Here is a 113,021-nt window from a genome sequence, read left to right on the forward strand (position 1 = left end):
GTCGAGACCGCCGTCCCTGACCGCCAAATCGATGCCGGCCTGGTAATTGCCGGAATCCAGCAGGGCGCCGGCCGCGGCCCGGTAGGGGAAGGCGTCGGCCGGTACCAGGTTGCGGCGGATCACCTCCAGCGGATCGAGATCCAGCTGCACGGCGATATGCTGCAGCAGACGCTCCAGGGCGAAGTACACCTGCGGGCCGCCGAAGCCCCGGTTGAGGCCGGTGGGGGTCTTGTTGGTCAGCACCACGCGGTTGCGCACCAGCAGGTTGCGAATCGCATAGGCGCCCGTGAGGTTGCCGTGCATGCGATAGAAGGTGGCCGGTTCCGGTGCGCGCAGGTAGGCGCCGCAGTCGTCGATCTGGTCATAACGCAGGGCGGTGATGCGACCGTCGGCCTGCACCGCCGCCTCGATCTCGGTGACCCGATTGGTCGCGGAGGACGCGCCCTGCAGATGCTCGAGGCGGTCTTCGACCCATTTCACCGGGGCTCCGACCTTGCGTGCCGCCAGCCCCATCATCACCACGTAGGGGAACACGCCCTGTTTGATCCCGAAGCTGCCGCCGGAGTCTTTCGGCGTGCGCAGACGCAGGCGGTTGCTCGGCACGTTGAGCGCGCGGGCCATCACCGTGTGCAGCGCATAGGGGCCCTGGAAGTTGGCCAGCACATCGTAGATGCCGGTGGCGCGTTCGTACTGGGCAAGCACCACGTAGCATTCGATGGGGGTGCAGGAGCTGCGCGGAAAGCGCACCTTCAACGATACTCGGTGCGGCGCCTGCGCGAAGGCCTGTTCCGGTTCGCCGTAGCGGAAATGCCGCTCGTTGACCACGTTGCTGCCGACTGCCTCATGCAGCACCGGCGCCTGTTCGGTGGTGGCGGCTTCCGGGTCGATGATCGGCGGCAGCGGCTCATAGTCGACACGTACGCCTTCCAGGGCGTCTTCGGCCAGGTAACGGCTCTCGGCGATCACGACCGCCACTGGCTCGCCGACGTAGCGCACCTTGTCCACGGCGATGCACCAATGCTCCATCGGCTGACGCACGCCGACCGGGAATGGCAGGGCCCACCGCTTGACGTCCTCACCGATGAGTACGCCGTGCACGCCTTTCATCAGCAGCGCTTTGGAGAAGTCCACGGCGGTGATGCGGGCATGGGGATGGGGGGAACGGACGATGGCCGCGTGCAGGGTACCGGGCGCGGTGGCTGCATCGTCGGCATAGCAGCCCAGGCCACGCAGCAATGCAGCATCCTCGACACGGGTCTGACGAGCGCCGATATGGCCGCTGTGCTGGGTAACGGGGTCAGGCTGATATAGGTTCATCACTACTTCTCGCGTTTATCGCTGTGCGCGATTGACTCGTAGTGAAGAGTAGGGATCCCGGGCTGCCGGCCGCCTTGCCCGGGCCGATGAATATCTGCCCGGCCGTCCGCTGGCTTGCCTTTCAGTCTGACGGAGTGAGGATGGCGGCGTTCTTCCGGACGCGCTTTGGGATGGGCAATGCTGCTTGGGCCGCCTCGGTGGGTCGTCGAGCGTTCACCTGGATCACCTTGGTGTCCACCGGGATGGCGGACGGATCCACAAGGGCGGTTCTGGTTGCAGCAGGCGCTGGACAGCTGCTCGTGGGCCGGTGCCGCTGCGAGCGGTCATCTTCGCGGTGACCACTTCGCACCAGGGCTGGCGGGTACGCCGATGGCAATCGGCATGGCGACATTCAGCGGCAAGCCGCAGCGATACGGGGTGGCTGCGGTGTTTCCTCTTGGGCCCGCTGACGGCCAGGCCGTCAGCGTTCGCCCCAGTGTGTCAGACGATGGTCAAGGTGACGTCGATGTTGCNGCCTTCGTTGACTCTGCGCAAAAAGGCCACCTTCGGGTGGCCTTTTTGTTTGGGCCTGTTCCTGGCGCCTGTCGATGTTGCGAAAGAGCGGATTTATCCGCGAAGCTCGTCGCGAAATCGCGAAATCGCGAAATCGCGAAATCGCGAAATCGCGAATACAGCGGAACGCCGCCCGTTCGCTCCTACAGGAAGGCAGGCGGGGCAGGGCAGGGCAGTTGTCGCCGGAGCCGTGCAACTGTCGGGCATGCGACAGGGAGTTACGCCAGTTCGACAGCTCGTCCGGCAACTGTGCTGCTAACGAGCAAGTTTCGTTAGTATCGCAACTATCCGGTGTCCATGGCGCCACAAGCGCCTGGCGATGCCTGCAGTGGTTCGAGCCAAACGCTCGGGCGACGTTTCCCCGATCCCTGAAGGAAACCTCCGCAACTCTTCGATTTCCTGCTTGTGGTATTCCCCTTTATGACTCGTTTGCAAGGCTCGGACCTCCTGGCCCTCGGCTTCATGACATTCGCGCTGTTCCTCGGCGCCGGCAACATCATCTTTCCGCCCAGCGCCGGTCTGGCGGCGGGGGAGAACCTGCTGCCGGCGGCGCTGGGCTTTCTACTCACCGGCGTCGGCCTGCCGCTGCTTACCGTGGTCGCCCTGGCCCGCGTCGGCGGCGGCATGGAGCGCCTGACCGCGCCCATCGGCAAGCTCGCCGGCGCCATTCTGGCGGTGGCGGTGTACCTGGCCATCGGCCCGCTGTTCGCCACCCCGCGTACCGCCGTGGTGTCCTTCGAGATGGGCGTGGCGCCCTTCACCGGTAACGACGGCCTGTCGCTGCTGCTCTATACCCTGGCCTATTTCGCCGCGGTGCTGTTCCTCTCGCTGAACCCCGGGCAGCTGGTCGACCGCATCGGCAAGTACATCACCCCAGTGCTGCTGGCGGCATTGCTGGTGCTGGGCGGCGCGGCGCTGCTGGCGCCGGCCGGCGAGATCGGCACGGTAGCCGACAGCTACCGCGAGGCGCCGCTGGTGCAGGGCTTCCTGCAGGGCTACCTGACCATGGATACCCTCGGCGCGCTGGTGTTCGGCATCGTCATCGCCAGCGCCATCCGCGACCGCGGCGTCAGCGACGCCGGCCTGATCACCCGTTACTCGGTGATTGCCGGAGTGATCGCCGCCATCGGCCTGTCGCTGGTCTATCTGGCGCTGTTCTACCTCGGCGCCACCAGCCAGGGCATCGCCGGCGACGCGCAGAACGGCGTGCAGGTGCTGACCACCTACGTGCAGCACACCTTTGGCACCCCCGGCAGCCTGCTGTTGGCGGTGGTCATCACCCTGGCCTGCCTGACCACCGCGGTGGGCCTGTTGACCGCCTGCGGCGAGTTCTTCAGCAACCTGCTGCCGGTGTCCTACCGCAGCGTGGTGATCGTCTTCGGCCTGTTCAGCCTGGGGGTGGCCAACCAGGGCCTGACCCAGCTGATCAGCGTCTCGGTGCCGGTGCTGGTGGGCCTGTATCCGCTGGCCATCGTGCTGGTGGCGCTGAGTCTGGCCAATCGCCTGTGGGTCTCCCAGTCCCTGGTGTTCGTGCCGGTGATGGCGGTGACCCTGGTGTTCGGCCTGGCCGACGGCATCGCCGCGGCGGGCTGGGGCGAGCAGGTGCCGGCCTGGTTCGGCCAACTGCCGCTGGCCGATCAGAGCCTGGGCTGGCTGCTGCCGGTGCTGGTGACCCTGGTGCTGGTCGCGGCGCTCGACCGGCTGCTGGCCCTGCGCCAGCCGGCTGTGGCCTGAGTCGCCAACGCCATGAGAGGCCGCCCATGAGGCGGCCTTTTTCTTGGGCAACCCCAGGGGGGGCCTGGCTATAATCGCCGCCAGTCCTACAAGGAGTTGGCATGCCCATCAGCGATTATTACTTGCCCCATCTACTGGCTGCGCTCTGGTTCGTCGTCTGCTGGGCCGGCTACACCCGCTATGCGCTGTGGAAGGGCCGCGCCACGCCTTGCCTGGCCAGCGTGTTGCACCTGTACCGGGAAGACTGGATGCGCCGCATGCTGTTGCGCGACAACCGCATCGCCGACGCCAACGTGATCGGCAACCTGGAGCGCAACGCCTCCTTCTTCGCCTCCAGCACCCTGATCATCCTCGCCGGCATCCTCACCGTGCTCGGCGCCTCCGACCGCGCGCTGTCGCTGCTGGCCGACCTGCCGTTCGTGCAACCGGCCAGCCGCGAGCTGTCGGAGGTCAAGCTGCTGTGCCTGGGGGTGGTGTTCGTCTACGCCTTCTTCACCTTCAGCTGGTGCATGCGCCAGTACAACTTCGCCGCGGTGCTGGTCGGTTCGGCGCCCATGGTCGGCGAACGGCACGTCACCGAGCAGGAGCGCAAGGCCTTCGCCGAGCGCACCGCGCGGGTCATCTCGATGGCCGCCAACCAGTTCAACCAGGGGCTGCGCGCCTACTACTTCGGCATGGCGACCCTGGCCTGGTTCATCAACCCCTGGTTCTTCATGCTGGTCAGCGCCGGCGTGGTGCTGGTGCTGTATCGCCGCGAATTCCACTCGGATGTGCTGGAAGTGATGGTCTACACCCCAACGCCGGCCGCCGAAGTGGCCAAGGAGAAGAGCGAATGAGTCTGCCGTTCTGGTGCGTCTTCATCAGCGCCCTGCTGATTTTCATCGCCAAGGCCCCGGTGGCCAAGGCGATGGCCGAGGAGGGTGACGGGCGCTACGACAACCGTCATCCGCGTACCCAGCAGAACCGCCTGACGGGCTTCGGCGCGCGCGCCCTGGCTGCCCACCAGAACAGTTTCGAGGCCTTCCCGCTGTTCGCCGTCGGCGTGTTGATGGCCCACGTCACCCAGACCTACGGGGTGCTGGTGGATGTGCTGGCGGTGACCTTCGTGGTCAGTCGGGTGCTGTACCTACTGTGCTATTGGTACGACCTGCACTGGCAGCGCAGCCTGATCTGGGTGGTCGGCTTGCTGTGCAGTCTGTTGCTGATGCTCAGCCCGGCGCTGTAAAAGAAAAAGGCCCGCATTGGCGGGCCTTTTTCGTTGCTCGGGCCTTACTGGCCTTCGACGGCGTCCTTGGCTTCGTCGCCGGCCTCTTCGATGGCATCGGCGGCGTCTTCGGCGGCGTCCTGAATTTTTTCGCCAGTGGTCGGCTCGGTGCCCATCACTTCGTCGGCTTTCTGTTCGATGGCGTCACCGGTTTCCTTGGCGGCGTCGCCCAGGTTTTCCATGGCTTCAGAGGCTGACTCCTTGGCCGACTCCATCTTGTCTTCCGGGGTCTTCTCGCAGGCGGCGAGACCCAGGGTAGCGGCAAGCAGCAGGGCATAAGTCAGGGGTTTGTTCACGGTCGGCACTCCATGTGTGGAAGTTGTAGGCGGCTGGGGTGATCCCATGCGCACCCCGTTGGAGCGAGCGGACGCGCTTAAGTTCCCGGTGCGTCTCGCCGGCCTTGGCCGGGTGGGGCCGCGAGGCGTTATCATGCGCGGCCTTTTCCCGTGAAGCAGTAGGGTCGTAGTGATGAGCGAGCAGTCGATTCAGGCGCGGGCGCAGCGGTTTCTCGCCGCCTTGCGTCATTGTCAGGTGCTGGGCATGCGCGTGGAGGCGGCCGACAGCCAGGGACTGACCCTGCGTCTGCCGTACAGCGCGCATATCGTCGGCAACCCGGACAGCGGCGTGATCCACGGCGGCGCCATTACCACGCTGATGGACACCACCTGCGGCATCTCCACCGTCTGCGTGCTGCCGGAGTTCGAGATCTGCCCGACTCTGGACCTGCGCATCGACTACATGCACCCGGCCGAGCCCGGCAAGGACGTGTTCGGTTTCGCCGAGTGCTACCGGGTTACCCCCAACGTCATCTTCACTCGCGGTTACGCCTACCAGGACGATCCCGAGCAGCCCATCGCCCACGTGGTCGGCGCCTTCATGCGTATGGGCAAGGCCGTACAGGGTGGCGGCGAGCTGAAGCAGAACATCCAGCAGGGCGGTGCGGCATGAGCGAACTGAACCTGGAGCAACTGGTGGCCCGCGCCCACCAGCAGAACGACTACGACCCGCTGATCAACCTGATCCCCTACGCCAAGCTGCTCGGCATCGAGTGCCTGCGCCTGGGCGAGGACATGGTGTTTCGCCTGCCGGCCAACCGCGACTGCATCGGCAACCCGGTGCTGCCGGCGCTGCACGGCGGGGTGATCGCCGGCTTCATGGAACATGCCGCCATGCTCCATCTGCTGATGTTCATGGGCATTCCACATTTGCCGAAAATCATCGACTTCTCGATAGATTACCTGCGCGCCGGTCATTATCGTGACACCTACGCGCAGTGCCAGGTCTGGCGCCAGGGCCGGCGGGTCGCCAACGTGGCGATCACCGCCTGGCAGACCACCCAGACCGAGCCGATCGCCACCGCCCGCGCCCATTTCAAGGTCGACGAGCCTTAACGCAGCGCGCCGCAATAACGACAAGGAACCTGTGGATGGATGCGTTGCTGATAATCGGTGGCCTGCTGTTGATGCTGGCCGGTCTGGTCTGGCTGGTGATGCGGGCATTCGCCACCAGCCTGCTGTGGGGCTGGGGCAGCCTGATCCCGCCGCTGACCCTGATCTACCTGCTGCGCCATTGGTCGCGGGCGCGCAGCGCCGTGGCGCTGATCGGCCTGGGGGTGATTCCCCTGGTGGTCGGCCTGACCCTGCTGGCGGCCAAGGATGCCGAGCGCCTGGCGGCGATCATGCGCCTGGACTGGCTCAAGCCCGAGGTACAGGTGCCGGCCGAGCTGGCCATCGAGCTGCGCGGCGAGCTCAACGGCCAGCCGTTCCGCCCGCAGCAGGGCGAGCTGATCGACGGCATGCTCAGCCTGCGCGAGGGCCTGGATTTCTTCGCCCAGCGTGAGCTGAACATCCGCCTGCCCCAGCCGGTCAGCGGCGCGCTGCGCCTCGACGTACTGCCGCAGGACGGCGGCAACCTGCCGGAGGTGGAGCTGAGTTGGCTGCTGCCGGAGCAGGACCTGCCCGAGGCGCGGCGCCTGAGCCGCGGCTATACCCTGCACCTGGACCTGCAGCCGCAGGCGCCGAACCGCCTGGTCGGCGATTTCCACCTGGTGCTGCCGCCGCGCTTCAAGACCAGCCTGAGCGGCCGCGTGGAGCTGTACAGCGACCGCCTGCGTTATGAGGACGGCGAAGTCGACCGCCGTTTCGACTCGCGCGACACCATAGTCCATGTGCTGCATGACTACCTGCAGCGGCGTTTCGCCAGCCGCGACGTGCGCGAGCTGAAACTGCCGCCCTTTACCTTTGACGGTGACGAGCTGGAGTTGCCGGTCGAAGCCTTGATCGACGGGCGCGCCGAGCGTCTGCCGATCCGCCTGAGCAAGCGCGACCAGCAGGGCTGGGCAGTGCTCGGCGATCGCTTTCCACCGCTACCGACCGTGGCTGCGGCGCCGCCGGCCGCGCAGCCCGAGGCGCAGCCGGTGGAGGAGCGCCTCAGCCGGCCGCTCGACCGCCGCCAGCGCTTCAGCCTGGCGCGCCTGCAGCGCAACCCCGAGCAGTACCGCAACCTCAGCATGCGCCTGAGCAAGGCCAGCGGCGGCACGGTGGAGGGGCGCTTCGTCGGCATCGACGCCGACGGCAGCATCCGCCTCAACCAGCAGCTGGGCAGCGGCGCCGGCCAGGCCAGCTTCAGCTTCAAGCCGCAGGAAATCGGCCGCCTCGAATTGCTCGAGCCCTGATTCCGCCAAGCCCTTGAAATCCATCGCACTGCCCCCACCTGTAGGACATCCGCCGCGTTAGTGGCTTAGTCCTGCATGTGGAGTTAGACGACCATGAGTGTGGAAACTCAAAAAGAAACCCTGGGCTTCCAGACCGAGGTGAAGCAGCTGCTACACCTGATGATCCATTCGCTGTACTCGAACAAGGAAATCTTCCTGCGCGAGCTGATTTCCAACGCCTCCGATGCCGCCGACAAGCTGCGCTTCGAGGCGCTGGCCAAGCCCGAGCTGCTCGAAGGCGGCGCCGAGCTGAAAATTCGCCTGAGCTTCGACAAGGACGCCAAGACCGTCACCCTCGAAGACAACGGCATCGGCATGAGCCGCGAGGAAGTCATCGCGCATCTGGGCACCATCGCCAAGTCCGGTACCGCCGACTTCCTCAAGAACCTCTCCGGCGATCAGAAGAAGGATTCGCACCTGATCGGTCAGTTCGGTGTGGGCTTCTATTCGGCCTTTATCGTCGCCGACAAGGTGGACGTCTTCACCCGTCGTGCCGGCCTGTCGGCCGCCGAGGGCGTGCACTGGTCGAGCAAGGGCGAGGGCGAGTTCGAGGTCGCCACCATCGACAAGGCCGAGCGCGGTACCCGCATCGTCCTGCACCTCAAAAGCGGCGAGGAAGAGTTCGCCGACGGCTGGCGCCTGCGCAATATCGTCAAGAAGTACTCCGACCATATCGCCCTGCCCATCGAGCTGCCGAAAGAGCATTACGGCGAAGACAAGGACAAGCCGGCCGAGCCGGAGTGGGAAACCGTCAACCGCGCCAGCGCGCTGTGGACCCGCCCGCGCACCGAGGTCAAGGACGAGGAATACCAGGAGTTCTACAAGCACGTCGCCCACGACTTCGAGAACCCGCTGAGCTGGAGCCACAACAAGGTCGAGGGCAAGCTGGAATACAGCTCGCTGCTCTACGTGCCGGGCCGCGCGCCGTTCGACCTGTACCACCGCGAAGCGCCCAAGGGCCTCAAGCTCTACGTGCAGCGCGTGTTCATCATGGACCAGGCCGACGAGTTCCTGCCGCTGTACCTGCGTTTCATCAAGGGCGTGGTGGATTCCAACGACCTGTCGCTGAACGTGTCGCGCGAGATCCTGCAGAAGGATCCGGTGATCGACTCGATGAAGTCGGCGCTGACCAAGCGCGTGCTGGACATGCTGGAGAAGCTGGCCAAGGACAAGCCGGAGGACTACAAGACCTTCTGGAAGGCCTTCGGCCAGGTGCTCAAGGAAGGCCCGGCGGAAGACTTCGCCAACAAGGAGAAGATCGCCGGCCTGTTGCGCTTCGCCTCCACCGCAGGCGAGGGCGACGAGCAGTCGGTGTCGCTGGCCGACTACCTGGGTCGGGTCAAGGAAGGTCAGGACAAGATCTACTACCTGACCGGTGAATCCTACGCGCAGATCAAGAACAGCCCGCACCTGGAGGTGTTCCGCAAGAAGGGCATCGAGGTGCTGCTGCTCACCGACCGCATCGACGAGTGGCTGATGAGCTACCTGACCGAGTTCGACGGCAAGCAGTTCGTCGACGTGGCCCGTGGCGACCTGGACCTGGGCAAGCTGGACTCGGAAGAGGACAAGAAGGCCCAGGAAGAAGTGGCCAAGGCCAAGGAAGGGCTGATCGAGCGTCTGAAAGGCGCGCTGGGCGAGCAGGTCAAGGAAGTGCGCGTGTCGCATCGCCTGACCGACTCGCCGGCGATCCTCGCCATCGGCGAGCAGGACCTGGGTCTGCAGATGCGCCAGATCCTCGAGGCCAGCGGGCAGAAGGTGCCGGAATCCAAGCCGATCTTCGAGTTCAACCCCGGCCATCCGCTGATCGAGCGTCTGGATGCCGAGGCCGACGAGGACCGCTTCGTCGACCTGTCGCACATCCTCTTCGACCAGGCCGCGCTGGCCGCCGGCGACAGCCTGAAGGATCCGGCCGCCTACGTGCAGCGCTTGAACAAGCTGCTGGTGGAGCTGTCCGCCTGACTGGCCAAGCAGTAGAAAAGCCCGCTTCGGCGGGCTTTTTTTATGGTTCTGCGCATTTTTGCGCAAAGGGTAAGCGTGACAAACGAGCCAGTGCTGCGATGGCGCAAGCTCGCGCTCCGCTCCCGCCAGGCGCTAGCTCCAGCTCCTGCGGATCAAGGCACGCTGGACCGAGTTGCACGCACTCTGACACGTCCTGTGTAAAACCCGTGCGCCAGCGGCTTGGTCATCGCCGGTTGCAGGACTATGTTTAGGGGCCAACCCTTGCGAAGGAAGGCCTCGCCATGCAGAAGAAGACACTGGTTCCCCTGTTGTGCGCCGCATTCGCCGGTCTTGCCGACGCGGCTGTCGTGACCAAGACGATTGCCTACGAGATCGAAGGCGAAGCCTTCGAAGGCGTGCTGGTATACGACGACTCGGTGACCACGCCGCGTCCGGGGCTGCTCGCCGTGCCCAACTGGATGGGGGTGAACGAGGACACCGTGGCCAAGGCCGCCCGTGCTGCAGGCGACAAGTACGTGGTGTTCGTCGCCGACATGTACGGCAAGTCGATTCGTCCGAGCAACGCCGAAGAAGCGGGTGCCGCGGCCACTGCCGTGCGCGCCGATCGCCCGCTGATGCGCAAGCGCGCCCAGGCGGCGGTCGAGGTGCTCAAGGCGCAGAGCGGTGAGGTGGCGCTGGATCTCGACAAGCTCGGCGCCATCGGCTTCTGCTTCGGTGGCGGCACGGTGCTGGAGCTCGCGCGTTCGGGCGCGCCGCTCAAGGGCTTCGTGTCCTTCCACGGCAACCTGGACACGCCCAACCCGAGTGATGCGAAGAACATCCAGGCGCCGGTGCTGGTGCTGCACGGTGCCGATGATCCGGCCGTGCCGCAGGCTCAGGTCGACGGCTTCATCGCCGAAATGAAGGCGGCCAAGACCGACTGGCAACTGGTCAGCTACGGTGGCGCGGTGCACTCGTTCACCAATCCCAAGGCCAACGTGCCGGGACGCAACGAATATCATCCGGTGGTGGCTGCGCGGGCCTTCAAGGCGATGAATGATCTGTTCGACGAGGTCTTCGCCGAGCAGTGACCGCGGGTTTACCACGCGTTGAACGAAAGGCTGCGCCCAGTGGGCGCAGCCTTTTTTCATCTTACTTCGCGGGCAGTACGGCGATATCGATGATGCCGTCCGGCAGGTCGGCGATGTCGCCCAGGGTGGTCGGCTTGCCGCTGGCCAGATCGAGCTGATGCAGGGTCTTGCCGGTCAGCACGAAGGCCGTGTTGCCACCCTTGCCATCGCTGGCGATGTCCATGGCGGCCGCCGCGAGGCCATCGGCGACCTTGCCGACCAGTTGCTGCACGCCGTCGTTCGGCGGGTTCTGCAGCATCAGGCTGGCGCTGGCCAGGTCGATGTTGTATAGCGCGGTGCTCTGCGTGCCCGCATAGGCGTTGGTGTAGGCACCGGCGACCACCTTGGGCTGCTGGCCGGCGTAGGGGCCGTCGGTGGCATAGGCGAGCTTGCCGTCCACGGCCACTTCACCAGTATCGACATTCACCCGCAGGCTGGTGCCGTCCGGGCCGAGCAGGCGCAGGCGGTCGGCCACCGGGTTGAAGTCGACCACGGCCTGGCCGCTGCCAGCCAGCGCGGTTTGCAGTTTGCTGCCCGCAGTCGCCTGACCGCTGGCGGCGTCGAGGGTGTAGAGCTGATCGGCGCCGCTCAAGGCATAGAGCTGGCCGCTGGCCGGGCGCACATCCAGGCCGCGCAGGTCGCTGGCGCCGCTGACCGCCATGCTGCCGGTGACCTTGAGGCTGGCGACATCGACCTTGTACAGCGTGCCATCGGCGCCCAGTGCGAGCAGTTCGGTAGCGCTGGCGGCACCTGTGCCCAGGGTCAGCAGGCCGGCGGTGCAGAGGGTAGTGATGCGTTTCATGTGGGTTCCTCGTGAAGGTTTCAGCATCGAGACGAAACCGGCTGGCCGGTTTCGCAGGTGCCTCGACGAAACACCTGTGAGCTATACCCGCGAGGAATGCAGCTGGATGTCGGCGGCGGAAATTTTTTCAAGCGGCTTGCCGACCGAGCGGCCGGCAAGCCCTGTCAGTTGGCGCTGGCCAGCACGGCTCGACCGATATAGAGCACCGGGCCGCTAGGGCGGTCGTAGGGCGAGCCACCGGCCGGTTCCAGCGTCAGCTCGAACAGCTGGCCGGCCTGCACGGCGCCGATCTGTTCGGCGGGCAGGCGCAGCGGCTTGCCGGCCTCGACCAGGCCCAGCGAGCGCGGGCCTTCGGCCGGATCGATCAGCGTCCAGAACTGCAGGGCGCGGCCTTCCGGCACCTGGTCGGCGACCAGCGGATCGAGCAGCAGCGTGCCATCGCTGCCGACCTGGATGACCCAACCCGGCTTGGCCGCTTCGCCCGGTTGCTGCAGCACCACGGTGTAGCGTTCGCCGGCGATGTCCGGACTGCGCAGGATCGGCAGCAGCACGGCGACCAGCAGGGCAACGGCCAGTGTGGCGGCGGTCAGGCGCCAGGTCAGCAGGCTGTTCCACCAGTTGGCCAGGGCGCTCGGGCGTGGCTCATCATGCAGGCCCAGGCTTCGGCGGATACGCACCCAGAGTGCCGGGGAGGGCGCCTGGCTGGGCAGCCGGTCGCTCAGTTCGAGAAAGTGGCGCTCCCAGTCCAGGGCCATGCGCGCAGCGTCTTCGTCGTGCTCCAGCAGTTGGCGCACCTCGTCGGCCTCGGCGCCGTCGAGCAGGCCGAGCAGGTACTCGCCGATCAGGGCGCGACGTTCTTCGGGGTCGTGCGGAATCATGCTTGCAGACACTCCTGCAGCGCGCGCAGGCCGGCGCGGATACGGCCCTTGATGGTGCCCAGCGGGGTGCTCAGGCGGCTGGCGATCTGCTCGTGGGTCAGGCCACGGTAGAAGGCCAGCAGAATCGGATGGCGGCGTGGCCTTTCCAGGCGTTGCAGGCAACTACGCAGCAGGCGCCGCTCGGATTGCTGCAGCGCCTGCGCCTCGGCCTGCGGGCTGTCGTCCAGCACGCGCTCGATGAAGTCATCGTCTACCTCGACCTGTCGCCCGCCGCTGCGCAGGGCGTTGAGCACGCGGTAGCGCAGGATGCTGTGCACCCAGGCGCGACCGCTGCCCAGTTCGCGTCGATAACGCGCGGCGTGTTGCCAGATGCGCACGAAGGCATCGTGCAGGCAATCCTCGGCTATATCGCGGCGGCCCAGCATGCTGATGGCCAGGCCGAGCAGTTGCCCGGCCTCCTGTCGGTAGAGCGCCTGGAAGGCGCGCTCGTCGCCGCGCGCGCAGGCTTCCAGGGTGCTGTCGTAGTCGAAGTCGCGATCCGCCATGGGGCATCCGTTGGCCTGGTTCAGTCCGCCCGCAGCTTATACCCGCCGGCGGCGTCAGCGGATCACGCGAGTGCAACAAAAAGCTGCTCAGCGCGGCAGTTCGATGCGCCGGGTCTCGCCAGGCACCTGCGGCCAGTCGCCCGCGGCCCAGCGCTGGCGGGCCTGGTCGATCAGCTCGGGGGTGCTGGAGACGAAGTTCCAGTTCATTCGCCGCGGCCCCAGCGGTTCGCCGCCGATCAGCGCCAGGTGACATTCGCTGCAGGCGCTGAGGGTCGGGCTGGCGCCTTCCTCCAGCACGGCCAGGCTATGAAGGGGCAGGGCCGTGCCGTCCAGGTCGGCTTCGCCGTCGATCAGGTACAGCGCCCGCTCGCGGTGCTCGGCCGTTATCGTCAGGCTGGCGCCGGCGGCCAGCTTGAGTTCGGCGTAGAGGGTCGGCGAACGCACCGGCACCGGCGACTCGAGGCAGAAGCCGTTGCCGGCGATCAGGGTGATCTGCACGCCCAGGCTGTCGCTGCGCGGCAGCGTGCTGGCCGGGTGGTGGCTGTAGGCCGGCTCGCCGTTCTCCTCGGCTGTCGGCAGCGCCAGCCACACCTGCAGGCCGTGCAGGCGCTTGGCCTGCCCGAGCAGCTGCGGCGGGGTGCGTTCGACGTGGGCGACGCCGCGGCCGGCGGTCATCCAGCTGACGTCGCCGGGGCCGACCAGCTGATCGGAACCGAGGCTGTCCTTGTGCTGCAACTGGCCCTCGAACAGGTAGGTGAGGGTGGATAGGCCGATATGCGGGTGCTGGGCGATGTCCATGCCGCTGCCGGCCGGGTAGGGCTGCGCCAGTATATGGTCGAAGAACACGAAGGGGCCGACGCTGCGGCACTGCGCCGAGGGCAGCGGGCGCAGGATCGGCTGGCCGGAGATATCCTCGGCGCGCGGGCGGATCAGCAGCAGGTCGCTCATGGCCGTGCTCCGCTCAGGCGGGTGTCGACCTGGATTTCGGCGCTGGTCATCAGCTTGTGCACCGGGCACTTGTCGGCGATGCGCAGCAGTTGCTGGCGCTGGCTTTCATCCAGCGCACCGCGCAATTCCAGTTCCACCGCCAGGCGGTAACGTCCCTGGCGCTCCTCGCTGTCGTCGCGCTCCACCTTCACGTCCAGCCCCTCCAGCGGCAAGCCGCGCTGGCGGGCGTAGAGCATCAGGGTCAGGGCCTTGCAAGCGCCGAGGGCGGCGTCGAACAGGTCGTGCGGCTCCGGCCCGGCACCGTCGCCGCCCAGCTCCGCTGGTACGTCGCTGTCGAGTCGATGCGGGCCGATGTCGATGTGATGCAACAGGCCTTTGGCGGTGCTTACGCGAATCATGGCGGGTGTCCCGGCGAGTGATGGTGCTGCCAGCCTAGCGCAGGCCGGGGCGGTCAGACCAGCGCCGACAGCCGCACGTCGGCGCCCAGCACGCGCAGCAGACGGCCCTGGGCGTCGAGGATGGGCACCGAGACGGTGAAGCAGAAAGCGTCGGTGGCCGAGGAGCGGTAGACCTGGGTGATATGGCTGCGCAGGCCGTCGGCGACGGCGCGGAACCAGGGCCGCTGGCTCCAGTCGCGGCCGCGGCAGCTGGCGCTGTCGTGGTGCGGCACGTCGGCGGCGAAGACGTTCTCCGACAGCTGCACGCCGCGGCTGTCGACCAGATAGAACAGCTCGAAGCGGCTGTCGCGGGCCAGGGTTTCGCGCAGCAGGCGCTCGGCGGCGAGCGGCTCGCCAGCCAGCGCCGGTTCGCCGGCCAGGCGCTCGACGCCGGCGCGCACCGCGCTGTGGATCTCCAGGCGGAAATCGCCGAGCCCGGCCAGCAGGCGGTCGCCGTCCTCGCGCACCGCCTGGCTGTGGTGCAGCACCTGGCCGGCCTTGCCGAGCAGCTCGCCGGCGACCTGGGCGATGGCCTGCACGTCGCCGTTGATCGAGCGCAGCGCCTGGCCGATCTGCTCGGTGCCGGCGGCGATCTGGCCGACCTGGGCGTCCAGGCGGTCCATGGCCTGGCGCGTGCTGTCCAGGCCGGCGCCGACTTCGCGCATGCCGTCGCGGCCGTCGGCCACCGCCTGGTGCATATGGCCGCCGGCGTCGCCGAGCTGGCGCATGCCGTCGCGAAAGCGCTCGATGATGCCGCTGACCTGGTCGGTGGCCGCGGTGGTATGCCCGGCCAGGCGTCGCACCTCTTCGGCCACCACGGCGAAGCCGCGGCCGTGCTCGCCGGCGCGGGCAGCCTCGATGGCGGCGTTGAGCGCCAGCAGATTGGTCTGCTGGGAGATGCTGGCGATCACCCCGATGACCTTGCTCACTTCGTCCAGCTGGCCGGCCAGTTGCTCGATCACCTGACCCAGCTGCGCCTCGCTGGCGCCGATCGCCTCGACCTGGCGCAGCACCGTCTGGCCACTCTGCTGGCACTGGCGCAGGGTCGCCGAGACCTCGGCCGACAGCCGCGCCACCTCGCCGGCGCCCGGCACCAGTTCGGCGTCGAGGGTGGTGGTGACCTGTTCGCTGGCGCTGGCGATCAGCTTCGAGGACTGCGCCAGGGCCTGGCCGCTCTGCTCGTTGGCGGCGGCGATGCGCGCCAGCTGCGGGGCATGGGCGGCGATGCCGACGGCGGCGCCGAGGCTGGCGCGGATGCGCTGCTGCAGGCCGGCGCTGAAGCCGTTGAGGCGCGCCATCCACTGCCGATGCTCGGGCAGGCGGGTGGTCAGGTCGTGGTGCTGGAACAGGGCGTCGAGGGCGGCTTCGTCCTGAGCCTGGCGGTTCGGTTTGCGCAGCAACTGCAGCATGGTGAGTCCCCTTGATGGTCTGCAGGAGGCGCTGCAAGCCAAGTGCCAGCATTGGCGCGGCGCCGCGCCCTGGCGGCGAGCGCCAGGCGCCCGGGGCGAGGCTGGCGCGCTGCCGGCCGCTGCTGCACCAGCGCGGTGCGGCGAACTCGCCGGGTAGGCCCGGGGTCTATGCTGCTCGAACCTGTCAGGAGGACGCGTCTTGCCCATTTTCCGTGTTATCGCGCTGGCGCTCGCCGGCCTGCTCGCCTGCAACGCCCAGGCGCGCGACTACCGCTACAGCGATGCCCATCTGCACTACGTGGATTTCTTCCAGGAAAGCGCCGGGATGGACGAGCTGCTGGAACAGATGTCCGCCAGCGGCATCGACCACGTGATGCTGTCCGGCATCCCGGTGGCGAAGAAATGGGACGAGGACGAGCCCAAGCGGCCGCGCTACTACGCCGGTGACGACGCCAATGCCTACTGGTACAGCGCCACCGACGTGTTCGTCGCCGCCGCCTACAAGCGCCTGCCGGCCGAGCAGCGCCAGCGCTTCCACCCCTTCCTGTCCGGCTTCAACCCCAACGACAAGAACGCCGACGCCCATATCCGCCGCATGCTCGAGCTGGACCCCGGGCTGTGGCAGGGTATCGGCGAGATCTTCACCCGCCACGACGACCTCACCGCGCTGATCCACGGCAGCGCCCCGCGGGCCAACAACGAGGCGCTGACGCGGGTCTTCCACCTGGCTGCCGAGTACGATCTGCCGGTGATGCTGCACTCCAACATCACCTCCAAGCGCGAGCGCAACCCGCTCTACCTGCAGGAGATCGAAGACCCGCTGCGCAACCACCCGCACGTGCGCTTCATCTGGGCGCATGCCGGCACCAGCATGGAAATTCACCGGCATCAGGACAAGCTGGATTTCCTCCTGCCTACCCTCGAGCGCATGCTCGGCGAGTACCCCAATCTGTATATCGACCTGTCCTGGACCATGCTGCGCCCCTACTTGCTGGACGAGAACGGCAAGGCGGATGCGGACTGGGTGCACCTGGTCAGCAGCTATCCGCAGCGTTTCATGCTCGGCTCCGACGTGGTCGGCCGCTTCGGCAGCCTGGGCGAGTACATGAGGGGGTTCGTCCCCTTCCTCGATGCGTTGCCGCCGGACGTGGCGCAGCAGGTGGCGCGCGACAACTTCCTCGCCGTGCTGCCGCGCAAGGTGCAGGCCGAGCTGAACCGCTAGCGCGGCCGTCATCAGGCTGTCATCTGGGCGTCATAGGCTCGCGCCGATCTCAACAAGGAGCGCGACATGCACCCAATTCAAGTGGCCGCCGTGGCCGGTCTGTTCGCTTGCGCCGCCGCCGTTCAGGCCGAGGTGCGGGTGGAGGGGCCGGTGGAATACGGCATCTTCACCAGCCAGTATCAGGACTTCGAGGCCGGCGAGCGGGTGCTGACCCGCAGCAACCAGGACATCCAGCGCACCGAGCAGGTGCCCGCCAAGCTCGGCACCAAGTTCGGCCTGCGCTACCGCCTGGTGGGCAAGCGCGAGGGCGACGAGCCGCTGACCCTGCTGTATTTCACCCCCGGCGTAGTCACCCCGGACGGCCAGCGCCACGACAAGTTCGAGGTGCGGCAGCAGCTGGTGGCCGGTGCGCCGCAGGACGTGATGGCCTTCGAGTTCAGCGAACATCACGAGGTGGTGCCCGGCGAATGGCACTTCATGGTGTTCCAGGGCGACCGCAAGCTGGCCGAACAGCGCTTTCAGGTACGTTGATCCGCCGTCCCGGCCTATGCTGTGAAAGGAGCGGCGCAGGGCAGGGCGATGGCGGACGGGCAGCGGGTACTGGTGGTGGACGACGACGGCGAGGTGCGGCAGCTGCTGCAGGACTACCTCGGCGGTCACGGCTATGCGGTGCACGGCTGCGCCGACAGCGCGGCGCTGCGCCAGGCGCTGCAGGACGGCCTGCCGGACCTGGTCCTGCTCGACGTCGGCCTGCCCGGCGAGGACGGCCTGAGCCTGGCGCGCTTTCTGCGCGAACGCCACGACCTGCCGGTGATCATGATTTCCGGCGCCGGCAGCCCGGTCGACCGCATCATCGGCCTGGAAGTGGGCGCCGACGACTACCTGGCCAAGCCCTTCGACCCACGCGAGCTGCTGGCGCGGGTCAAGAGCGTGCTGCGCCGCTACCGACACGCCGGCGAGGAGGCGCCAACCTCGGACGGCGGCGTGTGCCTCGGCCGCTTCCGTCTCGACCTGCAGCGCCGCCAGCTGCTCGACGAGCAGGGCGGCGAGATCGAGCTGACCGCCATGGAGTTCGACCTGCTGCAGGCCTTCGCCCAGCGCCCCAACCGGCCGCTGTCGCGCGACCAGTTGCTCAACCTGACGCAGAACCGCGACTGGAATCCCTTCGACCGCTCCATCGACATCCGCATCGCCCGCCTGCGGCGCAAGCTCGAGGACGACCCGGAGAAGCCGCAGATCATCCGTACCCTGCGCGGTGTCGGCTATATGCTGGTGACCCGCTGAACCGACGCTGCCCTAGTGGCTGTTCGCGGCTAAGGCCGCTGCGCAATGTTTCAATTGTTTCACTGTGCCTGCCGGCGGCCAGGGACGTCGCGCGCCTTCCTATACTGGCGCCATAGCCCCTGTGCGGAGGTCCGCCATGCACCCGCTCCCGGCCCTGGTGACCAGCGATCTCGACCACCCGCTGCGGCAGATCGTCGACAACAGCAGTGCGGTCATCTACATCAAGGACCTCGACGGCCGCTACCGCTTGGTCAACCCGGCCTTCGAGCGCTTCTTCCAGCTCAGCGCCGCGCAGGTGCTCGGGCGCAGCGACCACGAGCTGTTCCCGGTGCAGGTGGCCGACGCCCTGCGTAGCAACGACCTCAGCGTGGCCAGCCTCGGCCACTCCATCGAATTCGAGGAGCAGCTGCTGCTGCGCGAGCGCAGCTGGGTCTACCTGTCGAGCAAGTTCCCGCTGTTCGACGAGCGCCACCGGGTCATCGCGGTGTGCGGCATCTCCACCGACATCAGCGAGCGCAAGCGGGTCGAGGAGGCCCTGCGTCACGTCGCCCTCGGCGTCTCGGCGGCCACCGGCGAGGCGGTGTTCGAGGCCATCGCCCGCTACCTGGCGCGCTCGCTGCAGGCCGATTTCGCCTTCGTCAGCCGCGTCTGCGATCCCGATGCCCGGCGCCTGAGCACCCTGGCGCTGTACTTCGACGGCCAGCTGCTGCCCAACCTGACCTACAGCATCGCCGGCACGCCCTGCGAGGAGGTCTTTGGTCAGGCCTTCCACCTGGTCGAGTGCAACCTGGCGCACTGCTACCCGGGCGACGACAGTCTGAGCCACCTGGGCCTCGACAGCTACGCCGGCTACCCGCTGTTCGCCAGCGACGGCCGGCCGCTGGGGCTGATCGCCGTCGGCCATCGCCACGCGCTGCCCGAGCGCAGCCGGGTCGAGTCGGTGCTGCGGATCTTCTCGGTGCGCGCCGCCGCCGAGCTGCAGCGGCTGGACGCCGAGGCCAGCTACCGGGCGATCTTCGAGGCCTCGGAGGACGCCATTTTCGTCCACGAACTGGACAGCGGCGCGCTGCTCGACATCAACCCGCGCGCCTGCGCCCTGTATGGCTACAGCCACGCGCAGATGCTCAGCCTGCCGCTCGACGCCTTCTGCGCCGGCTATCCACCCTACACCGGGGTCGAGGCCCAGGGCTGGCTGGCGCGGGCCCGCGATGAGGGCCCGCAGCGCTTCGAGTGGCACCGGCGCAACCGCGACGGCAGCCTGCACTGGGACGAGGTGTGCCTGAAGCGGGCCAATATCGGCGGTGTCGAGCGTATCCTCGCCTTCACCCGCGAGATCAGCCAGCGCAAGGAGGCCGAATGCGCGCTGCGCGCCAGCGAGCAGCAGTACCGCACCATAGTCGCCAGCGCCCTGGACTGCATCATCGGCATGGACGCCGAGGGCCGCGTGACCACCTTCAACCCGGCCGCCGAGCAGTGTTTCGGCTATCGCCGCGAGCAGGCGCTGGGCCGCGAGCTGGCCGAGCTGATCATCCCGCTGCCGCATCGCGCAGCCCACAACCAGGGCTTCCGCCGCTATCTGGCGACCGGCGAGGGCGCCTTCCTGGGGCGTCGGGTCGAGGTCCAGGCGATGCGCGCCGACGGTCAGGAGTTTCCCGCCGAACTGGCCATCACGGTGGTGCAGGGCGCCCAGGGCAGCCAGTTCATCGGCTTTCTGCGCGACATCACCGAGCGCCGTCAGGCCGAGCAGCAGCGCGCCGATCTGGAGCAGCAGCTGCGCCAGGCCCAGCGCATGGAGGCCATCGGCCATTTGACCGGCGGCATCGCCCATGACTTCAACAACCTGCTGACCAGCATGCTCGGCTACACGGTGATGGCCGAGGAACTGGCCGAGCGTCAGGGCGACGAACGCCTGAGCCACTACCTGACGCGGGTGCAGCACTCGGCGGAGAAGGCCCGCGACCTGATCCAGCAGATGCTCACCTTCAGCCGCGGCGGGCGCGGCCAGGCGCAGGCGGTGGCGCTCGACCAGCTGATCGGCGAGTTCCGCCAGCTGTTGCAGTCGACCCTGCCGAGCAGCATCGAGATCGACCTGCAACTGGCCCAGGCGCTGCCGCTGGCGCGGGTCGATCCGCTGCAGCTGGAGCAGGTGCTGATGAACCTGTGCATCAATGCCCGCGACGCCATGGCCGGCAGCGGCCGCCTGCGCATCGAACTGCAGCGCGGCCTGCAGCCGCACGGCATCTGTGCCTCCTGTCAGCAGGCGTTTGCCGGCGACTACCTGGTGCTGCGGGTCAGCGACTCCGGGCCGGGTATCGCCGAGGCGGTGCAGCTGCACATGTTCGAGCCGTTCTTCAGCACCAAGGCGCCGGGGCAGGGCAGCGGCATGGGCCTGTCGATGGCCCACGGCATCGTTCACGAGTACGGCGGGCATATCCGCGTGCACAGCCGCCCGGGCCAGGGCAGCAGCTTCGAGATCTGTCTGCCGCCGCAGGCCGAGGCCGGTGCGCCGGCGCGCGCGGTGACGGCGCAGGTGGCCGCCGCGCATGCCTGGCCGGCGCTGTGTGGGCGGGTGGCGGTGATCGACGACGAGCGCCTGGTCGGCGAGTTCGTCTGCGAGCGTCTGGCCGGCTGGGGGCTGCACACGCGCCTGTGGTGCGACGCCGAGCAGGCCAGCGCGGAGCTGCTGGCCGATCCCTACGCCTGGGACCTGGCGATCATCGACCAGTGCATGCCGCGCCTGACCGGTCTGCAACTGGCGCGGCGCCTGCTGGCCGCCCGCGCCGATCTGCCGATCGCCCTCTATACCGGCTTCAGCGAGCGTCTCGAGGAGGCCGAGGTGCTGGCCCAGGGCGTGCGCGCGCTGCTGCACAAGCCGCTGGACCAGGGCCGCCTGTACGCCTGGCTGAGCGCCCAACTGGCGGCTGATACCCGCTGATACTCAAGGCATACAAAGGCGCAGCACGGCGCCATCGTGGCGATACAGGGGCTCGGCAAGCTGGCCTCAGGGCTCGGCAACAGCCTGCAGCCCCCAACCACCACGAGGCAACATCCCATGAAACTCCCATTCTTCACCCCCGGGCGCATGAGCCCGAGCCAGGCCGCCGGCGAGACGGCGCCGCGCCAGCACGGCGCCGCGCGCCGCCGCAAGGCGTGCGCCGCCGGCGACCGCATGCTGTGCATCTACCTGGCGCAGAACCCCGAACTGACGCGCCGCTACATGGAACTGAACTGATTGCCTAGACGAACATCAGGCGCGCGCCCGCGCATCGAGGACTCCTCATGAAACGCCTTGCCATTTTTATCTACGGCCTTGCCTGCTACGCCCTGTTCCTGGCCACCTTTCTCTACGCCATGGCCTTCGTCGGCAATCTGCCGGCGGCGCCGCGTACCATAGACGGTGAACCGCTGTTGCCCCTGGCCGACGCCTTGGCGATCGACCTGTTGCTGCTGACCCTGTTCGCCGTGCAGCACAGTGTGATGGCGCGCCCGGCCTTCAAGGCCCTGTGGACGCGAATCATCCCGGCCGAAGCGGAGCGCAGCACCTACGTGCTGTTTTCCAGCCTGGCGCTGATCGCCCTGTTCTACTTCTGGCAGCCGCTGGGCGGGATGATCTGGGAGATCGACAACCGCAGCGGGCGCCTGCTGCTCAACGCCGGCTTCGGCTTCGGTTGGGCGCTGGTGCTGTACAGCACCTTCCTGATCAACCATTTCGACCTGTTCGGCCTGCGCCAGGTGTGGCTGCAACTGCTCGGCCGGCCCTACACCGCGCTGCCGTTCCAGACCCCGGGGGTTTACAAGCTGGTGCGCCACCCGCTGTACCTGGGCTGGTTCTTCGCCTTCTGGTGCACGCCGCAGATGAGCGCCACCCACCTGCTGTTTGCCCTGGCCACCAGCGCCTACATCCTGCTGGCCATCGTCTTCGAGGAGCGCGACCTGCTGCGGGCGTATCCGCAGTACCGCAGCTATCGTCAACGGGTGCCGATGCTGCTGCCGCGCCTGCGCGGCAAGCGCAAGGTAGAGGAGCTGGAGGAGGCGGCCTGAAGCATCCGCTCGCCAAACGAAGGCGCCCCGCGGGGCGCCTTCGGCATGTGTGCAGAAAATTTTCGTGCGCCCCATCAAGCGTCCAAGGCACGAGCCGATACAAGGGAAATTAAGTAGTTAGCTGAATCTCTTCAGACCTGCAGTCAGGAATGGCGGTGGGTTGCCGACAACAGGAGCACCATCAATGTCGCTGCGTAATCTTGCCATCGCCCCGCGGGCGGCCCTGGGTTTTGGACTGGTGGCACTGCTGGTGCTGCTGCTCGGCGCCTTCTCTCTGTTGCAGATGGCGGAGATGCGCAAGCAGTCCACCGAGGTCGACGAAAACTGGCTGCCCAGCGTGCTGGCGCTGGCCGAGGTGAGTCAGGACGCGCTGCGCCTGCGCGCCATCACCCTGCGCCTGATGCTCAACCGCGAACCGGAGCAGGTGCAGAACAACCTGCGCCTGGCCGAGGAGCTGCGTGCCATGCTCGCCAAGGCGCAAACGGCTTACGAGCAGCGCATCACCACCAGCGAGGAACGTCGTCTCTACGACGACTTCAAACGGGCCGAGACGGCCTACCTGCAGGAGCAGGGGCGGATAGTCGAGGCGGTGCGCCGCGGCGATTTCGATGCCGCGATCGCGGTCGCCGGCGGCGTGCTCAACCAGCACGCCGATGCCATGGCCCGTGGCCTGCGCGAGCTCTCGGAACTCAACCGCAACGCCGCTTCGGCCGCGGCGCAGCGCGCCGGCGCGGTATTCGAGTCGGCGCGCGCCTGGGTCATCGGCATGCTGCTGCTGGCGGCCCTGGCCACCGTGGCGCTGGCGCTGCTGCTGACCCGCAGCATCGTCGCGCCGCTGACCGAAGCGGTGCGGGTAGCCGAGGTGGTGGCTTCGGGCGATCTGACCCAGTCGATCCAGGTGCTCGGCAACGACGAGCCGGCGCGCCTGCTGGCGGCGCTGAAAAGCATGCAGCAGAGCCTGCGCAGCACCATCCAGAGCATCGCCGACTCCTCCAACCAGCTGGCCTCGGCGTCCGAGGAGCTGCACGCGGTGACCGAGGACTCGAGCCGCGGCCTGCACCAGCAGAACACCGAGATCGAACAGGCCGCCACTGCGGTCAACCAGATGACCGCGGCGGTGGAGGAGGTGGCGCGCAACGCGGTGAGCACTTCGGAGGCCTCGCGCGAGTCCAACCAGGTCGCCCAGCAGGGCCGCGAGCAGGTGCGCCAGACCGTCAGCTCGATCAGTCAGCTGGCCGAGGACGTGAACAGCACCTCCGGGCAGGTCGAGCAGCTGGCCGAGCGGGTGCGCGAGATCAGCAAGGTGCTCGACGTGATCCGCTCCATCGCCGAGCAGACCAACCTGCTGGCGCTCAACGCCGCCATCGAGGCCGCGCGGGCCGGCGACGCTGGCCGCGGCTTCGCCGTGGTCGCCGACGAGGTGCGGGCGCTGGCCCATCGCACCCAGCAGTCGACCCAGGAAATCGAGCAGATGATCGGCGGCATCCAGAGCGGCACCGACCAGGCCGTGGGGGCGATGCACAGCAGCAACGGCCGCGCCCGTTCCACCCTGGAGGTGGCGCAGGCCGCCGGCACGGCGCTGGAGCAGATCGCCCAGGCGATCGCCTCGATCAACGAGCGCAATCTGGTGATCGCCAGCGCCTCGGAAGAGCAGGCGCAGGTGGCGCGCGAGGTGGACCGCAACCTGGTCAACATCCGCGACCTGTCGCTGCAGAGCTCGGCCGGTGCCAACCAGACCAGCGCCGCCAGCCAGGAGCTGTCGCGCCTGGCGGTGGACCTGAACAGCCTGGTGGCGCGCTTCAAGGTCTGAGGCCGACAGGGGGGCTGCCGGCGAGCCAGGCTGATCGTCGGTAAGCCGGCTCCCACAAGGGTTTCTGATGCCGCAACGAAAACGGCGCCCACAGGCGCCGTTGTCTTTACTGCCGGGCAGCTGTCACTTGCCGGCCCAGCGCTTGAGCACCAGGGTGGCGTTGGTGCCGCCGAAGCCGAAGCTGTTGCTCATCACGGTGTCGAGCTTGGCGTTCTCCACGGTCTTGAGCTGGATCGGCAGGTCGGCCAGTTCCGGATCGACTTCCTCGATGTTGGCCGAGGCAGCGATGAAGTTGCCTTCCATCATCAGCATGCAGTAGATCGCTTCCTGCACGCCGGCGGCGCCCAGGCTGTGGCCGGACAGGCTCTTGGTCGAGCTGATGGCCGGCGCCTTGTCGCCGAACACCTCGCGCACCGCGCGGCTTTCGGCGACGTCGCCGACCGGGGTGGAGGTGCCGTGGGTGTTGAGGTAGTCGATCGGCGTGTCGACGGTGGCCAGGGCCTGCTGCATGCAGCGCACCGCGCCTTCGCCGCTCGGTGCGACCATGTCGTAGCCGTCGCTGGTGGCGCCGTAACCGACGATTTCGGCGTAGATCTTCGCGCCGCGGGCCAGGGCGTGTTCCAGCTCCTCGACCACCACCATGCCGCCGCCGCCGGCGATGACGAAACCGTCACGCTTGGCGTCGTAGGCGCGCGAGGCCTTGTCCGGGGTTTCGTTGTACTGGGTGGAGAGGGCGCCCATGGCGTCGAACAGGAAGCTCTGGCTCCAGTGTTCTTCTTCGCCGCCACCGGCGAACACCACGTCCTGCTTGCCCATCTGGATCTGTTCCATGGCGTGGCCGATGCAGTGAGCACTGGTGGCGCAGGCCGAGGAGATCGAGTAGTTCACGCCCTTGATCTTGAACGGCGTGGCCAGGCAGGCGGAGACGGTGCTGCCCATGGTGCGCGGCACGCGGTACGGGCCGACGCGCTTGACGCCTTTCTCGCGCAGGATGTCGAGGGCTTCCATCTGGTTGAAGGTGGAGGCGCCGCCGGAACCGGCGATCAGGCCGGTGCGCGGGTTGGAGACCTGTTCCTCGCTGAGGCCGGCGTCCTTGATCGCCTGCTCCATGGACAGGTAGGCGAAGGCGGCGGCGTCGCCCATGAAACGGTAGACCTTGCGGTCGATCAGCTCTTCCAGGTTCAGTTCGACCGAACCGGAGACCTGGCTGCGCAGGCCCATCTCGGCATAGGACGGGTTGAAACGGATGCCCGACTTGCCGGCACGCAGGCTGGCGGCTACGGCTTCTTTGTCAGTGCCCAGGCAGGAAACGATGCCCAGACCGGTGATCACTACACGACGCATGTGCAAGTCCTTCAGAAACTGTCGGTGGAGGTGAACAGGCCGACGCGCAGGCCTTCGGCGCTGTAGATCTCGCGTCCGTCGACGCTGACGCTACCGTCGGCAATGCCGAGGATCAGCGAGCGGCTGATGGTGCGCTTGATATGGATGTTGTAGGTGACCTTCTTCGCCGTCGGCAGCACCTGGCCGAAGAACTTCACTTCGCCCGAACCCAGGGCGCGGCCGCGGCCGGGGTTGCCCTGCCAGCCGAGGTAGAAGCCGACCAGCTGCCACATGGCGTCGAGACCGAGGCAACCGGGCATGACCGGGTCGCCCTCGAAGTGGCAGCCGAAGAACCACAGGTCCGGATTGATGTCGAGCTCAGCGACGATTTCGCCCTTGCCGTGCTTGCCGCCGGTTTCGCTGATGTGAACGATGCGGTCGATCATCAGCATGTTCGGGGCGGGCAGTTGCGCGTTCCCCGGACCGAACAGTTCGCCGCGGCTGCAGGCGAGCAGGTCTTCCCGGGTATAGGCGTTTTGTCTTGTCATGCGAGCTCCTCAATTGTCCCCACGCTTCTAAGGCTGGGCGAATCGTCCTGGCCGGCCACGCCTGGTAGGCGTCTGCCGGCAGCCTAGTCATAGACTGTTGCGTTGTGGTGAAAGTCACAGCGCGGTGAGTACAGTTGTACTCCGCTGCCGCGGCCTTGTCACAGCCGCCGGCATTTCTCCTTGTAACCCCGCCACCGCGCCGCTGCCACTCGCCTATGGTCGGGGTGGCAGCCAGCGCTGCAGGATGTGTTGCAGATCCGCGCGCTTGAAGGGCTTGGCCAGGTAGTCGTTCATCCCCGCGGCCAGGCAGGCCTCGCGGTCGCCCTGCAGGGCGTTGGCGGTCAGGGCGATGATCGGTATCTGCTGGCCTCTGGCCTGCTGGCGGATCTGCCGGGTGGCTTCGTAACCGTCCATCAGCGGCAGCCGACAATCCATCAGGATCGCTGCGTAATCGTGCTGGGCGAAGCTGTGCAGCGCCTGCTGGCCGTCGCCGACCAGGCTGACCCGGTAACCCAGGCTGCGCAGCATGGCTTCGATCACCGTCTGGTTGACCGGGTTGTCCTCCACCAGCAGCACCGGTTGGCCGTCGCCGCCCGGCTTGAGGCTCTCGCTGGCCTGTTCCTGTTCGCTGCGCTGGCGGAACGGCAGGGGAATCTCCAGGGTGAACACCGAACCGGCGCCGACCTCGCTCTCGGCGCGCAGGGTGCCGCCCATGCGTTCGGCCAGGGTGCGCGCGATGGGCAGGCCGAGGCCGGTGCCGCCGTAGCGGCGGGAGATCGAGGTATCGGCCTGCTGGAAGGCGTCGAACATGTGCTCGAGGCGCTCGGCGTCGATGCCGATGCCGCTGTCGTGCACCGCGCAGGTGAACCACAGCACCTGCTCGTCCAGCGGTTGCCAGCGGGTTTCCACGCGGATGCCGCCATCTTCGGTGAACTTCAGCGCATTGCCGATCAGATTGACCAGGATCTGCCGGATGCGCGTGGGGTCGCCACGCATCTCCAGCTGCTCCAGCCCCGGCTGGCTGTCCAGTTGCAGCTGCAGGCCGCGCTGCTGGGCACTGTGCTGGAACACCTGGATCGAGCCCTGCAGCAGCTCCGGCAGGTTGAAGGGGATGGCCTCGAGCTCCAGCGCGCCGCGCTCGATACGGGAGAAGTCGAGGATGTCGTTGATCACCTTGAGCAGGTGCTCGGTGGATTCGGTGGCCAGCGCCGCGTACTCGGCCTGCTCGTCGTTGAGACTGGTGGTCTCCAGCAGCTGCAGCATGCCCAGTACGCCGTTCATCGGCGTGCGCAGCTCGTGGCTCATCATCGCCAGGAAGTCGGACTTGGCGCGGTTGGCCTGCTCGGATTCCTCGCGCGCCTGGATCAGTTCGGCGATTGCCTGCTGCTGCTCGCGGCCGCTGCGATCTAGGGCGCTGGCGAGGTCGTTGATGTGCCGCGCCAGGTCGGTCAGCTCGTCGTTGCCGCGCTCAGCCAGCGCCGGACGGTAGTCGCCGGCCTGGATGCGTTCCAGGGCCTGGCCCATGGCGCTCAGCGGCTGCGCCAGGCGGCGGGCCAGGCGGCGGGCGAGGAGGAAGGTCAGCAGCAGGGCCAGTAGCGACAGCACCCCGGCCTTGAACAGGATTTCCTGCTGGCGGGCGTTGAAGGTGTCGTTGGACATGCCCACCACCACCCGTCCCAGGTAGCCGTCGGCGAGCGCCTTGCCGTGCGGCACCGCGCTTTGCGCGCCGGCTGGCGGGCGCTGCAGGCGGATCGGCGCCTGGAACACCTCCACCTGTGGCGTGCTGTGGCCCTGTTCCTTGGGCCGCTCGACGTAGACCAGGATGTTGTCGTCGCGGTCGCGCACCTCGGCGAAGCGCACGTCCGGCGTGCTCAGGGTGGCGCGCAGCAGGTTTTCCAGGGTGCCCAGGTTGCCGTTGAGCACGCCGTACTCGCTGGCCGGCGCCAGCTGGTTGGCGATCAGCTGGCCGGTGTGGCCCTGCTCCTGGCGCAGGTCCTGCAGGCGGGTGAAGGTGAGAAAGCCGGTCAGCAGCAGGGTCAGCAGCAGGGCCGGGCCGACGCTGATCAGCTGGGTGCGCGTGTGGATGTTCCAGCCGCGGCGCTGGCTCATGGTCGTACTGTCCCTGTCGGAGTGCGGCGCTGCCGGCGGCTGTAGCGGGCAGGGCGGGGCAAGGGGCTGCCTGTGGGCACGGGTCGTCCTTGGCAAATTACGTCGAGCCGGCATGTTAACCGACCCGGCGCGCTTTGCCAGCGCCAGGCGCGCGCACTCTGCGCCATTTCGCGTTTGCCCGCCGGGGCCGATGCGGCCGGCGAACTTTTGCCCTGGCCGGTCACTCGCGGCTCCGTATAATGCCTGCAGACCGCCATCGCGCATGGCCCCATTCGGAAGTGTTATGACAGAGCTTCAACCCATTGCCGTACTCGGCGGCGGCAGCTTCGGCACCGCCCTGGCCAATCTGCTGGCGGAGAACGGCCAGCGCGTCCTGCAGTGGATGCGCGACCCCGAGCAGGCCGAGCAGATGCGCCGCAGCGGCGAGAATCCGCGCTACCTCAAGGGCGTCAAGCTGCACTCGGGCATCGAACCGACCAGCGACCTGACCGGCGCCCTGCAGCAGGCCGAGCTGGTGCTGGTCGCGCTGCCCTCCAGCGCCCTGCGCGAGGCGCTGCAGCCGGTGGCCGGATTGCTCGCCGGCAAGCTGCTGATCAGCACCACCAAGGGCATCGAGGCCAAGACCTTCAAGCTGATGAGCCAGATTCTCGAGGAAATCGCCCCCGACGCGCGTATCGGCGTGCTGTCCGGGCCGAACCTGGCCAAGGAAGTGGCCGAGCACGCGCTGACCGCCACGGTGATCGCCAGCGAGGACGAAGCACTTTGCCTGCGCGTGCAGCAGGCCCTGCACGGTCGCACCTTTCGCGTCTACGCCAGCGCCGACCGCTTCGGCGTCGAGCTGGGCGGCGCGCTGAAGAACGTCTACGCCATCATGTCCGGCATGGCCGCGGCCCTCGGCATGGGCGAGAACACCAAGAGCATGCTGATCACCCGTGCCCTGGCCGAGATGACCCGCTTTGCCGTCAAGCTGGGGGCCAACCCCATGACCTTCCTCGGCCTGGCCGGGGTGGGCGACCTGATCGTCACCTGTTCGTCACCGAAAAGCCGCAACTATCAGGTCGGTTTCGCCCTCGGCGAAGGCCTCAGCCTGGACGAGGCGGTGCAGCGCCTGGGCGAAGTCGCCGAAGGGGTCAATACTCTCAAGGTGCTCAAGGCGCGCGCCGAGGAGCTGGAGGTGTACATGCCGCTGGTCGCCGGGCTGCACGCCATCCTGTTCGAGGGGCGCACGCTGGCGCAGGTGATCGAGTTGCTGATGCGCGGCGAACCCAAGACCGACGTCGATTTCATTCCCACCGCGGGTTTCTAAGGAGCAAGTGATGAACGATGAGAAGCAGGAGCTGGAACGCGAGTCGATCCTGTTGCGCATTCTGTGGATGGTGATCTTCGTCATCGTCTGGCAACTGGCCGAGCTGCTGCTCGGCGCCGTGGTGCTGCTGCAACTCGGCTATCGCCTGTTCTACGGTGCGCCGAACGCCAGCCTGCTGGGTTTCGGCGACAGCCTCAGCCAGTACCTGATGCAGATCGGCCGTTTCGGCACCTTCAACAGCGACGAGAAGCCCTGGCCGTTCGCCGACTGGCCGACCCCGCGCGCGCCGCAAGGCGAGGCCGCCCATAGCATCCCGCCGGCGCCGCACCCGGTGCGCGACGAGGAGCCGAAGCTGTGAGGCTGTGGCTGTTGCGTCACGGTCAGGCCGAGCCGCAGGCCGCCAGCGATGCCGTGCGCGAGCTGACCGCCCACGGCCGCAAGGAGGTGCTGCAGGCCGCCGCGCAACTGGCCGGACGGCCGCTCACGGCGATTCTCGCCAGCCCCTACGTGCGCGCCCAGCAGACCGCGGAACTGGTGCGCGGCGCGCTGGGTTTCGCCGGCGCGGTGGGCACCGTGCCCTGGCTGACACCGGACAGCGACCCGCGCGAGGTGCTCAAGTACCTCGACGAGCGCGAAGGCGCGGAAATGCTGCTGGTCAGCCACCAGCCGCTGATCGGCGCCCTCGGCGGCCTGCTGGTGCATGGCAATCGCCAGGAGCCGCTGCCGATGCGCACCGCCAGCCTGGCCGAACTCGACGGCGATCTGCCGGCGGCCGGGCTGATGGAGCTGCTGGCGCTGATCCATCCGCATTGATCCCGCGACACGCGGTTGTAGCCGGCTAGCCGGGCGACCGGGGAAACATTTCTTAACTTGCGCCGTCCTTGTCTGCGTGGAATAGTCGACCAAGCAAGTGCTTGGTTGACCCCCATAAAAACAACAAGGAGGAAGCCCTGTGGCCGATGCGATCCGTCTGCCGCTCGAGCTGTTCTACGAGCGTGAAGCAAAGCACCCGAACAAACGCTACATGGTCCAGCCCCTCGGCGGCGGCCAGCTGCTGGAGCTGAGCTGGGCCGAGGTGGGCGAACAGGCGCGGCGCGCCGCCCACTGGTTGCGCAGCCGCGAACTGGCGCCGGGCAGCCGCATCGCCATCGTGTCGAAGAACTGCGCGCACTGGATAGTCGCCGACCTGGCGATCTGGATGGCCGGGCACGTCTCGGTGCCGCTGTACCCCAACCTCACCGCCGAGTCGATGCGCCAGGTGCTGGAGCATTCCGAAGCGGCGCTGGCCCTGATCGGCAAGCTCGACGACTGGCCGGCCATGGCGCCGGGGCTGCCCGCCGGGCTGCCGACCGTCAGCCTGCCGCTGCACCCGCCGGGCGAGTTCGACTACAGCTGGGACGACCTGCAGCGCTGCGCACCGATCCAGGACGACCCCAAGCCCGCGGCCAACCAGCTGGCCACCATCATCTACACCTCCGGCACCACCGGCACGCCCAAGGGGGTGATGCACCAGTTCGGCAATTTCGGCTTCGCCGCCAGCAATGCCATCGAGCTGTTCGGCGTCGGCGAGGGCGACCGCCTGCTGTCCTACCTGCCGCTGTGCCACGTGGCCGAGCGCATGTTCGTCGAGCTGGCATCGGTCTACGCCGGACAGACGATCTTCTTCGCCGAGAGCCTGGACACCTTCCTCGACGACCTCAAGCGCGCACGGCCGACGGTGATGTTCGGCGTGCCGCGCATCTGGACCAAGTTCCAGATGGGCGTGTACGCCAAGATGCCGGCGCACAAGCTCGACCGCCTGCTGAAACTGCCGCTGATCGGCCGCCTGGTGGGCAGGAAAGTGCTCGCCGGGCTCGGTCTGGACGCCGTGCGCTACGCGCTGTCCGGCGCCGCGCCGGTGCCCGAGGCGCTGCTCAACTGGTATCGCCGCCTGGGCCTGGAAATCCAGGAGGTCTACGGCATGACCGAGAACTGCGGCTACTCCCACGTGTGCCGGCCGGGCAAGTTCAAGCAGGGCTGGATCGGCCAGAACAGCCCCGGCGTGGAGGTGCGCATCGCCGAGGACGGCGAGGTGCAGGTGCGCAGCGGCGCCACCATGCAGGGCTACTACAAGGACCCGGTCAAGACCGCCGAGACCCTCACCGAAGACGGTTTCCTGCGCACTGGCGACAAGGGCGAGCAGGACGCCGAGGGCAACCTGCGCCTGACCGGGCGGATCAAGGAGATCTTCAAGACCAGCAAGGGCAAGTACGTGGCGCCGGCGCCCATCGAGAACCGTCTCGGCGAGCATTCGCGCATCGAGCAGGTCTGCGTGGTCGGCGACGGCCTGCCACAACCCCTGGCGCTCTGCGTACTGTCCGAGGCGGGCCGCCAGGAGGCCGCCAACGACAGCCGCGGCGCGCTGGAAAGCAGCCTCAAGGCGCTGCTCGAGGAGGTCAACCGGCGTCTCGACCAGCATGAGCGGCTGCAGGGGTTGGTGCTGGTGAAGGAGGTCTGGGCGGTGGAGAACGGCTTCCTCACGCCGACCCTGAAGATCAAGCGCAACGTGGTCGAGGGCGCCTACGGCGCGCGCTTCGCCGAGTGGCAGCAGCGCAGCGAAGCAGTGCTCTGGCACGAGTGAATGCGAGCGGGCCGGCGGCGTCGGCCCGGTTTCCCGACAGCACAAGGAATGCCCCATGAGCCTGTGGCGACAAGCCCCCGATCTCGATGCGCTCAACGCCTTGCAGAAGAACACCATCGGCGAGTTGCTGGGCATCCGCTTCGAGTCCTTCGACGACGATTCGCTCAGCGCCAGCATGGCGGTCGATGCGCGTACCCACCAACCCTACGGCCTGCTGCACGGCGGTGCCTCGGTGGTGCTGGCCGAGACCCTCGGCTCCATGGCCAGCTACCTGTGCATCGACAGCAGTCGCTTCTACTGCGTCGGCCTGGAGGTCAACGCCAACCATCTGCGCGGCCTGCGCACAGGGCGCGTGCATGCCGTGGCGCGGCCGGTACATCTGGGGCGCACCACCCACGTCTGGGACATCCGCCTGAATGGCGACGACGGCAAGCCCAGCTGCATCTCACGCCTGACCATGGCCATAGTGCCCTTGGGCGAGCAACCGCCCAAGGCATGAGCGGGCGCCGCCGATAGTTCTGGCCATAGCGCCGCCATCAATGGCGGTTACGGTCATTGCCGCGGCGGCGGGGCTGCCGGAAAATCGCCCGGTGTTCATTTTGCGAGCGCCGCGCATGCCGCAGCCGATCTTCTTCGCCCACGCCAACGGTTTTCCCTCGGCCACCTACGCCAAGCTGTTCGCCGCCCTGGCGCCGGACTACCGGGTGCGCCACCTGCAGCAGCACGGCCACGATCCGCGCTTTCCGGTGGACGACAACTGGGCCAACCTGGTCGCCGAGCTGATCCATCACCTGGAAGGCGGCGACGAGCCGGTCTGGGGCGTCGGCCATTCCCTCGGCGGCGTGCTGCATTATCACGCCGCGTTGCTCAGGCCGGAGCTGTACCGCGGCGTGGTGATGCTCGACTCGCCGCTGCTGACCCTGGCCGACCGCATGGTGATCCGCGCCGCCAAGCGCTTCGGCTTCATCGACCGCATCACCCCGGCCGGGCGTACCCTGGGCCGGCGCGAGGCCTTCGCCGACCCGGCCGAGGCGCGCGACTACTTCGCCGCGAAGAGCCTGTTCCGCCGCTTCGATCCCGAATGCCTGGACGCCTACGTGCGCCATGGCCTGCAGCCGGCGGGGCAGGGGCTGCGCCTGAAGTTCGATCCGGCCACCGAGATCAGCATCTACCGCAGCGTGCCGCACACCGCACCGGGTCGCCCGCAGCAGCTGGCGGTGCCGCTGGCCATGGTCCGCGGCCGCCACAGCAGGGTGGTGCTGCCGCATCACGCCCGCCTGCTGCGGCGCATGCCGCGCGGCGAATACTTGAGCCTGCCGGGCGGCCATATGTTCCCCCTGGAGCGCCCGCAGGCCACCGCCGAGCTGCTGCGCCAGCTGTTCGCCCGTTGGGCCGGCTCGCTTGAGGAGTCCGCATGAGCGCCTGTTTCGAAGAAGTCCGCCTGAGCCTGCCGCATATTGAGCTGGCCGCCCATCTCTACGGCCCCGAGGACGGCCTGCCGGTGCTGGCCCTGCACGGCTGGCTGGACAACGCCGCCAGCTTCGCCCGCCTGGCGCCGAAGCTGGACGGACTGCGCATCGTCGCCCTGGATTTCGCCGGCCACGGCCATTCCGAACACCGCCCGGCGGGCGCCGGCTACGCCCTGTGGGATTACGCCTACGACGTGCTGCAGGTGGCCGAGCAGTTCGGCTGGCAGCGCTTTTCCATCCTCGGTCACTCCATGGGCGCGATCACCGCGGTGCTGCTGGCCGCCGCCATGCCCGAGCGCATCGCCCGCCTAGCCCTGATCGACGGCCTGGTGCCCTATACCGGCGAGGCCGACACCGCACCGGCGAAACTCGGCGAGGCGCTGCGCGCCAAGCTCGCCCTGGATGGCAAGCGCAAGCCGGTGTACGCCGAGGTGGCGCGAGCCGTCGAGGCGCGCATGAAGGGCGTCGGCGCGGTCAGCCGCGAGGCCGCCGAACTGCTCGCCCAGCGCGGCCTGATGCCGGTGCCCGGCGGCTACACCTGGCGCACCGACGCCCGCCTGACCCTGGCTTCGCCCTTGCGCCTGAGCTGGGCCCATGCCCAGGCCTTCGTCCGCGCCCTGCAATGCCCGGTCAGCCTGGTGCTGGCCGAGCAGGGCATGATGCAGGCGCAGCCGGCGGTGCAGCAGCTGCTGCAGGGGCTGCCGTTCGAGGTGCGCCGCCTGCCGGGCGGCCACCACCTGCACCTGGACGACGAGGCCGGCGCGCAACGTGTCGCGGATTGTTTCAATCCATTTTTGCGCTTGCCTTGACTTGCCGACGGCTCATGGGGAAAGGTGTGGCGGTCTGCCATGGAGGATCGCATGATCGACCTGTATACCGCCGCCACCCCCAATGGGCACAAGGCATCCATCGCCCTGGAGGAACTCGGCCTGCCTTATCAGGTGCACGCCCTCAGTTTCGAGCGCAAGGAGCAGAAGGCCGCGGCCTTTCTGCGTATCAACCCCAACGGCCGCATTCCGGCCATCGTCGATCGCGACAATGACGACTTCGCCGTGTTCGAGTCCGGCGCCATCCTCATCTACCTCGCCGAAAAGACCGGCCAACTGCTGCCCAGCGATGCCAAGGGCCGCTCGCGGGTGCTGCAGTGGCTGATGTTCCAGATGGGCGGGGTCGGCCCGATGCAGGGCCAGGCCAATGTGTTCTTCCGCTATTTCCCGCAAAAGCTGCAGGGCGCCATCGACCGCTACCAACACGAGACCCGCCGCCTCTACGAGGTGCTCGATACGCGCCTGGGCGAGGTCGAATACCTGGCCGGCGACTACAGCATCGCCGATATCGCCACCTTCCCCTGGGTGCGCGTGCACGACTGGGCCGGCGTCTCGCTCGACGGGCTGACGCATCTGCAGCGCTGGCTGGACGCCATCGCGGCGCGCCCGGCGGTGCAGCGCGGCCTGCAGGTGCCGCAGCGCGAGGTCGACGAGGCGCGCCTGGTAAAAGCCGCGCAAGCGATGCTGATCCAATGAGGGCGCGTATGAAAGGTTTCGCCCTAGTGGTCGCGCTGCTGGGCAGCGGCGGCGTGCTGGCTGCCGATCTGCCCGGCAGCCGCGACCTCGACAGCCTGCCGCGTTTTCCGGCGAGCACGATCGTCGCCTACAAGGAAAGCCCGAGCCTGGAACGCATCTACCCGCAGGGCTCGATCCGCCGCATCAGCGGGCGCCTGCGCTACGAGCGGGAGATCCTGGCGCAGGGCCGGCACGCCGCGGTGACCTACGAGCTGCCGCGCACCCACAGCGCCGACCAGGTATTTACCAGCGCGCGCGAGTCCCTGCTGGAGCAGGGCGCCGAGCTGCTCTACTGGTGCCAGGGGCGCGAATGCGGCGCCAGCAGCCTGTGGGCCAATTCGGTGTTCGGCAACGCCACCCTGTACGGTTCCGACGACCAGCAGGCCTATGCGCTGCTGCGCCTGGCCGAGCCCAACCACGACAGCCTGCTGGCGCTGTACAGCATCACCCGCGGCAACCGCCGCGCCTACCTGCACGCCGAGCAGCTGGATGCCGAGGCGCCGCTGGGCGAGCTGCTGCCGACCCCGGCGACCCTGCTGCGCCAGCTGCGTAGCGACGGCCTGCTGCAATTGCCGGATGCAGCCCGGGCGGATAGCGCCTGGGCCGAGGTGCTGGCGCGCAGCCTCAACCTCGACAGCACGCTGCGCGTCAGCCTCTCCGGCAGCCAGGCGCAGGCCTGGCGCGAGGCACTGATCGCCCAGCGCGTGCGCGAGGCGCGTCTGGAACTCGGCGAGGGTGCCGGCGAAGCCCTGGCGGTGCGTCTATTGCGCTAAGCTGCGCGGCACAACCAGGCACATCCAGAGCGCCCTCCAGGGGCGCTCTGTCGTTGCAACGAAGGGAGTTTCGGGTCATGGCCACTAACGATCGTCTGCTGGTGCAGATTCTGCTGCTCGGCCTGCTGGCCGCCAGCCTCTGGGTATTGGCGCCGTTCTGGTCGGCGCTGTTCTGGGCCGCGGTGCTGGCCTTCGCCAGCTGGCCGCTGATGCGTCTGCTGACCCAGGCGCTGCAGGGGCGGCTGTCGCTGGCCGCGGGCATTCTCACCTGCGGCTGGGTGATCCTGGTGGCGGTGCCGCTGATCTGGCTGGGTTTCAACCTGGCCGATCACATCAAGGACGCGAACGCGTTGATCAAGGACCTGCAGGTCGAGGGCCTGCCGCCGCCGCCGAGCTGGCTGGTCGGCCTGCCGCTGGTGGGCGAGCGCCTGGCCACTCTGTGGTTGACCATCGACCAGCAGGGCGCGGCCTTCTTCTCCACCCTGCGGCCCTACCTCGGCCAGGTCGGCAACTGGCTGCTGGCGCGCAGCGCCCAGCTCGGCGGCGGCATGCTGGAGCTGGGCCTGAGCCTGGTGCTGGTGTTCTTCTTCTACCGCGACGGCCCGCGCCTGGCGGTGTTCGTGCACAGCCTGCTGGAACGGCTGATCGGCGAGCGTGCCGACCACTACCTGGAGCTGGTGGCCGGCACCGTGCAGCGGGTGGTCAACGGCGTGATCGGCACCGCCGCGGCCCAGGGCCTGCTGGCGCTGATCGGCTTCTGGATCGCCGGGGTGCCGGGAGCGCTGGTGCTGGGTATTCTCACCTTCGTCCTCAGCCTGGTGCCGATGGGCCCGCCGCTGGTGTGGATACCCGCCACCGCCTGGCTGGTGTGGCAGGGCGAGTACGGCTTCGCCCTGTTCCTCGGCGTCTGGGGCATGTTCGTCATCAGCGGCGTGGACAATATCCTCAAGCCCTATCTGATCAGTCGCGGCGGCAACCTGCCGCTGGTGGTGGTGCTGCTCGGGGTGTTCGGCGGCATCCTCGCCTTCGGCTTTATGGGCCTGTTCCTTGGCCCGACCCTGCTGGCGGTGGCTTACAGCCTGCTCAGCGACTGGGTGGCGGAGAAGGCGCCGGACAACCAGGCAGCCCTCGACCAGCTGCCGCCGGATAAACAGGCATGAGACGTATCAACCGTTGAAACTAAGAACTTCTATCAAGAGACCAATGGCGGGCGTACCGCGTTGTTGACGGGGGGAGGCTGACCTAGGCTGAAGCTGGGGTGTCAAGAAAGAGGCACTTATGCGCGGCCTGTCGATTTCCCTCATTGTTTTCGCCGGTTTATTGGCGGTTGTATGGTGGTGGCAGCGGCCCCAACCGATGCCCGTGCAACTGATCGCGGTGGAGCGTGGCCCGGTGGAAACCCTGGTCGCCAATACCCGCGCCGGTACCCTGAAATCCTGTCGCCGCTCGCGGCTGTCGTTCAACGTAGGCGGCCAGGTCAGCGAGCTACTGGTCGACGAGGGCCAGCACGTCGAGCTCGGCCAGGTGCTCATGCGCCTGCGCCAGGACGACCGCCAGGCGCGGGTCGAGGAGGCCGGCGCACGTCTCGAGGTACGCCGCAGCGAGCGCGAACAGCTGTGCCGCAAAGCCGAGCTGTACCAGCGCGATCACCGCCGCCTGCAGCACCTGGGTGAACGCAAGCTGACCTCGCTCGAGCGCCTCGACCAGGCCGAGACCAAGGCGCGCCTGGCGCAACTGGCCTGCACCGCGCAGCAGGTGCAGATTCGCGAGGCCGAGGCCAACCTGACGCTGCAGCGCTCGCTGCTCGACCAGACCGTGCTGCGCGCGCCCTTCGCCGGGGTGGTGGCGCAGATCAACGGCGAGCTGGGCGAATTCGTTACCCCGTCGCCGCCGGGCATTCCGACCCCGCCGGCGGTGGACCTGATCGACGACAGCTGCCTCTACGTCGATGCGCCGATCGACGAGGTGGACGCCGGCCGGGTGCGTATCGGCATGCCGGTGCGGATCAGCCTGGACGCCTTTCGCGGCCGCCATTTCCATGGCCAGGTCAGCCGCATCGCGCCCTTCGTGCGCGAGCTGGAGAAGCAGGCGCGCACCGTCGACGTCGAGGTGCGCTTCGCCCAGTTGCCGGTGGACGTGACCCTGCTGGCCGGCTACAGCGCCGACGTGGAAATCCTCCTGGAGCAGAGCGCCGGCAGCCTGCGCATCCCCACCGAGACCCTGCTGGAGGGGCGCCGGGTGCTGCGCTACGACCCGGCCACCGGCGTGTTGCGCGAGGTCGAGCTGAACACGGGGCTGGCCAACTGGCGCTGGACCGAAGTGCTCGACGGCCTGCACGAGGGCGAGCGGATTCTCGCCAGCCTTGACCGCGAGGGACTCAAGGACGGCATCGCGGTGGTCTCGCGCAGCGCGGAAGCGCAGTGATGATCCGCCTGCAGGGGGTGACGCGCGGCTTCGCCAGCGGCGAGCAGCGGGTCGTCGGCCTGGCGGCGCTGGATCTGCAGATCGCCGCCGGCGACTACCTGGCGGTGGTCGGCCCGTCCGGCTCGGGCAAGTCGACCCTGCTCAATATCCTCGGCCTGCTCGACGTGCCGGATGCCGGCGAGTACTGGCTCAACAATGAGGCCACCGCGGCGCTCGACGAGCGTCGCCGCGCCGAGCTGCGCAGCCGCCATATCGGTTTCGTGTTCCAGGCCTACCACCTGATCCCGCGCCTGAACGTGCTGGAAAACATCGAGCTGCCGATGCTCCTGGCCGGCATCGACCCCGCCGAGCGGCGCCGTCGCAGCCGCGAGCTGGCCGAACGCCTCGGCCTCGGTCAGCGCCTGCGCCATCGCCCGGCCGAGCTGTCCGGCGGTCAGCGTCAGCGGGTGGCCATCGCCCGCGCCATGGTCATGCGCCCGGCACTGCTGCTGGCCGACGAGCCCACCGGCAATCTCGACAGCCAGGCCGGCAGCGAGGTGTTCGCCCTGCTCGAAGCGCTCAATGCCGAAGGCCAGACCCTGGTGGTGGTGACCCACGACCTGCAGCATGCGGCGCGCGCACGGCGCCAGCTGTGGCTGCACGACGGCCAGGCGCGGCCACCGCAACTGCGGGTGGCCTGATGCGCGCCGCCGACCTCTGCGCCCTGTGGCTCGGCGGGCTGCGCGGGCACCGTTCGCGCAGCGCCATGCTGCTGCTGGCGATCGCCATCGGCGTGTTCGCCGTGGTGCTGCTCAGCGGCCTGGGCGAGGGCGCCCGGCGCTTCGTCATCGGCGAGTTCGACCAGCTCGGCCGCCATCTGCTGATCGTGGTGCCAGGGCGCAACCAGACCACCGGCGGCATGCCGCCGGTCACCGGCCTGGCGCCACGCGAGCTGACCCTCGGCGATGCCCTGGCCATCGCCCGCTTGCCGCAGGTGCGCCGGGTGGCGCCACAGCAGTCGGGGCGCGCCGAGGTGCGCGCCGGCAATCGCCACCGCGAGACGCTGATCGTCGGTACCGACCACCACTTCTTCGCCATGCGCGGCCTGCAACTGGCCCAGGGCCAGGCGCTGCCGGCACTGGCCGCGGGCCAGGGCGAGGCGGTCGGCGTGCTCGGCGCACGGCTGCGCCGCGAACTGTTCGGCGACGGGCCGGCGCTGGGCCAGTGGCTGCGCGCCGGCGACCGGCGGCTGCGGGTGATCGGCGTGCTGGCCGAGCGTGGCGAGTCGCTGGGCATGGATTTCTCCGACAGCCTGTTGATACCCCTGGCCAACGCCCAGGCGCTGTTCGACCGCGAGGGCCTGCTGCGCATCTTCGTCGAGTTGCGCGGCGCCAGTTATCTGGACAGCGCGCAGCGGGAGATTCGCGTCAGCCTGAGCCGGCGTCACCAGGGCAAGGAGGATTTCACCCTGGTCGGTCAGGACGCCCTGCGCGGTACCTTCGAGCAGATTCTCGTGCGCCTGACCCAGGCGCTCGGCGGCATCGCCGCGATCAGCCTGCTGGTGGCCGGCATCCTGGTGATGAACGTGACCTGGATTTCGGTCAACCAGCGCACCGCCGAGATCGGCCTGCTCAAGGCCCTCGGCGCCAGCGCCGGACAGGTGCGCCTGGTGTTTCTCGGTGAGGCGCTGCTGCTGGCGCTGGTCGGTGCGCTGGCTGGCCTGCTGCTGGCCGAGCTGCTGCTGTGGGGCGGGCGCCTGGCCACCGCGCTGCCATTGCATGCGCCCTGGTGGGCGCGGCTGGTCAGCCTCGGCCTGGCGCTGGCCTGCGCCGCGCTGTTCGCCTGGCTGCCGGCCAATCGCGCCGCGGCCATGGCGCCGGTGCAGGCGTTGCACGGCGCGGCGGGGGGCGGTTGATGCAAATGCGCGACGGTCTGCGCCTGAGCGGCTCGGCGCTGCTCAGCCGGCCCCTGCGCAGCCTGCTGACCCTGCTCGGGGTGGCCATCGGCATCGCCGCCATGGCCCTGCTCACCGCCATCGGCGACGGCCTGCGTGGCTACGTGCAGGACAACTTCGCCCAGTTCGGCACGCGCAACCTGACCATCCGTCCGGGCATGACCCGCACCGGCGGCCTCGGCGGCGTGCTCAGCAACGTGCGCCCGCTGACCATCGCCGACGCCGATGCGTTGCGCCGCCTGCCCCACGTCGAGGCGGCGGTGCCGATCATCCAGGGCAACGGCGACGTCCAGTTCGCCGGCCTGACCCGTTACACCGGGGTGCTCGGCTGCGGCCACCAGATGGCCACGGCCTGGCGCCTGCCGCTGGCCCTCGGCCAGTTTCTTCCCGAGCCGCGCGACGGCCGCTCGCCGCCCTACGTGGTGCTCGGCCACACCCTGCGCCAGGAGCTGTTCGGCGCGGCCAACCCGCTGGGGCAGACGGTGCGGGTCGGCGGCACGCGCTTTCGGGTGATCGGGGTGATGGCGCGCCAGGGCCAGTTGCTCGGCTTCGATATCGACGACATCGCCTACGTGCCGGTGGACTGGGCCGAAAGCCTGTTCAACCGCGACGGCCTGGCCAAGATCAACCTAGTGTTCAACGCCGGTATCGCTGCGCCGCAGATGAGCGAGCGGGTGCGCCGACTGCTGATCGAGCGCCACCGCGAGGAGGATTTCAACCTGACCACTCAGGACGACATGTTGCGCAGCCTGGATCGTATCCTCGCCATGTTCAGCGTCGCGGTGGCGGCGCTGGGCGGTATCTCGCTGCTGGTGGGGGCGGTGGGCATCCTCACCATCATGACCACCGCGGTGGCCGAGCGCGCGGCGGAAATCGGCCTGTTGCGCGCGGTCGGCGCCACCTCGCGGCAGGTGCTGGCGCTGTTTCTCGGTGAGGCGTTGCTGCTGTCGCTGCTCGGCGGGCTGGCCGGGCTGCTGCTGATGGGCGCGCTGCTCGGCGCTCTGCAGCTGGCGCTACCGGGGCTGCCGCTTGCCGTGCAGCCGGGGGTTCTGTTGCTGGCGCTGCTGCTGGCGGCGTTGGTCGGGGTGCTCTCCGGCATCGCCCCGGCGCGGCGGGCGGCGCGCCTGCAGCCGGTCGAGGCGCTGCACAGCGAGTGATCAACGCTCGCGCTCGTAGCGCTCGAGGGTGTCGCGGGCGATCTGGCGGCCGAGCATGATCAGCTCCGGCGCCTTGTAGAACTCGAAGAAACGGCACACGCGCTTGGGCACGTTGATCAGGATGTCCGGCGGGTAGCCGGCGATCTTGTATTGCGCCAGCGAGGTCTGCATCACCTCGAAGCTCTGGTTGACCAGCTCCAGCAGCGAGGCCGGGCCGCTGAACTCGGCGACCCGCGAGCCGCTGGCGGATTTCGGCACGGCGCCGGCGGCGTTGCGGTTCGGCGCCGCGGCCGGGCCGATGGCGTCGGCCTGTTGCTGCTCGGCGGCCAGCAGCAGGACGTCGTCCTCGCTCTTGCGGCGGAAGCTCGGCAGGCGCGAGCCGAGCGTGGTCATCAACTGGTCGATGCGCCCCTTGAGCGCCGCCGGCCGCTCGATCACCGGCAGCTGGTAGTGGCTCTGGTTGGTGGCGTTGAGGTTGACCGCGATGATCAGGTCGCAGTGGCTGGACACCACCGGCACGATCGGCAACGGGTTGAGCAGGCCGCCGTCGACCAGCATGCGCTTGCCCTGGATCACCGGGGTGAACAGGCTGGGAATCGCCGCCGAGGCGCGCATCGCCTGGTGCAGGCAGCCTTCCTGGAACCAGATTTCCTGCTGGTTGGTGAGGTCGGTGGCGACCGCGGTGAAGGGGATCGCCAGCTCCTCGATATTGATCTCGCCGACTATGTCGTGGATGCGCCCGAACACCCGCTCGCCGCGGATGGCGCCGAGGCGGAAGCTGACATCGATCAGGCGCAGCACGTCCAGGTAGTCCAGGCTCTCGGTCCACTCGCGGTACTCGCGCAGCTTGCCGGCGGCGAAGATGCCGCCGACCACCGCGCCCATCGAGCAGCCGGCGATGCAGCCGATCTCGTAGCCGCGCGCCTGCAGCTCCTCGATCACGCCGATATGGGCGTAGCCGCGCGCGCCCCCCGAGCCCAGTACCAGCGCCACTTTCTTGTTCATAGGAAAAATCCCCCGTCGATGTTTCGACCTTACTCGCGCAAAGGCGCTGCGCCAAGGCGGTCTTTGCTAGAATCCGCCGCCAGTCGTCGATGCAAGAGAGAGACATGAGCGAGCCGATTCGTTTGACCCAGTACAGCCACGGCGCCGGTTGCGGCTGCAAGATTTCCCCCAAGGTGCTGGAGGTGATCCTCGCCGGCAGCGGCGCGCAGAACCTCGACCCGCGCCTGTGGGTCGGCAACGCCTCGCGCGACGATGCCGCGGTCTATGCCATCGACGAAGAACGCGGGGTAGTTTCCACCACCGACTTCTTCATGCCCATCGTCGACGACCCCTACGACTTCGGCCGCATCGCCGCGACCAACGCCATCAGCGACATCTACGCCATGGGCGGCGACCCGCTGATGGCCATCGCCATTCTCGGCTGGCCGGTCAACCTGCTGGCCCCGGAGGTCGCCCGCGAGGTGATCCGCGGCGGCCGCGCGGTGTGCGACGAGGCCGGCATTCCGCTGGCCGGCGGCCACTCGATCGACGCCCCCGAGCCGATCTTCGGCCTGGCGGTGACCGGCCTGGTGGAGAAACACCATATGAAGCGCAACGACACCGCCACCGTCGGCTGCCAGCTGTACCTGACCAAGCCGCTGGGCATCGGCATCCTCACCACCGCGGAGAAGAAGGCCAAGCTGCGCAGCGAGGACGTCGGCCTGGCGCGCGACTGGATGTGCACCCTGAACAAGCCCGGCAGCCGCTTCGGCAAGCTCGCCGGGGTCAAGGCGATGACCGACGTCACCGGCTTCGGCCTGCTCGGCCATCTGGTGGAGATGGCCGATGGTAGCGGCCTCAGCGCGCGCGTCGAGTTCGCCAGGGTGCCGCGTCTGGACAGCGTCGAGCATTACCTGGAGCAGGGCTGCGTGCCCGGCGGCACGCTGCGCAACTTCGACAGCTACGGCGACAAGATCGCGCCGCTACCGGAGCTGGCCAAGCTGCTGCTGTGCGACCCGCAGACCAGCGGCGGCCTGCTGATCGCCGTAGCGCCGGAAGGCGAGGCCGAGTTCCTTGCCGTCGCCGCCGAGCTGGGCCTGCAGCTGGCGCCCATCGGCGAGATGGTCGAGCGACAGCGCCACGCGGTCGAGGTGCTGTGATGCGGGACAACAGCGCCGACTACCGCGATATCTTTCTGGGCGACCGGCCGATGATGGACGCCCGCGCGCCGGTGGAATTTCTCAAGGGCGCCTTCCCCGGGGTGGTCAACCTGCCGCTGATGGACGACCTCGAGCGGCAGAAGGTCGGCACCTGTTACAAGCAGCACGGCCAGCAGGCGGCCATCGAGCTGGGCCACCAACTGGTCAGCGGTGCGCTGAAGGACGAGCGCATAGCGGCCTGGGCGGCCTTCGCCAAGGCCCATCCGGACGGCTACCTGTACTGCTTTCGCGGCGGCCTGCGCTCGCAGATCGTCCAGCAGTGGCTGAAAAGCGAGGCGGGCATCGACTACCCGCGGGTGATCGGCGGCTACAAGGCGATGCGCGGCTTTCTCCTGGAAACCAGCGAGCAGGCGGTGGCCGAGTGCGATTTCGTCCTGGTCGGCGGCATGACCGGCACCGGCAAGACCGAGGTGATCGGCCAGCTGGACAACGCCCCGGACCTGGAAGGCCACGCCAACCATCGTGGCTCCAGCTTCGGCAAGCGCGCCAGCGCCCAGCCGGCGCAGATCGATTTCGAGAACGCCCTGGCCATCGACCTGCTCAAGCGTCGCGCGCGCGGCCAGCGCCAGTTCGTGCTGGAGGACGAGGCGCGGCTGATCGGCCGCTGCTCGCTGCCGCTGCCGCTGTACCAGGCCATGCAGGACTACCCGCTGGTGTGGCTGGAGGACAGCCTGGAGCATCGCGTCGAGCGCATCCTCAAGGCCTATGTGGTCGAGCTGTGCGCCGAGTTCGTCGCCGTCCACGGCGAGGAGGGCGGATTCGCCGCCTTCGCCGCGCGCCTGCGCGAGAGCCTGGCCAACATCACCCGGCGCCTAGGCGGCGAGCGCTATCAGCGCCTGGCGGCGATCATGGACCAGGCCCTGGGCGAGCAGGCCGCCGCCGGCCAGGTCGATACCCACCGCGGCTGGATCGAGGCGCTGCTGGTGGAGTACTACGATCCGATGTACGTGTTCCAGCGCGAGAGCAAGGCCGGGCGCATCGAGTTCGTCGGCGAGCAGCAGGCGGTGGTGGACTATCTGCGTCAACGCGTCGGGCGCTGAAGCGGGCACTTTCCCCGGGCGCCGGCGTCCTACACTGGGTCAATCCGTAGTCATGTCCTTGTAAGGAGTGTGGTCGATGAAACATTGGATCTGTTTGCCGGTACTGGCCCTGGTGCTGAGCGGTTGCGCCGGCAAGACGGTGTACCGCGACACCTGCGCCAATCAGCTGGACGCGGCCTGGAAGGAGCTGAGCATCGCCGAGGCCGAAGGCTTCGCCGGCACGGTCAGCTACTCCAAGGCGCTGTCGCTGCTCACCGCGGCCAAGACCCAGCAGCAGTTCGAGGCCTACGAGGGCTGCACCAGCAAGGCCGAGCGGGCGCGCTTCTACATCCGCGAATCGCGAGCGGGGCGCTGATGCAGCTCGACTTCGCGACGCTGAGCCCGCTGGAGGCCTACCGCTGGCTCGCCGCCAGCGTCACCCCGCGGCCCATCGCCTGGGTTTCCACCCGCTCCCCGCTGGGGGTGGCCAATCTGGCGCCGTTCAGCTTCTTCCAGGTGATCAGCGACAACCCGCCGACCCTGCTGGTCAACGTCAACACCCGCGACGACGGCAGCCTCAAGGACAGCCTGCGTAACGCCCAGGCCAGCGGCGAACTGGCGATCCAGCTGGTCAGCTTCGCCCAGGCCGAGGCGATGAACGCCAGCGCGGCGATACTGCCGCACGAGGTCAGCGAGTTCGCCCATTGCGCTATCGCCAGCCTGCCGTGCGAGCGCATCGACGTGCCGCGGGTGGCCGGCGCGCCGGTGACCTTCGAGTGCCGGGTGGCGCAGATTCAGCCCTATCCGGCGGCGAATCCCAACTGCCACCTGATCTTCGCCGAGGTGCTGCTGGCGCATATCGACGACGCCGTGCTCAGCGAGCAGGGCCGCCTCGACCCGCTCAAGCTCGACCTGATCGGCCGTCTCGGCGGTAGCGCCTACTGCCGCACCACCGAGCTGTTCCAGATGCAGCGGCCATGAATCCGCTCTGGAAACGACCTCCAGTTAGCTGATCCAGCCATTTCAGGCCCTGCTGGCTTGTCGCCAGCAGGGCGGCGCTCCTATGTTCGGCCATTCGCGGCGAGCAGTAGGCGGGGGTGGTCATGGGGAGCGCGTGGAGCAATCGGCTGGCCAGTCTGAGCACGGCCAGCAAACTGATGCTGGGTTTCGCCCTGGTGCTGGGGCTCACCGCGCTGGTGGCCGGCACCGGACTGCTGGCGCTGCGCGAGGTGAACGCCGGGGCGGCGCTGCAGCAGCGCATGAGTGCGCTCGGCGAGCAGGTGCTGCACATGCGCCACAGCGAGCAGGCCTTCGCCCTGGCCGGCGACCCGCAGCAGGCCGCGCGCCTGGCCGAGCAGGCCGAGGCGATCCTGCAGGCGAGCGCCGCTCTGCAGGGCGAACTGGACGAAGGCACCGCCGCGATCCTGGCGCCGCTGGCGCCGGCGCTGGCCGACTACCGCGCCGCCTTCGCCCGTTACGTGGAACTCACCGACAACATGCAGCTGGCGCTGCAGGCCGCCGACTGGCTGGTGGTCAGCGCCGCCAACAGCCTCGACCTGCTGCAGGAGGGCCTGGCCGAGGACGGCGTCGACCTGCTCAAACGCAGCCAGGGCGAGCAGGGCGGCGAGGTGGTGCTGCAGGCCGGGCAGGTCGGCAAGATTCACCAGTTGCTGTTACAGGCGCTGGATCAGGCTCGCCAGCGTCTGGAGGCGAGCCGCCGCAGCGAAGTGCTCGAGCGGGTCGAGATCGCCCAGGCCGGCGAGGCCCAGGCGCTGGCCGCCGAACTGCGCGATGCGCTGAGCGATCCCGGCTACGCTGCGGTGCTCGGCGAGGTGGTGGTCAATGTCGACTCCTTCAACGAGCGGCTCAAGGAATACGCCGAGCAGCTGCAGCAGCAGAAGCAGGTTTACCTGCAGCTGGTGGCGCAGATCGAACAACTGCTCGGCCAGGTCGAGCAGGCCCTCGGCGCCCAGCGCCAGGCCATGCAGGCCGCGCAGCAGGCGAGCAGCACCCTGATCCTGCTGGCGGCGGCCCTGGCCCTGCTGGTCGGCCTGGGGGCCGCGCTGGTCATCAGCCTGGCCATAGTGCGGCCGCTGAAACGGGTGATCGGCCTGGCCGAGCGCATCGCCGCCGGCGACCTGAGTGCGCGCATCGAAATCGACCGGCGCGACGAGATCGGCCAGCTGCTCGGCGCCATGCAGGCCATGGCCGGCAACCTGCGCGAGATGGTCGGCCGTCTGCAGGGCGGGGTGACCCAGCTGTCCAGCTCGGCGCAGTCGCTGTCGACGGTGACCGAGCAGACCCGCCAGGGGGTCAACGGGCAGAAGCTGGAGACCGATCAGGTGGCCACCGCCATGAGCCAGATGACCGCCACGGTGCACGAGGTGGCGCGCAACGCCGAGGCCGCCGCGGCTTCCACCGAGCAGGCCGATCGGCGCGTCGACAGTGGCAGCCAGGTGGTGCGCCAGACCCTGCAGCGCATCGACCAGCTGGCCGGCGCGATGGACGCCACCACCGCCAGCATCCAGCGCCTGAGCCAGGACACCCAGCGCATCGACGCGGTGCTGGAGGTGATCAAGAACGTCGCCGAGCAGACCAATCTGCTGGCGCTCAACGCCGCCATCGAGGCGGCGCGTGCCGGCGAGCAGGGCCGCGGCTTCGCCGTGGTCGCCGACGAGGTGCGCGCCCTGGCCAAGCGCACCCAGCAGTCTATCGCCGAGATCGAGGCGCTGATCGCCGCGCTGCGCGAGGGCAGCCGCCGCGCGGTGGCCGACATGGCGCAGAGCGCCAGCCTGGTGAGCCAGACGGTGGAGGGCGCCAACCAGACCGAGGGCGCGCTGACGGCCATCGCCGAGGCGGTGGCGCGGATCTTCGAGATGAACCAGCAGATCGCCGCGGCGGCCGAACAGCAGACGGCGGTGGCCGAGGAGATCAACCGCAGCGTCACCTCGATCCGCGATATCGCCGATCAGTCGGCCAGCGCCATGGAACAGACCGCCGCCTCGAGCATCCAGCTGGCCGAGCTGGGCCGCGAGCTGCAGGGCATGGCCGGGCATTTTCGTTTGTAAGGGCGGGCGCGCTCACAGTTTCGTCAGCAAAGATTGCATAGCACTTTGCCGCACTTGAGTGGCCCAGTAGCATCGGCGGTCTGCATAAGGAGCCAACGATGCGAAACAAACTGGACGCCTGCCTGGACTCGGTCAATCAGGTGCTGCTGGGCAAGGAGGCGCAGGTGCGCCTGGCGCTGACTTGCCTGCTGGCGCGCGGTCACCTGCTGATCGAAGACCTGCCCGGCATGGGCAAGACCACCTTGAGCCATGCCCTGGCGCGGGTGCTGGGGCTGAGCTTCCAGCGTATCCAGTTCACCTCCGACCTGTTGCCCGGCGACATCCTCGGCACCTCGGTGTTCGACAAGGACAGTGGCCAGTTCGTCTTCCACCCCGGGCCGATCTTCGCCGAGCTGGTGCTGGCCGACGAGATCAACCGCGCCACGCCGAAGAGCCAGAGCGCGCTGCTCGAGGCCATGGAGGAGGGCCAGGTGACCATCGAGGGCGCCACCCGACCGCTGCCCGAGCCGTTCTTCGTCATCGCCACGCAGAACCCGGTGAGCAGCGGCGGCACCTTCGCCCTGCCGGAATCGCAGCTGGACCGCTTCCTCATGCGCCTGTCGCTGGGTTATCCGGCTCAGGCGGCGGAGAAGGCGCTGCTGCTGGGTGACGCGCGGCGCGAGCTGCTGCCGCGGCTGCAAGCGATTCTCGACCATACCGAGCTGGCCCGGCTGCAGGCCGAGGTGCCCAAGGTACGCGCCAGCGATGCGCTGATTGATTACGTGCTGCGCCTGGTCGAGGCCACCCGCAGCCAGCCGCAGTTCGCCTGGGGCCTGTCGCCGCGCGCCAGCCTGGCGCTGCTGGCCGCGGCGCGGGCCTGGGCGCTGCTGGCCGAGCGCGACTACGTGATCCCCGAGGACGTGCAGGCGGTGCTGCCCTCGGTGGTCGGCCACCGCCTGCGCGAGCGCGCCGACCCCACCGGCCATGGCGGCGGCAGCCTGGTGCAGTGGCTGCTGCGCGAAGTGCCGGCGCTCTGATGCGCGCCGCGCTGAAACCGCTGTGGAGCCGCTGGCTGGCGCGGCGCATTCCGCCGGCGGCCAGCGTGCGCCTCAATCAGCGGCGCATCTTCATCCTGCCCAGCCGGGTCGGCGCCGCCTATGGCCTGGCCCTGCTGCTGATGCTGCTGGTCGGCATCAACTACCAGAACAGCCTGGCCTACGGTCTGACCTTCCTGCTGATGGCGGTGTTCGTGGTCGCCATCCTGCACACCTATCGCAACCTGGCCGGGCTGGTGCTCAAGGCCGGCGGTGGCGGGGCGGTGTTCGTCGGCGAGCAGGCGCGCTTTCGCGTGCGTCTGGAAAGCCGCGAGCGCGAGCACCAGGCCGTGGCCCTGGGTTGGCCGCCGGCCGAGCTGCTGGCGCGCGACGTGCCGCGCCAGGGCCAGGCCGAGCTGGAACTGAGCCTGCCGGCGCAGCGCCGCGGCTGGCTGCGCCCGGGCCGGCTGCGGGTGGAGAGCCGCTTTCCCCTCGGCCTGCTGGTGGCCTGGAGCTGGGTCGATCTGGATCAGGCGGTGCTGGTCTATCCGCGGCCGCTGGAGGGCGAGCTGCCGCTGGCCGCCGGCCTGGGCGCCGAGGACGAGGAGGGCATGCGCGCCCGCGGCCAGGGCGCCGACGATTTCCAGGGCCTGCGCGACTACCAGCCGGGCGACTCCAAGCGGCGCCTGGACTGGAAGGCCTATTCGCGCGGCCAGGGCCTGCTGGTCAAGGAGTTCGCCATGCTCGGCGGGCGCGACCTGTGGCTGGACTTCGAGCAGTTGGGCGGCGATGCGGAGCTGCGCCTGTCGCTGCTCTGCCACTGGGTGCTGCAACTGGCCGAGCGGCAGCAGGCGTTCGGCCTGCAGCTGCCGGGGCAGGTGATCGCCCCGGACTCCGGCGAAGGCCATCGCGACGCCTGCCTGCGCGCCCTGGCGCTGTTCGGTGAGCCGGCATGAGCACACCGCCGGGCATTCCGCGCATCGCCCTGACCTGGCTGCTGGTGGCCCAGGTGCTGGTGATCCTGCCGCACCTGGTGCACCTGCCGCTGTGGATGATCGCCCTGTGGCTGGGCGCCGCCGCCTGGCGCGTGCAGATCTTCCGCATGCGCGCGCGCTACCCCAACGGCTGGGCCAAGGGCGGCCTGATGCTGCTGGTGCTGGCCGGCATCCTGCTGTCGCGCGGCACCCTGGTGGGGCTGGACGCGGCGGTGGTGCTGCTGATCGCCACCTTCGTCCTCAAGCTGGTGGAGATGCGCAGCCGGCGCGACGCCCTGGTGCTGATCTTCCTCGGCTTCTTCTGCGTGGTGACCGCTTACCTGTTCGACGACGGCATCCTCGCCGCGCTGTACAGCCTGCTGCCGGTCACCGCGCTGCTCGCCGCGCTGGTGGGGCTGCAGCACAGCGGTTTCGCCGAGCGGCCCTGGCCGACCCTGCGCCTGGCCGGCGGCCTGCTGCTGCAGGCGCTGCCGCTGATGGTCCTGCTGTTTCTGTTCTTCCCGCGCATGGGCCCGCTGTGGTCGCTGCCGCTGCCCAGCGACAAGGGCGTCACCGGCCTGTCCGACAGCATGGCGCCGGCCGATATCGCCGAGCTCAGCCGCTCCTCGGCGCTGGCCTTTCGCGCCAGCTTCGACGGCCCGGTGCCGCCGCGCGATCAGCTGTACTGGCGCGCCCTGACCCTGGAGCGCTTCGATGGCCGGCGCTGGTCGCAATCCAGCTACGCCGAGTTGCCCGTGGCGCCGCAATGGCGCCAGACGGGCGAGCCGCTGGACTACAGCATCGTCATGCAGCCCAGCGGCAAGCCCTGGCTGTTCGCCCTCGACGTCGGCGAGCTGGCGCAGGACGAAGGCCGCATGATGAGCGACTTCCGCTGGCAGCGGCGGCGCCCGGTGGATCGCCCCTTGCTCTACCAGGTGCGCTCCTGGCCGCAGGCACTGCGCGAGGCGGACGCCGAACCGCCGGCGTTGCGCCGCGCGCTGCAACTGCCCGAGCAGGGCGATCCGCGCAGTCGCGCCTGGGCCGCCGAGCTGCAGCGTCAGCATCCGCAGGCTGATGCGCTGGTCGCCGCGCTGCTGCAGCATTTCAACCGCGAGCCCTACGTCTACACCCTGCGCCCGCAGCCGCTGGGCGCGGACAGCATCGACGACTTCCTGTTCAACACCCGCCGCGGCTTCTGCGCCCACTACGCCGGTGCCATGACCTTCGTCCTGCGCGCCGCCGGCATTCCCGCGCGGGTGGTGGCCGGCTACCAGGGCGGCGAGCTCAACCCCGGCGGCAACTACATCCAGGTGCGCCAGTTCGATGCCCACGCCTGGGTCGAGTACTGGCAGCCGGGCCGCGGCTGGCGCAGCGTCGATCCCACCTTCCAGGTGGCGCCGGAGCGCATCGAGCAGGGCCTGGAGGAAGCGCTGGCCGAGGAGGACGGTTTTCTCGATGACCAACCCTTCTCGCCGCTGCGCTACCGCGAACTGGCCTGGCTCAACCAGTTGCGCCTGAACTGGGAAAACCTCAACTACGGCTGGCAGCGCTGGGTGCTGGGCTACCAGGGCGAGCAGCAGTTGCAGCTGCTGCAGCGCTGGTTCGGCAGCCTCGACTGGCAGCGCCTGGCGCTGGCCCTGGTCGGCAGCGGCACGCTGCTGCTCGGCCTGCTGGCGCTGTGGTTGCTGAGGCCCTGGCAGCAGCGTCGCGACCCGCAGCGCCAGGCCTTCCGCCGCTTCGAGCAGCTGCTGGCGCGGCACGGCGTGCGGCGCCAGGCGGGCGAGGGGCCGCGTGCCTTCGCCGAGCGCGCCGGTCGCGAACTCCCGGCCCAGGCCGCAGCGATCCAGGCCTTTGCCCGTTGTTTCGAGGCCCAGCGCTACGCCGGCCAGCCCCCCTCGCGGGCGGCCTTGCGCCAGGCTCTGGGTGAGTTGCGCAGGGCCTTGCCCTGGCGCCTGTTGCGTTAGGGCGCGGTCTCGCAATAATCACCTGGGGGTGCGCCGTGCGCACCGCGAGCGACGGGATGCCCGGTGCGCATGGCCTGGGCGGCCCCGAGATATGCTACGCGCCGGCATCACCTAGGGTGGATGACGCGCTTTTCATCCACCCTAGGACCGGCAGTGGTGAATGACCGATCCGAGTAAGGGGATGTGCGCATGAAGGGTTTCGTCGAGCGGATTCTGGCCCGGGTGCTGGCGTTGCAGGTGCGTCTGTACGCCTGCCAGGCGCGTCTGGCAGGTGCCACCGACGCGGAAGCCCTGCACGATCTGCGTATCGCCCTGCGCCAGCTGCGCAGCCTGCTGCGACCCTTGCGCGGCCTGCCGGCGGTGGACGCGCTGGAGCAGGGCGCCGCCGTGCTGGGGCGCCTCAGCGGGCCGTTGCGCGACCGCGAGGTGCTGACGGTCGAGTTGCGTCGCCTGGGGCTGAGCGAGTTGGCCCAGGCCGGCGAGGCGCGGCGGGTCGCCGGACATGCCGTCGTCGCCGCCAGTCGCGAGCTGGCCGACTTGCAGCTGCTGCTCGATGCCTGGCCGGGCAACTGGCGCCAGGCCGCAGCCGAGGGCCAGCTGCGCGGCGTGGGCAAGCGCATCCGCCGCCGTTTGCGCCGTCAGCGGCGCCAGCTGGCGCGTGCCCTGCGCGACCCGGCGCACGACCGCCACCGCCTGCGCCTGCTGATCAAGCGGGTGCGTTACGCCGCCGAGGCCTATCCGCTGCACAGCGGCCTGGACGCCGCGGCGCAGGGCCGGTTGAAGCGCGCGCAGAGCGAGCTGGGCGACTGGCACGATCACCTGCAATGGCTGGCGCAGAGCGATTCCAGCGAGGCCCTGCAGTCCTGCCGCGCGGCCTGGTTGCAGGCCCAGGCGGCAGCCGAACGGCGCGCGGACGAGGCGTTGCTGGCGCTGCATGGCGACTTCTTGCTGGATAAATAAGGCGACATTTTCGCCGTAACTATGGCCGGATAGCCATTCTTTCGGCCTATCGTTCGGCCTCCACCATCCCCTAAGATCGACGCCATCTATCGTTTGCGAGGTGGCTATGACCTTTTCCGAATTGCTGCAGGCCGTGCGCTCCAACCCCGAGGCGCTGGTGATTCCGTCGCTCTGGGGCCAGGGGCGCGCCAGTTTCGGCGGCCTGGTGGCGGCGCTGGCCTTCGAGGCCATGCGCGCCAAGGTGCCGGTGGGGCGCCCGGTGCGCTCGCTGGCCATCACCTTCGTCGGCCCGGTGGCGGCGGACGTGCCGGTGAGCTTCCAGGCCGAGGTGCTGCGCGAGGGCAAGGCGGTCAGCCAGCTGTGCCTGCGCGCGGTGCAGGACGGCCAGGTGGTGACCATGGTGCAGGGCAGTTTCGGCGCCGCGCGCGCCTCGGCCATCGACGTGGCGCCGCTGCCGGCGCCGCAGATCGAGCCGGCCGAGCGTTGCCAGGAGCTGCCGTACCTGCGCGGCGTCACCCCCGAGTTCACCCGCTTCCTGGCCATGCGCTGGGGCATCGGTGGCATGCCCTTCACCAACAACCCTTCGCGGCAGATGGGCGGCTGGGTACGCCTGCGCGGCGAGGCCGAGCCGCAGGCGCTGAGCGAGGCGCATCTGCTGGCGCTGGTCGATGCCTGGCCGCCGGCGGTGCTGCCGCATCTGAAGAGCCCGGCGCCGGGCAGTTCGCTGACCTGGACCATCGAGTTCGTCCAGCCGCTGCGGGAGCTGAGCACCGAGCACTGGTGCCTGTACCGCGCCGAGATCGAGCACGCCCGCGACGGCTACGGCCATATCGCCGCGGCGTTGTGGAGCCCGGCGGGCGAGCTGATCGCCATCAGCCGGCAGACGGTGACGGTATTCGGCTGAGTCAGTGCCGCTTGCGCCGGCGCCAGGCGCGCCACCAGGCGCCGTTGAAGAGAAAGCGCGGGAAGGTCACGCACTGTTCCAGCAGCAGGCGTTTGACCGCATCGCGCTTGCCGGCGAAGGGCTCCGGCGCCTGCTGCTCGAAGCGGTGACCCTGGCGCTGCAGGGCGAGAGCGGCCAGCAGGCCGATGGCGCCCAGTGCCAGGGGTACGAAGCCCAGGCGCCACAGGCCGATCAGTAACAGCGCGGCCGACAGCAGAAACAGCGGCACGGCCAGCAGGTGCAGCAGCAGGTTGGTCGGGTGCCGGTGCTGCTCGGCGTAGTGGCGCCATTGCCAGGCCAGCAGGTTGGGGCGGCGTTTGCTCATGCTGCATTCCTCTGGGTCATGCAGCGAGTCTAGGCCGGCCGCCTGGGCTCCGGCGAATTGCCCCTGGCTATGGTGCAGATAGGCTCAAACCTAAAGGCCTGCTACAGGCGCAGCTGGCGGATCGCCTGGCTCAGCTCGCCGGCCAGCTCGGCCAGTTGCTGGCTGGTGGCGGCGGAGTCGAGGGTCTGGCCGACGGTCTGCTCGGTGACGTCGCGGATGCCCACCACCGAACGGCTCATCTCCTCGGCCACCTGACTCTGCTGGGCGGCGGCCACGGCGATCTGGGTATTGCTGTCGCGCATCAGCGCCACCGCGGCGGTGATCGCCGCCAGCGCCTCGCCGGCTTCCTGCGCCAGCTGCACGCAATGATTGGCGCTGTCGGAACTCTCGCGCATGAACTCCACGGCGTCGCGGGTGCCGGCCTGCAGGTGGCCGATCATCTGGGTGATTTCGTCGGTGGAGTCCTGCACCCGTTTGGCCAGGTTGCGCACCTCGTCGGCCACCACGGCGAAACCGCGGCCCATCCCGCCGGCACGCGCCGCTTCGATGGCGGCGTTGAGCGCCAGCAGGTTGGTCTGCTCGGCGATGCCGTGGATCACCCCGACCACCCGGTTGATGTGCTGGCTGTCCTCGGCCAGGCGCTCGATGGTACCGGCGCTCTGCTGCACGCCGCGCGACAGCCCGGCGATGGACTGCTCGACGCGACCGACCGCGGCCTGGCCTGCGCGGGCCAGCTGGTCGGCGTTGTGCGACTGGTCGCGGGTGCTGCCGGCGTGCTCGGCGATGTGCTGCACGGTGGCCGACATCTGGTTGATCGCGGTGGCCGCCTGGTCGGTCTCGCTCTGCTGGTCGAGCATGCCCTGGCGCACCGCGCCCATGCGCTCGGCCATGCTGCGGGTGCCGCTGTCCAGTTCGGCGGCGACCTGGCCGACGGTGCCGACCACACGCTGGTAGCCGGCCTGCATGGCGTTGAAGGCGGCGGCCATCTGGCCGACCTCGTCGCGGCCCTCCAGCGGCGCGCGCAGGGCCAGGTCGCCGCTGCGCTCGACCTGCAGCATCACGTCCTTGAGGGTGTTGAGGTGGCTGAGCAAAAAGCGGATCAGCAGCTGCGAGGCGGCCAGAAGCAGCAGCATCAGTCCGGCCACGGCGCCGGCGTAGGCCAGTGCGTGCTCGGCGAACAGCTGGCGCAGGCCGGGCGCGCGGGTCAGCAGGGCCACGCGGCGACCGTCGCTCAGGGTCGCCAGCTGCGCGCCGATCAGCGGGGATTCGCTCAGCCAGGGATCGTGCGCCAGCGCCTGCCAGCCGCTGGCGTCGGCCTGACCCAGGGCGCCGGGCAGGCGTTCGCCATCTTGCAGCGTGCGCAACTGCGCGAGGGCCGGTAGCGCCGCCTGCGTCGGCCAGTGCGCCAGCAGGCGCGCCTGCTCCACCGCGGCCTGGCGGGCATCGACGGCGCGTGCGCGCTGTTCGGTATGCAGGGCGAACAGCACCAGCAGCAGGCTGGTGGCGAAGGCCACGGCGTTGACCGCCCAGAACTTGTACTTGAGGGAAATATCGCTGATCCAGGCGCCCATGCTTTGTAGTGTCCGCGTAAGACAGCCGTTATTGGCCAAATGCCAGCAGTGTCGTCGAGACCCGGGGCGCAAGTGTTGACCGGGATCAAGACTCCGCTGCGGCGCGCTCCGGCAGTGGCGGCAGGGCGAAGAAGGCGCGGGCGCAGGCGGTGGTTTCGGCGGCCAGCTGCGCCTGGCTCTGGCCGCGGTGCAGCGCCACCTCGCGCAGCACTTCGCCAAGGAAGGCCGGCTCGTTGCGACCGTTTTTCGGCTTGGGTCGCAGGCTGCGCGGCAGCAGGAAGGGCGCGTCGGTCTCCAGCATCAGACGGCCGCTGGGGATGTCCTTGAGCAGCGGATGCAGGTGGGTGCCGCGGCGCTCGTCGCAGACCCAGCCGGTGATGCCTATATGCAGGTCGAGATCCAGATAGGCGTAGAGCGCCTGGCGCTCGCCGGTGAAGCAGTGCACCACCGCCGCCGGCAGCCGGTCGCGAAAATCGCGGAGAATCTCCAGCAGGCGCTGGCTGGCCTCGCGCTCATGCAGGAACACCGGCATATTCAGCTCGGCGGCCAGCGCGAGTTGCTGCTCCAGGGCCTTCTCCTGCAGCGGTCTGGGGGAGAAATCGCGGTCGAAGTCCAGTCCGCATTCGCCCACCGCGCGCACCTCGGCTTCGCCCAGCAGGGCCTTGAGCCTGTCGGCGCTGGCGCCGTTCCAGCTGCTGGCGTCGTGCGGATGCACCCCGGCGGTGCTGAACAGCCGCTCGCCGCTGCCGTCCAGCCGTCGACACAGCGCCAGGCTGGCTTCGCTTTCGGCCAGACTGGTGCCGGTCAGCAGCATCTGGCAGACGCCGGCGGCGTAGGCGCGCTCGAGCAGGGCTTCGGCCTGCGCGGCGAGGCTGGGGTGGGTCAGATTGACGGCGATATCGATGAGTTGCATGGTGCCACCTGGTCTGGGCGAAGGGGGAGCATAGCAGAAGCATTCCGTTCGTCAGAAAGGCAATTAGAAACAATAGGTTGGCGACGCTTTTTAAGATTGATGCAAGGTTGCGGGCTGGCGCCGCCGGCGCCAGCTGTGCGACCCTCCGCGCCCCGCGCGAAGCTTGGGAACTTGTTTCGCGGGTTGTGCTCTGAGTCCGGCGGCCTGCCGCCCATCCCTGGAGAATCGATGTCGCGATTGCTGTTGATCCTGTGCCTGCTGGCCCTGCTGCCGCTACCGGCCAGCGCGCGCCTGATCGGCCCGCCGGAAGTCGGCAGTCAGGCCCGCAGCGCCCGCGACCTGCCGGCGATCCGCAGCAGCGGCGAGCTGCGCGTGCTGGTCAACCAGAGCCGCAACAGCTCGGGCTCGGTCAAGGGCCAGAGCATCGGCGTCGAGTACCACCGCCTGCGCGCCTTCGAGCAGTACCTCAACCGCAACGCCCGCGACGGCCGCAGCCTGCGCCTGAAGATCATCCCCACGGCCAAGGACCAGCTGCTCGGCGCCCTGCAGCGCGGCGAGGGCGATCTGGTGGCGCCGGGCGAGCTGCTCAACGTGCGTGCCGGGCGCGACGTCAGCGCCAGCGCGGCGATCCGCCGCGAGGTGCCGCTGGTGTTGGTGGCGAAGCAGGGCAACCGGCATTACCGCAGCCTCGAACAACTGGCCGGGCGCAGCCTGTCGCTGCCGGCCGGCAGCGCGGTGGGCGAGGCGCTGCGCAAGGTCAACCAGCAACTGGCGGCGCGCAAGCTGCCGCCGATCGTGGTGGAGTGGGTCGACCCCAGTCTGGCGGTGGAGGACGTGCTGGAAATGGTCCAGGCCGGCATCTTCGAGCGCACCGCGGTGGAACTGCCGATCGCCGAGCGCTGGGCCAAGGTGATGCCCAAGCTCAGGGTGGACAGGCACCTGGTGCTGGCGCGTGACGGCGACATGAGCTGGTTCGTGCGTCCGGATGCGCCGATGCTGCGCGCCAGCATCGACCGCTTCTTCAGCGGCTACCAGAGCCCGGCCGACCAGGACGCCGCCTTCCAGCGCGTCTACCGGCGTCTGTACAAGGTCCATTCGCCGCTCGACCGCACCGAGCGCCAGCGCCTGGAGCGGGTGCGCCCGGTGCTGCAGCAGCATGCCGAGCGCCAGGGCTTCGACTGGCTGCTGCTGGCGGCGCTGGCGTTCAAGGAGTCGACCCTCAACCCCTCGGCGCGTGGCGCCAGCGGTGCCACCGGGCTGATGCAGATCACCCCGGCGGCGGCGCGCGCCGTCGGCGTGAGCAATATCGCCAGCCTGGACGGCAATGTGCTGGCCAGCAGCAAGTACCTGGCGATGATCCGCCGCACCTTCTTCAACAGCCCGCAGCTCAACGAGCGCGAGCGCATGGCCTTCGTCCTCGCCGGCTACAACCTCGGCCCGCAGCGGGTGCAGAGCCTGCGCGCCGAGGCACGCAGGCGCGGCCTCAATCCCAATCAGTGGTTCTTCCAGGTCGAGCGTGTGGCCATGGAGCAGATGGGCATGGGCGTGGTGAGTTATGTGAATGCGGTGAATAAGTACTACCTTGCTTATGACCGTGAGCGCTATCTGCTCGAACCGCAAAAACAGCGGCTGACGGCCAACTAGCTATCTATCAATTCGATATTAATTAGTGGTTTTTTGCTGTTTTTAAATCGAATTAATTGGTTATTCTGTGCGCCATCAACTCTCACACACGAAGGAAGCGCTGTAATGAACAACCTGATCAAGAGCATCACCGCCACCCAGGCCGGCTTCGGCATCACCATCCTGCGCATTGTCGCCGGTATCACCTTCGCCGCTCATGGCGCGCAGAAGCTGTTCGGCTGGTTCGGCGGCTATGGTCTGGCCGGCGTGGCGCAGTGGATGGAAAGCATCGGCCTGACGCCGGGCTACCTGATGGCGCTGGGGGCCGGTAGCGCCGAGTTCTTCGGCGGTCTCGCCCTGATCGTCGGCCTGCTGGCTCGCCCGGCGGCCGCGGTGCTGGCGGTGACCATGCTGGTGGCCATCGTCACCGTGCACCTGCAGCACGGCTTCTTCATGAGCAACAACGGCTACGAGTTCGCCCTGGCGCTGATGGCGATGAGCCTGGCGGTGCTGGTCGAAGGCGCCGGCAAGCTGTCGCTGGATGGCCAGCTCGCCCGCTGATTCTCCCCGCCCGAAACGAGAAGGCCCGCATCTGCGGGCCTTCTTGCGTTTACCACCTTTCACTCAGGCGGCGGGGGCCTGTTCGGCCTTCTTCTCCTGCGCGGTGACCTGCTGGGCCAGCTCGATCATCTGCTCGCGCATCCAGCGGTTGGCCGGGTCCTGATCGGTGCTTTCGTGCCAGTACAGATGGGTTTCCAGCGCCGGCACGTCGCCGACCGGCAGCGTCACGTGGTGCAGGTGATGACGGCGGGCGAAGCGCTCCGGCACGGTGATCACCATATCGGTCTGCAGCATTACGCTGCTGGCCATCAGGTAGTGCTGCGAGCGCAGGGCGATCTTGCGCTGGATGCCCATCTTGCCCAGGGCCAGATCCACGTAGCCCAGACCGCTGCGGCGGCTGGAGATGTGGATGTGGGTCAGCGACAGGTACTCGTCGAGGCTGATCTTGTCCTTGGCCAGCGGGTGGCCCGGGCGCATGGCGCAGACGTAGCGGTCATCGAGCAGCTTGACGTGGCGCACCTGCGGGTCGGTGTTGAGCGGCGCGTCGACGGCGAAGTCCAGGCGCCCGGCGGCCAGCTCCTTGGTGGTTTCGCGGCGCTTGGCCAGAAAGCTCTCGATGCACACGTTCGGCGCCAGGCGGCGCAGGCGCTGGAACAGCGGCGGCAGGAGAATCTGCTCGGAGAGGTCGGTCATGCTGATGCGGTAGGTCTTGTTCGCCTGCTGCGGGTTGAAGGTGCGGCTCTCCTGCACCGATACGCGCAGCAGCTGCAGGGCATTGCGCACCGGGCCGATGATGTTCTGCGCCATCGGCGTCGGCACCATGCCCTGGGCGGTGCGCACGAACAGCGGGTCGTTGAAGGTCTCGCGCAGGCGGGCCAGGGCGTTGGACACCGCCGGCTGGGTGATGCCGACGATCTGCCCGGCACGGGTCAGGTTGGCCTCGGTGTAGATGGCGTCGAAGACGATGAAGAGGTTCAGATCCACCTTGGTCAGGTTCATGCCGGATGCGCTCCAGGGCTGTCGATATCAATCGATCATATATCGGTTATGAATGTTCATACACGCTAAAAATAGGTTCGATAAATCTTAGGCGCTGTTCTAGCATCTTTTCCACAACCGCACAGCCAAGAAGGTAGCCCCCATGGATTTCGCCTACTCCCCCAAGGTTCAACAGCTGCGTGAGCGCGTCACGGCGTTCATGGAAGCGCACGTCTACCCGGCCGAAGCGGTGTTCGAACGGCAGGTGGCCGAGGGCGACCGCTGGCAGCCCACCGCGATCATGGAAGAGCTGAAGAACAAGGCCAAGGCCGAGGGCCTGTGGAACCTGTTCCTGCCCGAGTCGGACTACGGCGCCGGCCTGAGCAACACCGAGTACGCGCCGCTGGCCGAGATCATGGGCCGCTCGCTGATCGGCCCGGAGCCGTTCAACTGCGCCGCGCCGGACACCGGCAACATGGAGGTGTTGGTGCGCTACGGCAACGAGGCGCAGAAGCGTCAGTGGCTGGAGCCGCTGCTGTCCGGCGAGATCCGCTCGGCCTTCGCCATGACCGAGCCGGGTGTGGCCTCGTCCGACGCCACCAATATGCAGGCCAACGCCCGCCGCGAAGGCGACGAGTGGGTGATCAACGGTCGCAAGTGGTGGACCTCCGGCGCCTGCGATCCGCGCTGCAAGGTGATGATCTTCATGGGCCTGACCAACCCGGACGCGCCGCGCCACCAGCAGCATTCGATGATCCTGGTGCCGATGGACGCCCCCGGCGTCACCGTGCTGCGTCCGCTGCCGGTGTTCGGCTACGACGACGCGCCGCACGGCCACGCCGAGGTGCTGTTCGAGAACGTGCGGGTGCCCTACGAGAACGTGCTGCTCGGCGAGGGGCGCGGCTTCGAGATCGCCCAGGGTCGCCTCGGCCCGGGCCGCATCCACCACTGCATGCGTTCGATCGGCATGGCCGAGCGGGCCCTGGAGCTGATGTGCAAGCGCGCCGTTTCGCGCACCGCCTTCGGCAAGCCGCTGGCACGCCTGGGCGGCAATATCGACCATATCGCCGACTCGCGCATGGAGATCAACCAGGCGCGCCTGCTGACCCTCAACGCCGCCTACATGATGGACACCGTCGGCAACAAGATCGCCGCCAGCGAAATCGCCCAGATCAAGGTGGTGGCGCCCAACGTGGCGCTCAGGGTGATCGACCGGGCGATCCAGATGCACGGCGGCGCCGGGGTCTCCAACGACTTCCCGCTGGCCTACTGGTACGCCATGCAGCGCACCCTACGTCTGGCCGACGGCCCGGACGAGGTGCATCGCGCCGCCATTGGCAAGTACGAGATCGGCAAGTACGTGCCGCGCGACGTGATGAAAGCCAGCCGCTGAACCAGGCGCTGAAAAGGACGAGGCCCGCATTTTTGCGGGCCTCGTCGTTTATGTCGGTTGCGACTCCTTGTCGTCGGAGTTCCGTGCCTGATCCAGCCAGCCGAGGCGCATGTGCAACTGCGCGGCAAAGGCGCGCGCGGCCAGCTCCTCGTGAAAGGTCAGCGCGCGGCGGCCGACGCGCACCTGCCACAGGCGCTGGCCGCCACGCTCCAGCTCATCTATGCGTACATCCGCCATGCTTCAACTCTGTTGTCGATCGAGACCGGCCCGGTTGCGGGTTCTCAGCAGGGAGAGGATCACGCCGCCGGCCAGCAGGCCCAAGGTTACGCCAAGCGAGAGCAGGGCGGGAACCTTGACCAGGTCGTGGAGGAAGATCTTGCCGCCGATGTACATCAGCACCAGCGCCAGGGCGTACTTCAGGTAGATGAAGCGGTGCATCAGCGCGGCCAGGGCGAAATACAGCGAACGCAGGCCGAGGATGGCGAAGATGTTCGAGGTGTAGACGATGAAGGGGTCCTGGGAAATGGCCAGCACCGCCGGCACGCTGTCGACGGCGAACACCAGGTCGGCCAGCTCGATCAGCACCAGCGCCAGCAGCAGCGGCGTGGCATGCAGCAGTGGCTTGCCGCTGACCTGGTCCTTCAGACGCACCAGGAAGTGGCCCTCGTGCAGCTCGTCGGTGACCCGGATATGCCGGCGCAGGAAGCGCAGCAGCGGGTTCTGCGCCAGATCCGGGTGATGTTCCTGCTCGTGCTCGCTGCGCAGCATCTTGAAGCCGCTGAACAGTAGGAAGGCGCCGAACAGGTAGAGGATCCAGTCGAACTGCTGCACCAGCGCCGTGCCCAGGCCGATCATGATGGCGCGCAGCACTATCACCCCGAGGATGCCCCAGAACAGCACGCGGTGCTGGTAGCGGCGGGGGATGTTGAAGTAGCCGAGGATCATCGCCATGACGAAGACGTTGTCCATCGACAGCGACTGCTCGACGAGAAAACCGGTGTAGTACTCCAGCGCCTTGGTCGCGCCGAGCTGCCACCAGATCCAGCCGCCAAAGGCGACGCCGACGCTGAAGTAGCCCGAATACAGCAGCAGGCTCTCGCGCATCTCGATTTCGTGCTGGTCACGGTGCAGCACGCCGAGGTCGAGCACCAGCAGGGTGACGATCAGCACTAGAAAGGCCAGCCAGAACCAGCCGGGGGTACCGAACAGCGGGGTGGTGAAAAAGGCGAGTAGAGCGTCCATGAGCCCTCCCTAAATGTCTGCCTGAGTTGAATATCGACTCAGTGACTCCGACATCACGGTGAGAGCTCACCGCCAGAGGGGCCCGGCGTCACGCTCAGACAGGCTAGCGCTTAACCCGGCAAGCCTCAAGCCAGGCCGCGGTTTTGCTCCACCTGCCGCTTGCAACTCTAGTAGACCCAGACCTCGACCCGGCGATTGCGGATGCGCCCGTGGTCTTCGCTGTTGGCCGCCACCGGCAGCTCGTCGCCGAGACCGGTGATCTCGCGAAACAGCACCCCCTGCCTGGCCAGCTCGCGGCGCACGGCCATGGCCCGTAGCTTGGACAGCAGCTCGGCGCGGGCCGGGTCGCTCTTGGCGTCGCCGAAGCCCACCAGCACCACCTGGTTATGCAGCTTGTCGTGGCGCTTGAGGTAGTCCAGCACCCGTGCCAGGTCGCGCTGGGCCTTGGTGTCCAGGCTGGCGCTGCCTTCCTGGAAGCGGAAGTTCACCGACAGGCGCTGCGCCCGTTCGGCCAGCTGGCGATAGCCGGCCGGCATCTGTGCGCTGGGTTCGACGCGGATCGCTTGCACCGTCTGGGCGATAAAGCCGCTGGCGTCGACTATGGCCTGGCCGCGCGGGCTGTGGGCGAAGTCGATCAGCGCCTGGGCCCAGGGGTTGTCCGGTTGCGGCTGGTTGTAGAGGAACAGCCGGCGCGACAGCGGGTAGTCCTCGGTGGCGATCAGCGTGGTGCTTGGCGGCATCGGCTGCGAGTCGCCGGCGGCGATGGCCACCGCCTTGGCCTGGCGGATATAGGGCAGGCCGATAAAGCCGATGCCCTGCGGATCGCCGCTGACCGCATCGGACAACTGGGTGCTCGACTCGAAGCGCTGGGCGCCGGCGGCGAGGCTGCGCCCGCCCGGTGCCAGCACCAGCTCCTTGAAGGTGTCGTAGGTGCCGGAGTTGTCGTCGCGGGCGTACAAACGCACCGCCCCGGGGTTGCCGCCCAGCTCGCGCCAGTCGCCGATCTCGCCGGCGAACAGCTGCGCCACCTGTTCGACGCCGAGCGCCGCGATGGGGTTGCTCGGGTGCAGGATGATGGCCAGGCCGTCGATGGCGATCACCTGTTCGGCCTGCGCGCTGCGCAGATCGCCGAGACCGGCCAGGGCGGTGGCTTCGCCGTCCTTGATCGGCCGCGACGAGGCGGCCAGGTCCGCCGTGCCGTCCTTGAGCGCGGCGAAGCCGGTGCCCGAGCCATGGGCGGCGACCTCGACTATCACCGCGCGGCCGTCGGCGTGGCGCGCCAGCAGGCGCTGTTCGTTCTCCGCCGCGCCGGCCTCGCTGCGGATATCGCGCAGGCCCTGGGCCTCGAACAGGCCCTTGACCAGTTCCGGGCCGAGCTTGGCGCCGATGGTGTTGGAGCCCTGCAGGCGCAGCACCGGCTGCCCGCCCTGCGAGGCGGGCAGGGCGGCGAACACCGACAGCGGCAGGGCGTAGCAGATGAAGCCGAGGACCAGCAGGGACAGGGTGCGACTCCAGAGGTCGCGGTCGACGGCGGACGGGGCGCGCGGCATGCGGCAGACACCTTCTAGTGGGTGATGGAGAGTGCCGCGCAGATTAAGTCAGTCAGGTTTCAGTGATATGACGGCGCTGGGGCGCGCCGTAGAGCCTCTCAGCCCAGTTCCAGCCAAATCGGCGCATGATCCGAGGGCTTGTCCATGCCGCGCAGTTCGTAATCGATGCCGGCGTCCTTGAGCCGGCCCTGCAGTGCCTGGCTGGCGAGGATCACGTCGATGCGCAGGCCGCGCTTGGGCTCGTCCTCGAAGCCGCGGCTGCGGTAGTCGAACCAGCTGAAGCGGTCATTCACCCCGGGGTTGAGCTGGCGGAAGCTGTCGACCAGGCCCCAGTTCTTCAGGGTCGCCAGCCACTCGCGCTCCTCCGGCAGGAAGCTGCACTTGCCGGTCTTCAGCCAGCGCAGGCGGTTGGGTTCGCCGATGCCGATGTCGCAGTCCTCGGGACTGATGTTGATGTCGCCCATCACCACCAGCGCCTGCTGCGGATCGAAGCGCTCGACCAGCAACTGCTGCAGGTCGGCGTAGAAGCGCTGCTTGGCGGGGAACTTCACCGGATGCTCGCGGCTTTCGCCTTGCGGGAAGTAGCCGTTCATCACGGTCACCGGCTGGCCCTGGGCGTCGGTGAAGGTGGCGTAGATAAAGCGCCGCTGGGCGTCCTCGGCGTCGCCGGGAAAGCCCTTGTGCAGGTTCAGCGGTTCTTGGCGCGAGAGCAGGGCGACGCCGTAATGACCCTTCTGCCCGTGATAGTGCACGTGGTAGCCGAGCTGGCGGATCTCGGCCTCGGGGAATTGCTCGTCGGCCACCTTGGTTTCCTGCAGGCCGATCACGTCCGGCTGGTGCTTGTCGATCAGGGCCTGCAGCTGATGGGGGCGGGCGCGCAGGCCATTGATATTGAAGGAGACGATTTTCATGGGCGGCGAGTCCTGGGCAAAAGGCGATGCTAGCCGATCCGCCGCGCTCGCGGCCAGCGCCTGGCAGGGCCCTGGCGGCGGTGCTAAGTTGGCTGTGACGCGTCCGACCGCACAACGCATAACAACAGAGGTCCGCCATGCCCCATAACGCTCCTGCCGAAGTCCGCATGCTCGACGGCGGCTACGCCCGCGAAGTGCGTTCGCTGCTCTACCACGCCTACCGCCACGAGCCGACCTTCGCCTACCTGTTCGAGGCCGAGCGGCCGGGCTTCGACCAGCGGGTGCGGGCCACGGTGCGCGAACTGGTGCAGCAGCACTTCGCCGAGGAGCTGCCGGCCATCGGCCTGCTGCTCGATGACCGGCTGATCGGCACCGCGCTGATCGCCCCGCCGCAGCGGCGCCTGGATATCACCGAGAGCTGGGGCTGGCGTCTGCGCATGCTGCTGAGCACCGGTTTCCGCTGCACCAAGCGCTACCTCGAATACCACGACGCGGTGCTCGCCTGCCTGCCGCCGGGGCCCTATCACGTGCTGCCGCTGCTCGGCATCCATCCCGAGTTCCAGGGCCAGCACCGCGGCGAGCAACTGCTCGAAGCGCTGCACGATTGGTGCGCCGAGGATGCCGGCTCGCAGGGCGTGGTGCTGGACACCGGCAATGCGCGCTACCTGGATTTCTACAAGCGCCAGGGTTACGAGGAAATCGGCGAACTGGCCATTGGCCCGGTGGTAGAGCACGTGTTCTTCCACCCCAATCCGCAACCGGTGGCGCGGGCCCGCGCCTGAACCCTGGCTGTCACCGCCGTTCTCCACCGCTCTAGCTCGCCGTCCGCTCCGTGATAGCATCCCCGGCCATGAGCGTATATGGACATATCCGGCGCAGCCTGGCGCTGCTGCTGATCAGCACCGGCGCCCTCGCCGCCGGTGAGCTGGACGTGCGCATCAGCCCGGCCAATGCGGCCCTCAAGGCCAATATCGAAGGCTACGTGGGCAGCCTCGAGGGTCGCGACGGCCAGGCGCTGCGGCGCTTGCGCCGGGTCGCCGAGGCCGAGGCGGACAAGGCCGCGCAGGCGCTGGGCTACTACCAGGCGCGCATCCGCAGCCGCATTGAGGAGGGCGAGACGCCGCGCCTGGTATTGGAGGTGGAGCCCGGCGAACGGGTGCGCCTGCGCAACGTCGACATCCGCATCGAAGGCCCGGCCAGCGAGCTGGCCGCCTTTCGCCTGCCCAGCGCCAGCCGCCTGCAGCCCGGCGCGGTGCTGCACCACGGCCGCTACGAGGACGCCAAGCGGCTGATCCAGAACCAGGCCTCGCGCTACGGCTTCTTCGACGGCCGCTTCTCCCGCCAGCGCCTGGATATCGACCCCGTCGCCGGGGTCGCCGATATCGAGCTGGTGTACGTCAGCGGGCCGCGCTACCGCCTCGGCGACCTCGCCTTCAGCGGCGACTTTCCCTTCGACGAGGCGCTGCTGCGGCGCATGGTGCCGTTCCAGGCGGACACCCCCTACGATTCCGAGCTGATCGCCGAGCTGTACCAGGCGCTGCAGTCCAGCGGCTACTTCGAGTCGGTGCGCATCGACGCCATTCCCACCCAGGCCGAGCAGCTGCGCATTCCCGTGGCGGTCGCGCTGGTGACCCGCGAGCCGCGCACCCTGGGCCTGGGTGTGGGGTTCTCCACCGACGTCGGGCCGCGCCTGCGCGGCTCCTGGACGCGCCATTGGCGCAACCCGCAGGGTCATAGCTACGGGGTGGAGACCGAGCTGTCGGCGCCAAGGCAGAACCTCGGTCTGTGGTACGACATGCCCGGCGACCCGCCGTTGACCGACAAGCTGCGCCTGGCCGGCGGCTACCAGTACGAGGAACTGGCCAGCAAGGACAGCCTCAGCCGTCTGCTCACCCTTGGTCCGGAGTGGCACAGCCAGCGCGCCGGCGGCTGGCAGCGGGTGCTGTCGCTCAAGTGGCAGCGCGAGGAGTACCGTCTGGGCGACGACTCCGGCCTGAGCACCCTGCTGATGCCGGGCGTCAGCTATTCGCTGCTACGCAGCGACAACCGCCTCGATCCGCGGCGCGGCTATCGCCTGCAGTTCGATGTCTCCGGCGCGGTGGACGGGGTGCTCTCCGACGCCAACGTGGTGCACGGCAACGTCATGCTCAAGGGCCTGACCACGGTGCTGGACAACCATCGCCTGCTCGGCCGCGTGCAACTGGGCGGCACCGAGACCAACGGCTTCTCCGGCGTGCCGCCGTCGCTGCGCTTCTTCGCCGGCGGCGACCAGAGCGTGCGCGGCTACGACTACCAGAGCCTGTCGCCGGAGAACGACCGCGGCGACAAGATCGGCGGCCGCTACCTGTTCGCCGCCAGCGCCGAGTACCAGTACAGCCTGACGGACAAGTGGCGCCTGGCCACCTTCGTCGACCAGGGTAACGCGTTCAACTCGCTGGACTTTCCCACCCTCAAGACCGGCGTCGGCTTTGGCCTGCGCTGGGTCTCGCCGGTCGGCCCGCTGCGCCTGGACCTGGCCCATGCGCTGGACGACGAGGGCGGCGTGCGCCTGCACTTCTCCATGGGGCCGGAACTATGAGGCGCGCACTCAAGTGGCTGGCGGCGGGGCTGCTGAGCCTGGCGCTGCTGCTCGGCGCGGCAGTGCTGGGCCTGCTGGGGACCCAGGGCGGCAGCCGCTGGCTGCTGGCGCAGGTGCCGGGGCTGACGGTGGAGAACTTCAGCGGCCGGCTCGCTGCGACCTGGCAGGCCGATGTGCTGCGCTGGCAGCAGGACGGGCTGCGCGCCGAGCTGCACCAGGTGGATTTCGCCTGGTCGCCGGCCTGCCTGCTGCGCCTGAGCCTGTGCCTGGATCGCCTGCACCTGCGACAGGCCGCGCTGAACCTGCCCGCGAGCGGGGAGGCGAGTGGCGAGCCGCTGCGCCTACCGCAGTTGAAGCTGCCGCTGCGCCTGCAACTGGGCGATATCCAGCTCGGCGAGTTGCGCCTCGACGGCCAGGCCCAGTTCAGCGAACTGAGCCTGATCGCCGCCTGGAACGAGCAGGGCGTGACGTTGCAGCGCCTGAGCCTGCGCCGCGACGAGCTCAGCCTGGAACTCAGCGGCGAGCTGACCCCGCAGGGCGACTGGCCGCTGGCCGTCAGCGGGCGCCTGCAGTTGCCGGAGGTGGACGGCAAACCCTGGCAGCTGGCGCTGCAGGTCGGCGGCGAGCTGCAGCGCAGCCTGACCCTGCAGGCCGACAGCACGGGCTATCTGGAGGCGCGCCTGGTCGGCGAGGTGCAGGCCCTGGCCGAGCACCTGCCGGCCGAGCTGCGCCTGAGCAGCGGCGACTTCGCGCCCAACAGCGCCTTGCCACCGACCCTGCGCCTGCAGCAGCTGGAGCTGCGCGCCACGGGCGATCTGGCCAGCGGCTACCGCATCGACGGCGAGGCCAGCCTGCCGGCCGAGCAGGCGCCGATCGCCGTGCGCCTGCGCGGGCGCGTCGAGGCCCAGGGCGCGGATATCGAGCTGCTGCGCCTGCAGGGCGACGCCGAGCAGCACCTGCAGCTGCAGGGCCGCCTCGACTGGCGCGAGGCCTTCGCCGCCGACGCCAAGCTGGACTGGCAGGCCTTCCCCTGGCAGCGCCTGTACCCGCTGGAGCAGGCGCCGCCGGTGAGCCTGCAGCAGTTGCAGGCCGAATTCAGCTACAGCGGCGGCAACTACCTGGGCAACTTCGCCGGACAGCTGCAGGGGCCGGCCGGCGCCTTCAGCCTGAGCAGCCCGGTCAGCGGCGATCTCGAGCAGATCAGCCTGCCGCAACTGCAGCTGCGGGCCGGCCAGGGCAAGCTCGACGGCGTGCTCAAGCTGGGCTTCGCCGCGGGCATCGACTGGCAGGCCATGCTCCAGCTCAGCGAACTGGATCCCGGTTACTGGCTGGCCGAGATGCCCGGCCGGCTCGGCGGGCCGCTGAACAGCCGCGGCAGTTTCAGCGAGGGCCGCCTGCAGGCGCAGGCCGATATCGACCTGGCCGGGCGCCTGCGCGGCCAGCCCGCGCAGCTGCAGGTACAAGGCGCCGGCGCCGGCGAGCAATGGCAGGTGCAGCGCTTGCTGGTGCGTCTGGGCGACAACCGCCTGAGCGGACAGGGTGCGCTGGATCAGCGCCTGCGCGGCCAGCTGCAACTGGCGTTGCCGCGCCTCGGTCAGCTCTGGCCGGGCCTGCAGGGTCAGGTGCAGGGCAGCCTGGAACTGGCCGGTACGCTGCAGGCGCCGCAGGGCCGGTTGCAGCTCGGCGGCGAGCGCCTGGCCTTCGGCGAGCCCAGCCTGCGCCGTCTGCAGCTGGACGCCAGCCTGGATGCCCGTCAGCAGGGCAGGCTGGCGCTGCAGGCGCGCGGCATTCGCCTCGGCGACACCTACCTCGGCCGCCTGCAGGCCGATGGCCAGGGCGATGCGCGGCGCCAGGCACTGCAGCTGGATCTGCAGGGCCCGCTGCTGCAAACGGCCCTGGCGCTGGACGGCAACCTGAGCGAGCAGGGCGACTGGCGCGGGCGCATCGCCAGCGGGCGCATCCAGAGCGGCGGCCAGGACTGGCAGCTGCAACAGCCGGCGGCGCTGCAGCGCCTGGCCAGCGGCCAGCTGAGCCTGGGCGCGCATTGCTGGCGGGCCGGCGATGCCAGCCTGTGCGGCGGTCAGCAGCGCCTGGCGCCGCAGCCGAGCCTGGATCTGCGCCTGGAGAATTTCCCCCTGGCCAGCCTGCAACCCTGGCTGCCAGCGGATTTCGCCTGGCAGGGGCGGCTCGACGGCCGGCTCGAGCTGGAGCTGCCGGCCAGCGGCCCCAACGGGCGCATCCTGCTGGATGCCGGCGGCGGCAGCCTGCGCATTCGCCAGCCGGAGCAGGACGAGTGGCTGGATTTCCCCTACACCAGCCTGCGCCTGGACAGCACGCTGCGCCCGCAGCGGGTGGACAGCGAGCTGCGCCTGCTCAGCGAACGTCTCGGCGAACTGAGCCTGCAGGCGCAGCTCGATCCGCGTCCGGCGCACAAGCCGCTCAGCGGCCAGTTCCGCCTGACCGGTTTCGACCTGGCCGTGCTGCGGCCCTTCGTGCCCATGGCCGAGCGCCTGGAGGGGCGCCTGCAGGGCAGCGGCACGCTGTCCGGGCCGCTGTTGGCGCCGCAGGTCGATGGCCAGCTGCGCCTGGACGACGGCGAACTGGCCGGCAGCGAACTGCCGCTCAGCCTGCAGGCGCTGCAGCTGCAGGCGCTGATCGCCGGCGAGCGGCTGCAGCTGGCCGGCGACTGGCGCAGCGGCGAGCAGGGGCGCGGCAACCTGCGCGGCGAGCTGAGCTGGGCCGAGGGGCTGAGCGGCGATCTGTCCGTGCAGGGCCAGCGCCTGCCGCTGAAGGTCGAGCCCTATGCCGAGCTGGAAGTGGAACCGGACCTGCAGTTGCAGCTGCGCGCCCAGCAACTGGCGGTGCGCGGCAAGGTCGGCATCCCGCGCGGGCAGATCAGCGTGCGCGAGCTGCCGGCCTCCACCGTCAAGCTGTCCGGCGATGCGCGGGTGGCCGGGCGCGAGGCGCCGCTGGAGGAGGAGGCGCTGGGCATCGCCATGGATGTCGATGTCGAGGTCGGCCAGGACAAGCTGGCCTTCCGCGGCTTCGGCCTGAGCGCCGACCTGCGCGGGCGCGTGCATATCGGCGACGACCTCGACACCCGCGGCGAGCTGGACCTGGTGAACGGCCGCTATCGCGCCTACGGCCAGCGCCTGACCATCCGTCGGGCGCGTCTGCTGTTCACCGGGCCCATCGATCAGCCGTTCCTCGACGTCGAGGCGATTCGCCGGGTGGACAATGTGGTCGCCGGCATCCGTCTGTCCGGCAGCGCCGAGCAACCCAGCACCACGGTGTTCGCCGAGCCGGCGATGAGCCAGGAGCAGGCGCTGTCCTACCTGGTGCTGGGCCGGCCGCTGGGGCAGGGCAGCGGCGACAACAACATGCTCGGCCAGGCCGCGCTGGCCCTGGGCCTGGCCGGCAGCAGTTCGCTGACCAGCAGCCTGGCCAGCAGCCTGGGCATCCAGGATTTCCAGCTCGACACCGAGGGCAGCGGCATCACCACCAGCGTGGTGGCCAGCGGCAACCTCACCGAGCGCCTCAGCCTGCGCTACGGCGTCGGCGTGTTCGAACCGGCCAATACCATCGCGCTGCGCTACCAGCTCGGCCGCAGGCTCTATCTCGAGGCCGCCAGTGGCTTGGCCAGTTCCCTGGACCTGTTCTATCGGCGCGATTTCTAGCCGGCGTGGAACTGCTCTGGCTTTTCCGGGGCCGAGCCGACTTATCCAGGTGTTTCGTGCGGCTTTTCCCCAACCGTTTGGAGAATGGTCGCGTTAATTTTTTTCTAAATAGTGAAAAGAACTTATTTCGTCTTCGTATACTTAGCCGCCCCCTCGATCCGGCAACCCTGGTGCAGCGCGGGGCGGTGACGAAAAAACGGCACTGTCTATCCGGCAGTCGATCATGCGACGGGTACCCAACCGCGCAACTACAAGAATAAGGACCCTTCAATGGAAGCCATAACCAACTTGGTGAACCAACTCAACGGCCTGGTCTGGGGCCCACCCATGCTGGTGCTGATCCTCGGTACCGGGCTGTTCCTCATGCTGCGCCTGAAGTTCATGCCGCTGGCCAAGATCGGCCCCGGCTTCAAACTGATGTGGCAGGGGCGCAAGAAAGACGACGAAGAAAGCGGCGAGATCAGCCCGTTCCAGGCGCTGATGACCTGCCTGGCCGCCACCGTCGGCACCGGCAACATCGCCGGCGTGGCCACCGCCATCTTCCTCGGCGGCCCCGGCGCGCTGTTCTGGATGTGGTGCACCGCGCTGGTGGGCATGGCCACCAAGTACTGCGAAGTGGTACTGGCCGTGCACTACCGCGAGAAGGACGACCGCGGCGAGCACGTCGGCGGCCCGATGTACGCGATCAAGAACGGCCTGGGCGCCAAGTGGGCCTGGCTCGGCGGCGCCTTCGCCATCTTCGGCGGCCTGGCCGGCTTCGGCATCGGCAACATGGTGCAGGTCAACTCCATGGCCCACGCCCTGGAAACCACCTTCAGCGTGCCGCTGTGGGTCACCGGCCTGGTGACCATGGTGTTCGTCGGCCTGGTCATCCTCGGTGGCATCAAGCGCATCGGCAAGGTCGCCGCCTCGCTGGTGCCGGCCATGTGCGTGGCCTATATCGTCGCCTCCATCGTCGTGCTGGTGGTCAACGCCAGCCAGATTCCGGCGGCCTTCGAGATGATCTTCACCTATGCCTTCACCCCGGTCGCCGCCACCGGTGGCTTCGCCGGTGCGGCGGTGATGGCGGCGATCCGCTTCGGCGTGGCCCGCGGCATCTTCTCCAACGAGGCGGGCCTGGGCACCGCCGGTATCGCCCAGGCGGCCGGCACCACCAGCAGCCCGGTGCGCTCGGGGATGATCGGCATGCTCGGGACCTTCATCGACACCATCATCATCTGCTCGATGACTGGTCTGGCGATCATCTGCTCCGGCGTGTGGACCAGCGGCGCCAGCGGCGCGGCACTGTCGGCGGCGGCCTTCGAGTCGGCCATGCCGGGCATCGGCGGGGCGATCCTGACCGTCGCCCTGGTGGTGTTCGCCTTCACCACCATCCTCGGCTGGAGCTACTTCGGCGAGAAATGCTGGGAATACCTGGTCGGCACCAAGGCGATCCTGCCGTTCCGCCTGGTCTGGGTCGTCGCGGTGCCGTTCGGCGCCATCGCCCAGCTGGACTTCGCCTGGCTGCTGGCCGATACCCTCAACGGCCTGATGGCCATCCCCAACCTGCTCTCGCTGCTGTTGCTGAGCCCGGTGGTGGTGGCGCTGACCCGCGAGTACTTCGCCAAGCAAGCGAATGTGTCGCCAGTGTCGGCAAAGTAGTCTGACCTCCGGGTCAGCTTGATCCGCAGCCTGACGAGGGCGCGTTCTAGGCTTGCCAAAAGCCCGGATCGCGCCCTTACTCTTCTACCCTCACTTCGCAGAAAAGGATTCTCCCCATGGCGCAAGTCACCCTCAAAGGCAACCCGGTTCCGGTCGACGGTCAACTGCCGCAGGTCGGTCAGCAAGCACCGGCCTTCAGCCTGGTCGGCAAGGACCTCGGCGACGTCAGCCTGGCCAGCCTGGCCGGCAAGCGCAAGGTGCTGAACATCTTCCCCAGCATCGACACCCCGACCTGCGCCACCTCGGTGCGCAAGTTCAACGCCGAGGCCGCGCAACTGGCCAACACCGTGGTGCTGTGCATCTCCGCCGACCTGCCGTTCGCCCAGGCGCGCTTCTGCGGCGCCGAAGGCCTGGACAACGTGATCAACCTGTCGACCATGCGCGGCGCCGATTTCCTCAAGAACTACGGCGTGGCCATCGCCGGCGGCCCGCTGGCCGGCGTCGCCGCCCGTGCGGTGGTGGTGCTGGACGAGAACGACAAGGTGCTGCACAGCGAGCTGGTCGGCGAGATCGCCGACGAGCCGAACTACGCGGCGGCCCTGGCGGTGCTCAAGTAACCACCCGTGCTGGAACGACGGCCTGCTCTGCAGGCCGTTTTTATTTGTGCCGGCCATCGCCCATGGCCGGGATGCAAACCGGGAAAGAGCGGCGCCCCGCCAGCCCGCTCGCGGATGGCATCCGGGCTACGCACCACGGGCCGTTTTGCAAACAGTTGGTAACGTAAGGGGAGCGTAAAAAGCGGGTAAATGGGCTTTGCTTGCCGGGTGTCAGTGCTTATCGTTCCGACTCCCTCAAGAAGTGACCCGTCCCCGCCATGTCCGTTACCGCCTCGACCGCCTCGAAAACCTCCCGCCAGTGGCTGATCGGCCTGAGTCTGCTCGCCGTGCTGCTGCTGTTGCTCTGGTGGTTCTGGCCGAGCGAGGCGCAGGCGCCGATGGGCGCTGGCCGCTTCGGCGACCTGGGGCCAGTGCCGGTGCGGGTGGCCGAGGTGCGCCGCGACGACTTCGCCGTCGAGCTCAAGGCCCTCGGCACGGTCACCGCCTACAACACGGTCAACGTGCGTTCGCGGGTGGACGGCGAGCTGGTCAAGGTGCTGTTCGAGGAGGGCCAGCAGGTCGAGGCCGGCGATCTGCTCGCGGTGATCGACCCGCGTCCTTATCAGGCGGCGCTGCAGCAGGCCCAGGGCGCGCTGCAGGAGCAGCAGGCGCAGCTGAAGAACGCCGAGCTGGACCTGGCCCGCTACCAGGGCCTGTACGCCGAAGACAGCATCGCCAAGCAGACCCTCGACACCCAGCAGGCGCTGGTGGGCCAGTACCGCGGCAGCCTGCAAAGCTACCAGGCGGATGTCGCCACGGCCAGGCTCAACCTCGACTTCACCCAGATCCGCGCGCCGATCTCCGGCCGTCTCGGGCTACGCCAGCTGGACGTCGGCAACCTGGTCAGCGCCGGCGACACCACGCCACTGGTGGTGATCACCCAGACCCTGCCGATCGCGGTGACCTTCACCATCCCCGAGGGCGACCTGCCGGCGGTGCTGCAGCGCACCCGCGGCGGCGCGACCCTGGCGGTGGAGGCCTGGGACCGCGGCGAGCGGCTGAAACTGGCCGACGGCGTGCTGGAGAGCCTGGACAACCAGATCGATACCGCCACCGGCACGGTCAAGCTCAAGGCGCGCTTCGCCAATGCCGAGCAGATGCTGTTCCCCAACCAGTTCGTCAACGTGCGCCTGCGCGTGGAAACCCGCGAAGCGGCCACCATCATCCCCTCGGCGGCCGTGCAGTTCGGCGCCCAGGGCACCTTCGTCTACGTGGTCGACGAGGGTGGCAAGGTCAGCCTGCGGCCGGTGACCATCGCCGCCAGCGACGCCGAGCGCAGCCTGGTGGCCGGCGGCGTGCAGCCCGGCGAACGGCTGGTGCTGGAGGGCACCGACCGCCTGCGCGACGGCAGCCAGGTCGAGGTGATCGACCCGGCCGTGGTGCACAGCCCGGACGGTGCGGCGCGTCAACCGCTGAGCGAGGGCGGCAAGCTGGGCCGGGGCGAGCGTTCTGCCCAGCCGCGGAACGACGCATGAACATCTCCCGCCCCTTCATCCTGCGGCCGGTCGCTACCACGCTGCTGATGGTGGCGATCTTCCTCAGCGGCCTGATCGCCTACCGCCTGCTGCCGGTGTCGGCGCTGCCGGAAGTCGATTACCCGACCATCCGTGTGCTGACCCTCTATCCGGGCGCCAGCCCGGAGGTGATGACCAGCGCGGTGACCGCGCCGCTGGAGCGCCAGTTCGGCCAGATGGCCGGCCTCAAGCAGATGTCCTCGACCAGCTCCGGCGGCGCCTCGGTGATCACCCTGCGCTTCAACCTGGAGGTATCCCTGGCGGTGGCCGAGCAGGAGGTGCAGGCGGCGATCAACGCGGCGAGCAACCTGTTGCCCGGCGACCTGCCGGCGCCGCCGGTGTACAACAAGGTCAACCCGGCCGACACCCCGGTGCTGACCCTGGCGGTCAGCTCGGCGAGCCTGCCGCTGCCGCGGGTTTTCGACCTGGTGGACACCCGCCTGGCGCAGAAACTGGCGCAGACCAGCGGCGTCGGCCTGGTCACCCTGGCCGGCGGCCAGCGTCCGGCGGTGCGCATCCGGGTCAATCCCGAGGCGCTGGCGTCCTACGGCCTGAGCCTGGCCGACGTGCGCAATCTGATCACCGCCAGCAACGTCAACCAGCCCAAGGGCAACTTCGACGGGCCGACGCGGGTTTCCCAGCTCGACGCCAACGACCAGCTCAAATCCGTCGACGAGTACCGCGAGCTGATCCTGAGCTACCAGAACGGCGCGTCGCTGCGTCTGAAGGACGTCGCCGAGATCATCGATGGCGCCGAGAACGAGCGTCTGGCGGCCTGGGCCAATCGCAACGCCGCGGTACTGGTCAACGTGCAGCGTCAGCCCGGCGCCAACGTGATCGAGGTGGTCGACCGCATCCAGGCGCTGCTGCCGCACCTGACCGAGGGCCTGCCGGCCAGCGTCGAGGTCAAGGTGCTCACCGACCGCACCCAGACCATTCGTGCTGCGGTGCGCGATGTGCAGCACGAATTGCTGCTGGCCATCGCCCTGGTGGTGATGGTGACCTTCCTGTTCCTGCGCAAGCTGTCGGCGACCATCATCCCGTCCATCGTCGTGCCGCTGTCGCTGATCGGCACCTTTGGTGTGATGTACCTGGCCGGCTTCACCATCAACAACCTGACGCTGATGGCGCTGACCATCGCCACCGGTTTCGTGGTCGACGATGCCATCGTCATGCTGGAGAACATCGCCCGCCATCTGGAGCAGGGCGAGACGCCACTCAACGCCGCGCTCAAGGGCGCGCGGCAGATCGGCTTCACCCTGGTCTCGCTGACCCTGTCGCTGATCGCCGTGCTGATCCCGCTGCTGTTCATGGCCGACGTGGTCGGGCGGCTGTTCCGCGAATTCGCCATCACCCTGGCGGTGGCCATCCTGATTTCCCTGGTGGTGTCGCTGACCCTCACGCCGATGATGTGCGCGCGCCTGCTCAAGGCCGAGAAGCCCGAGGACGAAGGGCGCTTCTACCGCGCCGCCGGCGCCGTCATCGACGCCATGATCGCGCGCTACGGCGTCTGGCTGACCTGGGTGCTCAGGCACCAGCCGCTGACCCTGCTGGTGGCGGTGGCCACCCTGGGTCTGACCGTGCTGCTCTACCTGGCGGTGCCCAAGGGCTTCTTCCCGGTGCAGGACACCGGGGTGATCCAGGGCATTTCCGAGGCGCCGCAGTCGATTTCCTTCGCCGCCATGAGCGAGCGCCAGCAGCGCCTGGCCGATGTCATCCTGCGCGACCCGGCGGTGGCCAGCCTGTCTTCGTCCATCGGCGTCGACGGCGACAACCCGACGCTCAACAGCGGCCGCCTGCTGATCAACCTCAAGCCGCATGCCGCGCGCGACGTCACCGCCAGCGCGGTGATCGAGCGCCTGCGCCCCGAGCTGGCGCGGATTCCCGGCATCGAGCTGTACATGCAGCCGGTGCAGGATCTGACCATCGAGGATCGCATCAGCCGCACCCAGTTCCAGTTCACCCTGGAGTCGCCGGACGGCGCGCTGCTGGAGCAGTGGACGCCGCGCCTGGTCGAGGCGTTGCGCCAGCAGCCGGCGCTCACCGACGTGGCCAGCGACCTGCAGAACCGCGGCCTGCAGGTGTACCTGCAGATCGACCGCGACGCCGCCGCGCGTCTGGGCATCAGCGTCGGCGACATCGACGACGCACTGTACGACGCCTTTGGCCAGCGCCAGATCAGCACCATCTATACCCAGGCCAGCCAGTACCGCGTGGTGCTGGAGAGCCGCGACGGCGGGCGCATCGGTCTGGCGGCGCTGGAGCAGATCCATGTCGCCACCGGCGACGGCCAGCAGGTGCCGCTGGCCTCGCTGGCGCGCATCGAGGAGCGTCCGGCCAGTCTGCTGGTCAACCATATCGGCCAGTTCCCGGCGGTGACCCTGTCGTTCAACCTGGCCCCGGGGGTGTCGCTGGGCGAGGCGGTGGCGGTGATCGAGCGGGTGGAGCAGGAGATCGGCCTGCCCGGCGCCATCGACACCCAGTTCCAGGGCGCCGCCGAGGCCTTCCGCGCCTCGCTGAGTTCGACCCTGCTGCTGATCCTGGCGGCCATCGTCACCATGTACATCGTGCTCGGGGTGCTCTACGAGAGCTATATCCACCCGATCACCATTCTCTCCACGCTGCCCTCGGCCGGGGTCGGCGCCTTGCTGGCGCTGCTCTTGACCGGCAACGACCTGGGCCTGATCGCCATCATCGGCATCATCCTGTTGATCGGCATCGTCAAGAAGAACGCGATCATGATGATCGACTTCGCCCTGGAGGCCGAGCGCAACCAGGGCATGGCGCCCGAGGCGGCGATCTACCAGGCGGCGCTGCTGCGCTTTAGGCCGATCCTGATGACCACCCTGGCCGCGCTGTTCGGCGCCATCCCGCTGATGCTGGCCTCGGGCTCCGGCGCCGAGCTGCGCCAGCCGCTGGGCCTGGTGATGGTCGGCGGGCTGCTGCTCAGCCAGGTGCTGACGCTGTTCACCACGCCGGTGATCTACCTGTACTTCGATCGTCTGTCGCGCCGCGTCAGCGGGCGCAGCGCGGCGGGGCTGGCGGTCTAGATGAACCTCTCCGCCCCCTTTATCCGTCGCCCGGTGGCGACCCTGTTGCTGAGCCTGGCGATCATGCTGCTCGGCGGCGTCAGCTTCGGCCTGCTGCCGGTGGCGCCGCTGCCGCAGATGGATTTCCCCACCATCACCGTGCAGGCCAGCCTGCCCGGCGCCAGCCCGCAGATCATGGCCTCGACCGTGGCCACGCCGCTGGAGCGCTCGCTCGGCACCATCGCCGGGGTCAGCCAGATGAACAGCCGCAGCAGCCAGGGCAACACGCGGATCATGATCCAGTTCGACCTGGACAAGGACATCAACACCGCCGCGCGCGAGGTGCAGGCGGCGATCAATGCCGCGCGCGAGCTGCTGCCCAGCGGCATGCGGACCATGCCCAGCTACCGCAAGATCAATCCGTCGCAGGCGCCGATCATGGTCATCTCGCTGACCAGCGCGACGCTGAACAAGGGCCAGCTGTACGACGTCGCCTCGACCATCCTGGCGCAGAAACTGGCCCAGGTCGGCGGCGTCGGCGAGGTGCAGGTCGGCGGCAGTTCGCTGCCGGCGGTGCGGGTGGCGCTGGAGCCGCGCCTGCTCGATCAGTACGGCATCGCCCTCGACGAGGTGCGCCAGAGCATCGCCGCGAGCAATGCCCTGCGGCCCAAGGGCGCGGTGGAGGACGCGCAGCGCCGCTGGCAGGTGCAGGCCAGCGACCAGCTGGCCAAGGCCGCCGACTACCTGCCGATGATCATCCGTTACCAGGACGGCGCCGCGGTGCGCCTGGGCGATGTGGCCACGGTCAGCGACGGCGTCGAGGACCGCTACAACAGCGGCTTCTTCAACGACCAGGAAGCCGTGCTGCTGGTGGTCAACCGGCAGAGCGGGGCGAATATCCTGCAGACCATCGCCGATATCCGCGCCGAACTGCCGGCGCTGCGCGAGGTGATTCCGGCCAGCGTGCAACTGGAAGTGGCCATGGATCGCTCGCCGGTGATCCGCGCCACCCTGCACGAGGCCGAGCAGACCCTGCTGATCGCCGTGGCCCTGGTGATTCTGGTGGTGCTGGCCTTCCTCGGTCGCTGGCGGGCGGCGCTGATTCCGGCGCTGGCGGTGCCGGTGTCGCTGATCGGCAGCTTCGCCGCCATGTACCTGCTGGGATTCTCGCTGAACAACCTGTCGCTGATGGCGCTGATCATCGCCACCGGCCTGGTGGTGGACGACGCCATCGTGGTGCTGGAGAACATCTCGCGGCACATCCATAACGGCGAGAAACCGATGGCCGCGGCGTTCAAGGGCGCCCGCGAAGTCGGCTTCACCCTGCTGTCGATGAACCTGTCGCTGGTCGCGGTGTTCGTCTCCATCCTGTTCATGGGCGGCATAGTCGAGCGGCTGTTCCGCGAGTTCTCCATCACCCTGGCGGTGGCCGTGGTGATCTCCCTGGTGGTGTCGCTGACGTTGACGCCGATGCTCTGCGCACGTTGGCTCAAGGCCGAGGCCGAGCAGCCGCAGGGCCGCCTGCAGCAGTGGGGCGAGCGCCTGCAGAACCGCGTACTGGCCTTCTACGGGCGCAGCCTGGACTGGGCGTTGCGTCACTCGCTGCTGATGCTGCTGAGCCTGCTGGCGACCATCGCGCTGAACGTCTACCTGTTCGTCAGCATTCCCAAGACCTTCATGCCGCAGCAGGACACTGGCCAGCTGATCGGCTTTATCCGCGGCGACGACGGTCTGTCGTTCCAGGTCATGCAGCCGAAGATGGAGATCTTCCGCAAGGCGGTGCTGGCCGACCCGGCGGTGCACAGCGTGGCCGGCTTCATCGGCGGCAGCGGCGGGATCAACAACGCCTTTATGATCGTGCGCTTGAAGCCCGTGGGGGAGCGTGAGGCGTCCGCGCAGCAGGTGATCAACCGCCTGCGCGCCAGCGTGCCCAAGGTGCCGGGCGGGCGCATGTTCCTCATGCCGGACCAGGACCTGCAGATCGGCGGGCGCGAGGGGCGCAGCTCGGAGAACGAGTACATGCTGCTGTCGGGCGACCTCGACGTGCTGCGCCAGTGGCTGCCCAAGGTGCGCGAGGCGCTGCGCGCGCTGCCCGAGCTGACCGATATCGACGCCAAGGAAAACGAGGGCGCCCAGCAGATTCGCCTGGTGGTGGACCGCGAAGCGGCGCAGCGCCTGGGCGTGGAGATGAGCATGATCACCGCGGTGCTCAACAACGCCTTCAGCCAGCGCCAGGTGTCGACCATCTACGAGGCGCTCAACCAGTACAGCGTGGTGATGGAGATCAACCCGCTGTACGCCCAGCATCCCGAGGCGCTCGACCAGATCCAGCTGATCACCGCCGATGGTGCGCGTGTGCCGCTGTCCACCTTTGCCCGCTGGGAGCGCAGCCTGGAGGAGGACCGGGTCAACCACCAGGGCCAGTTCGCCGCCGAGAACATCGGCTTCTCCCTGGCCGAAGGGGTCAGCCTGGATCAGGCCAGCCGCGCCATCGACAATGCCGTAGCGCGTGTCGGCCTGCCCACCGAAGTGCAGGGCATGCTGGGCGGCACCGGTGCGGCCTTCCAGCAGACCCAGGGCAATCAGCCGCTGATGATCCTGCTGGCGCTGGTGGTGGTGTACATCGTCCTCGGCGTGCTCTACGAGAGCTACATCCATCCGCTGACCATCCTCTCCACCTTGCCCTCGGCCGGCGTCGGCGCCTTGCTCGCGCTGCAGCTGGTGGGCATGGAGTTCAGCCTGATCTCGCTGCTGGGGCTGTTCCTGCTGATCGGCATCGTCAAGAAGAACGCCATCCTGATGGTTGACCTGGCCCTGCAACTGGAACGCGGCGAGCGCCTCAGCCCGCAGGAATCCATTCGCCGCGCCTGCCTGCTGCGCTTCCGGCCGATCCTGATGACCACCCTGGCCGCGATTCTCGGCGCGCTGCCGCTGGTGCTGGGCAGTGCCGAGGGGTCGGAGATGCGCCAGCCGCTGGGCATCACCATAGTCGGCGGCCTGGTGCTCAGCCAGCTGCTGACCCTCTACACCACGCCGGTGATCTACCTCTACTTCGACCGCCTGCGCCACCGCGTCAACCGCTGGCGTGGCGTGCGCACCGATGCTTCGTTGGAAAATCCGCTATGACCCAGGCTTCTGTCGGCAAAACCCTCCTGTCCCTGCTGCTGGCCGGCGTGCTGAGTGGCTGCATGCTCGGCCCCGACTACCTGCGCCCCGAGCTGGCGGCGCCCATGCAGTTCAAGCAGATCGAAGGCTGGAAGGCGGCCAGCCCCGGCGACACCCTGGAGCGCGGCGCCTGGTGGGAGCTGTACGGTGACGCCGAACTCAACGCGCTGGTCGAGCGCCTGCAGCTGTCCAACCAGAACCTGGCCGCCGCCGAGGCCCAGTACCGCCAGGCCCGCGCCCTGGTGCGCGGCGCGCGCGCCAGCTTCTACCCGAGCCTGTCCGCCAGCGCCGGGGTGACCCGCGCGGGGCAGGGCGGCGGCGACAGCACCATCAGCACCGGCGACGGGGTGAGCGTCAGCGGCTCCAACGCCGCGCGCATCTCCAAGACCTACGAACTGGGCCTCAATGCGGCCTGGGAGCTGGATATCTGGGGCAAGCTGCGCCGCGGCCTGGAGTCCAGCCGCGCCGAATATGACGCCAGCGCCGCCGACCTGGCCGCCGCGCGCCTGAGCCTGCAGAGCGAGCTGGTGCAGAACTACCTGCAGTTGCGCGTGCTGGATGAGCAGAAGCGCCTGCTCGATGCCACCGTGGCCGCCTACGCCCGTTCGCTGCGCCTGACCGAGAACCAGTACCGGGCCGGCATCGTGCCCAAGTCCGACGTGACCCAGGCCATCACCCAGCTCAAGAGCACCCAGGCCCAGGCCATCGATCTCGAGTGGCAGCGCGCCCAGCTGGAGCACGCCATCGCCGTGCTGGTCGGCGCCAGCCCGGCCGAACTGGCCATCGCCGCGCGCGACGGCGTGCCGGGGCTGCCGCAGATCCCCGTGGCGCTGCCCTCGCAGCTGCTCGAACGGCGCCCCGACGTGGCTGCCGCCGAGCGCCGGGTGATGGCCGCCAATGCGCAGATCGGCGTGGCCGAGGCCGCCTGGTTCCCCGATCTGACGATCTCCGCCAGTGGCGGCTACCGCGGCAGCAGTTTCGCCGACTGGATCGAGGTGCCCAACCGTTTCTGGTCGCTCGGCCCGCAACTGGCGTTGAGCCTGTTCGACGGCGGCGCCCGCCGCGCCGAGCTGGAGCGCACCGAGGCGGTCTACGACCAGACCGTGGCGCAATACCGCCAGGCCGTGCTCGACAGCTTCCGCGAGGTCGAGGATCAGCTGGTGCAGCTGCGCGTGCTGGAGCAGGAGAGCGAGGTGCAGCAGCAGGCGCTGGACGCCGCGCGCGAGTCGCTGCGCCTGATCGAAAACCAGTACCGCGCCGGCACCCTGGACTTCAACAGCGTGGTCAACGTGCAGGCCACCGCGCTGAGCAACGAGCGTTCCAGCCTGACCCTGCTCGGCAGCCGGCTGACCGCCAGCGTGCAGCTGATCGCCGCCCTCGGCGGCGGCTGGCAGCTCGAGCAATTGCATGAAAGCGACGAGCGGGCGACGAACAGCAGCTCGACTCGTTAGTCAGGTGTTTTTTGCCCTGACCCGGAAACGGGCTTTCCGCTAAGATTCGCGCTCTTGTCGTCAATGCTTGCAACTGGCCATCAGGGATTCGGAGCGTGCGCCGCTCCGCGGTCGGCGCAACGCCTGTAGAGAGTTTCGATGCTGATCGGTAGTTACGATTTATCCCTGGTTGTGCTGTCGCTGTGCGTGGCCATCCTGGCGTCCTACACGGCGCTCGATCTGGCCGGACGCATCGCCAGCGCCAAGGGCATCGCCCAGTCGCTATGGATCGCCGGCGGCGCGGTGGCCATGGGCATCGGCATCTGGTCCATGCACTTCGTCGGCATGCTCGCCTTCAGCCTGCCGATCCCCTTGGGTTACGACCTCGCCATCACCCTGCTGTCGCTGGCCATCGCCATGCTCGCCTCGGGCTTCGCCCTGTGGCTGGTCAGCCAGCCCGAGCTGCCGGCCTGGCACCTGGGCCTGGGCGCACTGGCCATGGGCGCGGGGATCGGCGCCATGCACTACATCGGCATGGCGGCGCTGCGCATGCAGCCGGGAATCGACTACGACCCGCTGCTCTTCGCCCTGTCGCTGCTGATCGCCGTGCTCGCCTCGGGCGCGGCCTTGTCGATCGCCTTCCGCCTGCGCCGCGACACGCCCTACGTGCGCCTGGCCCGCGGCGGCGCGGCGGTGATCATGGGCATCGCCATCGTCGGCATGCACTTCACCGGCATGGCCGCGGCGAACTTCCCCGTCGGCAGCTACTGCGCCGCCGCCGGCAGCGGCCTGGACAGCGGCTGGTTGGCCAGCCTGGTGGTGGTCGTGACCCTGGCGGTGCTGGCCATCGCGCTGCTCACCTCGATCCTCGACGCCCGCCTGGAGGCGCGTACCGCGCTGCTCAGCAGCTCGCTGGCCAAGGCCAACGCCGAGCTGACCCAGCTGGCCCTGCACGATGGCCTGACCAAGCTGCCCAACCGCCTGCTGCTGGAAGACCGCATCGGCCAGGGCATGCTCAAGGTCGGGCGCAACGGCGGCCATTTCGCCCTGCTGTTTATGGACCTGGACGGCTTCAAGCCGGTCAACGACGCCTTCGGCCATCATGTCGGCGACCAGCTGCTGGTGGCCGTGGCTCAGCGCCTGCGCGCCCATCTGCGCGCCCAGGACAGCCTGGCGCGGATCGGCGGCGACGAGTTCGTCCTGCTCGCCGAGCTGCGTCAGGCGCAGGACGCGGCCAACCTCGCGGGGCAGGTGGTCAGCCTGCTGAGCCAGCCGTTCCTGGTCGAGGGGCACGAGTTGCGGGTCTCCACCAGCGTCGGCATCGCCCTCTACCCGGGCGACGGCAGCGACCAGCAGGAGCTGCTGATCAACGCCGACGCGGCGATGTACCACGCCAAGGGCCTGGGCAAGAACGGCTACAGCTTCTTCGAGCGCTCGATGAACACCAACGCGCGCCAGCAGCTGCAGCTGCTGCACGACCTGCGTGCAGCGCTGGAGCGCGGCGAGTTCCGTCTCTACTACCAGCCCAAGTTCGCCACCGGCAGCGAGCGCATGATCGGCGCCGAGGCGCTGCTGCGCTGGCAGCATCCGCAACAGGGGCTGCTGGCGCCGGATCGCTTCATCGGCCTGGCGGAGAAGACCGGGCTGATCATCGCCATCGGTGACTGGGTGCTGGACGAGGCCTGTCGGCAGATGCGCCTGTGGTACCAGCAGGGGCGCAGCGACTGGCGGGTGGCGGTGAACCTGTCGGCGCTGCAGTTCTGCCACGGCGAGCTGGTCGACAGCGTGCGCCAGGCCCTGGCGCGGCATGAGCTGCCGGCCAACTGCCTGACCCTGGAGATCACCGAGAGCACGGCGATGCACGATGTGAACGCCAGTCTGGCGATTCTCCAGCAGCTATCGGCCATGGGCGTGGACATCGCCATCGACGACTTCGGCACCGGCTATTCCAGCCTGCTCTACCTCAAGCGCCTGCCGGCCAACGAGCTGAAGATCGACCGCGGCTTCGTCCGCGATCTGCAGCATGACGGCGACGATGCCGCGATCGTCTCGGCCATTGTCGCCCTGGGCCAGGCGCTGAACCTGCGCATCGTCGCCGAGGGCGTGGAGACCCGCCAGCAGCAGGCCTTCCTCACCGAGCTGGGCTGCGACTCGCTGCAGGGCTACCTGCTCGGTCATCCGCTGCCGCCGGAGCAGTTGCCGGCGGCCTGAAGCGCCTTGGCGGGATTCCGCCAGGCTAGTCGCGGTGCTTGCGGTTGACCGTCTGCGCGGCCTTGATCACATCGCTGCCGATCGCCGTTTCGAACTGCTGCCACACCGGGCGCATGGCGTCGCGCCAGGCCTGGCGCTGCTCGGCGCTGAGTTCGAGCACCTGGCTGCGTCCGGAGTCGAGGATGCGCTGGCGATCGGCCTGGTTGGCGGCCTCGGCCTGGCGATTCACCGCGTAGGTGACTTCGTCGATGATGCCTTCCAGTTCCATGCGGATCTGGTGCGGAATGCCGTACCAGAAGCGCGAGTTGCTCACCAGCATGTAGTCCAGCACGCCGTGGTTGGTCTCGCTGATGAAGGGCTGCACCTCGTGCAGCTTCTGGCTATGGATGTTCGACCAGGGGTTTTCCGCGCCCTGCACCTGGCCGCTCTGCAGCGCCTTGAACACTTCGGCGAACGGCAGCTTCTGCGCGCCTGCACCGAGCTGGCGGAACTGCGCCTCGAGCACCGCCGAGGGCTGGATGCGGAAGCTCAGGCCATTGGCGTCGCCGGGCATCTGCAGCGCGCGGGTGGCGGACAGCTGCTTCATGCCGTTGTGCCAATAGGCCAGGCCGACGATGTTGTGATCCTCCATCGAGCGCAGCAGCTGGCGGCCCTTGGCGCGCTTCTGGAAGCGGTTGACCGCGTCGAGGTCGTCGAACAGGAAGGGCAGGTCGAACACCTGCAGCTGCTTGGTGTACTGCTCGAACTTGGCCAGCGAGGGCGCCAGCAGCTGCACCTCGTTGTTGCGCAGGGCCTCCAGCTCGTTGGCGTCGCCGTACAGGCTGGAGTTGGGGTAGACCTCGACCCTGACCTTGCCGGCCAGGCGCTCCTCCACCAGTTGCTTGAACAGCAACGCGCCCTGGCCCTTGGGGGTGCCGTCGGCGACCACGTGGGAGAACTTGATCAGGATGGCTTCGTCGGCCTGGGCGCTGAGCGCCGCAAGCGAGCTGAGCGCCAGGGCGCAGACGGCCAGGGCGCGGATCGTGTTGAGCATCTTGCTACCTTTTTCTTCTTATCTGTGGTGAGGCGCGGGGCGCCCGGTGTTGGTGGCGTTGGCCGCGGGCGGCGGAGCTCGGCAGCGCCGGTTCGCGGTCAAGGCTGGTAGCTTGCATGGCAAGGGCTGTGCCAGGGTGGCGATTTTCCGCCAGCGCCGTGACCACGGGAAAAGCCCCGTGACGCAGCGCACAGCGGGTGGCGGAAACCCGCCATTGGCCCGCTCGGGCCTAGCGGAATCTTGCCGGTGTCAGCCGAGCGCGACGCCCTGCAGCATGGCCAGCAGGGGCTGCGGATAGACGCCGATGGCGAACGCCAGCAGCGCCACCAGCAACAGCATCATGCCGCCGGCGCGCTGACCCCAGTCGAAGGGCGCGTCGTGGCGATGCAGATTGGGCTCGCGCAGGTAGAGGGTGACCATCACCCGCAGGTAGTAGAACAGGCCGATGGCGCTGCCCAGCACCAGGGCGCCGAGCAGCCACCACAGGCGCGCCTCGACGCCCACGGCGATCAGGTAGAACTTGCCGATGAAGCCGGCGGTGAGCGGAATCCCGGCCAGCGACAGCATCATCACGGTGAGCACCGCGGTCAGGTACGGGCGGCGCCAGAACAGCCCGCGGTACTCGTACAGGGCGTCGGCGTCGCGACCGCTGTAGGGGGTGGACATCAGGCTGATCACGCCGAAGGCGCCGAGGGTGGTCAGCACGTAGGTCACCAGGTACACCGCGGCGGCTTCCAGGGCCAGGCCGCGGCTGGCCACCAGGGCCACCAGCAGGTAGCCGAAGTGGGCGATGGAGCTATAGCCGAGCAGGCGCTTGAGGTTGTTCTGCAGCAGCGCCAGCAGGTTGCCCACCAGGATCGAGGCCACCGCCAGGGCGGCGAGCAGCTCGTGCAGGGCCGGCGCGGCGGCCACCGGCGCCAGCTGGAACAGGCGCAGCAGGGCGGCGAACACCGCCACCTTGCTGGCGGTGGCGAGGAAGGCGGCGACCGGCGCCGGCGCGCCTTCGTAGACGTCCGGCGTCCACAGGTGGAAGGGCACCAGCGACAGCTTGAAGGCCAGGCCCACCAGCATCAGGCCCAGCGCCGACTGCGCCAGCAGGCCGGGGGTGCCGAGGCTGGCGCCGATGGCGGCGAAGGCCAGGCTGCCGGATTCGGCGTAGAGCAGGGCCATGCCCATCAGCAGGAAGGCGCTGCCGGCGGCGGAGAGGATCATGTACTTGATCCCGGCCTCCAGCGAGCGGCGGTTGAAGAAGGCGTAGGCGACCAGGGCGTAGGTCGGCACCGAGAGCAGCTCCAGCCCGATGAACAGCCCGGCCAGGTGCTGCGCGCTGACCAGTACCAGGCCGCCGCAGGCGCTGAGCAGCATCAGCAGGTAGAGCTCCTCGCGGTTGCCCGGGTAGCCCTTGCCGCGGCCCTCGCCGAGGTAGGCGTGGGCCAGGGTCACGCAGGCCAGGGTGGCCACCAGGATCAGCGCCATGTAGAAGGCGGCGAAGCTGTCGATGCGCAGCAGCGGGGTGACCTCCAGCGGCATCACCTGCAGCGCCGGCAGCAGGGCCAGCAGCGCCAGGTTGAGGCCGATCACGCTGAGCAGAAAGCTCTGCCGATGGCTGCGGCGCCAGGCGATGCCGAGCATCACCGCGATGGCGGTGGCGGCGCAGACCAGCAGCGGCAGCAGGGCGATGAAGTGCTCGAGGCGTAGATCCATGGCCGGCTACCTCGCGACCGTCAGTTGGGCGAAGGCCGCGCTCAGCCACTGCTGCACGCCCTGCATGCTGGCCGCCGAGGTGTCCAGCACCGCCTGGGGGAACAGCCCGAGCCACAGCAGCAGCGCCACCAGGCCGAGCAGCATGGCCAGCTCGCGGCCGTCCAGCGCCTGCAGCGCCGCCTCGCTCTTAGCCGGCCCGTAGAAGGCGCGCTGCATCATGATCAGGGCATAGACCGAGGCCAGCACCAGGCCGCTGGCGGCGACGACGGTGAACCAGGGCCAGTCCTTGAACGCGCCGAGCAGGATCAGGAATTCGCCGACGAAGTTGCCGGTGCCGGGCATGCCCAGGCTGGCGGCGGCGAAGAACAGGGTGATCCCCGGCAGGTAGTGCATGCGACTCCACAGCCCGCCCATCTGCCCCAGCTCGCGGGTGTGCAGGCGCTCGTAGAGCTGGCCGCAGAGGATGAACAGCGCCGCCGCCGACAGACCGTGGGCGAGCATCTGCACCACCACGCCCTGCAGCGCCAGGGGGTGGCCGCTGTAGATGCCGATCAGGATAAAGCCCATGTGCGAGACGCTGGTGTAGGCGATCAGCCGCTTGATGTCGCTCTGGGCGAAGGCCAGCAGCGCGCCGTAGACGATGCCGAGCAGGCCGAGGCCCATGGCGATGGGGGCGAATTCGGCCGAGGCGTTGGGAAACAGCGGCACGGCGAAGCGCAGCAGGCCGTAGGCGGCGGTCTTCAGCAGGATGCCGGCCAGGTCCACTGAACCGGCGGTCGGCGCCTGGGCATGGGCGTCGGGCAGCCAGGAGTGCAGCGGCACCACCGGCAGCTTGACCGCGAAGGCGACGAAGAAACCCAGCATCAGCAGGTATTCCAGGCCGGGCGCGAGCTCGGCGCGCAGCAGCAGGGCGTAGTCGAAGGTGAGCACGCCGCTGGCATTGAAGTGGCTGAGCACCAGGCCGAGGATGGCCACCAGCATGATCAGGCCGCTGGCCTGGGTGTAGATGAAGAACTTGGTCGCCGCATTGATCCGCGAGCTGCTGCCGTCCGCCGCGCTGTGCCCCCACAGGGCGATGAGGAAGTACATCGGCACCAGCATCATTTCCCAGAAGAAGAAGAACAGGAACAGGTCGAGGGCGAGGAACACGCCGATCACCCCGCCGAGAATCCACATCAGGTTGAGGTGGAAGAAACCCACCCGCGCCTGGATCTCGCGCCAGGAGCAGAGTACCGAGAGCACCCCGAGCAGGCCGGTGAGCAGGATCATCAGCAGCGACAGGCCGTCCAGCGCCAGGTGGATGTTGATGCCCAGGCGGGGAATCCACGGCTGCTTGAATTCCAGCTCCCAGACCGGATCGCGGCCCGGCATCGGCGCCAGCTGGAAGTCGCCTTGGGCCCAGAGCAGCAGGCCCAGCGCCAGCACCAGGAGCATGGTCAGCAGCGCCAGCCAGCGCGGCAGGGTCTGGCTGCGCTGCTCGCCCAGCCAGCACAGCAGGCCGCCGATAAAGGGGATAAGGATCAGCCAGGGCAGGATCATGCCGCCTCCATGCTAGGGTCGGTTGCCGTTTCGTTCGTGGCCGCGCCGGAGCCGGTTTTTCCGCGGGGCTAGGCACGAGACGCGAAGTTTGGTCGTCCAAATGAGCCGTCGAGTAACAACGCACCGCGGAAAAACCGGCCCGGCCCGTAGGGTTGCGCGGCAAATGGCGCCAGCTGTTGTTGCAGGACTTGGCAAGGGAATGGCCATTACCGGCGTCCTGCGCCTAACCTGGCGCCATTTGGCGCAGCAACGCGGCTCACGAACGAAACGGCAACCGACCCTTAAGTCCATGCCAGGGCTCCCAGCAGTAGCACCGCGCCGCCCGCCAGCGAGGCGGCGTACCAGCGCAGCCGGCCGGTCTGGCTCAGGCTCAGCAGCAGGTGCGCCAGCCGCGCCAGGCGCGGCAGCAGGCCGAGGCCGCGGTCGCAGGGGTCGCGGGCCAGCAGCCGGCACAGCCACAGGTAGGGCAGCACGAACAGCCGCTGGTAGAGCCAGTCGAAGCCCCAGGCCGCGCCCCACCAGGCCACCAGCAGGCGTCCCGGGGCGCTGGCGGCCAGTGCCGCGACGTGCCGGCGCTGGCCGAGGAACAGCCCGGCGGCCAGCGCCACGCCGATGATCGCCACCGCCGAGGACAGCAGCTCCAGGCCCAGCCTGCCGTCGCCGTGGGCCGCCCCGGGGCCGGCCGGCAGCACATCGGCCAGCGGCGGGACGATCAGGCCACCGACGAAGGTCGACAGCACCAGCAGCAGGCCCAGCGGCAGCCAGTGGGCGAGGCCCTGGCCGGGGTGGGCGTCGATCTGCGCCTGGCCGTGGAAGGCGATGAAGATCAGGCGGAAGGTGTACAGCGAGGTGAGCAGGGCGCCGACCAGGCCGGCCGTCAGCAGCAGGCGCTCGCCGCCGGCCAGGGCCTGCCAGAGGATCTCGTCCTTGGAATAGAAGCCGGCGGTCACCAGCGGCAGCGCGGCCAGGGCGCCGCCGCCGACCAGGAAGCAGGCGTAGACCAGCGGCAGACGCCGGCGCAGGCCGCCCATCCTGAAGATGTCCTGCTCGTGGTGGCAGGCGTTGATCACCGCGCCGGCGCTGAGGAACAGCAGGGCCTTGAAGAAGGCGTGGGTCATCAGGTGGAAGATCGCCGCCTGCCAGGCGCCGACGCCCAGGGCGAGGAACATGTAGCCGATCTGGCTCATGGTCGAGTAGGCCAGGATGCGCTTGATGTCGCGCTGCACCAGCGCCGCGCAGCCGGCCAGCAGCAGGGTGATGGCGCCCACCGTGCCGACCAGGGCGAGGCTCAGCGGCGCCAGGCTGAACAGGCCGTGGCAGCGGGCGATCAGGTAGACCCCGGCGGTGACCATGGTGGCGGCATGGATCAGCGCCGACACCGGGGTCGGGCCGGCCATGGCGTCGGCCAGCCAGGTCTGCAGCGGCAGCTGCGCCGACTTGCCCACAGCGCCGCCGAGCAGCAGCAGGGTGGCCAGGGTCAGCAGCGCGTCGCCGCTGGCGAAGCGTTGCGGCGCCAGCTCCAGCAGCTCGCGGATGTTCAGCGTGCCGAGGGCGTGGTAGAGCAGGAACAGGCCGAGGGCGAGGAACACGTCGCCGATGCGGGTGACGATGAAGGCCTTCAGCGCCGCCGCGCCGTTGGCCGGGTTGCGGTAGTAGAAACCGATCAGCAGGTAGCTGCACAGGCCCACGCCTTCCCAGCCGAAGTACAGTGCCAGCAGGTTGTCGCCGAGCACCAGCAGCAACATGCTGGCGACGAACAGGTTCATGTAGGCGAAGAAGCGCGCGTAGCCTTCCTCGCCGCGCATGTACCAGCTGGCGAACAGGTGGATGAGAAAGCCGACGCCGCTGACCACGCCGAGCAGGGTCAGCGACAGGCCGTCCAGGTGCAGGGCGATGGCCGGGGCGAAACCGTCCACCTCCAGCCACTGCCACAGCGGCTGGACGTGGACGCCGCCGGCCGGCGGCGCGCTGAGGAACTGCCAGCCGACCCACAGCGCGGTCAGCGCGGCGAGGCCGACCGAGCCGACGCCGATGGTCGCCGCCTGGTTCTCGCTCAGGCGCCCGCGGGAGAACGCCAGGGCGAGGAAGCCGAGCAGCGGCAGGAGCAGGGTCAGGGGCAACAGGTTCATCCGCGCATCTCGCTGGCCGAGTCGATGTCGAGGCTGTCGTGGCGGCGGTACAGCTGCAGCAGGATGGCCAGGCCGATGGCCGCCTCGGCGGCGGCCAGGGTGATCACCAGGATGAACATCACCTGGCCGTCGGCCTGCGCCCAGCGGCTGCCGGCGACGACGAAGGCCAGGGCGGCGGCGTTCATCATCACCTCCAGGCTCATCAGCATGAACAGGATGTTGCGCCGCACCAGCAGGCCCAGCAGGCCCAGGCAGAACAGCAGTACGGCCAGGGCCAGGCCGTGTTCCAGCGGTACCGTGTCGATCATGGCTGGTTGGCCTCCGCGCGGCCGAGGTGGAAGGCGGCGACCAGCGCCGCCAGCAGCAGCATCGAGGCCAGTTCCACCGCCAGCAGGTAGGGGCCGAACAGGCTGATGCCCACCGCCTTGGGCGCCACCGTGGTGTGCCCCAGCGGCTGGCCGCCGTCGAGCCGCCACAGGGCATGCAGCAGCAAGGCCAGCAGCAGCGCGGCGAGGATGCCGGGGCCGATCCAGATGCCCGGGGTCAGCCACTTGCGCTCCTGGGCGATCACCGCCGGGCCGAGGTTGAGCATCATCACCACGAAGACGAACAGCACCATGATCGCCCCGGCGTAGACGATGATCTCCAGCGCCCCGGCGAAGGGCGCGCCGAGGGCGAAGAAGCACATGGCCACGGCCAGCAGCGAAATGATCAGGTAGAGCAGGGCGTGGATCGGGTTGTGGTGGCCGATCACCCGCAGCGTGGCGAGCAGGGCGATGGCGCCGGAGAGGTAGAAGGCGATGGCCATGGTCAGTGGCCTCCCTCAGGTCTATGTTTTTGGAGCACTTCAGGTGCAAAGGCAGCCGCCGCTTTTGCGTGTGCCGGTAGCTCTGGTTGCGCCCCCTCGGGCGCCTTACTTTTCTTTGCTCGTGCAAAGAAAAGTAAGCAAAAGAAACACGCCCCTGCATCCGGGTCTCGCTGCGCTCGACTCCCCTTTCTCCGGTATCGCTCCGGGGGCCGGCGTACATGGGCCATCCCTGGCCCATTACGCCTCTCGCCGCGTCCCTGCGGCTCGTCCCCCTGCGCAATACCTCCGTTCGGCCTCCTGACGGGGGACTTCGCGCGGCTGATGAATTGAATGTTGGCAGGATCCTGCGTGGTAACCCCTCCGGGGAGCCGCCTGGAGCCTATCGACGCGAATGTTCTCGTCATGGCAACAACCCCTTCACATTGACCGGCTCGGCCTCGTTCAGCGCCGCGCCCTTGGGTTTGCCGGCGATGGCCAGGCCGGCCACCCGGTAGAAGTTGTAGTCCGGGTACTTGCCGGTGCCGGCGATCAGCAGGTCGTCCTTCTCGTACACCAGCTGCTGGCGGTCGAACTCGCACATCTCGAAGTCCGGGGTGAGCTGGATCGCGGTGGTCGGGCAGGCCTCCTCGCACAGGCCGCAGAAAATGCAGCGCGAGAAGTTGATGCGGAAGAACTCCGGGTACCAGCGGCCGTCGGCGCTCTCGGCCTTCTGCAGTGAGATGCAGGCCACCGGGCAGGCCACCGCACAGAGGTTGCAGGCCACGCAGCGTTCCTCGCCGTCGGGGTCGCGGGTCAGCACGATGCGCCCGCGGTAGCGCGGCGGCAGGTACACCGGCTCCTCCGGGTACTGCAGGGTGTCGCGCTTGCGAAAGGCGTGGGCGAAGATCATCGCCAGGCTGCGTAGCTGGGTGTAGGTGCCGTGCAGGATGTGGCCGATGGCGCGGAACATAGCAACCTCCCTAGGCCGCCGCGACCAGCACCAGGGCGCCGGTCACCAGCAGGTTGAGCAGGGTCAGCGGCAGGCATACCAGCCAGCTGAAGTTCATCACCTGGTCGTAGCGCGGCCGCGGTATGGACGCGCGCAGGAGGATGAACAGCATGATGAAGAACGCCGTCTTCAGCGCGAACCAGACGAAGGGCGGCAGCAGCGGGCCGTGCCAGCCGCCGAAGAACAGCGTTACCAGCAGCGCCGAGACCAGCACGATGCCGATGTACTCGCCGACGAAGAACATCCCCCATTTCATCCCGGCGTACTCGATGTGGTAGCCGTCGGCCAGTTCCTGTTCGGCCTCCGGCTGGTCGAACGGATGACGGTGGGTGACCGCCACGCCGGCAATGAAGAAGGTGCAGAAGCCGAGGAACTGCGGAACGATGAACCACAGGTGCTGGTGCTGGTAGTCGACTATCTCGCGCAGGTTGAAGGTGCCGGCCTGGGCCACCACACCCATCAGCGCCAGGCCCATGAACACCTCGTAGGACACCGTCTGCGCTGAGGCGCGCAGGCTACCGAGCAGGGCGAACTTGTTGGCGCTGGACCAGCCGGCGAACAGCACGGCATAGACCGCAAGGCCGGCCATGGCGAAGAAGAACAGCAGGCCGATATTCAGGTCGGCGATGCCCCAGGTGGGGGTGATGGGCACCACGGCGAAGGCGATCAGCAGCGCGCTGAGGGCGACTATGGGCGCCAGGGTGAAGATCAGGCGGTCGGCGAACGGCGGCGTCCAGTCCTCCTTGAAGAACATCTTGATCATGTCCGCGCCGAGCTGGAAGGCGCCGAACGGGCCGACCCGGTTGGGTCCGTAGCGATCCTGCCAGAGCCCCAGCAGGCGCCGCTCCACCCAGCTGAGCAGGGCGCCGCAGAGCACCACGGCGACCAGGATGACCAGTGCCTTGAGCACGGCGGTGAGGATCGCCAGCAGCTCGGGCCTGAGCCAGCTCATGGCCGCACCTCTTCGATGCGCTCGGCCAGCAGGCCGTCGAACACTGCCGGCAGCCCGGCGATGCCATGGGGCAGGGCGAGCAGGCCGGGGGCCAGCCGATCGCTCAGCTGCAGCGGCAGCTCGAACGACTCGCCGGCGATCTGCAGGCGCACCCGCGCGCCCTCGCTCAGGCCCAGGCGCTGGCCGTCGGCTCGCGCCAGGGTGGCGCAGGGCGGCGCCATGCGCGCCTGGATCGGCGCGGCCAGGGCGCTGGTTTCTTCGCTGCCGAACAGCTGCTGGCGCGCCACCAGCTGCCAGCAGCCGGGTTCGGCGACGAAGGCCGGCGGAATGTCGTGGCACCAGTCCAGGCGCGCGCCGGAAGGTTCCAGCAGGCGCACGCCGGGGTCGCCGGCGCGCAGGTGGCCGCCCACTTCGTCCTGGAACTTGTTCCAGGCCTGCGGCGAGTTCCACCCCGGCGCCCAGGCGAAGGCCACCTGCTGGCGCGGCTCGGCGCTGCCGGCGTAGCCCTCCATGGAGAAGGCGAAGGCGCTGTCGATGTCCTGCGGCGCGCGCGGCTCGTGCACGCTCTGGTTGGCGCGCATGGCGGTGCGGCCGCTGTAGCGGTGCGGCTCGCGCGCCAGCTTGAGGCCCTTGATGCGAAATGCCGCCGACGGCGCCGCCTCGACTATGCCGGCCAGCGCCGGAATCGCCTCGGCGCAGGCGGCGGTGACCTGATCCAGCTGGGTCCAGTCCACCGCGCGGCCGTCGCGGGTGCAGTGCAGGGCGTGCAGCCAGCGCCAGCCCTCGCGGATCAGGCAGTCGGGGTCGTAGTAGCTCGGCTCGAACACCTGGAAGAAGCGCTGGGCGCGGCCCTCCTGATTGACCAGGGTGCCGTCGCCCTCGGCGAAGCTGGCGGCCGGCAGCAGCAGGTCGGCGCAGGCGGCGGTGGCGCCGTGCTGGTAATCGAGCACCAGCAGGCTGTCGACCGCCTGCAGCGCGGCCTCGACCACGGCATGGTTGGCGCGGCGGTACAGGTCGTTCTCCAGCACCACGGCGGCCTCGGCCTTGCCGTCGATCAGCGCGTGCAGGGCGGCGTCGGCCGAGTCGCCGCCGAGCAGGGCCAGGCCCAGGCTGTTGGCCTCGCCCAGCACCAGGCCGATGCGCGCGTGCTTGCCGTGTTCGTGCAGGGCCTTGGCGATGCTGGCGGCGGCCTGCAGCAGCGCCGGCTGGCCCAGCGAGGTGCCGGCGATCAGCAGCGGCCGTTCGGCGGCCAGCAGGTCGGCGGCGATGCGCTCGGCATGGCGGCGAGTGGCTTCGTCCAGTTCGGGCACCGCCGGCGCCTCGGCATCCAGGGCGTGGGCCACGGCGAAGCCGAGGCGGGCGATGTCGGCCGGCGCGCCGTGCCAGGGCAGGGCCACGTCGTCGAGGCGGGTGGCGTCCGGCGTGGCGCTGTGCAGCGGATAGCGCTCCTGCTGGCCGATGGTCTTGACCGCGGCGTCGAGCCAGGGCTGCACCTGCAGCGACGCGGCCAGCTGCACGGCCTTGCCCTTGACCATCTGGCGCAGCGCCAGGGCCATGCGCGCGGCGCTCTGGGTCAGGTCCTCGCCGAGCACCAGGGCGGCGTCGCAGCTCTCCATCTCGCGCAGGCTGGCGCTGGGCAGCGGGCCGTGCTGCAGCAGCTGCACGGCCAGGTGCAGGCAGTGCAGCTCGCCGGCGGCGATGCCGCTGTAGAAGTGATCCGCACCGACCAGCTGGCGCAGGGCGAAGTTGCTCTCCAGGCTGGCGCGCGGCGAGCCGATGCCGATCACCCGTTTGCCGGCCAGCAGCGCCGCGGCGCGGTCCAGTCCGGCGTCCAGGTCGAGCTGCGTGCCGTCGGCCAGCTGCGGCCGCCGTGGGCGGTCGGCGCGGTTGACGTGGCCGTAGCCGAAGCGGCCGCGGTCGCAGAGGAAGTAGTGGTTGATCGCGCCGTGGTAACGGTTCTCGATGCGGCGGATCTCGCCGTAGCGCTCGCCGGGGCTGATGTTGCAGCCCAGCGAGCAGCCGTGGCAGATGCTCGGGGCGAACTGCATGTCCCATTTGCGGTTGTAGCGCGCCGAGTGGGTCTTGTCGGTGAATACCCCGGTCGGGCAGACCTCGGTGAGGTTGCCGGAGAACTCGCTCTCCAGGGTGCCGTCCTCGACGCGGCCGAAGTAGAGGTTGGCGTGGGCGCCGTACACGCCCAAGTCGCTGCCGCCGGCATAGTCCTTGTAGTAGCGCACGCAGCGGTAGCAGGCGATGCAACGGTTCATCTCGTGACCGATGCAGGGGCCCAGGTCCTGGTTGAGGTGGGTGCGTTTGCTGAAGCGGTAGCGCCGCTGGCTGTGGCCGGTCATCACGGTCATGTCCTGCAGGTGGCAGTGGCCACCTTCCTCGCACACCGGGCAGTCGTGCGGGTGGTTGGTCATCAGCCACTCGACCACGCTCTCGCGGAACTGGCGCGCTTCTTCGTCTTCGATGGATATCCATGGCGCGCTGCCGGCCGGGGTCATGCAGGCCATCACCAGGCGGCCGCGCTGGTCGTTCTCGTCGTTGAACTGCTTGACCGCGCACTGGCGGCAGGCGCCGACGCTGCCGAGCGCCGGGTGCCAGCAGAAGTAGGGGATGTCCAGGCCGAGCGACAGGCAGGCCTGGAGCAGGTTGTCCGCCCCGTCGACCTCGTATGCCTTGCCGTCTATATGGATGGTGGCCATCTGCTGCTGCCTCGTCGTCTGCCTTGCCGTAGAAGCGGTTCGCGCCGCGAGTCGATTCGTCTAGCCCACGCCTTCCGCCTGCATCCGTGTGCGCTGCGCGATTCCCGCCTCGAACTCGTCGCGAAAATACTGCAGGGCGCTGGCCAGCGGCTCCACCGCCCCCGGGGCATGGGCGCAGAAGGTCTTGCCCGGGCCGAGGAAGCGGCACAGCTGCTCCAGCGTCGCGATATCGCCCGGCTGGCCTTCGCCGCGCTCCAGTGCGCGCAACAGCTTGACGCTCCACGGCAGGCCGTCGCGGCAGGGGGTGCAGAAGCCGCAGGACTCGCGGGCGAAGAATTCCTCCATGTTGCGTAGCAGGCCGACCATGCTGACCGAGTCGTCCACCGCCAGCGCCAGGCCGGTGCCCAGGCGCGTGCCGTACCTGGCGATGCCGGCGCTATGCAGCGGCGCATCCAGGTGCTCGGGCAGGAGGAAACCGGTGCCGGCGCCGCCCGGCTGCCAGCACTTGAGGCGATGGCCCGGGCGCATGCCGCCGGCGTGCTCCTCGAACAGTTCGCGCGCCTCGATGCCGAACGGCAGCTCCCAGAGGCCGGGACGCTTGACCTTGCCGGAGAAGCCGAACAGCTTGCTGCCCATGTCCTCGCTGCCGGGGCGGGCCAGGGCGCGGTACCAGTCGACGCCGTGCTCGATGATCGCCGGCACGTTGCACAGGGTCTCGACGTTGTTGACGCAGGTCGGCTTGCCCCACACGCCCACGGTGGCGGGGAACGGTGGCTTGGCCCGCGGGTTGGCACGGCGGCCCTCCAGCGAGTTGATCAGTGCGGTTTCCTCGCCGCAGATGTAGCGCCCGGCGCCGGTATGCACGAAGAGTTCGAGGTCGAAGCCGCTGCCCAGGATATTGCGCCCGAGCAGGCCGGCGGCTTGCGCCTCGGCGATGGCGCGGCGCAGGTGCTGGGCGCACTCGACGTATTCGCCGCGCAGGAAGATGTAGCCGCGCCCGGCCTTGAGAGCGCGCGCGGCGATCAGCATGCCCTCGACCAGCAGGTGCGGCAGCTGCTCCATCAGCAGGCGGTCCTTCCAGGTGTTGGGCTCCATCTCGTCGGCGTTGCACAGCAGGTAGCGCACCTTCAGCGCCTCGTCGGCCGGCATCAGCCCCCATTTCACCCCGGTGGGAAAACCGGCGCCGCCGCGACCCTTGAGTCCGGAATCCTTGACCTGCTGGACGATGTCCGTCGGGGCCAGCTCCAGCAGCGCGTGGCGGGCCGCCCGGTAGCCGCCCTTGGCGCGGTATTCCTCCAGCCAAACCGGCTCGCCGTCGTCGCGCAGGCGCCAGGTCAGCGGATGGGTCTCGGCCGGGCGCACGACCTGGTTGGCCGGGGCGAAGGAGGGCAGGCGGCTCATTCAAAGGCCTCCAGCAGGGCATCGAGGCGCTCCACCGCGACCTCGCCGAAGGTCTGCTCGTCGATCATCAGCGCCGGCGCCTTGTCGCAGTTGCCCAGGCAGCACACCGGCAGCAGGGTGAAGCGGCCGTCGCCTGTGGTCTGGCCCGGCGTCAGGCCGTGGCGCCGGGCCAGGTGGGCCAGCAGCGCTTCGTGGCCGGCGACGTAGCAGGTCATGCTGTCGCACACGCGGATCAGGTGGCGGCCGACCGGCTGGCGGAAGATCTGGCTGTAGAAGGTGGCGACGCCCTCGACGTCGCTGGCGGGAATGCCGAGCAGCTCGCCGATGGCGGCGATGGCGCCGTCCGGCACCCAGCCGCGCTGCTGCTGGACGATCTTCAGCGCCTCGATCGAGGCCGCGCGCGGGTCTTCGTAGTGCTCGCGTTCGTGCTCGATGGCCGCCTGCTCGGCGGCGCTGAGGACGAAGCGGTCGGTCTGTATCAGGTTCGTGCCCATGTTCAACGGTCCACGTCGGCCATGACGAAATCGATACTGCCCAGGTAGGCGATCAGGTCCGCCACCAGGCTGCCCCTGATCACCGCCGGTATCTGCTGCAGATGGGCGAAGCTCGGGGTGCGGATGCGCGTGCGGTAGCTCATGGTGCTGCCGTCGCTGGTTAAGTAATAGCTGTTGATGCCCTTGGTTGCCTCGATCATCTGCAGGCTCTCGCCGGCGGGCATCACCGGGCCCCAGGACACCTGGAGGAAGTGGGTGATCAGCGTCTCGATGTGCTGCAGCGTGCGCTCCTTGGGCGGCGGCGTGGTCAGCGGGTGGTCGGCCTTGTAGGGGCCGGCGGGCATGTTGTGCAGGCACTGCTCGATGATGCGCAGGCTCTGGCGCATCTCCTCGACGCGAATGATGCAGCGGTCGTAGGCGTCGCCGTTGGCGGTCAGCGGCACCTCGAAGTCGAAGCGCTCGTAGCCGGAGTAGGGGCGCGCCTTGCGCAGGTCGAAGTCCAGGCCGGTGGCGCGCAGGCCCGAGCCGGTGACGCCCCAGTCCAGGGCCTGGCGAGTGTTGTAGGCGGCCACGCCAACCGTGCGTCCGCGCAGGATGCTGTTGTCCAGCGCGGCCTTCTGGTACTCGTCCAGGCGTTTGGGCAGCCAGTCGACGAACTCGCGCACCAGCTTGTCCCAGCCGCGCGGCAGGTCGTGGGCGACGCCGCCGATGCGGTACCAGGCCGGGTGCATGCGGAAACCGGTGATGGCCTCGATCACCTGGTAGGCGCGTTGGCGGTCGCTGAAGGTGAAGAACACCGGGGTCATGGCGCCGACGTCCTGGATGTAGGTGCCGAGAAACAGCAGGTGACTGTTGATGCGGAAGAACTCGGCGAGCATCACGCGGATCACCTCGACCCGCTCCGGCACGCGGATGCCGGCCAGCTTCTCCACCGCCAGCACGTAGGGCAGGTTGTTCATCACCCCGCCGAGGTAATCGATCCGATCCGTATAGGGGATGAAGCTGTGCCAGCTTTGCCGCTCGGCCATCTTCTCGGCGCCGCGGTGGTGGTAGCCGATCTCCGGCACGCAGTCGACGATCTCCTCGCCGTCCAGTTGCAGGATGATGCGGAAGGCGCCGTGGGCCGAGGGGTGGTTGGGGCCGAGGTTGAGGAACATGAAGTCCTCGTGGGCGCCGTGACGCTGCATGCCCCAGTCCTCGGGGTTGAAGCGCAGCGCCTCCTGCTCCAGGTCCTGCTTGGCCGCATCCAGGCTGAAGGGGTCGAACTCGGTGGCGCGCGCCGGGTAGTCCTTGCGCAGCGGGTGGCCCTGCCAGGTCGGTGGCATCAGCAGGCGGGTCAGGTGCGGGTGGCCGTCGAAGCGGATGCCGAACATGTCCCACACCTCGCGCTCGTACCAGTTGGCGTTGGGCCAGATGGCGGTGGCGCTGGGCAGGCTGAGGTCGTCCTCGGCGAGGGCGACCTTGAGCAGTACATCGCTGTTTCGCTCGATCGACAGCAGGTGGTAGAACACGCTGAAGTCCGCCGCCGGCAGGCCTTCGCGCTTGGTGCGCAGGCGCTCGTCCATGGCGTGCAGGTCGTACAGCATCAGGTAGGGGCGCGGCAGCTGGCGCAGGGCGCGTAGCACCGCCGGCAGGCGCTCGCGGCCGAGCCAGAGCACCGGCATGCCGGTGCGGGTCGCCTGCACCACGAAGGCGTCGGCGCCGAACAGCGCCTGCAGCTCGGCGACCACGTCGTCGTGGCCGGCGGGCGAGGGGGCGAGGCGGGCGCTGCTGGTGCTCATCAGATCTCGTCCGGGCTGCGCAACTGGGTGACCTGGATACGCTCGGCGCGATTTTTCTCGCGCTGCGAGGGCATCTCGGCGCGGTACACGCCCTGATCGCCGACCACCCAGGACAGCGGCCGGCGTTCCTCGCCGATGGACTGCTGCAGCAGCATCAGACCCTGCAGGAAGGCCTCCGGGCGCGGCGGGCAACCCGGCACGTAGACGTCCACCGGGAGGAACTTGTCGACGCCCTGGACCACCGAGTAGATGTCGTACATGCCGCCGGAATTGGCGCACGAGCCCATGGAGATCACCCACTTGGGTTCGAGCATCTGTTCATATAGACGCTGGATGATCGGCGCCATCTTGATGAAGCAGGTGCCGGCCACCACCATGAAATCGGCCTGGCGCGGCGAGGCGCGGATCACCTCGGCACCGAAGCGGGCGATGTCGTGCGGCGCGGTGAAGGCGGTGGTCATCTCCACGTAGCAGCACGACAGGCCGAAGTTGTAGGGCCACAGCGAATTCTTGCGGCCCCAGTTGACCGTCTGGTGCAGCACCTGCTCGAGGCGGCCCATGAAGACGTTGCGGTGCACCTGGCCGGCCAGCGGGTCGTCGACCAGCTCGCGCTCGCCCATGGGGTAGCGGTTGCCGGGGGCGTCGGGATCGATGCGGGTGAGCTTGTATTGCATCGCGATGACCTCAGGGTTTGCGTGCGCCGAGGCGCCGGCGGCGTGCTTCGGGGGCCCAGTCCAGGGCGCCGACGCGCCACAGGTAGAGCAGCCCGGCGAGCAGGATGAGGATGAACACGGCGGCCTCGATCAGCCCGGCCCAGCCGCTTTCGCGCACGGCGATGGCCCAGGCGAAGAGGAACAGCGCCTCGACGTCGAAGATCACGAAGAGCATGGCCACCAGGTAGAACTTGGCGGAGAAGCGCAGCCGCGCGCTGCCGGTGGGCACGATGCCGGACTCGAAGGGTTCCTCCTTGCTGCGCCCCCAGGCCTTGCCGCCGAGCAGGCTGGATACGCCGAGCATGAAGGCGCACAGGCCGCCCACCGCGAGGAGGAACACCGCCAGCGCCCAGTGCTGGGCGAACGCTTCGCTCATGCCTTACCCCCGTAGCTGAATATCGCTGCCGTGCGCCGGGTTGTCGCGCTGCCTTCGCGCTGCGGGCTGTCGCCTGCGCCGAGGCTGTGCGTGCAGGGCCCGGCAGACCCGTGGCGGCGAACCAACTTGGCGCACCCAAGTGATTTAAATGCTAGGCGCAGTTATCCAGTTGCGCCGGTATAAATTTTAATTTGGTCCAGGGGCCAGAATTGGCGGGGCTTCCAGGGCGCCGCTGACAATCGCTTGAAACGAATTCGATGAGAATAAGTTGCAACTGTCGTGCGGGTCTTAGTTGCACTTCGTCGGCGATTCAAATAGCGATGAATAATTAAAATTTGAGTAATTATCTCGAATCGATATGTCTGGTCTTTGTCGTCGACGACTTTCTTGGACTAGCGTGCATGAATCGCCGAGCCGGCGACGATCCACGGTGATCGAGCAGCACCCAATGACGACGGGGTCTGCGTAGTTGCCGCTGCCTCGGCATGCCGACCCTCAAGCAAAACGACAAGATGAGGGAATCGCCATGCCCGTTGCCCTGTCCCTGCAGCGACTGCTACCCACCGCCCTGTTGCTCGTCCTGGCCGCGCCGGTCCAGGCCGAGCCGGGCGATTACAACTTCTGGCAGACCCTGAGCAACCTGGTGTCGCCGCCCAAGACCGACAATCCGGTGACGCCGGCGCAGCGCACCGGCCTGTATCCGCTGCTGGCCAATCCGGCCGACTTCAACAGCGGTTTCACGCCCGGCAACTACTACGGCTGGCAGACCATCCGGATGGCGCCGCAGACCGGCGCGGTCTGCGGCAACGGCTCGCCCTACAAGTTCTTCGTCAACCGCGTGCCGAATACCCGCAACACCATCATCTACCTCGAAGGCGGCGGCGCCTGCTGGGACTATGCCAGCTGCAGCGGGCAGAGCGGCATCCGCGGCGCGCGCAACCCCAACGGCATCGCCGACGACTACATGTCGCTGCTCAATCCCGGCGCCAGCCTGGTCAGCCCCTTCGTCGTGCGCCTGCACCCCTGGACGCGGGTGAAGACGCAGAACTGGAACATGGTCTACGTGCCCTATTGCACCGGCGATATCTACTCCGGCGACAAGGTGGCGGTGTACCAGGACCCCCAGGGTCAGCAACCGCCGCTGGTGTGGCATCACAACGGCCTGCGCAACATGCGCGCGGTGGTCGGCTGGCTCAAGGACAACCTGCCGCGGCCGACGCAGATGCTCGCCACCGGCTGCAGCGCCGGCGGCGCCGGCAGCCTGACCAACTACGCCAACCTGCGCCAGGACATGGCGCCGAACCGCGGCTACCTGATCAACGATTCGGGTCCGGTGTACAGCGCCCTGGCCGGCGACAACCAGAGCTATCCGTCCTATCCGCTGCAGACCCTGATCCGTCAGGCCTGGGGCCTCGATCAGAGCGGCGGGCCGCTGAATTACCTGCAGGCGCTGCTGCCGGGCTTCAATCCCGGCGATCTGGGCAGCCTGTATCCGGCGCTGTCGAGCCAGCTGCCGGGCGACCGCATGGGTCACACCCATTTCTGGCAGGACCTGAACTATTCGTCCTACTCCTACGAGCGCTTCTACCCGGAGATCGTCAACGCGCCGAACCAGGCCGCCAGGGAGGCGCTGATCAAGCAGCGCTGGGCCACCGACACCGCGCGCCTGCGCGGCCAACTGGCCAACCTGGGCAACGTCGGCGGCTACTTCCCGCAATACCGCGGGGTCAATGAAAGCCACTGCACCAGCATCATCGAGTTCGCCAACGCCGATATCCAGGAGCAGAACCTGCAGCTGGATCACTTCGTCGGCAGCGTGTTGGACGGCAGCGGCCAGGTGCTGGACGCCTCGGAAAGCAGCGATATGGCCGACCGCAGCAAGCCGTTTAACCTGCTGTACTACCTGCTGGATCAGCTGCTCTGAATGGCGCCCCGGTAGTGGCCGCTTGAGGTGATATTCGAGCATTCGCAGATTTTGGCGGCAGGATCGGTGTTATTGCCGATCCTGCCTGCGATCTCTTTTCAGATGTTCTCGGGCGTTATCTGCCGGCTGTTCCCAATGATTAAAAGCCGTACACCTTTTGTTTGTTTCCATGTTCCCAAGTGAACAGGTTGTACTTCTTGTTGCCCGTCCCGTAGTGCTTGCCGTGGCCATAAACGGTCATCGTCCAATTTCCACCCGTGTTGCCTGCCCGGAAGAAAATCGTTCGCTTGTAGCTTTTGCTGGTCCAGTGCCGCAAACCGGTTTCTCTGCCGAGACTTGCATCTGAGTCAAGCGCGCCTAGGAAGTCTGTGCCTTGCTTGGATATACGGCTGTAAACCTCGTTAATGGCGTGAGTGTCGTCCCCGGAAAGAACGTACCTGTCCAAGTCGCCAGCGAGAATGATGTTTGCGTTGAGTGGCATGTGGTTAGTCCTTTTGGCTGATGCGATTGTCCATTGCATGTCTAACGCCTGCTGAGAGGGCAGGCGACGAGCAGTGATGGGCAGGATTAAGGGCCGTAGTGCATGACGCCTCCTTGGCGTGGACTACTGATAGCTGTGCTCGCGCGCTTCCTGCAGGCGCTGGCGCAGGTACTGATCGCGGCTGAGGCCGTCGGGGATGTCCTGCAGGGCCAGCACGTCCTCGACTATGCGTCGCTCCTCGGCCTTGTAGCGTTCGAAGTTCGGGTCGCGGCGCTGCGCCAGACGCGCCTCGCGCTCGGCGCTGAGGGCCTGGTAGCGGCGCACCAGCGCCTCGCCGCGGGCCTTCTGCTCGGCTTCGTCCGGGCTGTCCGCCTTGATCAGCGCCACCTGCAGCAGCAGCGCCTCGCTCAGGGCCAGCTCGCCCTGGCGCTCCAGCGCATCAATGCGCTCGCCCAGTGCTCGGGCTTCGGCGGCGCGGGCGGCAGCGTCCAGTTGCCCGGCCTGCGCGATAAAGTCGCGGTAGCGGTTATGAAAGGCCAGACGCTGCTGTTGTGCCCGAACCTCTGGGGCCGCCAGCCATTGCAGCTGTTCGGCGCTGACCGACTGGGCGCTCGCGGCGCTGGAGGGTGCGGCTGCGGGCGGGGCAGGCGGCACGGCAGCCGGGTCGAGTCGAGCCGGCGCGGGCGGACGCTGCCAGTACCAGGTCAGCGCCGCGCTGGCGAGAACGAGACAGCAGCCGAGCAGCAGGGTGGCGCGGGGCATGGGCACTCCTTGCGCGAGTCGAATGGCGCTTTCAGCGTAGAAGCTGTCGCCGCGCTTTGCCCGTGCGCGAGCAAGGAGGGCGCCCTCTCAGTTGCATGAGAGGGCGCCGGGGGCTTACAGCAGCGGTTTGCCGTCGTCGCGGGTGACGATCACGGTGGCCGAGCGCGGGCGCCGGCCGGGGCCGTCCGGCCAGGTGCTGCGGAAGTTGGTGGGGGTGGAGCCTTCACCCGGGTGCTGGATATTGACGAACAGGGTGCGGAAGTCCGGGGTGGCGGCGATGCCGGTGACTTCGCAACCCACCGGGCCGACCAAAAAGCGCTTCATCTCGCCGGTACGCGGGTCGGCCACCAGCATCTGGTTGTTGCCGAACGGGCCGCTGGCCAGCTGGCTGCCGCTCATGTCGGTCTGGATCCACAACCGGCCATCGTCGTCGAACCACAGGCCGTCCGGGCTGGCCAGGCGGTTGTCGGCGCTCAGCGGCTTGCCGTTGACATCCAGGCTGTCGCCTTCCGGGCCGGCCAGCAGGAACAGGCTCCAGGCGAACGCGCGGCCAGCGTAGTCGCGGCTCAGTTCGCGCCAGCGGATGATATGGCCGTAGGCGTTGGCCGGGCGCGGGTTGGCGGCATCGGCGACGGTGCGCGAGCTGTTGTTGGTGAGGGTGAAGTAAACCTCGCCGTTGTGCGGGTTGACCGCGCCCCATTCCGGGCGATCCATCTTGGTGGCGCCGACGATGTCGGCAGCCAGGCGGGTATTGATCAGCACCTCGCCCTGGTCGGCGAAGCTCACCCCGGCGGCCTGGCAGGCGGCCTGGAAGGCCTTGTCCTGGATGTCCAGCGCCAGCCATTCGCCTTGGCCGTCGGCCTTGAAGCGCGCCACGTAGAGGGTGCCCTCGTCGAGCAGGCTGCCGTCGCTGCGACCCGGCAGGTACTTGCCGCGGCTGACGAACTTGTAGATGTACTCGTTCTGCGAGTCGTCGCCGGAATAGCAGACCACCGGCCGGCCCGGTTTGACCGGGGCGAACACCAGACCCTCGTGGGCGAAGCGACCCAGCGCGGTGCGCTTGACCGGGGTGGATTCCGGGGCGAAGGGGTCGATCTCGACGATCCAGCCGAAGTGGTTCGGCTCGTTGCGGTAGTCGCCTGTGGCCTCGGCGGCCAGGCGGGTGGCGTTGAAGCGCTGGAATTCGTCGCCGGCCAGGTGGTCCCAGCCGTAGCGGCTGGCGCTGCCGACGCCGTAGCGGGTCAGTTCACGCGGGCGCTCGGCGTCGCCACTGGCGAAGTAGCCGGCCCAGTTCTCCTCGCAGGTCAGGTAGGTGCCCCAGGGCGTGAAGCCGTTGGCGCAGTTGTTCAGGGTGCCGCGGGTGGCGGTGCCGTCCGGGCTGTAGCGGGTCCGGAGCAGGGCGTGGCCGCGCGCCGGGCCGCCGATCTGCATCGGCGTGGCGCCGGTGATGCGGCGGTTGCGGGCGCTGGGCAGCACCTCCCATTGGCCGCGCACACGGCGCACTTCCACCACCGAGGCGCCATGGGCGTTGATTTCCTTGCGCACCTCGTCGGTGCTGCTGCGCTTGCCGTTCACCAGGCTCGGGCCGTTGGGATGCAGCAGCGGCGCGTCGATGTACTCGTGGTTGAGCACCAGCAGACCGTGGTCGCTGTTGCGACCACCGCCGCGCTGGCCGTCGATGGGGAAGAAGTGCATGCCGTCGTGATGCATGCCGATCTGGTCGGCCTGGTCGGCGGCGCTGTTGCCGGCGTTGTCGAGAAAGGCCGGAAAGCTGCCGCGGATCGGCGTACCCCAGGGAATGAAGGGCGTGGCCTTGTAGCCGGGCGGCACGCTGATGGTGTCGGCGCGGGTCACCGCCACCGGGCTGAACGGCAGGCGCCTGCCGCGCTTGTCCAGGCGCTCGAGCAGGTCCTTGAGCGGGTTGCCGGCGGCCTCGGCACTGCCGGGCAGGGCCACGCCGAGAAAGCCCATGACGCCGAGTGCGGCGCCGCCGGCGACCACCTGGCGCCGGCTCAGGCCGGCTTCGATCAACTCGTTGATATGGGGATTGGCGGAGGCGTTGCTGAGCGGCTCGTCGCCGTTGCCGAATAGCACGTCTTGCTCGTGTTCATTGCGCATGGGGGGCTCCTGAGGCTGATCGACGGAGCCATGACGCTAACCAAGCAAGACGACGGGAAAGTGACAACGGCTGTGCGCTGCTGCACAAATCTGCCCGGAGGGCGGGCCGTAGGGGCGCCGTGCGCAGCAGTCGTTGCCAGCGGCAGCGCTGCGCACGACCGCGGCGGCCCGCGACTCAGGCATAAAAAAGCCCCGGCAAGGCCGGGGCGGATTAGGCAAACGAGACGCTGCGGGTGCGTGGCCCGCAGCGGGGGAACCGTTCTTAGTGGAACTGGTTCATGGTGTTGTCTTTACCGCTCGCCTTCAGAGCAGCTTCGCCAGCGAAGTACTCCTTGTGGTTGTCGCCGATGTCGGAGCCAGCCATGTTCTGGTGCTTGACGCAGGCGATGCCCTGGCGCAGTTCCTGACGCTGTACGCCCTTGACGTAGGCCAGCATGCCCTGGTCGGCGAAGTAGCCCTTGGCCAGGTTGTCGGTGGACAGCGCGGCGGTGTGGTAGGTCGGCAGGGTGATCAGGTGGTGGAAGATGCCGGCGTGGGCCGAACCGTCGCGCTGGAAGGTGCGGATCTTCTCGTCGGCGATCTGGGCCAGTTCGGTTTCGTCGTACTCGACGCTCATCAGCTTGGCGCGGTCGTAGGCGGAAACGTCCTTGCCTTCGGCAACCATGGCGTCGAACACCTGCTGACGGAAGTTCAGGGTCCAGTTGAAGGACGGGCTGTTGTTGTACACCAGCTTGGCGTTCGGGATGACTTCACGGATGCGGTCAACCATGGCCTTGATCTGGCCAACGTGCGGCTTCTCGGTTTCGATCCACAGCAGGTCGGCGCCGTTCTGCAGGCTGGTGATGCAGTCCAGGACGCAGCGGTCTTCGCCGGTGCCGGCACGGAACTGGAACAGGTTGGACGGCAGGCGCTTCGGACGCAGCAGCTTGCCACCGCGGTTGATCACCACGTCGCCGTTGCCCAGCTCGGCAGCGGACACTTCTTCGCAATCGAGGAAGCTGTTGTACAGGTCGCCCAGGTCGCCCGGCTCTTTGGTCACGGCGATCTGCTTGGTCAGGCCGGCGCCCAGGGAGTCGGTACGCGCAACGATCACGCCGTTGTCGATGCCCAGCTCGAGGAAGGCGTAGCGAACGGCAGCGATCTTGGCGAGGAAGTCGGCGTGCGGAACGGTCACTTTGCCGTCCTGGTGGCCGCACTGCTTCTCGTCGGAAACCTGGTTCTCGATCTGGATGCAGCAGGCACCGGCTTCGATCATGCGCTTGGCCAGCAGGTAGGTGGCTTCCGGGTTACCGAAGCCAGCGTCGATGTCGGCGATGATCGGCACGATGTGGGTTTCGTAGTTGTCGATCTGCTTCTGGATCTCGGCCGCCTTGGCGTGGTCGCCAGCGTCACGAGCGGCGTCCAGGGCGGTGAACAGCAGGTCCAGCTCGCGGCTGTCGGCCTGACGCAGGAAGGTGTAGAGCTCTTCGATCAGGTCGGAGACGGCGGTCTTCTCGTGCATCGACTGGTCCGGCAGCGGGCCGAAGTCGGAGCGCAGGGCCGCGACCATCCAGCCGGACAGGTAGAGGTAGCGCTTGTTGGTGGTCTTCAGGTGCTTCTTGATCGAGATCAGCTTCTGCTGACCGATGAAGCCGTGCCAGCAGCCCAGCGACTGGGTGTAGACGGAGGAGTCGGCGTCGTACTCTTCCATGTCCTTGCGCATGATGTCAGCGGTGTACTGAGCGATTTCCAGACCGGTCTTGAAACGGTTCTGAGCGCGCATACGGGCGACGGACTCGGGGTTGATAGCGCTCCAGCTGCTGCCGAACTTCTCTTTCAGAGCGGCTACAGCCTTGATGTCGTTTTGATATGCGGACATGGTCAATCCTTCAAAAAATGTGTTGGTTGAGCACCGACTACCCACTCAATGCGTGCACGGATGCAGCGGCTGCGGGAGGCTTCCACTTTGACGGCGAGAAAACGGCTGGGGCGAGGATTGACCGCGAGGAGGGGGGATGTGGCGAACAGTTCGGGCGCTTGGCGTGGGCCGGTCGGCTCGTGGAAACCTTGGGCACCTGCCGGGCTGTCGATCTGTCTGACGCTAAACGCTTCCCCGTCCCTCAGGACAACTTCGTTCCAGTCGCAACCTCGTCGTACGGCCTTGTGGGCTGTTGGGACACGGACCGCTACGAAGTGCTTCGTTGGCGATCTGGAGATCCTTTTCAGGACCCCTGGCTAGCGGGAGCGAGGCCATCATGCCTCTCGGCAAAAGCTTCGTCAAACGTTTTGTAGTGGTTTTTTTAGACTACTACATATTCTCAAGACGACCGGCCGGTCATGGCGGAAACCCTCTGGTGCGGGCGTTTCCAGCGTTGCGCGGGATTGCGGGGGCTGTCCATTGGTCGAAAGCGGCGAGGGGCTGCGACTTTGGTCGGGGTCAGTCGAGGGCTTCGACCTTCAGGCGCAGGGTCATGTCTTCGCGGCCCTGAGTGGTGCGTCGCTGGAGGATGTCGCGGCTGCTGGAGGCGGTGTCCTCGTTGACCCCGCCGAGGGTGATCCATTCGCCGAGGCGGCCGCTGACCCGGGTGTCGGTGCTCTGCACGTCGATCACGCCGGGGCGGTGGGCGTTGAGGCGGTCGCGCTGGCTGCTGATGCTGACGTGCACCAGCTCGCCGGAGAGGGTGGCGGTGACATAGAAGCCGCGGGTCACGTCGCGGTACTGGGTGTCCTGGTAGACCTGGCCGTAGGGGCCGGTGCTGGTGGTGGTCAGCGGCACGCTCTGGCCGACCTGGATCAGCGCCGGATAGCCCTCGGTGGCTTGCACCTGCTGGGTGCCGCCGCCGCGGCTGTCGGTGCTGCGGCGGATGATGCGCACCTGGTCGCGGCCACCCACTTCGCCGCGGCCGACCTGCACCTCGGCGTCGCCGGCGCTGAGGCTGCCGTCGACCCGGTAGCCGCGGTCGCTCTGGTAGTTGCTGTCGCTGCTCTCCACGCTGATCAGCAGGCGTCGCGGGCGGGTGTCGAGCTGCTCCAGCAACTGGCGCACCTCGTCGATCTTGGCCGGCGAGGCGTTGACGATCAGCTGGTTGCCGTAGGGGCTGACCCGGCCCTCGTTGCCCAGCACCGACTGCACCACGCCGATCACCTCGTCGGCGGTGCGGTAGTTGAGCGGGATCACCTCGGTGGCCGCCTGCAGCGGCAGGCACAGGCCGAGAAGCAGGGCGGCGAGCAGGGCACGCAGGGTCATAGCAGGAAACTCCGCAGATCGGGATCGCTGATGCTGGTATCCCAGGCCTGGTCGAACTGCGCCTGGCGCTGGCGCACCCGCGCCGGGTCGCGGTACAGGGCGTAGCCGGCCTGCTGGCCGAGCTCGGGGCGCAGCAGCAGGCCCTGGTCGTCGGCGATCAGGTAGGCCAGTTCTTCACTGGGATAATCCGGGTTGAGTTTGCGGATATGCAGGTTGGAGGACAAGCGCCGCGACAGGCCGAGCAGGCGATGCCCCTCCTTGACCGCGCGGGTCGGGTCGCGCACGAGGATGCGCAGGCGCGCGCGCGGACTGGCCAGAAGGAAGCGGGTGCAGGCCTGCTGCACGCTGCCGTGATGGTAGAGCCAGGGTTCCAGGTCGTCGCTGTACAGGCACAGGCTGCGCTGCGCCTGCTGGATCAGCGCCAGCACATGGGCACGCGCCTGCTGTGGCTGGCTGAAGCGCTCCAGGCGCTCGTGAGCGCCGAGGACGAAGGGCGCCGGCTCCCATTGCGGGGCGTCCGCCGTCGCCGGCTCGGGGTTGTGCACGGCAAAACGCCCCGGCGATTCGAACTCGATAGCCGCGAGCTCGGCCGGCTGCGGGGTATCGCTCGTCTCGAGCGGGGCGTCTTCGTCGTCCATTGCGGCCTCTACTGGCGGGTGCGCACCATGTCCACGTGCGGGATGCCGGCGTCGAGGTACTCGCCGCTGACTATCTCGAAGCCTAGCCTTTCATAGAACGGCGTGGCGTGCACCTGGGCGCTGAGTATTTGCCGATCCAGGCCGCGTTTTTCCGCTTCCGCGATCACCGCCTGCATCAGCGCTTCGCCGACCTTGAGGCCGCGCCAGTCCTTGAGTACCGAGACGCGGCCGATATGGCCGTCCGGCAGCAGGCGCGCGGTGCCCACGGCGTAGTCGCCTTCCTCGGCGAGAAAATGCACCGCTTCGGCGTCTTCGGCGTCCCATTCCAGCTCCGGCGGCACCGCCTGTTCGGCGACGAACACGCTTTCGCGGATACGCCGCAGCTCGGCGTTGTCCTTATGCCAGTCCGCGACGCGAACTCGGATCTCACTCATCGGCGAACCCCAGACTACCTTGCTTGACCAGTTCCCAGAGCAGGGTACGCCCCTCGTCATCGGCCAGCCAGGCGCCAAGGTTATCGATATGTAACGCATCGGCGCTGCAGATCAGCTTGAGCAACTCGCGCAGGCGCGCCGACACCAGGCGGCTCTGGCCGCTGGCGAACAGCACCAGATCCTCGCCGACTTCCGACCAGGCCATGCGCGCGCTGGGGTTGCGGATGATCACGGCGCCGTCTTCCAGGCTGCCGAGAAATTCTTCTTCGTCGATCTCGATGCCGGCGACCAGCTCCGGATACTTGGGCTCGGTCATGAACTGGCCGAACCAGGTCATCAGCAGGCGTTCGTCGCTCATGTGCTCGTTGAGCAGGGCCTTCAGGCGCTCCAGGGCGTCGCGCTGGATCTGGTTGGGATCCTCGCTCGGCTGGATATCGGCGTCGCTGTAACGTTCCTCCTCGGGGAGGAACTGGCCGAGAAAATCGGTGAAATGGGTCAGGACTTCGGCGGCGCTCGGCGCGCGGAAACCCACGGAATAAGTCATGCAATCATCCTCAGCGGTGCCACAGTGGGCGAGGCGCGGCGGCAGGTAGAGCATGTCGCCGGGTGCCAGCACCCATTCATCGGTTGGTTCGAATTCGGCCAGGATCTTCAGATCGGCGTGGGGCAGCAGCGGGCTGTCGGAGTCGCACATCTGGCCGATCTGCCAGCGGCGATGACCGTAACCCTGCAGCAGGAAAACGTCGTAGTTGTCGAAATGCGGGCCGACGCCGCCGCCGGGCGCGGCGAAGCTGATCATCAGGTCGTCGATGCGCCACTTGGGCAGGAACTTGAAGTCCTCCAGCAGTTCGGCCACTTCCGGGACGAACTGGTCGACCGCCTGCACCAGCAGGGTCCAATCGCGCTCGGGCAGGTTCTGGAAGCTGTCCTCGGCGAAGGGGCCGCGTTGCAGTTCCCAGGGGCGTTCGCCGTGCTCGATGACCAGGCGCGACTCGACTTCTTCCTCCAGGGCCAGGCCGGCCAGCTCGTCCGGGCTGATCGGGCTTTCGAAGCCGGGCACGGCCTGGCGCACCAGCAGCGGTTTCTTCTGCCAGTAGTCGCGCAGGAATTCACGGGCTGTGAGGCCACCCAGCAGTTGCAGCGGAGTATCAGGATTCATCAGTAAGCCCTTGAAATAGAAAAAAACCTTAAAACAAAAACGCCCGGCTCAGCCGGGCGTCCTCGAGGCTGGTGCGGATCAGATGCGCTGGGCCTGGGCCACCGCGTTGCCGATGTAGCGGGCCGGGGTGAGTTGCTTGAGCTCGGCCTTGGCCTCGGCCGGCATGTCCAGGCCGTCGATAAAGGCCAGCAGCGCCTCGGGGCTGATGCCCTTGCCGCGGGTCAGCTCCTTGAGCTTCTCGTACGGGTTCTCGATGGCGTAGCGGCGCATCACGGTCTGGATCGGCTCGGCGAGCACTTCCCAGCAGGCGTCCAGATCTTCAGCAATACGCTGAGCATTGAGCTCCAACTTGCTGATTCCCTTGAGGCTGGCTTCGTAGGCGATCACGCTGTGGGCGAAGCCGACACCCAGGTTGCGCAGCACGGTGGAATCGGTCAGGTCGCGCTGCCAGCGGGAGATCGGCAGCTTGCTGGCCAGGTGCTGGAAGATCGCGTTGGCGATGCCGAGGTTGCCTTCGGAATTTTCGAAGTCGATCGGGTTGACCTTGTGCGGCATGGTCGAGGAGCCGATCTCGCCGGCCACGGTCTTCTGCTTGAAGTAACCGAGGGAGATGTAGCCCCAGACGTCGCGGTCGAAGTCGATGAGGATGGTGTTGAACCGGGCGATGGCGTCGAACAGCTCGGCGATGTAGTCGTGCGGCTCGATCTGGGTGGTGTAGGGGTTGAAGGTCAGGCCCAGGTCGCCTTCGATGAACTGGCGGGCGTTGGCTTCCCAGTCGATGGCCGGGTAAGCGGACAGGTGGGCGTTGTAGTTGCCCACGGCGCCGTTGATCTTGCCCAGCAGCGGCACCGCAGCGACCTGGGCGATCTGCCGCTCCAGGCGGTAGACCACGTTGGCCAGTTCCTTGCCCAGGGTGGTCGGCGAGGCCGGCTGGCCGTGGGTGCGCGACAGCATCGGCACCTCGGCGAACTTCACCGCCAGTTCACGGATGGCGTCGGCCAGCTGCTGCATCAGCGGCAGCAGCACGGTGTCGCGGCCTTCGCGCAGCATCAGGGCGTGGGACAGGTTGTTGATGTCCTCGCTGGTGCAGGCGAAGTGGATGAACTCGCTGACCTTGTCCAGTTCCGGCAGCTTGGCGGCCTGCTCCTTGAGCAGGTATTCCACCGCCTTGACGTCGTGGTTGGTAGTGCGCTCGATTTCCTTGACGCGCTCGGCGTGCTCGACGGCGAAGTTCTCCGCCAGCTGGTTGAGCAGGGCGTTGGCTTCGGCGGAGAAGGGCGCGACTTCGGCGA

The 113,021-nt window shown here is 68.3% G+C and carries 95 protein-coding genes and 2 pseudogenes (2 of these 97 running past the window's edge); 54 read left to right on the plus strand and 43 right to left on the minus strand.

Features of this window, described 5'->3' with window-relative positions; translation table 11 throughout:
* On the minus strand, positions 1–1,317 hold the 5' portion of the coding sequence (locus tag ACW9UL_RS09855; RefSeq protein WP_457790470.1) for a xanthine dehydrogenase family protein molybdopterin-binding subunit. The gene continues 1,686 nt to the left of window position 1, outside the view; the window shows 1,317 of its 3,003 coding nt (coding positions 1–1,317); it begins with the start codon at positions 1,315–1,317; its stop codon lies off the left edge, out of view.
* Between the two features lie 972 nt (positions 1,318–2,289).
* Between ACW9UL_RS09855 and brnQ the strand changes: the two genes are divergently transcribed.
* The 3 genes from brnQ to ACW9UL_RS09870 all read left to right on the plus strand — a co-directional run bounded on the left by brnQ (position 2,290) and on the right by ACW9UL_RS09870 (position 4,828).
* Positions 2,290–3,603 carry a branched-chain amino acid transport system II carrier protein gene (gene brnQ, locus ACW9UL_RS09860; RefSeq protein WP_457790471.1) on the plus strand — a complete coding sequence of 438 codons (1,314 nt, stop codon included), beginning with the start codon at positions 2,290–2,292 and terminating at the stop codon, positions 3,601–3,603.
* Positions 3,604–3,704: 101 nt separating this feature from the next.
* The gene (locus tag ACW9UL_RS09865; RefSeq protein WP_122107742.1) at positions 3,705–4,439 is read left to right on the plus strand and encodes a DUF599 domain-containing protein; all 735 of its coding nucleotides are present in this window, start codon (positions 3,705–3,707) and stop codon (positions 4,437–4,439) included.
* Positions 4,436–4,828: an MAPEG family protein gene (locus ACW9UL_RS09870; RefSeq protein ID WP_457790473.1), complete on the plus strand. Its 393-nt coding sequence runs from the start codon at positions 4,436–4,438 to the stop codon at positions 4,826–4,828. Before ACW9UL_RS09865 ends, ACW9UL_RS09870 begins: the two co-directional genes overlap by 4 nt.
* A 44-nt stretch (positions 4,829–4,872) precedes the next feature.
* On the opposite strand, the gene ACW9UL_RS09875 is transcribed toward ACW9UL_RS09870, so the two are convergent.
* A complete protein-coding gene (locus tag ACW9UL_RS09875; protein WP_457790475.1) occupies positions 4,873–5,163 on the minus strand; it encodes a hypothetical protein in 291 nt (96 codons plus the stop codon).
* Between the two features lie 172 nt (positions 5,164–5,335).
* On the opposite strand from ACW9UL_RS09875, the gene ACW9UL_RS09880 reads away from it, so the two are divergent.
* From ACW9UL_RS09880 to ACW9UL_RS09900, 5 genes are all read left to right on the plus strand, one after another.
* A complete protein-coding gene (locus ACW9UL_RS09880) occupies positions 5,336–5,815 on the plus strand; it encodes a PaaI family thioesterase (RefSeq protein WP_457790477.1) in 480 nt (159 codons plus the stop codon).
* Positions 5,812–6,258 (plus strand): PaaI family thioesterase, encoded by a 447-nt coding sequence (locus ACW9UL_RS09885; RefSeq protein ID WP_021442493.1) that lies wholly within the window; start codon positions 5,812–5,814, stop codon positions 6,256–6,258. The genes ACW9UL_RS09880 and ACW9UL_RS09885 overlap by 4 nt, the downstream gene beginning before the upstream one ends.
* A 35-nt stretch (positions 6,259–6,293) precedes the next feature.
* Entirely contained in the window at positions 6,294–7,541 is a 1,248-nt protein-coding gene (locus ACW9UL_RS09890) for an MFS transporter (protein WP_457790479.1), read from the plus strand.
* Positions 7,542–7,634: 93 nt separating this feature from the next.
* Positions 7,635–9,539, plus strand: a complete 1,905-nt coding sequence (gene htpG / locus ACW9UL_RS09895; protein WP_457790481.1) for a molecular chaperone HtpG — start codon at positions 7,635–7,637, stop codon at positions 9,537–9,539.
* A 281-nt stretch (positions 9,540–9,820) separates the two neighbouring features.
* Positions 9,821–10,609 (plus strand): dienelactone hydrolase family protein, encoded by a 789-nt coding sequence (locus ACW9UL_RS09900; protein WP_397497234.1) that lies wholly within the window; start codon positions 9,821–9,823, stop codon positions 10,607–10,609.
* Between the two features lie 61 nt (positions 10,610–10,670).
* Here the strand turns inward: ACW9UL_RS09900 and ACW9UL_RS09905 are convergent, their stop codons facing one another.
* The 6 genes and pseudogenes from ACW9UL_RS09905 to ACW9UL_RS09930 form a co-directional block, all read right to left on the minus strand.
* Positions 10,671–11,450, minus strand: a complete 780-nt coding sequence (locus ACW9UL_RS09905; RefSeq protein WP_457790483.1) for a DUF4394 domain-containing protein — start codon at positions 11,448–11,450, stop codon at positions 10,671–10,673.
* A 164-nt stretch (positions 11,451–11,614) separates the two neighbouring features.
* Positions 11,615–12,328 (minus strand): anti-sigma factor, encoded by a 714-nt coding sequence (locus tag ACW9UL_RS09910; RefSeq protein WP_021443400.1) that lies wholly within the window; start codon positions 12,326–12,328, stop codon positions 11,615–11,617.
* Complete coding sequence (locus ACW9UL_RS09915) at positions 12,325–12,873, minus strand: sigma-70 family RNA polymerase sigma factor (RefSeq protein ID WP_122107750.1); 549 nt, start codon at positions 12,871–12,873, stop codon at positions 12,325–12,327. Before ACW9UL_RS09915 ends, ACW9UL_RS09910 begins: the two co-directional genes overlap by 4 nt.
* An 87-nt stretch (positions 12,874–12,960) precedes the next feature.
* A complete protein-coding gene (locus ACW9UL_RS09920; protein ID WP_457790485.1) occupies positions 12,961–13,821 on the minus strand; it encodes a pirin family protein in 861 nt (286 codons plus the stop codon).
* Positions 13,818–14,219, minus strand: a complete 402-nt coding sequence (locus ACW9UL_RS09925; RefSeq protein ID WP_457790487.1) for an OsmC family protein — start codon at positions 14,217–14,219, stop codon at positions 13,818–13,820. The genes ACW9UL_RS09920 and ACW9UL_RS09925 overlap by 4 nt, the downstream gene beginning before the upstream one ends.
* 53 nt (positions 14,220–14,272) lie before the next feature.
* Positions 14,273–15,178 (minus strand): annotated as a pseudogene (locus ACW9UL_RS09930) (methyl-accepting chemotaxis protein); the annotation flags it as partial.
* Positions 15,179–15,848: 670 nt separating this feature from the next.
* On the opposite strand from ACW9UL_RS09930, the gene ACW9UL_RS09935 reads away from it, so the two are divergent.
* The 7 genes from ACW9UL_RS09935 to ACW9UL_RS09965 all read left to right on the plus strand — a co-directional run bounded on the left by ACW9UL_RS09935 (position 15,849) and on the right by ACW9UL_RS09965 (position 24,024).
* Positions 15,849–16,889: an amidohydrolase family protein gene (locus ACW9UL_RS09935; RefSeq protein WP_457790936.1), complete on the plus strand. Its 1,041-nt coding sequence runs from the start codon at positions 15,849–15,851 to the stop codon at positions 16,887–16,889.
* Positions 16,890–16,955: 66 nt separating this feature from the next.
* Complete coding sequence (locus ACW9UL_RS09940) at positions 16,956–17,420, plus strand: DUF3859 domain-containing protein (RefSeq protein WP_397497228.1); 465 nt, start codon at positions 16,956–16,958, stop codon at positions 17,418–17,420.
* A gap of 48 nt (positions 17,421–17,468) precedes the next feature.
* On the plus strand, positions 17,469–18,173 hold the full coding sequence (locus tag ACW9UL_RS09945) for a response regulator (protein ID WP_021444021.1): 705 nt from the start codon (positions 17,469–17,471) through the stop codon (positions 18,171–18,173).
* Between the two features lie 136 nt (positions 18,174–18,309).
* Positions 18,310–21,108: a PAS domain-containing hybrid sensor histidine kinase/response regulator gene (locus ACW9UL_RS09950; RefSeq protein ID WP_457790490.1), complete on the plus strand. Its 2,799-nt coding sequence runs from the start codon at positions 18,310–18,312 to the stop codon at positions 21,106–21,108.
* A gap of 117 nt (positions 21,109–21,225) precedes the next feature.
* On the plus strand, positions 21,226–21,405 hold the full coding sequence (locus tag ACW9UL_RS09955; RefSeq protein ID WP_457790492.1) for a hypothetical protein: 180 nt from the start codon (positions 21,226–21,228) through the stop codon (positions 21,403–21,405).
* Between the two features lie 47 nt (positions 21,406–21,452).
* Positions 21,453–22,214, plus strand: a complete 762-nt coding sequence (gene mddA / locus ACW9UL_RS09960; protein ID WP_457790494.1) for a methanethiol S-methyltransferase — start codon at positions 21,453–21,455, stop codon at positions 22,212–22,214.
* Positions 22,215–22,398: 184 nt separating this feature from the next.
* Positions 22,399–24,024, plus strand: coding sequence for a methyl-accepting chemotaxis protein (locus ACW9UL_RS09965; RefSeq protein ID WP_457790495.1), 1,626 nt, complete (start codon positions 22,399–22,401; stop codon positions 24,022–24,024).
* Between the two features lie 123 nt (positions 24,025–24,147).
* Here ACW9UL_RS09965 and fabB read toward each other — a convergent pair whose 3' ends face one another.
* The 3 genes from fabB to ACW9UL_RS09980 form a co-directional block, all read right to left on the minus strand.
* Positions 24,148–25,368: a beta-ketoacyl-ACP synthase I gene (gene fabB / locus ACW9UL_RS09970; protein ID WP_457790497.1), complete on the minus strand. Its 1,221-nt coding sequence runs from the start codon at positions 25,366–25,368 to the stop codon at positions 24,148–24,150.
* Positions 25,369–25,379: 11 nt separating this feature from the next.
* Positions 25,380–25,895, minus strand: coding sequence for a 3-hydroxyacyl-[acyl-carrier-protein] dehydratase FabA (fabA, locus tag ACW9UL_RS09975; RefSeq protein ID WP_021443686.1), 516 nt, complete (start codon positions 25,893–25,895; stop codon positions 25,380–25,382).
* Positions 25,896–26,108: 213 nt separating this feature from the next.
* Complete coding sequence (locus ACW9UL_RS09980; RefSeq protein ID WP_457790499.1) at positions 26,109–28,004, minus strand: response regulator; 1,896 nt, start codon at positions 28,002–28,004, stop codon at positions 26,109–26,111.
* 283 nt (positions 28,005–28,287) lie between these two features.
* Here ACW9UL_RS09980 and ACW9UL_RS09985 point away from each other — a divergent pair, with 283 nt between their 5' ends.
* The 14 genes from ACW9UL_RS09985 (at position 28,288) to ACW9UL_RS10050 (ending at position 41,248) form a co-directional block, all read left to right on the plus strand.
* A complete protein-coding gene (locus tag ACW9UL_RS09985; protein WP_457790501.1) occupies positions 28,288–29,310 on the plus strand; it encodes an NAD(P)H-dependent glycerol-3-phosphate dehydrogenase in 1,023 nt (340 codons plus the stop codon).
* 10 nt (positions 29,311–29,320) lie between these two features.
* Positions 29,321–29,668, plus strand: a complete 348-nt coding sequence (locus ACW9UL_RS09990) for a DUF4389 domain-containing protein (RefSeq protein WP_122107760.1) — start codon at positions 29,321–29,323, stop codon at positions 29,666–29,668.
* Entirely contained in the window at positions 29,665–30,123 is a 459-nt protein-coding gene (gene sixA, locus ACW9UL_RS09995; protein ID WP_122107761.1) for a phosphohistidine phosphatase SixA, read from the plus strand. The genes ACW9UL_RS09990 and sixA overlap by 4 nt, the downstream gene beginning before the upstream one ends.
* Positions 30,124–30,262: 139 nt before the next feature.
* Positions 30,263–31,930 carry an AMP-binding protein gene (locus ACW9UL_RS10000; protein ID WP_457790503.1) on the plus strand — a complete coding sequence of 556 codons (1,668 nt, stop codon included), beginning with the start codon at positions 30,263–30,265 and terminating at the stop codon, positions 31,928–31,930.
* Between the two features lie 55 nt (positions 31,931–31,985).
* The gene (locus ACW9UL_RS10005) at positions 31,986–32,429 is read left to right on the plus strand and encodes a hotdog fold thioesterase (protein ID WP_457790505.1); all 444 of its coding nucleotides are present in this window, start codon (positions 31,986–31,988) and stop codon (positions 32,427–32,429) included.
* A 115-nt stretch (positions 32,430–32,544) separates the two neighbouring features.
* Complete coding sequence (locus tag ACW9UL_RS10010) at positions 32,545–33,348, plus strand: alpha/beta fold hydrolase (RefSeq protein WP_021444243.1); 804 nt, start codon at positions 32,545–32,547, stop codon at positions 33,346–33,348.
* Positions 33,345–34,208 carry an alpha/beta hydrolase gene (locus ACW9UL_RS10015; RefSeq protein WP_457790507.1) on the plus strand — a complete coding sequence of 288 codons (864 nt, stop codon included), beginning with the start codon at positions 33,345–33,347 and terminating at the stop codon, positions 34,206–34,208. The genes ACW9UL_RS10010 and ACW9UL_RS10015 overlap by 4 nt, the downstream gene beginning before the upstream one ends.
* Before the next feature lie 51 nt (positions 34,209–34,259).
* The gene (locus tag ACW9UL_RS10020; RefSeq protein WP_457790509.1) at positions 34,260–34,922 is read left to right on the plus strand and encodes a glutathione S-transferase family protein; all 663 of its coding nucleotides are present in this window, start codon (positions 34,260–34,262) and stop codon (positions 34,920–34,922) included.
* Between the two features lie 8 nt (positions 34,923–34,930).
* Positions 34,931–35,734, plus strand: coding sequence for a DUF4892 domain-containing protein (locus ACW9UL_RS10025; protein WP_457790511.1), 804 nt, complete (start codon positions 34,931–34,933; stop codon positions 35,732–35,734).
* A 77-nt stretch (positions 35,735–35,811) separates the two neighbouring features.
* Positions 35,812–36,894, plus strand: coding sequence for an AI-2E family transporter (locus ACW9UL_RS10030; protein ID WP_397497216.1), 1,083 nt, complete (start codon positions 35,812–35,814; stop codon positions 36,892–36,894).
* A 118-nt stretch (positions 36,895–37,012) separates the two neighbouring features.
* The gene (locus tag ACW9UL_RS10035) at positions 37,013–38,158 is read left to right on the plus strand and encodes an efflux RND transporter periplasmic adaptor subunit (protein WP_457790513.1); all 1,146 of its coding nucleotides are present in this window, start codon (positions 37,013–37,015) and stop codon (positions 38,156–38,158) included.
* Complete coding sequence (locus ACW9UL_RS10040) at positions 38,158–38,838, plus strand: ABC transporter ATP-binding protein (protein WP_457790514.1); 681 nt, start codon at positions 38,158–38,160, stop codon at positions 38,836–38,838. The genes ACW9UL_RS10035 and ACW9UL_RS10040 overlap by 1 nt, the downstream gene beginning before the upstream one ends.
* The gene (locus ACW9UL_RS10045) at positions 38,838–40,052 is read left to right on the plus strand and encodes an ABC transporter permease (protein ID WP_457790516.1); all 1,215 of its coding nucleotides are present in this window, start codon (positions 38,838–38,840) and stop codon (positions 40,050–40,052) included. Before ACW9UL_RS10040 ends, ACW9UL_RS10045 begins: the two co-directional genes overlap by 1 nt.
* Positions 40,052–41,248, plus strand: coding sequence for an ABC transporter permease (locus ACW9UL_RS10050; protein WP_457790518.1), 1,197 nt, complete (start codon positions 40,052–40,054; stop codon positions 41,246–41,248). The genes ACW9UL_RS10045 and ACW9UL_RS10050 overlap by 1 nt, the downstream gene beginning before the upstream one ends.
* On the opposite strand, the gene ACW9UL_RS10055 is transcribed toward ACW9UL_RS10050, so the two are convergent.
* The gene (locus ACW9UL_RS10055) at positions 41,249–42,253 is read right to left on the minus strand and encodes a patatin-like phospholipase family protein (protein WP_457790520.1); all 1,005 of its coding nucleotides are present in this window, start codon (positions 42,251–42,253) and stop codon (positions 41,249–41,251) included.
* A gap of 104 nt (positions 42,254–42,357) precedes the next feature.
* Here ACW9UL_RS10055 and selD point away from each other — a divergent pair, with 104 nt between their 5' ends.
* The 11 genes and pseudogenes from selD (at position 42,358) to ACW9UL_RS10110 (ending at position 53,354) form a co-directional block, all read left to right on the plus strand.
* Positions 42,358–43,392 carry a selenide, water dikinase SelD gene (selD, locus tag ACW9UL_RS10060; RefSeq protein ID WP_457790522.1) on the plus strand — a complete coding sequence of 345 codons (1,035 nt, stop codon included), beginning with the start codon at positions 42,358–42,360 and terminating at the stop codon, positions 43,390–43,392.
* Positions 43,392–44,492, plus strand: a complete 1,101-nt coding sequence (gene mnmH, locus ACW9UL_RS10065) for a tRNA 2-selenouridine(34) synthase MnmH (protein ID WP_457790524.1) — start codon at positions 43,392–43,394, stop codon at positions 44,490–44,492. The genes selD and mnmH overlap by 1 nt, the downstream gene beginning before the upstream one ends.
* A 76-nt stretch (positions 44,493–44,568) precedes the next feature.
* Positions 44,569–44,847, plus strand: a complete 279-nt coding sequence (locus ACW9UL_RS10070; protein ID WP_021444222.1) for a hypothetical protein — start codon at positions 44,569–44,571, stop codon at positions 44,845–44,847.
* Positions 44,847–45,452 (plus strand): flavin reductase family protein, encoded by a 606-nt coding sequence (locus ACW9UL_RS10075; RefSeq protein WP_457790526.1) that lies wholly within the window; start codon positions 44,847–44,849, stop codon positions 45,450–45,452. The genes ACW9UL_RS10070 and ACW9UL_RS10075 overlap by 1 nt, the downstream gene beginning before the upstream one ends.
* A 1,001-nt stretch (positions 45,453–46,453) precedes the next feature.
* A pseudogene (locus tag ACW9UL_RS10080) lies at positions 46,454–46,684 on the plus strand (HAMP domain-containing protein); the annotation flags it as partial.
* A gap of 141 nt (positions 46,685–46,825) precedes the next feature.
* The gene (locus ACW9UL_RS10085; protein WP_457790938.1) at positions 46,826–47,539 is read left to right on the plus strand and encodes a methyl-accepting chemotaxis protein; all 714 of its coding nucleotides are present in this window, start codon (positions 46,826–46,828) and stop codon (positions 47,537–47,539) included.
* A 98-nt stretch (positions 47,540–47,637) separates the two neighbouring features.
* A complete protein-coding gene (locus ACW9UL_RS10090; RefSeq protein WP_457790528.1) occupies positions 47,638–48,555 on the plus strand; it encodes an AAA family ATPase in 918 nt (305 codons plus the stop codon).
* Positions 48,555–49,508, plus strand: coding sequence for a DUF58 domain-containing protein (locus ACW9UL_RS10095; RefSeq protein WP_457790530.1), 954 nt, complete (start codon positions 48,555–48,557; stop codon positions 49,506–49,508). The genes ACW9UL_RS10090 and ACW9UL_RS10095 overlap by 1 nt, the downstream gene beginning before the upstream one ends.
* Entirely contained in the window at positions 49,505–51,490 is a 1,986-nt protein-coding gene (locus ACW9UL_RS10100; protein WP_457790532.1) for a transglutaminase TgpA family protein, read from the plus strand. Before ACW9UL_RS10095 ends, ACW9UL_RS10100 begins: the two co-directional genes overlap by 4 nt.
* A 189-nt stretch (positions 51,491–51,679) precedes the next feature.
* Positions 51,680–52,450: a CHAD domain-containing protein gene (locus ACW9UL_RS10105; protein WP_457790533.1), complete on the plus strand. Its 771-nt coding sequence runs from the start codon at positions 51,680–51,682 to the stop codon at positions 52,448–52,450.
* A 106-nt stretch (positions 52,451–52,556) separates the two neighbouring features.
* Positions 52,557–53,354: an acyl-CoA thioesterase gene (locus ACW9UL_RS10110; protein WP_457790534.1), complete on the plus strand. Its 798-nt coding sequence runs from the start codon at positions 52,557–52,559 to the stop codon at positions 53,352–53,354.
* Position 53,355: 1 nt separating this feature from the next.
* Here ACW9UL_RS10110 and ACW9UL_RS10115 read toward each other — a convergent pair whose 3' ends face one another.
* From ACW9UL_RS10115 to ACW9UL_RS10125, 3 genes are all read right to left on the minus strand, one after another.
* Entirely contained in the window at positions 53,356–53,718 is a 363-nt protein-coding gene (locus tag ACW9UL_RS10115) for an Mpo1-like protein (RefSeq protein WP_457790536.1), read from the minus strand.
* 101 nt (positions 53,719–53,819) lie between these two features.
* On the minus strand, positions 53,820–55,289 hold the full coding sequence (locus ACW9UL_RS10120; protein WP_457790538.1) for a methyl-accepting chemotaxis protein: 1,470 nt from the start codon (positions 55,287–55,289) through the stop codon (positions 53,820–53,822).
* 85 nt (positions 55,290–55,374) lie between these two features.
* Positions 55,375–56,202 (minus strand): TatD family hydrolase, encoded by an 828-nt coding sequence (locus ACW9UL_RS10125; protein WP_457790540.1) that lies wholly within the window; start codon positions 56,200–56,202, stop codon positions 55,375–55,377.
* 228 nt (positions 56,203–56,430) lie between these two features.
* Here ACW9UL_RS10125 and ACW9UL_RS10130 point away from each other — a divergent pair, with 228 nt between their 5' ends.
* Together ACW9UL_RS10130 and ACW9UL_RS10135 are read left to right on the plus strand one after the other, a co-directional pair.
* A complete protein-coding gene (locus ACW9UL_RS10130; protein ID WP_457790542.1) occupies positions 56,431–57,846 on the plus strand; it encodes an MltF family protein in 1,416 nt (471 codons plus the stop codon).
* A gap of 105 nt (positions 57,847–57,951) precedes the next feature.
* A complete protein-coding gene (locus ACW9UL_RS10135) occupies positions 57,952–58,386 on the plus strand; it encodes a DoxX family protein (protein WP_021446008.1) in 435 nt (144 codons plus the stop codon).
* 63 nt (positions 58,387–58,449) lie between these two features.
* Here ACW9UL_RS10135 and ACW9UL_RS10140 read toward each other — a convergent pair whose 3' ends face one another.
* Positions 58,450–59,385, minus strand: coding sequence for a LysR family transcriptional regulator (locus ACW9UL_RS10140; RefSeq protein WP_021446007.1), 936 nt, complete (start codon positions 59,383–59,385; stop codon positions 58,450–58,452).
* A gap of 142 nt (positions 59,386–59,527) precedes the next feature.
* Between ACW9UL_RS10140 and ACW9UL_RS10145 the strand changes: the two genes are divergently transcribed.
* A complete protein-coding gene (locus tag ACW9UL_RS10145; RefSeq protein ID WP_021446006.1) occupies positions 59,528–60,757 on the plus strand; it encodes an acyl-CoA dehydrogenase in 1,230 nt (409 codons plus the stop codon).
* A gap of 48 nt (positions 60,758–60,805) precedes the next feature.
* On the opposite strand, the gene ACW9UL_RS10150 is transcribed toward ACW9UL_RS10145, so the two are convergent.
* From ACW9UL_RS10150 to xthA, 4 genes are all read right to left on the minus strand, one after another.
* Positions 60,806–60,994, minus strand: a complete 189-nt coding sequence (locus tag ACW9UL_RS10150) for a hypothetical protein (RefSeq protein ID WP_021446005.1) — start codon at positions 60,992–60,994, stop codon at positions 60,806–60,808.
* Positions 60,995–60,997: 3 nt separating this feature from the next.
* Positions 60,998–61,999 (minus strand): TerC family protein, encoded by a 1,002-nt coding sequence (locus ACW9UL_RS10155; protein ID WP_457790545.1) that lies wholly within the window; start codon positions 61,997–61,999, stop codon positions 60,998–61,000.
* A gap of 167 nt (positions 62,000–62,166) precedes the next feature.
* A complete protein-coding gene (locus ACW9UL_RS10160; RefSeq protein WP_457790547.1) occupies positions 62,167–63,549 on the minus strand; it encodes a substrate-binding domain-containing protein in 1,383 nt (460 codons plus the stop codon).
* A gap of 98 nt (positions 63,550–63,647) precedes the next feature.
* Entirely contained in the window at positions 63,648–64,460 is an 813-nt protein-coding gene (xthA, locus tag ACW9UL_RS10165) for an exodeoxyribonuclease III (protein WP_397497154.1), read from the minus strand.
* A gap of 137 nt (positions 64,461–64,597) precedes the next feature.
* On the opposite strand from xthA, the gene ACW9UL_RS10170 reads away from it, so the two are divergent.
* The 10 genes from ACW9UL_RS10170 (at position 64,598) to ACW9UL_RS10215 (ending at position 84,361) form a co-directional block, all read left to right on the plus strand.
* Positions 64,598–65,242 carry a GNAT family N-acetyltransferase gene (locus ACW9UL_RS10170; protein WP_031303986.1) on the plus strand — a complete coding sequence of 215 codons (645 nt, stop codon included), beginning with the start codon at positions 64,598–64,600 and terminating at the stop codon, positions 65,240–65,242.
* A 68-nt stretch (positions 65,243–65,310) separates the two neighbouring features.
* Complete coding sequence (locus ACW9UL_RS10175) at positions 65,311–67,038, plus strand: autotransporter assembly complex protein TamA (protein WP_457790549.1); 1,728 nt, start codon at positions 65,311–65,313, stop codon at positions 67,036–67,038.
* Complete coding sequence (locus ACW9UL_RS10180) at positions 67,035–70,715, plus strand: translocation/assembly module TamB domain-containing protein (RefSeq protein ID WP_457790551.1); 3,681 nt, start codon at positions 67,035–67,037, stop codon at positions 70,713–70,715. Before ACW9UL_RS10175 ends, ACW9UL_RS10180 begins: the two co-directional genes overlap by 4 nt.
* Before the next feature lie 270 nt (positions 70,716–70,985).
* The gene (locus ACW9UL_RS10185) at positions 70,986–72,356 is read left to right on the plus strand and encodes an alanine/glycine:cation symporter family protein (protein ID WP_021441836.1); all 1,371 of its coding nucleotides are present in this window, start codon (positions 70,986–70,988) and stop codon (positions 72,354–72,356) included.
* Positions 72,357–72,472: 116 nt separating this feature from the next.
* Complete coding sequence (tpx, locus tag ACW9UL_RS10190) at positions 72,473–72,973, plus strand: thiol peroxidase (protein WP_021441837.1); 501 nt, start codon at positions 72,473–72,475, stop codon at positions 72,971–72,973.
* A 257-nt stretch (positions 72,974–73,230) separates the two neighbouring features.
* Entirely contained in the window at positions 73,231–74,487 is a 1,257-nt protein-coding gene (locus ACW9UL_RS10195) for an MdtA/MuxA family multidrug efflux RND transporter periplasmic adaptor subunit (RefSeq protein WP_457790554.1), read from the plus strand.
* On the plus strand, positions 74,484–77,576 hold the full coding sequence (locus ACW9UL_RS10200; protein ID WP_457790556.1) for an MdtB/MuxB family multidrug efflux RND transporter permease subunit: 3,093 nt from the start codon (positions 74,484–74,486) through the stop codon (positions 77,574–77,576). Before ACW9UL_RS10195 ends, ACW9UL_RS10200 begins: the two co-directional genes overlap by 4 nt.
* Positions 77,577–80,681, plus strand: a complete 3,105-nt coding sequence (locus ACW9UL_RS10205) for a multidrug efflux RND transporter permease subunit (protein WP_457790558.1) — start codon at positions 77,577–77,579, stop codon at positions 80,679–80,681.
* Positions 80,678–82,171 carry an efflux transporter outer membrane subunit gene (locus tag ACW9UL_RS10210; RefSeq protein WP_457790560.1) on the plus strand — a complete coding sequence of 498 codons (1,494 nt, stop codon included), beginning with the start codon at positions 80,678–80,680 and terminating at the stop codon, positions 82,169–82,171. The genes ACW9UL_RS10205 and ACW9UL_RS10210 overlap by 4 nt, the downstream gene beginning before the upstream one ends.
* Before the next feature lie 138 nt (positions 82,172–82,309).
* Positions 82,310–84,361 carry a putative bifunctional diguanylate cyclase/phosphodiesterase gene (locus tag ACW9UL_RS10215; RefSeq protein ID WP_457790562.1) on the plus strand — a complete coding sequence of 684 codons (2,052 nt, stop codon included), beginning with the start codon at positions 82,310–82,312 and terminating at the stop codon, positions 84,359–84,361.
* Positions 84,362–84,386: 25 nt separating this feature from the next.
* Here ACW9UL_RS10215 and ACW9UL_RS10220 read toward each other — a convergent pair whose 3' ends face one another.
* The 14 genes from ACW9UL_RS10220 to ndhC form a co-directional block, all read right to left on the minus strand.
* Entirely contained in the window at positions 84,387–85,394 is a 1,008-nt protein-coding gene (locus ACW9UL_RS10220; protein ID WP_397497145.1) for a TRAP transporter substrate-binding protein, read from the minus strand.
* A 249-nt stretch (positions 85,395–85,643) separates the two neighbouring features.
* Positions 85,644–87,098, minus strand: a complete 1,455-nt coding sequence (gene nuoN / locus ACW9UL_RS10225; RefSeq protein WP_021443291.1) for an NADH-quinone oxidoreductase subunit NuoN — start codon at positions 87,096–87,098, stop codon at positions 85,644–85,646.
* A gap of 6 nt (positions 87,099–87,104) precedes the next feature.
* The gene (gene nuoM, locus ACW9UL_RS10230) at positions 87,105–88,637 is read right to left on the minus strand and encodes an NADH-quinone oxidoreductase subunit M (RefSeq protein WP_457790564.1); all 1,533 of its coding nucleotides are present in this window, start codon (positions 88,635–88,637) and stop codon (positions 87,105–87,107) included.
* Between the two features lie 281 nt (positions 88,638–88,918).
* Complete coding sequence (nuoL, locus tag ACW9UL_RS10235; RefSeq protein WP_457790566.1) at positions 88,919–90,766, minus strand: NADH-quinone oxidoreductase subunit L; 1,848 nt, start codon at positions 90,764–90,766, stop codon at positions 88,919–88,921.
* Positions 90,763–91,071, minus strand: a complete 309-nt coding sequence (nuoK, locus tag ACW9UL_RS10240; RefSeq protein ID WP_122108003.1) for an NADH-quinone oxidoreductase subunit NuoK — start codon at positions 91,069–91,071, stop codon at positions 90,763–90,765. The genes nuoL and nuoK overlap by 4 nt, the downstream gene beginning before the upstream one ends.
* Complete coding sequence (gene nuoJ, locus ACW9UL_RS10245) at positions 91,071–91,574, minus strand: NADH-quinone oxidoreductase subunit J (protein WP_021444218.1); 504 nt, start codon at positions 91,572–91,574, stop codon at positions 91,071–91,073. Before nuoJ ends, nuoK begins: the two co-directional genes overlap by 1 nt.
* Before the next feature lie 400 nt (positions 91,575–91,974).
* Positions 91,975–92,523 (minus strand): NADH-quinone oxidoreductase subunit NuoI, encoded by a 549-nt coding sequence (gene nuoI / locus ACW9UL_RS10250; RefSeq protein WP_122107801.1) that lies wholly within the window; start codon positions 92,521–92,523, stop codon positions 91,975–91,977.
* Positions 92,524–92,533: 10 nt separating this feature from the next.
* Entirely contained in the window at positions 92,534–93,514 is a 981-nt protein-coding gene (gene nuoH / locus ACW9UL_RS10255; RefSeq protein ID WP_457790568.1) for an NADH-quinone oxidoreductase subunit NuoH, read from the minus strand.
* Positions 93,511–96,222 (minus strand): NADH-quinone oxidoreductase subunit NuoG, encoded by a 2,712-nt coding sequence (nuoG, locus tag ACW9UL_RS10260; protein WP_457790570.1) that lies wholly within the window; start codon positions 96,220–96,222, stop codon positions 93,511–93,513. Before nuoG ends, nuoH begins: the two co-directional genes overlap by 4 nt.
* 60 nt (positions 96,223–96,282) lie before the next feature.
* Positions 96,283–97,623, minus strand: a complete 1,341-nt coding sequence (gene nuoF, locus ACW9UL_RS10265) for an NADH-quinone oxidoreductase subunit NuoF (protein ID WP_457790572.1) — start codon at positions 97,621–97,623, stop codon at positions 96,283–96,285.
* Complete coding sequence (gene nuoE, locus ACW9UL_RS10270; protein WP_457790573.1) at positions 97,620–98,117, minus strand: NADH-quinone oxidoreductase subunit NuoE; 498 nt, start codon at positions 98,115–98,117, stop codon at positions 97,620–97,622. The genes nuoF and nuoE overlap by 4 nt, the downstream gene beginning before the upstream one ends.
* 2 nt (positions 98,118–98,119) lie before the next feature.
* The gene (gene nuoC, locus ACW9UL_RS10275) at positions 98,120–99,898 is read right to left on the minus strand and encodes an NADH-quinone oxidoreductase subunit C/D (RefSeq protein WP_457790575.1); all 1,779 of its coding nucleotides are present in this window, start codon (positions 99,896–99,898) and stop codon (positions 98,120–98,122) included.
* Positions 99,898–100,572 (minus strand): NuoB/complex I 20 kDa subunit family protein, encoded by a 675-nt coding sequence (locus ACW9UL_RS10280; RefSeq protein ID WP_457790577.1) that lies wholly within the window; start codon positions 100,570–100,572, stop codon positions 99,898–99,900. The genes nuoC and ACW9UL_RS10280 overlap by 1 nt, the downstream gene beginning before the upstream one ends.
* Positions 100,573–100,582: 10 nt before the next feature.
* Positions 100,583–100,987, minus strand: coding sequence for an NADH-quinone oxidoreductase subunit A (gene ndhC, locus ACW9UL_RS10285; RefSeq protein WP_397487613.1), 405 nt, complete (start codon positions 100,985–100,987; stop codon positions 100,583–100,585).
* A 526-nt stretch (positions 100,988–101,513) separates the two neighbouring features.
* Here ndhC and ACW9UL_RS10290 point away from each other — a divergent pair.
* Complete coding sequence (locus tag ACW9UL_RS10290) at positions 101,514–102,911, plus strand: pectin acetylesterase-family hydrolase (RefSeq protein ID WP_457790579.1); 1,398 nt, start codon at positions 101,514–101,516, stop codon at positions 102,909–102,911.
* 139 nt (positions 102,912–103,050) lie between these two features.
* Here the strand turns inward: ACW9UL_RS10290 and ACW9UL_RS10295 are convergent, their stop codons facing one another.
* The 9 genes from ACW9UL_RS10295 to purB all read right to left on the minus strand — a co-directional run.
* Positions 103,051–103,392, minus strand: a complete 342-nt coding sequence (locus ACW9UL_RS10295; RefSeq protein WP_397497135.1) for a hypothetical protein — start codon at positions 103,390–103,392, stop codon at positions 103,051–103,053.
* Between the two features lie 123 nt (positions 103,393–103,515).
* Entirely contained in the window at positions 103,516–104,154 is a 639-nt protein-coding gene (locus ACW9UL_RS10300) for a hypothetical protein (RefSeq protein ID WP_457790581.1), read from the minus strand.
* Positions 104,155–104,268: 114 nt separating this feature from the next.
* Entirely contained in the window at positions 104,269–106,272 is a 2,004-nt protein-coding gene (locus ACW9UL_RS10305) for a PhoX family protein (protein WP_457790583.1), read from the minus strand.
* Positions 106,273–106,534: 262 nt separating this feature from the next.
* Positions 106,535–108,130: an isocitrate lyase gene (locus ACW9UL_RS10310; protein WP_021445845.1), complete on the minus strand. Its 1,596-nt coding sequence runs from the start codon at positions 108,128–108,130 to the stop codon at positions 106,535–106,537.
* Between the two features lie 558 nt (positions 108,131–108,688).
* The gene (locus ACW9UL_RS10315) at positions 108,689–109,498 is read right to left on the minus strand and encodes a secretin N-terminal domain-containing protein (protein WP_122107808.1); all 810 of its coding nucleotides are present in this window, start codon (positions 109,496–109,498) and stop codon (positions 108,689–108,691) included.
* Entirely contained in the window at positions 109,495–110,136 is a 642-nt protein-coding gene (locus ACW9UL_RS10320; RefSeq protein ID WP_457790586.1) for a DUF7931 domain-containing protein, read from the minus strand. The genes ACW9UL_RS10315 and ACW9UL_RS10320 overlap by 4 nt, the downstream gene beginning before the upstream one ends.
* Before the next feature lie 8 nt (positions 110,137–110,144).
* Complete coding sequence (locus ACW9UL_RS10325; RefSeq protein ID WP_457790588.1) at positions 110,145–110,570, minus strand: GNAT family N-acetyltransferase; 426 nt, start codon at positions 110,568–110,570, stop codon at positions 110,145–110,147.
* Positions 110,563–111,729 (minus strand): ribosomal protein uL16 3-hydroxylase, encoded by a 1,167-nt coding sequence (locus tag ACW9UL_RS10330; RefSeq protein ID WP_457790590.1) that lies wholly within the window; start codon positions 111,727–111,729, stop codon positions 110,563–110,565. Before ACW9UL_RS10330 ends, ACW9UL_RS10325 begins: the two co-directional genes overlap by 8 nt.
* 78 nt (positions 111,730–111,807) lie before the next feature.
* Positions 111,808–113,021, minus strand: the 3' portion of a protein-coding gene (gene purB / locus ACW9UL_RS10335) for an adenylosuccinate lyase (RefSeq protein WP_457790592.1). It continues 157 nt past the right edge of the window; the window shows 1,214 of its 1,371 coding nt (coding positions 158–1,371); its start codon lies off the right edge, out of view — the gene reads right to left on this strand; the stop codon is at positions 111,808–111,810.

The organism is Pseudomonas sp. PL-6 (genome assembly GCF_054110165.1).

What these genes read in the sequence shown, in the direction of transcription:
- brnQ (WP_457790471.1), top strand. Translation starts at nt 2,290, where the DNA reads ATGACTCGTTTGCAAGGCTCGGACCTCCTGGCCCTCGGCTTCATGACA.
- ACW9UL_RS09865 (WP_122107742.1), top strand. Translation starts at nt 3,705, where the DNA reads ATGCCCATCAGCGATTATTACTTGCCCCATCTACTGGCTGCGCTCTGG.
- ACW9UL_RS09870 (WP_457790473.1), top strand. Translation starts at nt 4,436, where the DNA reads ATGAGTCTGCCGTTCTGGTGCGTCTTCATCAGCGCCCTGCTGATTTTC.
- ACW9UL_RS09880 (WP_457790477.1), top strand. Translation starts at nt 5,336, where the DNA reads ATGAGCGAGCAGTCGATTCAGGCGCGGGCGCAGCGGTTTCTCGCCGCC.
- ACW9UL_RS09885 (WP_021442493.1), top strand. Translation starts at nt 5,812, where the DNA reads ATGAGCGAACTGAACCTGGAGCAACTGGTGGCCCGCGCCCACCAGCAG.
- ACW9UL_RS09890 (WP_457790479.1), top strand. Translation starts at nt 6,294, where the DNA reads ATGGATGCGTTGCTGATAATCGGTGGCCTGCTGTTGATGCTGGCCGGT.
- htpG (WP_457790481.1), top strand. Translation starts at nt 7,635, where the DNA reads ATGAGTGTGGAAACTCAAAAAGAAACCCTGGGCTTCCAGACCGAGGTG.
- ACW9UL_RS09900 (WP_397497234.1), top strand. Translation starts at nt 9,821, where the DNA reads ATGCAGAAGAAGACACTGGTTCCCCTGTTGTGCGCCGCATTCGCCGGT.
- ACW9UL_RS09905 (WP_457790483.1), bottom strand. Translation starts at nt 11,450, where the DNA reads ATGAAACGCATCACTACCCTCTGCACCGCCGGCCTGCTGACCCTGGGC.
- ACW9UL_RS09910 (WP_021443400.1), bottom strand. Translation starts at nt 12,328, where the DNA reads ATGATTCCGCACGACCCCGAAGAACGTCGCGCCCTGATCGGCGAGTAC.
- ACW9UL_RS09915 (WP_122107750.1), bottom strand. Translation starts at nt 12,873, where the DNA reads ATGGCGGATCGCGACTTCGACTACGACAGCACCCTGGAAGCCTGCGCG.
- ACW9UL_RS09920 (WP_457790485.1), bottom strand. Translation starts at nt 13,821, where the DNA reads ATGAGCGACCTGCTGCTGATCCGCCCGCGCGCCGAGGATATCTCCGGC.
- ACW9UL_RS09925 (WP_457790487.1), bottom strand. Translation starts at nt 14,219, where the DNA reads ATGATTCGCGTAAGCACCGCCAAAGGCCTGTTGCATCACATCGACATC.
- ACW9UL_RS09940 (WP_397497228.1), top strand. Translation starts at nt 16,956, where the DNA reads ATGCACCCAATTCAAGTGGCCGCCGTGGCCGGTCTGTTCGCTTGCGCC.
- ACW9UL_RS09945 (WP_021444021.1), top strand. Translation starts at nt 17,469, where the DNA reads ATGGCGGACGGGCAGCGGGTACTGGTGGTGGACGACGACGGCGAGGTG.
- ACW9UL_RS09950 (WP_457790490.1), top strand. Translation starts at nt 18,310, where the DNA reads ATGCACCCGCTCCCGGCCCTGGTGACCAGCGATCTCGACCACCCGCTG.
- ACW9UL_RS09955 (WP_457790492.1), top strand. Translation starts at nt 21,226, where the DNA reads ATGAAACTCCCATTCTTCACCCCCGGGCGCATGAGCCCGAGCCAGGCC.
- mddA (WP_457790494.1), top strand. Translation starts at nt 21,453, where the DNA reads ATGAAACGCCTTGCCATTTTTATCTACGGCCTTGCCTGCTACGCCCTG.
- ACW9UL_RS09965 (WP_457790495.1), top strand. Translation starts at nt 22,399, where the DNA reads ATGTCGCTGCGTAATCTTGCCATCGCCCCGCGGGCGGCCCTGGGTTTT.
- fabB (WP_457790497.1), bottom strand. Translation starts at nt 25,368, where the DNA reads ATGCGTCGTGTAGTGATCACCGGTCTGGGCATCGTTTCCTGCCTGGGC.
- fabA (WP_021443686.1), bottom strand. Translation starts at nt 25,895, where the DNA reads ATGACAAGACAAAACGCCTATACCCGGGAAGACCTGCTCGCCTGCAGC.
- ACW9UL_RS09980 (WP_457790499.1), bottom strand. Translation starts at nt 28,004, where the DNA reads ATGAGCCAGCGCCGCGGCTGGAACATCCACACGCGCACCCAGCTGATC.
- ACW9UL_RS09985 (WP_457790501.1), top strand. Translation starts at nt 28,288, where the DNA reads ATGACAGAGCTTCAACCCATTGCCGTACTCGGCGGCGGCAGCTTCGGC.
- ACW9UL_RS09990 (WP_122107760.1), top strand. Translation starts at nt 29,321, where the DNA reads ATGAACGATGAGAAGCAGGAGCTGGAACGCGAGTCGATCCTGTTGCGC.
- ACW9UL_RS10005 (WP_457790505.1), top strand. Translation starts at nt 31,986, where the DNA reads ATGAGCCTGTGGCGACAAGCCCCCGATCTCGATGCGCTCAACGCCTTG.
- ACW9UL_RS10010 (WP_021444243.1), top strand. Translation starts at nt 32,545, where the DNA reads ATGCCGCAGCCGATCTTCTTCGCCCACGCCAACGGTTTTCCCTCGGCC.
- ACW9UL_RS10015 (WP_457790507.1), top strand. Translation starts at nt 33,345, where the DNA reads ATGAGCGCCTGTTTCGAAGAAGTCCGCCTGAGCCTGCCGCATATTGAG.
- ACW9UL_RS10020 (WP_457790509.1), top strand. Translation starts at nt 34,260, where the DNA reads ATGATCGACCTGTATACCGCCGCCACCCCCAATGGGCACAAGGCATCC.
- ACW9UL_RS10025 (WP_457790511.1), top strand. Translation starts at nt 34,931, where the DNA reads ATGAAAGGTTTCGCCCTAGTGGTCGCGCTGCTGGGCAGCGGCGGCGTG.
- ACW9UL_RS10030 (WP_397497216.1), top strand. Translation starts at nt 35,812, where the DNA reads ATGGCCACTAACGATCGTCTGCTGGTGCAGATTCTGCTGCTCGGCCTG.
- ACW9UL_RS10035 (WP_457790513.1), top strand. Translation starts at nt 37,013, where the DNA reads ATGCGCGGCCTGTCGATTTCCCTCATTGTTTTCGCCGGTTTATTGGCG.
- ACW9UL_RS10040 (WP_457790514.1), top strand. Translation starts at nt 38,158, where the DNA reads ATGATCCGCCTGCAGGGGGTGACGCGCGGCTTCGCCAGCGGCGAGCAG.
- ACW9UL_RS10045 (WP_457790516.1), top strand. Translation starts at nt 38,838, where the DNA reads ATGCGCGCCGCCGACCTCTGCGCCCTGTGGCTCGGCGGGCTGCGCGGG.
- ACW9UL_RS10050 (WP_457790518.1), top strand. Translation starts at nt 40,052, where the DNA reads ATGCAAATGCGCGACGGTCTGCGCCTGAGCGGCTCGGCGCTGCTCAGC.
- ACW9UL_RS10055 (WP_457790520.1), bottom strand. Translation starts at nt 42,253, where the DNA reads ATGAACAAGAAAGTGGCGCTGGTACTGGGCTCGGGGGGCGCGCGCGGC.
- selD (WP_457790522.1), top strand. Translation starts at nt 42,358, where the DNA reads ATGAGCGAGCCGATTCGTTTGACCCAGTACAGCCACGGCGCCGGTTGC.
- mnmH (WP_457790524.1), top strand. Translation starts at nt 43,392, where the DNA reads ATGCGGGACAACAGCGCCGACTACCGCGATATCTTTCTGGGCGACCGG.
- ACW9UL_RS10070 (WP_021444222.1), top strand. Translation starts at nt 44,569, where the DNA reads ATGAAACATTGGATCTGTTTGCCGGTACTGGCCCTGGTGCTGAGCGGT.
- ACW9UL_RS10075 (WP_457790526.1), top strand. Translation starts at nt 44,847, where the DNA reads ATGCAGCTCGACTTCGCGACGCTGAGCCCGCTGGAGGCCTACCGCTGG.
- ACW9UL_RS10085 (WP_457790938.1), top strand. Translation starts at nt 46,826, where the DNA reads ATGAGCCAGATGACCGCCACGGTGCACGAGGTGGCGCGCAACGCCGAG.
- ACW9UL_RS10090 (WP_457790528.1), top strand. Translation starts at nt 47,638, where the DNA reads ATGCGAAACAAACTGGACGCCTGCCTGGACTCGGTCAATCAGGTGCTG.
- ACW9UL_RS10095 (WP_457790530.1), top strand. Translation starts at nt 48,555, where the DNA reads ATGCGCGCCGCGCTGAAACCGCTGTGGAGCCGCTGGCTGGCGCGGCGC.
- ACW9UL_RS10100 (WP_457790532.1), top strand. Translation starts at nt 49,505, where the DNA reads ATGAGCACACCGCCGGGCATTCCGCGCATCGCCCTGACCTGGCTGCTG.
- ACW9UL_RS10105 (WP_457790533.1), top strand. Translation starts at nt 51,680, where the DNA reads ATGAAGGGTTTCGTCGAGCGGATTCTGGCCCGGGTGCTGGCGTTGCAG.
- ACW9UL_RS10110 (WP_457790534.1), top strand. Translation starts at nt 52,557, where the DNA reads ATGACCTTTTCCGAATTGCTGCAGGCCGTGCGCTCCAACCCCGAGGCG.
- ACW9UL_RS10115 (WP_457790536.1), bottom strand. Translation starts at nt 53,718, where the DNA reads ATGAGCAAACGCCGCCCCAACCTGCTGGCCTGGCAATGGCGCCACTAC.
- ACW9UL_RS10120 (WP_457790538.1), bottom strand. Translation starts at nt 55,289, where the DNA reads ATGGGCGCCTGGATCAGCGATATTTCCCTCAAGTACAAGTTCTGGGCG.
- ACW9UL_RS10125 (WP_457790540.1), bottom strand. Translation starts at nt 56,202, where the DNA reads ATGCAACTCATCGATATCGCCGTCAATCTGACCCACCCCAGCCTCGCC.
- ACW9UL_RS10130 (WP_457790542.1), top strand. Translation starts at nt 56,431, where the DNA reads ATGTCGCGATTGCTGTTGATCCTGTGCCTGCTGGCCCTGCTGCCGCTA.
- ACW9UL_RS10135 (WP_021446008.1), top strand. Translation starts at nt 57,952, where the DNA reads ATGAACAACCTGATCAAGAGCATCACCGCCACCCAGGCCGGCTTCGGC.
- ACW9UL_RS10140 (WP_021446007.1), bottom strand. Translation starts at nt 59,385, where the DNA reads ATGAACCTGACCAAGGTGGATCTGAACCTCTTCATCGTCTTCGACGCC.
- ACW9UL_RS10145 (WP_021446006.1), top strand. Translation starts at nt 59,528, where the DNA reads ATGGATTTCGCCTACTCCCCCAAGGTTCAACAGCTGCGTGAGCGCGTC.
- ACW9UL_RS10150 (WP_021446005.1), bottom strand. Translation starts at nt 60,994, where the DNA reads ATGGCGGATGTACGCATAGATGAGCTGGAGCGTGGCGGCCAGCGCCTG.
- ACW9UL_RS10155 (WP_457790545.1), bottom strand. Translation starts at nt 61,999, where the DNA reads ATGGACGCTCTACTCGCCTTTTTCACCACCCCGCTGTTCGGTACCCCC.
- ACW9UL_RS10160 (WP_457790547.1), bottom strand. Translation starts at nt 63,549, where the DNA reads ATGCCGCGCGCCCCGTCCGCCGTCGACCGCGACCTCTGGAGTCGCACC.
- xthA (WP_397497154.1), bottom strand. Translation starts at nt 64,460, where the DNA reads ATGAAAATCGTCTCCTTCAATATCAATGGCCTGCGCGCCCGCCCCCAT.
- ACW9UL_RS10170 (WP_031303986.1), top strand. Translation starts at nt 64,598, where the DNA reads ATGCCCCATAACGCTCCTGCCGAAGTCCGCATGCTCGACGGCGGCTAC.
- ACW9UL_RS10175 (WP_457790549.1), top strand. Translation starts at nt 65,311, where the DNA reads ATGAGCGTATATGGACATATCCGGCGCAGCCTGGCGCTGCTGCTGATC.
- ACW9UL_RS10180 (WP_457790551.1), top strand. Translation starts at nt 67,035, where the DNA reads ATGAGGCGCGCACTCAAGTGGCTGGCGGCGGGGCTGCTGAGCCTGGCG.
- ACW9UL_RS10185 (WP_021441836.1), top strand. Translation starts at nt 70,986, where the DNA reads ATGGAAGCCATAACCAACTTGGTGAACCAACTCAACGGCCTGGTCTGG.
- tpx (WP_021441837.1), top strand. Translation starts at nt 72,473, where the DNA reads ATGGCGCAAGTCACCCTCAAAGGCAACCCGGTTCCGGTCGACGGTCAA.
- ACW9UL_RS10195 (WP_457790554.1), top strand. Translation starts at nt 73,231, where the DNA reads ATGTCCGTTACCGCCTCGACCGCCTCGAAAACCTCCCGCCAGTGGCTG.
- ACW9UL_RS10200 (WP_457790556.1), top strand. Translation starts at nt 74,484, where the DNA reads ATGAACATCTCCCGCCCCTTCATCCTGCGGCCGGTCGCTACCACGCTG.
- ACW9UL_RS10205 (WP_457790558.1), top strand. Translation starts at nt 77,577, where the DNA reads ATGAACCTCTCCGCCCCCTTTATCCGTCGCCCGGTGGCGACCCTGTTG.
- ACW9UL_RS10210 (WP_457790560.1), top strand. Translation starts at nt 80,678, where the DNA reads ATGACCCAGGCTTCTGTCGGCAAAACCCTCCTGTCCCTGCTGCTGGCC.
- ACW9UL_RS10215 (WP_457790562.1), top strand. Translation starts at nt 82,310, where the DNA reads ATGCTGATCGGTAGTTACGATTTATCCCTGGTTGTGCTGTCGCTGTGC.
- ACW9UL_RS10220 (WP_397497145.1), bottom strand. Translation starts at nt 85,394, where the DNA reads ATGCTCAACACGATCCGCGCCCTGGCCGTCTGCGCCCTGGCGCTCAGC.
- nuoN (WP_021443291.1), bottom strand. Translation starts at nt 87,098, where the DNA reads ATGGATCTACGCCTCGAGCACTTCATCGCCCTGCTGCCGCTGCTGGTC.
- nuoM (WP_457790564.1), bottom strand. Translation starts at nt 88,637, where the DNA reads ATGATCCTGCCCTGGCTGATCCTTATCCCCTTTATCGGCGGCCTGCTG.
- nuoL (WP_457790566.1), bottom strand. Translation starts at nt 90,766, where the DNA reads ATGAACCTGTTGCCCCTGACCCTGCTCCTGCCGCTGCTCGGCTTCCTC.
- nuoJ (WP_021444218.1), bottom strand. Translation starts at nt 91,574, where the DNA reads ATGGCCATCGCCTTCTACCTCTCCGGCGCCATCGCCCTGCTCGCCACG.
- nuoI (WP_122107801.1), bottom strand. Translation starts at nt 92,523, where the DNA reads ATGTTCCGCGCCATCGGCCACATCCTGCACGGCACCTACACCCAGCTA.
- nuoH (WP_457790568.1), bottom strand. Translation starts at nt 93,514, where the DNA reads ATGAGCTGGCTCAGGCCCGAGCTGCTGGCGATCCTCACCGCCGTGCTC.
- nuoG (WP_457790570.1), bottom strand. Translation starts at nt 96,222, where the DNA reads ATGGCCACCATCCATATAGACGGCAAGGCATACGAGGTCGACGGGGCG.
- nuoF (WP_457790572.1), bottom strand. Translation starts at nt 97,623, where the DNA reads ATGAGCCGCCTGCCCTCCTTCGCCCCGGCCAACCAGGTCGTGCGCCCG.
- nuoE (WP_457790573.1), bottom strand. Translation starts at nt 98,117, where the DNA reads ATGGGCACGAACCTGATACAGACCGACCGCTTCGTCCTCAGCGCCGCC.
- nuoC (WP_457790575.1), bottom strand. Translation starts at nt 99,898, where the DNA reads ATGAGCACCAGCAGCGCCCGCCTCGCCCCCTCGCCCGCCGGCCACGAC.
- ACW9UL_RS10280 (WP_457790577.1), bottom strand. Translation starts at nt 100,572, where the DNA reads ATGCAATACAAGCTCACCCGCATCGATCCCGACGCCCCCGGCAACCGC.
- ndhC (WP_397487613.1), bottom strand. Translation starts at nt 100,987, where the DNA reads ATGAGCGAAGCGTTCGCCCAGCACTGGGCGCTGGCGGTGTTCCTCCTC.
- ACW9UL_RS10290 (WP_457790579.1), top strand. Translation starts at nt 101,514, where the DNA reads ATGCCCGTTGCCCTGTCCCTGCAGCGACTGCTACCCACCGCCCTGTTG.
- ACW9UL_RS10295 (WP_397497135.1), bottom strand. Translation starts at nt 103,392, where the DNA reads ATGCCACTCAACGCAAACATCATTCTCGCTGGCGACTTGGACAGGTAC.
- ACW9UL_RS10300 (WP_457790581.1), bottom strand. Translation starts at nt 104,154, where the DNA reads ATGCCCCGCGCCACCCTGCTGCTCGGCTGCTGTCTCGTTCTCGCCAGC.
- ACW9UL_RS10305 (WP_457790583.1), bottom strand. Translation starts at nt 106,272, where the DNA reads ATGCGCAATGAACACGAGCAAGACGTGCTATTCGGCAACGGCGACGAG.
- ACW9UL_RS10310 (WP_021445845.1), bottom strand. Translation starts at nt 108,130, where the DNA reads ATGTCCGCATATCAAAACGACATCAAGGCTGTAGCCGCTCTGAAAGAG.
- ACW9UL_RS10315 (WP_122107808.1), bottom strand. Translation starts at nt 109,498, where the DNA reads ATGACCCTGCGTGCCCTGCTCGCCGCCCTGCTTCTCGGCCTGTGCCTG.
- ACW9UL_RS10320 (WP_457790586.1), bottom strand. Translation starts at nt 110,136, where the DNA reads ATGGACGACGAAGACGCCCCGCTCGAGACGAGCGATACCCCGCAGCCG.
- ACW9UL_RS10325 (WP_457790588.1), bottom strand. Translation starts at nt 110,570, where the DNA reads ATGAGTGAGATCCGAGTTCGCGTCGCGGACTGGCATAAGGACAACGCC.
- ACW9UL_RS10330 (WP_457790590.1), bottom strand. Translation starts at nt 111,729, where the DNA reads ATGAATCCTGATACTCCGCTGCAACTGCTGGGTGGCCTCACAGCCCGT.